This is a genomic window from Aquipseudomonas ullengensis (assembly GCF_014174475.1).
In the GTDB taxonomy this organism is placed as follows: Bacteria; Pseudomonadota; Gammaproteobacteria; order Pseudomonadales; family Pseudomonadaceae; genus Aquipseudomonas; species Aquipseudomonas ullengensis.
Genome location: NZ_JACJUD010000001.1, coordinates 1 through 113,057, shown reverse-complemented (window position 1 = coordinate 113,057; position 113,057 = coordinate 1). Strand labels below are relative to the sequence as shown.

Here is a 113,057-nt window from a genome sequence, read left to right as displayed (position 1 = left end):
CGCGCAGCAGGAAACTGAGAAATGTTGGAAACAGTCGTAGTTGTTGTCCATTTGCTGGGTGCGCTTGGTGTGGTTGCACTGGTATTGCTGCAGCAGGGCAAGGGTGCTGATGCGGGTGCTTCTTTCGGTGCGGGCGCCTCGGGCACCGTATTCGGTAGCCAAGGTTCTGCTACCTTTCTGAGTCGCTTTACTGCTATACTTGCCGCGGCTTTTTTCATTACCAGCTTGGGCTTAGCGTTCTTTGCTAAAGAAAAAGCTGATAATCTGACTCAAGTAGGTTTGCCGGATCCGGCGGTGCTTGAAGTAGAGCAAAACAAACCGGTCAGCGATGTTCCGGTGCTCGAAGAGCCAAAAGCGGCGGGCGATCAGTCCGGCGTACCTCAGGCTCCAGAGCAGAAGTAATACCCGTTTTTGCCGAGGTGGTGGAATTGGTAGACACGCTACCTTGAGGTGGTAGTGGCCATAGGCTGTAGGGGTTCGAGTCCCCTCCTCGGTACCATATTCAGCAAGGCCCGCTCTGTGCGGGCCTTGCTGTTCGTGGGGGTTCGGTTGACCCTTCGGGGTAACGACCGTATACTCTTCGCCCAGCTTTGACGCGGGGTGGAGCAGTCTGGTAGCTCGTCGGGCTCATAACCCGAAGGTCGTTGGTTCAAATCCAGCCCCCGCAACCAGTAGTAGATAAGCCCCTTTTCAGGGGCTTTTTGTTAGCTGGACAGTCCGCCGCCGGCCTTGTGGCTAGGTGGCACGATGGATGGGCGTTTCGCCCATTTTTTATTTCTACGGCATGCGCGGAGGGCTTCGGGTGTCGAGCAAGCTAGAACAGTTGCAGGACCTGCTGGCTCCGGTGGTCGAGTCTCTCGGCTACGAGTGCTGGGGCCTGGAATTCATATCCCAGGGGCGGCATTCGCTGCTGCGTATTTATATCGATCACGCTAACGGCATCCTGGTGGAAGACTGTGAAAAAGTCAGTCGTCAGATCAGCGGTGTGCTGGATGTCGAGGATCCGATCAGCAGCGAATACACCCTTGAGGTGTCTTCTCCCGGCATGGACCGGCCGCTGTTCACCCTCGAACACTTCGCCAAGCATGTTGGCGAACAAGTGAAGATCAAGCTGCGTTCGCCTTTCGAAGGACGGCGCAACTTTCAGGGCCTTCTCCGCGGTGTGGAGGAGCAGGACGTGGTGGTGCTGGTGGATGACCACGAATTCCTGTTGCCGATCGATCAGATCGACAAGGCCAACGTTATTCCCCGGTTTGATTGAGACGCGGATCCCGCGAGAGCTGTGCGGATTGCGCAGGATCCAATGGATTGCGAGAGACGAGGCGTACGATGAGTAAAGAAGTACTGCTGGTTGTAGAGTCGGTATCCAACGAAAAGGGTGTGCCGGCCGGTGTAATTTTCGAGGCGCTGGAGCTGGCGCTGGCGACTGCGACCAAGAAGCGTTTTGACGATGAGGTCGAACTGCGTGTGGAAATCAACCGCCACACCGGTAACTACGAAACCTTCCGTTGCTGGACCGTGGTCGACGATGCCGACCATGAAATTCCGGCGGCGCAACTGACCTTGGAAGAGGCCCAGGCACAACAGCCGGGCGCCAAGATCGGCGACATTATTGAAGAGAAAGTCGAGTCCATCGAGTTCGGTCGCATTGCTGCACAGACTGCCAAGCAGGTCATTGTGCAGAAAGTTCGCGAAGCCGAACGCGCCCAGGTGGTCGATGCCTACCGCGAGCGTGTTGGCGAGATCATCTCCGGCACCGTGAAGAAGGTCACCCGCGACAGCGTGATCGTCGATCTGGGCAACAACGCCGAAGCCTTGCTGGCCCGCGAAGACATCATCCCGCGTGAAACCTTCCGCGTCGGCGCTCGTCTGCGTGCCCTGCTCAAGGAAATTCGCACCGAGAACCGCGGTCCGCAGCTGATTCTGTCGCGCACCGCGCCGCAGATGCTGATCGAGTTGTTCCGCATCGAAGTGCCGGAGATCGCTGAAGAGCTGATCGAAGTAATGGCAGCCTCCCGTGACCCGGGTTCACGCGCCAAGATCGCGGTCCGCTCCAAGGACAAGCGTATCGACCCGCAAGGTGCTTGCATCGGCATGCGTGGCTCGCGCGTTCAGGCTGTTTCTGGCGAGCTGGGTGGCGAGCGTGTCGACATCGTGCTGTGGGACGACAACGTCGCGCAGTTCGTGATCAACGCCATGGCACCGGCTGAAGTAGCGGCCATCATCGTTGACGAAGATGCCCACGCCATGGACATCGCTGTTGGCGAAGACAACCTGGCTCAGGCCATTGGTCGTGGCGGCCAGAACGTGCGCCTGGCCAGTCAGCTGACCGGTTGGACGCTCAACGTGATGACCGAAGCTGACATCCAGGCCAAGCAGCAAGCCGAGACCGGCGACATCCTGCAGAACTTCATCGACGAGCTGGAAGTCGACGAAGAGCTGGCCCAGGTGCTGGTCGAAGAGGGCTTCACCAGCCTGGAAGAGATCGCCTACGTACCGATGGAAGAGATGCTCAGCATCGATGGTTTTGACGAAGACATCGTCAACGAGCTGCGTGCTCGTGCCAAAGATCGTCTGCTGACCAAGGCCATCGCCAACGAAGAAAAGCTGGCCGATGCCCAGCCTGCCGAGGACCTGGTGTCCCTGGAAGGCATGGACAAGAACCTGGCGCAAGAACTGGCGGTCCGCGGCGTAATCACCCGCGAAGACCTGGCCGAGCAGTCGATCGACGACTTGCTCGACATCGACGGCATCGACCAAGAGCGTGCCGGCAAGCTGATCATGGCCGCCCGAGCCCATTGGTTCGAGTAAGTTTTACGGCCTGAGGAGAGAAGTGCATGACGCAAGTCACGGTGAAAGAACTGGCCCAAGTGGTCGACACACCGGTAGAGCGCCTGCTGCAGCAGATGCGTGAGGCGGGTCTGCCGCACACCAGTGCCGAGCAAGTTGTGACCGACAATGAGAAGCAAGCCTTGCTTGCCCACCTCAAGAGCAGCCACGGCGAGAAACTGGAAGAGCCGCGCAAGATCACCTTGCAACGCAAAACCACTACCACCCTGAAAGTCGCTGGTAGCAAGACCATCAGCGTGGAAGTGCGTAAGAAGAAAACCTACGTCAAGCGCAGCCCTGACGAGATCGAAGCCGAGAAGCAGCGCGAGCTTGAAGAGCAGCGCGTAGCCGACGAGGCCGCTCGCGTGAAAGCCGAAGAGGCCGCGCGTCAGCGTGCCGCGCAAGAGGCCAGCAAGCAGCCGGAAGTTGCTGCTGCTCCGGCTGATGCCGTGGCTTCGGCTCCGGTCGCGCCTGTCGCGGCGCCGCTGGACAGCGTTGCCGCGATTGACCCGGCTGCTGTGGATCGCAAGAAAGAAGAACCGCGTCGCCCAGAAAAAGCGCGCAACGACGATGCCGATCGTCGTGGTGGGGATCGCAAAACCACCCAGCATCGCCCGACCGTCAAGGAAAAGGCTCCTGCTCCGCGTGTTGCACCGCGCACCATCGACGAAGAGTCCGACAGCTTCCGTCGTGGTGGCCGTGGCAAGGGCAAGCTGAAGAAGCGTAACCAGCACGGGTTCCAGAGCCCGACAGGACCTGTAGTGCGCGACGTATCGATTGGTGAAACCATCACCGTGGCCGACCTGGCTGCGCAGATGTCGGTTAAAGGCGCTGAAGTCGTCAAGTTCATGTTCAAGATGGGCACCCCGGTGACCATCAACCAGGTGCTGGACCAGGAAACTGCCCAGCTGATCGCCGAGGAGCTGGGCCACAAGGTCAAGCTGGTCAGCGAGAATGCCCTGGAAGACCAACTCGCCGAGTCGCTGAAGTTCGAAGGTGAGTCGTTCTCCCGTGCCCCAGTCGTGACCGTAATGGGTCACGTTGATCACGGTAAGACCTCTCTGCTCGACTACATCCGTCGTGCCAAGGTCGCTGCCGGCGAAGCCGGTGGTATCACCCAGCACATCGGTGCCTACCACGTGGAAACCGAGCGTGGCATGGTCACCTTCCTCGATACCCCGGGCCACGCCGCGTTTACCGCGATGCGTGCCCGTGGTGCCAAGGCCACCGATATCGTGATTTTGGTGGTTGCAGCGGACGACGGCGTGATGCCGCAAACCGTTGAAGCGGTTCAGCATGCCAAGGCTGCTGGGGTTCCGCTGGTGGTTGCCGTGAACAAGATCGACAAGCCGGGCGCCGATCTCGATCGCATCCGTAGCGAGCTGTCGGTACACGGTGTGACCTCCGAAGAGTGGGGCGGTGATACGCCGTTCGTGTCGGTATCGGCGAAAGTCGGTACGGGTGTGGACGAGCTGTTGGAAGCCGTTCTGCTGCAAGCCGAGATTCTCGAGCTGAAAGCCACGCCGTCGGCCCCAGGTCGCGGTGTCGTGGTCGAGTCGCGCCTGGACAAGGGCCGCGGTCCGGTGGCCACCGTGCTGGTACAAGACGGTACGCTGCGTCAGGGCGACATGATCCTGGTCGGTTCGAACTTCGGTCGTATCCGCGCCATGCTCGACGAGAATGGCAAGCCGATCAAAGAAGCAGGCCCATCGATCCCGGTCGAGATCCTCGGCCTGGACGGCACCCCGGATGCGGGTGACGAGATGAGCGTGCTCGCCGACGAGAAGAAGGCCCGTGAAGTTGCGCTGTTCCGCCAAGGCAAGTTCCGCGAAGTGAAACTGGCCCGTGCACATGCCGGCAAGCTGGAAAACATCTTCGAGAACATGGGCCAGGAAGAGAAGAAGACGCTCAACATCGTCCTCAAATCCGACGTCCGTGGTTCGCTGGAAGCGCTGCAAGGCTCGCTCAGCAGCCTGGGTAACGAAGAAGTGCAAGTGCGTGTGGTCGGTGGCGGCGTCGGTGGTATCACCGAGTCCGATGCCAACCTGGCGCTGGCCTCCAATGCTGTTCTGTTCGGCTTCAACGTGCGTGCCGATGCCGGTGCGCGCAAGATCGTCGAGCAGGAAGGTCTGGATATGCGTTACTACAACGTGATCTACGACATCATCGAAGACGTCAAGAAAGCCCTTACCGGCATGCTCGGCAGCGATGTTCGCGAGAACATCCTGGGTATCGCCGAAGTGCGTGACGTGTTCCGCTCGCCGAAGTTCGGCGCGGTTGCCGGCTGTATGGTCATTGAAGGTGTTGTGCACCGTAACCGTCCGATCCGCGTACTGCGTGAAGACGTGGTGATCTTCGAAGGCGAACTGGAATCCCTGCGTCGCTTCAAGGACGACATGTCCGAGGTGCGTTCCGGCATGGAGTGCGGTATCGGCGTGAAGAGCTACAACGACGTCAAGGTCGGTGACAAGATCGAAGTGTTCGAGAAGGTCCAGGTGGCTCGTACGCTGTAAGCAGCGAGCTGCAACACGCAACGCCCGGCCCCGCATAGCGCGGCCGGGCGTTTGCCGCTTTTGTACCCGCAGGCGCAGCCTGCGGGAGAGGTAAAGAAAATGGCAAAGATATACAGCCGTACCCAGCGTATCGGCGACCAGATCCAGCGTGAGCTGGCGCAGATGATCCCGCGTGAAGTCAAAGACCCGCGCCTGGGTTTCGTCACCGTCACTGCGGTGGATGTCAGTCGTGACGTCGGTCACGCCAAGATATTCATCACCGTCATGGGTGAGAACGACCCGGACAAGATCCGTCAGAACGTGCGCGTGCTGAATGACGCCGCTGGTTTCCTGCGCATGCTGTTGGGCAAGGCGATGAAGCTGCGCAGTGTGCCCCAGCTGCATTTCAACTATGACGAAAGCATTTCCCGCGGTGTGCACCTGTCGGCTCTGATCGAGCGCGCCGTTACGGAAGACAGCAAGCACCAGGACGATTGACGTGGCCCAGGTCAAACGTATCCGCCGCAATGTCAGCGGCATCATCCTGCTCGACAAGCCGCTCGGTTTCAGCTCCAACGCCGCGCTGCAGAAAGTCCGCTGGTTGCTCAATGCCGAGAAGGCCGGGCATACCGGTAGCCTCGACCCGCTGGCCACTGGCGTGCTGCCGCTGTGCTTCGGCGAGGCGACCAAGTTCTCCCAGTATCTGCTGGATGCCGACAAGGGCTACGAGACGGTGGCGCAGCTGGGCGTGACCACCACGACTGGCGATGCTGAGGGCGATGTCCTGGAGCGCTGCGAGGTGACCGTCGGTCGGGATGACGTAGAGGCACTGCTGCCGCGTTTTCGCGGGGAAATCAGTCAGATACCGCCGATGTACTCGGCCCTCAAGCGTGATGGGCAGCCGCTGTACAAGCTGGCCCGCGCTGGCGAAGTAGTGGAGCGCGAGGCGCGTTCTGTTACTATTGCGCGCCTGGAATTACTGGCCCTCGAACAGACGCACCTGCGCCTGAGCGTGGGCTGCAGCAAAGGCACCTATATCCGCACCCTGGTTGAGGATATCGGCCAGCTTCTGGGCTGCGGGGCACATGTCGTCGAGTTGCGGCGGACCCAGGCCGGGCCGTTCAGCCTGGCGCAGACGGTGACCTTGGCAGAGCTGGAGCAGGTGCATGCCGAAGGTGGCAATGAGGCGCTGGATCGCTTCCTGTTGCCGTCGGACAGCGGCCTGGAACACTGGCCCCTGCTGCAGTTCAGCGAGCACAGCTCCTACTACTGGCTGCATGGTCAGCCGGTACGTGCACCGGACGCGCCGAAGTTCGGCATGGTACGGGTACAGGATCACAATGGTCGCTTCATCGGTATCGGTGAAGTGAGCGAAGACGGGCGCATTGCGCCGCGTCGACTGATTCGGTCGGAATGACCGAAACCGTCAGCGGATTTATTTGCTGGCGTATGAGGATGGCTGTCAACAGGCACGGTCACCCCTCACTTTTTAATACAGGGAATAGTCCCTGGCCTGTTCACTCTAGGAGCCCATTACCATGGCACTGAGCGTTGAAGAAAAAGCCCAAATCGTAACCGACTACAAGCAAGCTGAAGGCGATACCGGTAGCCCGGAAGTGCAGGTTGCCCTGCTGACCGCCAACATCAACAAGCTGCAAGGCCACTTCAAGGTCAACGGTAAAGATCACCACTCCCGTCGTGGTCTGATCCGTATGGTTAACCAGCGTCGTAAGCTGCTGGATTACCTGAAGGGTAAAGACGTATCGCGTTACAGCGCCCTGATCGGTCGCCTGGGTCTGCGTCGTTAAGACGTACCCCTGAAGTGAGAAGCTGGAAGTCATAAGTCGCAGTCGGGTTAACCGACCGAGGCTTGGGGCTTCCAGCTTCTGGCTTTCTGCAGGACCTGTTTTTGGTTCTTGCGAGATGCTTAAAACCCGTTCACAACCCGGTTCTGTCGAGCCCGGTTCTGAACAGGTTTTCAGGGGCTTAGCCCCCGCTCCACCAGTTTCCCCAAGGCAACAATAGAGAAGGAAAACACCGTGAACCCGGTAATCAAGAAGTTCCAGTTCGGTCAATCGACCGTTACCCTCGAGACTGGCCGTATCGCCCGTCAAGCCTCCGGCGCAGTGCTGGTCACCGTTGACGACGACGTTGCTGTACTGGTCGCCGTAACCGGCGCCAAAACTGCCGACCCAAGCAAAGGCTTCTTCCCGCTCTCCGTGCACTACCAAGAAAAAACCTACGCCGCGGGCAAGATCCCCGGTGGTTTCTTCAAGCGCGAAGCGCGTCCTTCGGAAAAAGAAACCCTGACCTCGCGCCTGATCGATCGTCCGATCCGTCCGCTGTTCCCGGAAGGTTTCCAGAACGAAGTGCAGGTCATCTGCACCGTGATCTCCACCAGCAAGAAGACCGATCCGGACATCGCTGCGATGATCGGTACCTCGGCTGCCCTGGCGATCTCCGGCATCCCGTTCAACGGCCCGATCGGTGCCGCACGCGTGGCCTTCCACCCGGAAACCGGCTACCTGCTGAACCCGACCTACGAGCAACTCAAGGCCTCCAGCCTGGACATGGTCGTAGCCGGTACCAAAGACGCCGTGCTGATGGTTGAATCCGAAGCCAAAGAGCTGACCGAAGACCAGATGCTGGGCGCCGTACTGTTCGCCCACGACGAATTCCAGGTTGTGATCAACGCTGTTGCCGAGCTGGCTGCCGAAGCCGCCAAGCCAACCTGGGACTGGAAAGCCAAGCCGGAAAACACCGCTCTGCTGAACGCCATTCGTGGCGAGTTCGGCGACGAAATCTCCAAGGCCTACACCATCACCGTCAAGCACGAGCGTTATGGTCGTCTGGGCGAGCTGAAAGACCAGGTCGTCGCCAAGTTCTCCGGTGAAGAAGGCCAGCCGTCCGCCGGTGAAGTCAAAGACGCTTTCGGCGAAATCGAATACCGCACCGTGCGCGAGAACATCGTCAACGGCAAACCGCGTATCGATGGCCGTGACACCCGTACCGTACGCGGCCTGAACATCGAAGTCGGTGTACTGGACAAAACCCACGGTTCGGCCCTGTTCACCCGTGGCGAAACCCAGGCTCTGGTCGTTGCCACCCTCGGTACCGCCCGCGACGCACAGCTGCTCGACACCCTCGAAGGCGAGCGTAAAGACCCCTTCATGCTGCACTACAACTTCCCGCCGTACTCGGTCGGTGAATGTGGCCGCATGGGCGCCACTGGCCGTCGCGAAATCGGTCACGGCCGTCTGGCCCGCCGTTCGGTCCAGGCCATGCTGCCTGCTGCCGACGTGTTCCCGTACACCATCCGCGTAGTCTCGGAAATCACCGAGTCCAACGGCTCTTCCTCGATGGCTTCCGTTTGCGGCGCTTCCCTGGCCCTGATGGACGCAGGTGTGCCGATGAAGGCGCCGGTTGCCGGTATCGCCATGGGTCTGGTCAAGGAAGGCGAGAAGTTCGCTGTTCTGACCGACATCCTCGGTGACGAAGATCACCTGGGCGACATGGACTTCAAAGTTGCCGGTACCGCCAATGGCGTCACCGCGCTGCAGATGGACATCAAGATCCAGGGCATCACCGAAGAGATCATGGAAATCGCCCTGGGCCAGGCCCTGGAAGCGCGCCTGAACATCCTCGGCCAGATGAACCAGGTCATTGCCCAGTCGCGTACCGAGCTGTCGGCTAACGCCCCGACCATGATCGCGATGAAGATCGACCAGGACAAAATCCGCGACGTCATCGGCAAGGGTGGCGCGACCATCCGTGGTATCTGCGAAGAGACCAAGGCCTCGATCGACATCGAAGACGACGGCTCGATCAAGATCTTCGGCGAAACCAAGGAAGCTGCCGAGGCCGCGCGTCAGCGCGTACTGGGTATCACCGCGGAAGCCGAGATCGGCAAGATCTACGTCGGCAAGGTTGAGCGCATCGTCGACTTCGGCGCGTTCGTCAACATCCTGCCGGGCAAAGACGGCCTGGTGCACATCTCCATGCTCAGCGATGCACGCGTAGAGAAAGTCACCGACGTGCTGAAAGAAGGCGAGGAAGTTGAAGTGCTGGTACTGGACGTCGACAACCGTGGCCGTATCAAGCTGTCCATCAAGGACGTTGCTGCAGCCAAGGCTTCGGGTGTCTAAACCCTAGCCTCGCAGTAAAAAAGAGGGCCCCTTGCGGGCCCTCTTTTTTTGCCTGCGATTTGCCCGGACAATGGCGTTCTGTGTAGTACTCACAAGGACGTTTGGCGATGGACAAGACCTACTGCCGCTACCACCCGGCGCAACCGGCCACCTGGCATTGCAGGCCCTGCGAGCGCGACTTCGGCAACTGCTGTATTCCCCTCAGCGCCGAGGAGCCCGATGCAACGCCGACCTGCCCGCTATGCCGCGGCAAGCTGGCCTTTCTCGGCGCGGCCAACAGCGCGCAACCCTTCTGGGATCGCATCCCGCAGTTCTTCCGCTACGCCCTGCAACCGGCGCCGCTGGCATTTGCCGCGCTGTTGAGCCTGGCCAGCCTGTTCATGCCGAGCTGGAAGCTGCTCTGGCTGGCCTTGTTCAGCGTGGCGACCAAATACCTGCAGAGCGTGATCGAGTCGGCCAGCCTGGGCGGGCGCGACGCACCAACCCTGGGTAGCGCGCTCGACAGTGAGGGTTACAGCCTGTTCTGGCGCCTGCTGGTGATCTTCTTCATCGCCTTCGGCCTGATCTGGCTGGTACAGGATTTCGACAGCGAGGCGCTGTTCTGGGCGGTGACCCTGAGTGTGCAGCTGGTCATCCCGGCCTGCATCATCCGCCTGGCGCTGGACAAGACCCTGGGCGCAGCGCTGAACCCGGAAGACGTGGGCACGGTGATCAAGGCCATGGGCTGGCGTTACCTGATCCTCTGGGCCTTCCTGTTCATCCTCTGGCAGTCGCCGGATGCGGTGGTCTACATGCTCTCCAGCGGCCTGCCGCGAGTGGTGCTGATGCCGATTGCGGCGCTGCTGTTCGGCTATTTCAGCGTGGTGATGTGCGCCATGATGGGTTACGCGGTGTTCCAGTATCAGGGCGCTCTGGGCTATGCGGTGGCGGAAGAGGGCGGCTTGCCCAGCTACCCACTGGACGACTACCTGCGCCGCCGCGCGCTGGCCGAAGCCGAGGTGCGGGTCAAGGAGGGGCAGACGGGGCCCGCGCTGGAGGTACTGACCCAGGCGCTGGAGCGTGCGCCGAATGACCTCAAGCTCAATGAACGCTTTCACCAACTGCTCTTCGGCCTGAATGCCCGTGAGCGCTGCCTGCGTCACCTGGCTCACTATCTGCCCCTGGCGGCGCGCCTGAACCCGGCGCAGGCCGCCACGGCGCTGCTCAATGCACGGCAGTTGCAGGCGGATTATCTGCCCGAGGATGCCCAGGTCTGCGAGCGGGTGGCGCAAGCGCTGATCGAGCGGCACAAGACGCGCGAAGGCCTCAGCCTGTTGCGCAACCTGCACGGTCGCTTCCCCGACTATCCCCACATCCCACGGGCCTACCTGCTGGCCGCGCGCGGCTTTGCCGAGGGGCTGGGGCAGCTCGAGCCAGCGCAGAAACTGCTCGGCTACATTCGTGCGCGCTATCCCCAGTCACCGTTGCTGGGTGAAGTCGGCAACCTTGAGGCCATCATCGCGAGGCTGGCTGCTCGCGCCTGAGTTTTTCGTGCAAGTTGCATGGCCTGCTTAGCGCTCAATCGGCATTCTGCACGCAATGGCTGCTTTTTGTTTTTTATAAGTTATTGATAGTAAAGGATTTATTCATTCAAAAAAGACTGGCACAGGGCTTGCGATAGTACTGCTGAGACTGCAGCCAGGACCGTGCTGCAGATTTTCCCTAAGAAGCAGGAGTAGACCGCCATGAAACAGTCTTTCAACAAGTGGACCTTTGCCGCTGTTACTGCCGCCGCCCTCGGCCTGCCGCTGGGCAACGCCGCCTTTGCCGATGAACTCGGCGTACAAGGTGCCGTGCAATCGATCCAGCTGGCCGCCAGCGAAACGACCGAGAAAGCGGAAGATGCGGTCACCGATACCTGGATCACCAGCAAGGTGAAATCCACCTTCCTCGCCGACGCCAATATCAGCGGCCTGGATATCAAGGTCGAGACCAACCAGGGCGTGGTTTCCCTGTCGGGTGTCGTACCCACTGATGCCGAGCGCGACCTGGCCGTGGAAAAAGCCAAGACCATCAAAGGCGTACATGCCGTTTCCGCCGATGGCCTGAAATCCACCGAGTAAGTTCAGTCACGCCCCGCCAGCCTTCGGCTGGCGAGGCCTTGCGCAGGAGACGTTCTAATGAACGCTGACGTGATCAAAGGTAAATGGAAGCAGCTCAGTGGCCGCATCCAGGAGCGCTGGGGCAACCTGACCAATGACGACATCGATGTTGTCGAAGGCCACAGCGAATACCTGGCCGGCAAGCTGCAAGAGCGCTACGGCTGGACCAAGGAAAAAGCCCAGGATGAAGTGCGCGATTTCAGCAGCAAGCTGTAAGTCATCTGGCGCATACACGCGCCCTGGCAGGGATGCCAGAACAACAAAGCCCCGCGGGTTAAACCCAGCGGGGCTTTGTTGTTTCAGGGCCGATGTTGTTTCAGGGCGGATCAGCGACCGAGGTGCTGGCGGTAAAAAATCAGCTGCTGGGTCTGTTCGGCCTCCGGGAACACCTTGCGCAGGTACTGCGTCAGTTCGCTGACTGCACCCAGGTCCTGGCGCTGGCCGAGTTGCTTGGCCAATTGCAGGGTCAGCGCGGGGAGCTGGCTGGCTGGCTGCGGCAGTTGGCTGAGTCTGCGCCAGATGGCCAGCGCGCGTGGCCCTTCGCTGGCCTTGAGCAGCTTTTGCAGCAGGTGCAGGCGCACGGCCGTGTGCTGCAGCAGCGGTTGCTGCGCATCATTGCTGTCTTCGGCCAGCCGTATCAGCAAGGGTTTGATCGCCGGCGTATCGGGCAGGGCGAACAGTTGCTTGAGCAGCGCGCCGAGCAGGGCCTTGTCCTGGCGCGCCTTGGCGGCCGGATAGAGGCGATCCAGCAAGGTCGGGCGGGCCGGATAGCGTTGCAGCAGGTCGAGCCCACGTGCGGCGACCTGGTCCAGGGCGAAGCGCCCGATCAGTTGGTCCAGTGCCGCCAGTTCGCGTTTGAACGGTGCGTCCGGGTCTTCCTTGTGCAGGTAGGCTTCATCCACCTTGAGGCGGCCAATCAGGCGCGGCAGCCAGACGGCGAGAAAGCCGGCGCCTAGGCCGCCCAGGTGGGCGTAGTAGTTGGTGTTGCCTTCGGCCTGCAACAGGCCGTACAGCTCCTTGCCCATCCACACCGGCAGAATCCACAACGCCGGTGCCTTGAAGTAGCCGATCAAAGGGCCGAGCCAGTAGAAGAAGTTGATCCTGCGCAGGCCGTACACGCCGATGTACATGCCCATCAGGCCGGAGATGGCCCCGGATGCGCCAACGCCGGTGACCCAGGCCGGATCCAGCGCCCACCACAGCAAGTGCGAGGCGACGCCGCTGAGCAGGTACATGCCCAGGTAGACGGCGCGGCCGAGGGCGATTTCCAGGGCAAAGCCGAAGATGAACAGGAACAGCATGTTGCCCAGCAGGTGGTCGAAGCTGCCGTGCAGGAACATCGCGCCGAACAGCCCCTGGACGCTGAACTTGGCCGGGATAAAGCCGAAACGCATGCTGCTGATCAGGTCGCGCGCAGCCTCGGCTTTGCCGCGGGCTGTCTGCCAGGCGGCGTCAGCCTGGTAGTCGGCGCGTTGGTGCAGCTGATGCTCGAACTCCAGGTCGAACAGAATCAGTGTTGCCAGGTGCTGGCGGCGCAGGCCGTCGAGCTGTTCACGTTCGACCACATCGAGTTTTTCGCGCGTGCTGAACGCGTCGACGAACAGCGCCCGCTCGCGATTGAGCAGACCACCGTCGAGGTAGGTGTGTATTGCCGTTTCCCGGCGTTCGCTGTCGCCGCCCTGGTAGCCGAAATAGATCAGGGTGTTGAGCAGGATCAGCAGCAGGGTGATGACCGGCGGGCGTTTCCAGTCCAGCGGGTGTTCGGCGGGGATGATGAGCATCGCGTACTTCCGTGTCGCCGGTGAGGGTTAGTTACTGCGTCGGCTCTCGATGCGCTTGAGGCGCTCGCCTTCGAACTGGAGGAAATACAGCATGCCGCCCTTGGGGCCGTACACCCACTCTTCCTGGGCGAACTCGCGGTTGCCATTCTCGTCGTAGGTGTAGCCGGTCAGGCCCTGGCTGACGGGCTCGCCGCACTTGATGCGGACTTCGGCGGTGCGGTCCCCTTCACTGGCAATGCCATGTTCGCAACGCAGTGAGGCCTGGGCCGTGCAGGTGGCGAGGCTGAGGAGGGTGGCGAGGATGAGCTTGTGCATGGTGAGCGTCCTTGTTCGGGCTGGGTTGTCCGGGCCTCCGCCCGGGGGTGTCAGTTGCTGCGCTTGCTCTCGATCTTGACCAGTCGATTGCCTTCCAGGCGCAGGTAGTAATACATGCCGTTACGCGGGCCGTAGATCCATTCCTCGACCAGCACTTCGCTGGTATAGCCGTAGTAGCCAACGACTTCGCGGTAGCCCAGGTTGTCGCGGCTGACCGGGTTGCCGCACTTGGCCTGGATCTCGCTGGAGAGGTCGTCGAGGCTGATCAGCGCGCTGCCGCAGCGCAGCGTCGAGGCGGCCTCGGCAGCGGTTGCCAGGAACAGGCAGAGCAGGGGAAGGAGGTGTCTGGCCATGGCGCGGTCGGTCGTACTGCGGGGTGATGGCGCCAGCCTACACCGGCGCCTGGCAACTGTCAGTTGGCGCGGCGGGTCTCGATGCGCTTGAGGCGATTGCCTTCGAAGGTGAGGATGTTGAGCATGCCGTTTTTCGGCCCGTAGACCCACTCTTCGATGCTGTACTCGCGGCGGTCGTAACCGCTCAGCGTGTAGCCAACCTGGTCACGGTGGGTCGGCGGCCCACATTTTTTCTCGACCTCGAAGGCGCGGTCGCCTTCGTTGATCAGGTTGCTGCCGCAGCGCAACGTCGAGGCTTCGGCCAGGCCGCTGGCCAGCAGCGCCGCGCACAGGGCGAGGCGCTGCATCACTGGCTGCCCAGGTGCAGGGCGGTGGCCACGCTGCCATCGGCCTGCGCCTCGGCGATGCTGACATCGAGCAGGTAGATACGCTGGTCTTCCAGGCCGCCGCGTTCGACCAGGTAATCCTTGATGCTGGCGGCGCGGGCCTGGCCCAACTGGCGCAGCAGCAGATCGCTCTGTCCCCAGGATTGCAGCACCGCGTCCTTGAGCTTGGCGCCACGCTCCTCATCCGCCAGCTCGGCCCATTCGGCCGGTGGCTGCTGCTTCAGGCGCGAGCGGTAGATACCTTCGAGGAGTACGGCCTTGTCGTCTTCGTCGACCACCAGGTCGCTGGGTTCGGCCGGCACCTTGTCGCCGCGGCGCTGCAGCATCTTGTACCAGGTGGTCTGGTACTCGCGCTCCAGGCGCTGGGCGGCGAGCAGCGGGCCGTCGCTGCTCTGGGCGCTCATGCCTTCGACTTCCAGGCGCAGGACCGGACGCTCCTTGAGGGCGGAGGAGAGGGTGTCGAGGGCTTTCTGCGCCGGCTCGTCCAGTTCGCTGCTGCCCGCGGCGAACTGCACCTGGCTGAGGTCGCTGTCGCTGCCGCCGACCAGTCCGGCGATGAACTTGAACGGCGCCTGGGCCGCGCGCAGCACCAGGTTACGCAGGGTCTGCCAGACGATCGGCATGACGCTGAATTCCGGGCTATTGAGGTTGCCCTGCACCGGCAGTGCGATCTCGATATTGCCGTCGGTGTCTTTGAGCAGCGCCACGGCCAGGCGGATCGGCAGGTCAACCGCGTCCTTGCTGTCGACGCGCTCGCCGAGCTGCAGGTCTTCCAGCAGCAGTTTGTTGTCGGCGTTGAGCTGGCCCTTTTCGATCTGGTAATGCAGGTCGAGGTTGAGCCGGCCTTTGCGGATGCGATAGCCGGCGAACTTGCCGGAGTAGGGCGTGAGGGTGGTCAGCTCGACGTTCTTGAAGCTGGTGGCGATATCCAGGCTGTTCATCGGGTCGAACGGGGTCAGGCTGCCCTTGATGCTGACCGGCGCGTACTTGTCGACCTTGCCCTTGATGTCGACGCTGGCGGCTTTCGGGCTCTGGTTGTCCAGCGTGCCGATCTTGCCGTTGAGCTGCTGGATGGCCGTGGCGAAGTTGGGCGTCAGGCTGAAGTCGGCGAAGTTGGCCGAGCCATCCTTGATGCTGACCCCGCCGATCCGAATCGGCAGGGGTTTGTCGGCGGGTGCTGCCTTGGCATTGGCCGTGGCGCTTGCCGGCTGCGGGATCATCAGGTCGTTGACGTTGGTGGTCAGGTCTTCGTTGATGATGAAGCGTGCATAGGGTTGCTGCAGGTTGACCTGGCCGATCACCAGGCCCTGGCCGTGGCGATAGTCGAGACCTTCCACCACCAGTTGCTGCCACTTGAGGAAGTCACGCTCCTTGAGGGTGTCCAGGGTATGCAGCTGGTTGACCTCGGCGCGACCGCCGATGCTGAAGGCCAGGGGCTCGACGCTTTTCAGGTCGACGGCGAGGTCGCTGCCGAGCTGGCCGCTGCGCAGCTCCAGGCGCACGAACGGGCTGATATAGGCCTGGGCCAGGCGCAGGTCGATGTCGCGGGTGACCAGTTGCAGCTTGGCGGTGGTCGGTTGCAGCTGGACCTGGCCGGTAGCCTTGATCTGGCCGCTCTTGTTCACCCCGGTGTCGAGCGCGAGGCCGAAAGGCGAGGTGCCCAGGCTGTCGAAGTCCTTGAGGTCGAGGTTGAGCGGAGCCAGGTCGAGCTTCACCTCCTGGCTACCGGCCGCGCGATCGGCCAGGTGAACCTGGTAGTCGCGCAGTTGCACGTCACGCAGGATCACCTGCCAGGGTTTGCTCGGCTCATCCGCCGCTGGTGGCGCTGCTGGAGTGGCTGTCGCAGCGCTGGTTGCGGCTGCGGCTGCGGCTGCGGCTGTGGGTGGCGTCGCGGCAGTTTGCTGGGCGGCGCTGGGGGCTGGTGCGGGTTCCGAACCGGCTCCACCCTCGTTTGGAGCCGGAGCCGGAGCCGGAGCCGGAGCCGGAGCCGGAGCTGCGGCCGGTGCAGGCGCTGGTTTGGCCGGCTGGCTGGCCAGCAGCTTCTGCCAGTCGAGCTGGCCGTCGGCCTCACGGGCAGCCCAGGTTTCCAGTTTCTGGCTGCGAATCTTGCCGACGATGACCTGCTGCTTGGCCAGGTCCAGGCTGGTTTCGCTGATGTCCAGGCGCTCCAGGCGAGCCAGCGGTTTGTCCGTCGGGCTCTTGATGGCGAATGCGCTGATGCTGACGCTGGCGTTGTTCAGTTGCAGCTCGGTGCCTTTGGTCAGGTTCAGCACGTAGTCGGCACTGAGGCTGACCACGCCGTCTTCCAGTACCAGCGGCACGGCATCGCGCACATAGGGCCAGATGCCCTTGAGCTTGCCGTCGGTGATCTTGAGTTGGCCGCTGGAGGCGATCGGCGTCAGGCTGACCTGGCCACTCCAGTCGACACGCCCGCCATGGGGGCCGATGGCGACCAGGTTCATGTCGGCATTGTCGTCGGGCAGGGTGCTGAGGTTTTTCAGTTCCAGGTTGAGTGAGTCGTAGACGAACTCCACGGGCTCGCTGGGGCGCAGGTCCTGGAAGTGCAGGCCGTTCTCGATCAGCTCGATGCGTTCGATACGCAGCGGGAAGGGCTCGCTGGGAGGCTGGTCGGCAGGCGCTGGCGCGCTCGGCGGCAGCTTGAACAACTGGGTCAGGTTGAGCGTGCCGTCTTTGGCGAACAGCGCCTCGGCGTGGGCTTTTTCCAGCTCGACATCACCCAGGTGCAGGGCGCCGCTCCACAGGCTGTCCCACTGCAGGTTGGCGTACAGGCGCTGGAAGGCGACCTGCGCCTTCTCGGGCTCACCGATATGCAGGCCCCACAGGTGCAGCTCCAGGCTGAAGGGGTTGAGCTCGATGCGCTGCAGATGCGCCGGCACGGTGGCCAGCTGGGCCAACTGCTGGTTGGCGATACGCAGGGCGATGCCCGGAAGAATCAGGAAGCCGAGGAGGCCGTAGAGGGCGATGGCGATCAGCAGTGCGCTCGTGGCGCGTTTCAATCCTTTGGGCATGGCGCGACTTCAACTTCCAGGCTGAGATGCCCGGAAGTATGGCATGGCAATTCTGAATCGGGGCCATCGCAGTGATGCCAGATGGGCTCAGAACTGCAGGATCAGAATCTTCAGCGGCGGCTGGCCGTCTTGCGAAGGGAAGTCGCTGGCGGGGCTGAGTACCTGGCAATCGCGCACCGGGCGGCCGAGCTTCTCGGCGCAGCGCAGCACCTGTTCGCGCCAGTCGTCCATGGCCACGCGGGCGAGGTTGTTGCAGCAGACCAGGGTGCCATCGGCAGCGGTGGCGAGGATCGCCGGCTTGAGCAGGCTTTGGTAGTCGCGCAGCAGGTCGACGGTGCCAAAGGCGCTTTTGGCCCAGGCTGGCGGGTCGAGGAATACCAAGTCGAACTGGCGCTGCTCCAGGCGTGGGTAGCTCGGCAGTTTGTGCCCGCGGCGCGTGGCGATGGGCAGGCCGGCCAACTGGCGAATGGCCGGGAAGTAGTCGGACTGGACGAACTGCATGGTCGGCAGCTGCGAGTTGAGTACGCCGTTCTCACGGCCTACCGCCAGGTTGCCTTCGGCGAAGTCCAGGTTGACCACCTCGCTGGCGCCGCCGGCTGCCGCGCATAGGCCAACGCCGCAGGTGTAGGCGAACAGGTTGAGCACCGACTTGCCGGCACTGTTGGCCTTGACCCAGCCGCGGGCGTTGCGCAGGTCGAGAAACAGCAGCGGGTCCTGGCCTGGATGGCGGCCGCGTACGCGGTAGTCGAGGCCCCATTCGTGGCCGATCAGGTCTTCCAGCGCTTCAGGCGTGGCCTGGTACACCGGGTCGCGTCGGTCGATGCGCGAGTTGCCGCCGGAGCGGTCGTTGTAGACCAGGCGCAGTTCCTCGCCGAGGCTGAGGTGGACGCTCTGCTGGATGCTTTGCAGGGCATCCAGTTCGATCGGCTGGTGGAAGCTCTGCACCATCAACTGCGGGCCGTAGCGGTCGACCGTGAGGCCGGAGGCGCCTTCCTGGCTGCCATGGAACAGCCGGTAACAGTCGGTGCCCTGGCTGTGCAATTCGGCCAGGAGGGGCTGGCGGGTGTCGAGGGCGGCGCGCAGCGCCTGATCGAGAGAGGACATGCGCGGCGTCTCGGTAAAAGGGCGCGCAGTTTACCAAGAAAAACGCCGGCTCTTGGCCGGCGTGTTTCCCGTAGGAGCGGCGGGTCAGGCGCGTTCGAGAGCCAGGGCCACGCCTTGGCCGCCACCGATGCACAGGGTGGCCAGGCCTTTCTTGGCGTCGCGCTTGATCATCTCGTGCAGCAGGGTCACCAGCACGCGGCAGCCGGAGGCGCCGATCGGGTGACCGAGGGCGATGGCGCCGCCGTTGACGTTGACCTTGGCCGCGTCCCAGCCGAGTTCCTTGCCGACCGACAGGGCCTGGGCGGCGAAGGCTTCGTTGGCTTCGATCAGGTCGAGGTCGGCCAGTTGCCAGTCGGCCTTCTCCAGGCAGCGCTTGGTCGCCGATACCGGGCCGATGCCCATGATCGCCGGGTCGACGCCGGCGTTGGCGTAGGCGGCGATCTTCGCCAGCACCGGCAGGCCGAGGGCCTGGGCTTTCGCGGCGCTCATCAGCAGCACGGCGGCGGCGCCGTCGTTGAGGCTGGAGGCGTTGCCGGCGGTGACGCTGCCGTCTTTCTTGAAGGCCGGCTTGAGCTTGCCCAGGGATTCGGCGGTGGTGCCGGCGCGGGGCTGTTCGTCGGTGGCGAAGCTGACCGGGTCGCCTTTGCGCGACGGAATCAGGATCGGGGTGATTTCATCGTTGAAACGACCGGCTTCGATGGCTGCCACGGCTTTCTGCTGCGAGGCGGCCGCGAAGGCGTCCTGCTCTTCACGGCTGACGGCGTACTTGTCCACCAGGTTCTCGGCGGTGATGCCCATGTGGTAGTCGTTGAAGGCGTCCCACAGGCCGTCCTGGATCATGGTGTCGATCAGCTTGGCGTGGCCCATGCGCAGACCGGTGCGCGCGCCTGGCATGACGTAGGGCGCCAGGCTCATGTTCTCCATGCCGCCCGCGATGATCACGTCGGCATCGCCGCAGCGAATGGCCTGGGCGCCCAGGTGCAGGGCCTTGAGGCCGGAGCCGCAGACCTTGTTCAGGGTCAGCGCCGGTACGGCATTGGGCAGGCCGGCCTTGATCGCGGCCTGGCGCGCGGTGTTCTGCCCGGCGCCGGCGGTGAGCACATGGCCGAGGATCACCTCGTCGACTTCGCTGCCGTTCAGGCCGGTCTGCTCAAGCAGGCGCTGGATGACCGCGGCGCCCAGGTCGACAGCCGGGATATTGGCCAGTGCACCCTGGAAACTGCCAATGGCGGTACGGGTGGCGGCAACGATGACGACGTCTTGCATGGCGATTTCCTTGCTGAACGGGGGACAAAATCAGGGGCGTTATGGTGGCATAGCGCGATGGGTGGCGACCACCACCCGAACCGGGCAGTCAGCCGCGCGGCGGCAGGCCCAGGCGCCGGCGGGCATGGTGAATGGCGCCGCCGCGTACGGCCCAGCGCAGGATCGGCGCCAGGCTGTTCACCCCGGCCTGGATAGCCCGGCTACGCGCGGAGCCGATGCGCTGCTCAAGCAGGCTCTGGGCCCAGCCGGGTAGCAGGTCGATACCGGCCTGCATCAGCAGCTTGCCCACCGGCACGGCGAGGGCGCTGGGCGCAGGGGCGTTGAGCAGGATGCGGAGGATTTCCCGCGAGCGTTCGTCGCACAGCAATTGTGGGCGAATATCGGCCAGGTAGGCTGCCACCTCGGCGCGCGAGTGCGGCACGTTGCTGGCGCCCAGGCGTTCGGCGATCAGCGCGACTTCGGCGTAGTAGCGGTCCTGGTCGGCGCCGCTCAGTTGCGGGTTGCGGTAACGCAGGTGGGCGGCGAGAAAGCTCGACACCTCGGCCACATGGACCCAGGTCAGCAGTGCTGGATCACTGGCGGCGTAGGGACGGCCGTCCGGTGCGGTGCCGACCACCTGCAGGTGGATGGTGCGCACCTTGTCGATCAGCCAATCGGCGTCGCGGCGCGAGCCGAAGGTGGTACCGGAGATAAACTGGCCGGTGCGGCGCAGACGGCCGATCAGGTCTTCGCGAAAATTCGAGTGGTCCCACACGCCGGCCAGAGCCAGTGGGTGCAGGGCCTGCAGGAGCAGGGCGCTGATGCCACCGACCATCATGCTGGTGAAGTCGCCGTGCACGCGCCAGCACACCGAATCCGGGCCGAACAGGCCGGGGTCGCCTGGCGGCTGGCTGAAGTCGATCTGGCCGAGGACGATGCCGCTGAGGCTAAGCACCTGGGCTTCGATACGGCGGCGGAGGAATTCCATGGTGAAGACTCGATAAAGGGCGCCCGCCTGTAGGAGCCAGCTTGCTGGCGATCAGCGAGCGGTCGGGAGATCGCCAGCAAGCTGGCTCCTACACAGATGGTATGCCGCGTCGGCGCGTGCCTGGCCGACGACGGGATTACGGGTTCAGTGCGTAGGGTGGATCGCGTTTTATCGATCCACCGTGCGGGCCGGTGGTGGATGAGCAGAGTGTCTATTGGTTCAGGCGCTGGCCGATCAGGCTGTCGACCACGCTGGGGTCGGCCAGGGTCGAGGTGTCGCCCATGTTCTCCAGCTCGTTGCAGGCGATCTTGCGCAGGATGCGCCGCATGATCTTGCCCGAGCGGGTCTTCGGCAGGCCCGACGCCCACTGGATCAGCTCCGGCTTGGCGAAGCTGCCGATCTCCTTGCTGACCAGGCCGAGCAGTTCCTTCTTCAGTTCGTCGGATGGTTCGACGCCTGTCATTGGTGTGACGAAGGCGTAGATGCCCTGGCCCTTGAGATCATGCGGGTAGCCGACCACGGCGGCCTCGGCGATGGCGTCGTGCAGGACCAGGGCGCTTTCCACCTCGGCGGTGCCGATGCGGTGGCCGGAGACGTTGATCACGTCGTCCACGCGGCCGGTGATCCAGTAGTAGCCATCTTCGTCGCGGCGCGCGCCGTCGCCGGTGAAGTAGTAGCCGGGGTAGGGCTTGAAGTAGGTGTCGATCATCCGCTGGTGGTCGCCGTAGACGCTGCGGATCTGGCTCGGCCAGCTCGATTTGATGGCCAGCACGCCGGCACCGGGGCCGTCGATTTCCTTGCCCTGTTCGTCCAGTAGTACCGGCTGCACGCCGAAGAACGGCCGGGTCGCCGAACCGGGCTTGAGGTCGGTGGCGCCGGGCAGCGGGGTGATCAGGATGCTGCCGGTCTCGGTCTGCCACCAGGTATCGACGATCGGGCAGCGCCGTTCGCCGACCACGTTGTAGTACCACTCCCAGGCTTCCGGGTTGATCGGCTCGCCGACCGAGCCAAGCAGGCGCAGGCTCGAGCGATCGGTCTTCTTCACCGGCGCTTCGCCCTCACGCATCAGGGCGCGGATGGCGGTGGGCGCGGTGTAGAAGATGTTGACCTGGTGCTTGTCGATCACCTGCCAGAAGCGCGAGGCGTCGGGGTAGTTGGGCACGCCTTCGAACATCAGGGTGATCGCGCCATTGGCCAGCGGGCCGTAGACAATGTAGCTGTGTCCGGTGACCCAGCCGACGTCGGCGGTGCACCAGTAGATGTCGCCCTCGTGGTAGTCGAACACGTACTTGTGGGTCATCGCCGCGCCCAGCAGGTAGCCGCCGGTGCTGTGCAGCACGCCTTTGGGCTTACCGGTGGAGCCGGAGGTGTAGAGGATGAACAGCGGGTCTTCGGCGTCCATCGGCTCGGCGGGGCAGTCGCTGGACACCTCGCGCAGGGCTTCGTGGTACCAGAGGTCGCGGCCGTCGACCCAGGCAATTTCGCCCTGGGTACGCTCGACCACCACTACCGTGCTGACCGCCGGGCAGCTCTGCAGGGCCTTGTCGACGTTGGCCTTGAGCGGGACGTACTTACCGCCACGCACGCCCTCGTCGGCGGTGATCACGGTGCGGCAGTCGGCATCGAGGATGCGGTCGCGCAGGGCGTCCGGGGAGAAGCCGCCGAACACCACCGAGTGCACCGCGCCAATGCGCGTGCAGGCGAGCATGGCGTAGGCCGCCTCGGGGATCATCGGCATATAGATGCACACCCGGTCGCCCTTCTTCACCCCGCGCTGCTTGAGCACATTGGCCAGGCGGCTGACATGGCTGTGCAGCTTGTTGTAGGTGATGTGCGCCGACTCGCTGGGGCTGTCGCCTTCCCAGATGATGGCGAGCTGTTCGCCGCGCTCGCCTAGGTGGCGGTCGATGCAGTTGTAGGCGACGTTGAGCTGGCCGCCCTTGAACCACTGCGCCTCGCCTTTGACGAGGTCGCTGTTGTGCAGTTGGTCCCAGGGCTTGAACCAGTGCAGGAACTGCCGCGCCTGTTCGCTCCAGAAGGCTTCCGGTTGCTCGATGGACTGCCGATAGAGGCGCTGGTAGTCGTCGTTGTTCAGGTGCGCGCGCTGGCGCACGGCGTCCTTGACCGGATGAGCACTGATTTCGAACATGGCGGGGTCCTTGTTTTTGTGTGGCCGCGATGCCGCTAGGGTGCTCCCAAGCAGGTGCTTGGTTCAAGTAGTGGCCCGTTAATGCGCTCGTTTGCCTGCCGTCAGGTAGCGGTGGCCGGGGCCTGAACGTAGGAGCGAGTTGCTCGCGCGCAGAAGAAAAAACGCCGCGACCCTGCAAGAGAGTCGCGGCGTTTTTCTTAAGCCACAGGGTGTCGAGTTTGCGGGGTCAACCGCGGTGACGGCCGCGGAAGAAGTCGATCAGGCCCTGGGTCGAGGCGTCCTCGGCGGCGGGTTGGTCCCAGCCAGTGAGGCGCTGGTAGACGCCCTTGCCGAGGTCCTTGCCCAGCTCCACGCCCCACTGGTCGAAGGCGTTGATGCCCCAGATCACGCTCTGTACGAACACCTTGTGCTCGTACATCGCCACCAGCGCTCCCAGGCGGCGCGGGCTGACCCGTTCCATCACCAGGGTGTTGCTCGGACGGTTGCCCGGGATCACCTTGTGCGGCGCCAGGCGCTGCACTTCGGCCTCGCCAGCGCCCTTCACGCGCAGTTCGGCTTCGGCCTCCTCGCGGCTCTTGCCGAGCATCAGCGCCTGGCTCTGCGACAGGCAGTTGGCGTACAGCCACTGGTGGTGGTCGGCCACCGGGTTGTAGCTGACCACCGGCACGATGAAGTCGGCCGGAATCAGCTGGGTGCCCTGGTGCAGCAACTGGTGGTAGGCATGCTGGCCGTTGCAGCCGACGCCGCCCCAGATCACCGGGCCGGTATCGGTGCTCACCGGGCTGCCGTCCTGGCGCACGCTCTTGCCGTTGGATTCCATGTCCAGCTGCTGCAGGTGCTTGGTGATGTTCCGCAGGTAGTGGTCGTACGGCAGGATGGCGTGGCTCTGCGCGCCCCAGAAGTTGCCGTACCAGACGCCGAGCAGGGCCAGCAGTACCGGCATGTTCTTGTCGAAGGAGGTGCTGCGGAAGTGGCTGTCCATGCTGTAGGCGCCGGACAGCAGTTCCTTGAAGTTGGACATGCCGATGGCCAGGGCGATCGGCAGGCCGATGGCCGACCACAGCGAGTAGCGCCCGCCGACCCAGTCCCACATCGGGAACACGTTCTTCTCGCGGATGCCGAACTCGATGGCCGCTTCCTTGTTGCTGGTCACGGCGATGAAGTGGCGGTAGAGCTTCTCCTCGGTACCGCCACGGGCCAGGTACCAGGTGCGCGCCGCCTGGGCATTCTTCAGGGTTTCCAGGGTGCTGAAGGACTTGCTGGAAACGATGAACAGGGTGGTTTCGGCGCTCAGCTTGGCGGTCAGCTCATGGAACTCGCTGCCGTCGATATTGGCCAGGTAATGGCAGCGCACGCCGTGCTGGGTAAACGGCAGCAGCGCCTCGGAAACCAGTTGCGGACCGAGGAAGGAGCCGCCGATACCGATGTTGACTACGTCGGTGATGGCTTTCTCGCTGTAGCCGCGCCACATGTTGCTGTGGATGCGCCCAACGATATCGGTCATCTGGTTGAGCACGCGATGCACGTCGGGCATCACGTTGACCCCGTCGACCTTGACACAGTCGCCGATCGGCCGGCGCAACGCGGTGTGCAGCGCCGGGCGGCCTTCCGAGGCGTTCAGCTGCTCGCCGTTGAACAGGGCTTCGATGGCCGCTTCCAGGCCAGCTTCCTTGGCCAGGTTGACCAGCAGATCGCGGGTTTGCGGGGTGATCAGGTTCTTCGAGTAATCGAGAAACAGGCCGCAGGTGCTCATGGAGAACTGGTTGAAGCGCTTGGCGTCGCTGGCGAAGGCTTCGCGCATGCTGAACGTCTGCATGGCCTCGCGATGCTGGCGCAGGGCCTCCCAGGCGGGCAGGGTGGTGACGTCTAGCGGGTGCTGGTGGTACGCCATGAGCGGCTGTTTCCTTGTTGTGTGGCCGGTGTGCTGTCGAGCATTTACAGGCCATTGAAAACTATCTGCGTTGCCGATACGTCGTTGAGAACAACCTCAAAATGCTCATTTACAGCTCGTAAACTGCGCTTTTTCGGTTGTTCTCGCCTAGCCTCGGCTGCCTCGCCAACGTTTTCAATGGCCTGTAAAAAAGCCCGGAAGGTTCCGGGCTTGAAGTGTAGCGGTACGGGTCTGGGTCAGGCGACCTGTACGGGAATCGCGTTGCTGGTGTGGCTCAGCTCGCCTTCGGCGCCCATGTACAGCACGCGCGGCTGGAAATTGGCCAGCTCGGCTTCGCTGTAGTGGGCGTAGGCGCAGATGATCAGGCGGTGACCGACGCCGGCCTTGTGTGCGGCGGCGCCGTTGACCGAGATGATCTTGGAGCCTTCTTCACCGCGGATGGCGTAGGTGGTGAAGCGTTCACCGTTGTCCACGTTGTACAGCTGGATCTGCTCGTACTCGCGAATGCCGGACAGGTCCAGCCACTCGCCGTCGATGGCGCAGGAGCCTTCGTAATCGAGCACGGCGTGGGTGACGATGGCGCGGTGCAGCTTGGCCTTGAGCATGATGGCGTGCATGGCGGGTCCCTTCTCGGAATGCGGCGGCGGCAGAGTTTGCCCGAACCCCCGGAGGGGTTCAAGACTGTGCTGTGCGGGCTTTACAGGTCGAAAGCCAGGTTGTCGATCAGGCGCGTCTTGCCGAGGAAGGCAGCGGCCAGGATCACCAGCTGCTGGGTGTCGGCGCCGGCCTGGCGCAGGGTGCTGCTGTCGCGCACTTCCAGGTAGTCGGGGCGCAGGCCGGCGGCTTCCAGGCTGGCCTTGCCGGTTGTGACCAGCTGGGCGAAGTCACGCTCGCCCTGGCGCACCGCATCCGCCAGCTGATTCAGGGTGCGGTACAGGGCAGGGGCGGCGGCGCGCTGCTCATCGTTCAGGTAGCCATTGCGTGAGGACAGCGCCAGGCCGTCTTCGGCACGCGCGGTCGGCTCGCCGATGATCTGCACCGGCATGTTCAGGTCGCGCACCAGGGCGCGGATCACCGCCAGTTGCTGGAAGTCCTTCTCGCCGAAGATGGCGAGGTCCGGCTGCACCATGTTGAACAGCTTGGTGACCACGGTGGCGACGCCATCGAAGTGGCCGGGGCGGCTGCCGCCGCACAGGCCTTCGGACACGCCGGGCACGCTGACGTTGGTCAGGCCGCCCATGCCGTTGGGGTACATCTCTTCCACATCGGGGGCGAACAGCAGCTGGCAGCCGGCGGCGACCAGTTTCTCCTGGTCGGCGACCAGGGTGCGCGGGTAGGTCGCCAGGTCTTCGTTGGGGCCGAACTGCAGCGGGTTGACGAAGATGCTGGCGATCACGAAGTCGGCACGCTGGCTAGCCTTTTCCACCAGGGCGATATGGCCTTCGTGCAGGTTGCCCATGGTCGGCACGAAGCCGATGCGTTTGCCTTCACTGCGTACGCGGGCCACGACGGCGCGCAGTTCACGTACGGTCTTGACGGTGTTCATGCAGAGAATCCGTGTTCTTCGCCGGGGAAGCTGACGTTCTTGACCGCCTCTACATAGGCGGCGAGGGCGGCCTGGATGCTTGGCTGGCCTTCCATGAAGTTCTTCACGAACTTCGGTGCGCGACCGGTCAGGGACAGGCCGAGCATGTCGTGCAGGACCAGCACCTGGCCATCGGTGGCCGAGCCTGCGCCAATACCGATCACCGGAATCTTCACCGACTGGCTGATCTCGGCAGCCAGTTCACTGGGCACGCATTCCAGCAGCAGCATGGCGGCGCCAGCCTGTTCCAGGGCCATGGCGTCGGCACGCAGCTGGCGCGCGGCGGCATCGCCACGGCCTTGGACCTTGTAGCCGCCCAGGACGTTGACCGCCTGCGGGGTCAGGCCGAGGTGCGCGCACACCGGTACGCCGCGCTCAGCCAGTTGGCGGATGGGCTCAGCCAGCCAGGCGGCGCCTTCCAGCTTGACCATGTGCGCACCGGCCTGCATCAGGACGGCGCTGCTGGCGAAGGTCTGCTCAAGGGTGGCGTAGGCCATGAAGGGCAGGTCGCTGAGGATCAGTGCGCCCTGGTTGCCGCGCTTCACCGCGGCGGTGTGATAGGCCATCTCGTTGAGGCTGACCGGCAGGGTGCTGTCGTGCCCCTGCAGGACCATGCCGAGGGAGTCGCCCACCAGCAGCACATCCACACCAGCCTGGCAGGCAGCCTGGGCGAAGGTGGCGTCGTAGGCAGTCAGCATGGCGATTTTCTCGCTCTTCTGCTTGAGGCCCAACAGGGTGCTTATGGTTGTATCAGGCATGAAATCTTCCTCATCTGCGCGCGGTGCTTGCACCGCCGCGGGGCAACGGGACGCCTATAGTCCCGATGAGGGTGCATGAAGTCAATCGTGGGGTGTTACCGCTGTGTTACGGCGTTACCTGCGTTGGGGGCGCTAGCCGGGCAGGCGCTCCAGCCCTGCGAATGGGCAGGCGGCGAGCAGCTCGCTCAGGGGGCGGCCATCCGGTAGCAGCAGGTCGGCAGCGATCTCTGCCAGCGGATACAGCACAAAGGCACGGGCGTGCATGTGGTAGTGCGGTACGACCAGGCGCTCTTCGGCGAGGCAGCGTTGGCCAAACAGCAGGATGTCCAGATCGAGGGTGCGTGGGCCCCAGCGTTCAGCTTTGCGTACGCGGCCCTGTTCGCGTTCGATGGTCTGCAGGGCGTCGAGCAGTTCGAGCGGTTGCAGGCGGGTATCCAGGGCGGCGACGGCATTCACGTAGCGCGGCTGGTCCGGCGGGCCGAGCGGGTCGCTGGCATAGAAGGACGACACGCCAGCCAGTTGGCTGCCTGGCAGCGCGGCCAGCGCCGCCAAGGCCGCACGGAGTTGCTGCAGCGGCTCGGCCAGGTTGCTACCCAGGCCGATATAGACCCGTTCCATCTTATTCGCTGGCCGGAGCGTCCGTGCGCGGACCGCGACGGCGGCGGCCGCCACGACGGCGCTTGGCTGCGGCAGGCGCGCCTTCGTCATCCGGGCGGTTGGCGAGGTCGCGGATCATGCCGCGGCGTTCGCTGTCGTTGCTGTCCTGGTAGTCGGTCCACCAGTCGCCCAGGCCGTCGGTCTTCTCTCCAGCGTCTTCACGCAGCAGGAGGAAGTCGTAGCCGGCGCGAAAGCGCGGATTTTCCAGCAACTGGTCGGCGCGCTTGCCACTGCGGCGCGGCAGGCGTTCCTGCATGTCCCAGATTTCGCGGATCGGGATGGTGAACCGCTTGGGAATCGCGATGCGCTTGCACTGCTCGGTGATCAGGTCGTGAGCCGCTTCCTGCATGGCCGGAATCGGTGGCATGCCACGATCCTGCAGTTGCAGGGCGCGGGCAGGCAGGGCAGGCCACAACAGGGCGGCGAAGAGGAAGGCCGGGGTGACCGTTTTGCCCTGGGCAATGCGGTCGTCGGTATTGGCCAGGGCCTGGCGGATCAGTTTGCCGGCGTATTCCGGGTTGCGCTTGAGTGCGGCGGCACTGGCCGGGAACAGCGGGGCGAACAGGTCGTATTCGACCAGCAGCTCGAAGGTGTGTTCGGCGTAACCGGCGAGGAACAGCTTGAGCACTTCATCGAACAGGCGCGCGGAGGGGATGTCGCGCAGCATCGGTGCCAGACGCTGGATCGGTGCGGCGCTGTGCTTCTCGATATCGAAGTCGAGTTTGGCGGCGAAACGTACTGCACGCAGCATGCGCACTGGGTCTTCCAGGTAGCGCTGCTCGGGGTCGCCAATCAGCCGCACTAGGCGGTTGCGTACGTCGTGCATGCCACGGGCGTAGTCGAGGATGCGCTCGCCAGTAACGTCGAAGTATAGGGCGTTGATGGTGAAGTCGCGGCGCTGGGCGTCGTCTTCCTGGTTGCCATACACGTTGTCGCGCAGGATGCGTCCGCTTTCATTGCGAGACGACTGGTGGCTGTCTTCTTCCTCGTCACCCTGGGGGTGATTGCTGCGGAAGGTGGCGACTTCGATGATCTCCCGGCCGAAGTGCACATGGGCCAGCTTGAAGCGGCGGCCAATCACGCGGGCATTGCGGAACTCGGCGCGGACTTGCTCAGGGGTGGCGCTGGTGGCCACATCGAAGTCCTTGGGGTGGATGCCGAGCAGCGTGTCGCGTACGCAGCCACCGACCAGGTAGGCCTGGTAACCGGCATGCTGCAGGCGTTCCACTACGTTCACTGCGTTGCGGCTGAACTGGGAGCGCTGCAGCGAATGCTGGCGAGGGCCTAGAACTTCCGGGGCGCTGTGATGAGGGGCGTTGCGCTTCAGGGGAGAGCGAAAAGACTTGAACAGCTTCTTCAGCATGGGCGGCACTGTCTGGGGGTATAGGCGGCCGGGAACGCAAGAGACCGCAGGATTGGCGCGGATTCTAGCACTGGGAGGGGGGATGGTGAATTAAAACGGGGATTGGGGGTAAAGCTACTGGGGGAGCCGAAGCTCCCCCCCAAGTAGGTGCGTGCTTTATTATTATTGTTATAGCGGGCCTGTTGTTTTTGTTGTTCAGCCCGTTGTTGGTATCCCAATTCGGGTACCAGTAGCAAACGGATTGCTTTGGATGCTGATGCTGCCATGATCATTCCGTGACCCAACCAGTTCAGGCGCTGCTTTAGAGCAGTTTTGTTGTTCTCAGCCTGGTCGTGGGGCGAACCCCAAAGGCAAATCCTCTCCAAAAGAATCAGTTAGCTGCGCCTCCGCCATGTTGTTTTTGTTGTGCTGGAGTCGTTCTGTCTTATTTTTATTGTGTGGGTTCAAGCTTGTTATTGTTGTTGTGCAAGAGATAAAGCAGAACCCGTGCCAGTTTTTTGTAAGCCCTTTGTTTTCAGTCACTTACGATTTTCAGTGGTAAACGGCAGGCACAAAAAAGCCGGGTTTCCGTTACCGATGAACCCGGCTTTGTTACGCAATATTTGCAGGGGTAACAGCTTGCGGAACCTTTGCGCGGCCCGTGGGTCGCGCGGGTAACGGCTCAGGAGTCGGTCGCCACGCCGGTTTTGCGGCGTGGAATGCCCAGGCGCTGGCGGCGTTCCCACAGGCATTTACGACTGATGCCCAGCTTGCGGGCCAGTTCGGTCTCGGTCATGTGGTCCTGGTGCTCGAGGACGAAATGCTGGAAGTAGTCCTCCAGTGACAGGTCCTCGGTCGGCTCATGGCTGTTGTTGCTGGTGGCGGGGCTGGCGGCGCCGTCGAAATCGTCGTCCAGGTCATCCAGTTCGATATCGATACCCAGCAGCTCGGCGGAAATCTCCGGGCTCTCGCAGAGAATCACCGCACGCTCGATGGCGTTTTCCAGTTCGCGCACATTGCCCGGCCACGGGTAATGCCGAATTGCCTGCTCGGCATCGTGGGCGAAGTGCAGGCCTTCGCGGCCCATGCGGGCGCATTGGCGGGCGAGGAAAGAGTGGGCGATTTCGTTGACGTCGGCGCCGCGTTCGCGCAGTGGCGGCAGCTTGAGGGCGATGACGTGCAGGCGGTAATAGAGGTCTTCGCGGAACTGGCCGGTTTTGGCCAGGGTTTTGAGGTCGCGGTGGGTTGCGGCGATCAGGCGTACATCTACCTTCTGCGACTGCACCGAGCCGACCCGGCGAATCTCACCCTCTTGCAGTACACGCAGCAGGCGGGCCTGGGCTTCCAGGGGCAGTTCGCCGATCTCGTCGAGGAACAGCGTGCCGCCGTCCGCCGCTTCCACCAGGCCGGCACGACCGGCGCTGGCGCCGGTAAAGGCGCCTTTCTCGTGGCCGAACAGTTCCGACTCGATCAGGGTTTCCGGAATCGCCGCGCAGTTCACCGAAATCAGCGGCGCCTTGGCGCGGCGTGACAGGTTGTGCAGGGCACGGGCAACCAGTTCCTTGCCGGTGCCGGATTCACCCTGGACCAGCACGTTGGAGTCGGTCGGGGCGACTTTGCGGATCTTGCTGTACATATCCAGCATCGCGGCGCAGGAGCCGATGATGCCGATATCGCCTTCGACTGCTGTATTGGCGGCGGCCTTGGCCGGCTTGCCGGCTTCGTTCGGTGTGGCGCGGCGCGCCTCCTGATGGTCGCGCAGAATGCGCGCCACGGCCTGGAGCATTTCGTCATGGTCGAAGGGTTTGGCGATGTAGTCGACCGCGCCCATCTTCATCGAGTCCACGGCCGAGCGCAGGCTGGCGTAGCTGGTCATGATCAGCACGGGCGTGCCCTGGGCCAGCTTGATCAGCTCGGTGCCAGGGGCGCCAGGCAGGCGCAGGTCGCTGACGATCAGGTCAAAGCCAGGAATACTGTAGCGTTCCTGGGCTTCCTGTACCGAGCCGGCTTCGCTGACCTGGTACTGGTTGCGTTCCAGCAGGCGGCGCAGGGCCGAACGGATAATGGTTTCGTCTTCGACGATGAGGATATGGGGCATTGATTCTCTCTCGACGATCTCAGGTCACTGCTTAGGTCGCTACGGGCGTCGTGTCGATAAAGCGCGGCAGGGTAACGCGGAAACGGGTTCCGAGTTGGCGCTCGGGGTCTGCCGGGCTGTCGATGGTGATCTGCCCATAATGCTCTTCCACGATGGAATAGACCAGTGCGAGGCCCAGGCCGGTGCCCTTGCCCGGGTCCTTGGTGGTGAAGAAGGGTTCGAACAGGCGATCCATTATGGCCTGCGGAATACCGGTGCCTTCGTCCTCCACCTGCAGGACCACGCTCATTTCCGAGACTTCGCTGGTCACGCGGATGGCGCCGCCCGGCGGTGAAGCGTCGCGGGCGTTGGACAGCAGGTTGATCAGCACCTGGGCCAGGCGTTGCGGGTCGCCCTTGGCCAGGTGGTCGGGGTCGCACAGGTTGAAGAACTGCACTTCGGTGCTGTTGCGGTTGAGCGCCAGCAGACCAATGGCGTCCTGCGCCACCTCGGCCAGGCTGACCGGGTATTCGGCGCGCTGCTGCTGGCCGGCATGGGCGAAGTTCATCAGCGACTGGACGATGCGCGAGATGCGTTTGGTCTGGTCGAGGATCTGCCCGCTCAGTTCGACCATTTCGTCGTCGTCCTCGCGGTCCTCGCGCAGGTTCTGCGCCAGGCAGGCAATGCCGGTGACCGGGTTGCCGATTTCATGGGCCACGCCGGCAGCCAGGCGACCGATGCTGGCCAGGCGCTCGGAGTGCACCAGCTGATCTTCCAGCACGCGGGTTTCTGTCACGTCTTCCACCAGCAGCACCAGGCCGCTATTGCCCGGCGCCAGGGGTTCGTCGATGGCCGCCTTGTGCAGGTTGAGCCAGCGCATTTCGCCATCCATGTTCAGGTGCTGCTTGTGTAGGTGCTCGTCGAGCTGGCGGGTGAAGTCCTCCAGCAGCGATTTCCACGGCTGGTCGAGGGCGCCCAGGCGCGAGCCGACCACGCGCTGCGCGGAGATGCCGGTGAGTTCCTCCATGGCACGGTTCCACATGAGGATCTCCTGATCCTTGGCCAGCGAGCAGACGCCCATTGGCAATTCCTGCAGGGTCTGGCGGTGGAAGCGGCGCAGTGCATCCAGCTCGGCGGCCAGGCCGGTGAGGCGCAGGTGGTAGTCCTCCAGGCGGCTCTCGATGAAGTGGATATCTTCGCTGACGTAGGTTTCGCTGCCGTTCTTGTAGGGCAGGAAGGTCTCGACGATGTCCTGCGCCACGCTCGGCCCCATCAGGCCGGAAAGGTTGGCCTCGATGCGGTCGCGCAGGCGGCGCAGGGCATAGGGCCGCGGTTCGTCGAAGGGCAGGTGCAGGTCGCGCAGAGCCTGTTCCACTTCCTTCTGCGCGGTCTTGCCGCCCAGCGGCTTGGCCAGTTGGGTGGCGAACTCCTGGGGCGAGCCGGCGACCAGCTCGCGGCGTTGTGGGCGGCGGACGTTGTCCACGGTGCAGGCTTCGGCGGCGCTTTTCTCTTCGCTGCTGGCTTCGGTGAACAGCGAGACCAGGGTGAACACCAGCACGTTGGCCGCCAGCGAACTGGTCGCGGCCAGGTGCCAGTTCTCCTGGTCGAGGATGTAGATGATGTTGAACAGCGGCAGGTGGATGCCCTGCAGGTTGCTCACCAGCGGCAGCAGCATGCTCACCGCCCACACCGCGATACCGGTGAGCAGGCCGGCGATGAAACCGCGGCGATTGGCGGTCGGCCAGTACAGCACCGAGAGCACGCCGGGGAGGAACTGCAGGGTGGCGACGAAGGCGACGATGCCCAGGTTGGCCAGGTCCTGTTCGGCGCCGAGCAGCAGGTAGAAGCCGTAGCTGGCCATGATGATGGCGATGATCAGCGCGCGGCGTGTCCACTTCAGCCAGCGGTAGATGTTGCCCTGTGCCGGCGGCTGGTAGAGCGGCAGCACCAGGTGGTTCAGTGCCATGCCCGACAGCGCCAGGGTGGTGACGATGATCAGTCCGCTGGAGGCGGACAGACCGCCGACATAGGCCAGCAGGGCGAGGGTCTTGTTGCCGACGGCGATGCCCAGGCCGAGGGTGAAGTACTCGGGGTTGGTGGTGGCGCCCAGCTTGAGCCCGGCCCACAGGATCAGCGGCACCGACAGGCTCATCAGCAGCAGGAATAGCGGCAGGCCCCAGCTGGCGCTGACGATGGCGCGCGGGTTGAAGTTCTCGGTGAAGGCCATGTGGTACATGTGCGGCATGACGATGGCCGAGGCGAAGAACACCAGCAGCAGGGTGCGCCAGGGGCCTTCCTGCAAGGGCGTGTGCAGGGCGTTGAGGGCGGCCTGGTTCTGTACCAGCCACAGCTCCAGCTCGCTCGGCCCGCCGAACACGCCATACAGCGCGTAGAGACCGATGGCGCCGAGGGTGAACAGCTTGACCACCGACTCGAAGGCGATGGCGAACACCAGGCCTTCGTGCTTCTCGCGGGTGGCGATATGACGGGCACCGAAGAGAATGGTGAACAGCGTGATCAGCGCACAGAACGCCAGGGCGAAGCGGTTCTGCAGGGGTTCGCGGGTGAGGATGCCGATCGAGTCGGCCACCGCCTGGATCTGCAGGGCCAGCAGCGGCATCACACCGATCAGCATGAACAGTGTGGTCAGCGCGCCGGCCCAGCTGCTGCGAAAGCGGAAGGCGAACAGGTCGGCCAGCGACGACAGCTGATAGGTGCGGGTGATGCGCAGGATCGGATAGAGCAGCACCGGTGCCAGGAGGAAGGCGCCGGTCACACCCAGGTAGCTGGCGAGAAAGCCGAAGCCGTACTGGTAGGCCAGGCCGACCGTGCCGTAGAAGGCCCAGGCGCTGGCGAACACGCCTAGCGACAGGGTGTAGGTCAGCGGATGGCGGATCACCCAGCGCGGGATCAGGCCGTGTTCGCTGATCCAGGCAACGCCGAAAAGCAGCAGCAGGTAGGCCGCGCTGATAAAGATCAGCTGACTCAGGTCAAAGCTCGTCAGCATCACGTCGACTCAGCGAATGGGAATAAAGGGCGGATAGCAGCTCAGAGCTCATCGGCATCGCGCTGGCTCTGCGGAAATATGAAGGGTGGTCATCGCCTGCGCCTCGAGACCGCTCAGAGTTCATCGGCATCACGCTGACTCTGCAGGATAAATGTCACCACGATGAGGATCAGCCACAGCAGGTACGGGCGGTACCAGGCGCCGTTGGGGTCGATCCACCAGTCCATGATGGCAGGGGAGAACAGGTAGATCCCCACTACCAATATCAGCACCAGCCGATAGATATACATGCCGATTCTCGTGTCGGATTTGCCGCGATGGTAACGGATTCGCCGTGCAGGCGGCAGCTGTTACGCAGTGGCGCCCTGCACGGCTGGTCAGCGCAACTGCGCTTCGGCCAGGGTGCGGCTGCGCGGAATGCGCGTCGCGTCCCAGTGGTTGATGCCCCAGTCCAGTAGCTCGCGGGCGGTGGCGCTGGCGAGTTCGCCGGGCGGTTGCTGGCCGAGGGCGCGCAGGGCGCGCAGCAGCAGGGCCGGGGCCTGGTCGGCGGGCAGCGGCGGCGAGCGGTAGCTCTTGCCGAGCTTGTGGCCGTCCGGCTGGATGATCAACGGCACGTGCAGGTAGCGCGGCTGGCGTAGGCCGAGCAGCTCCTGCAGGTACAGCTGGCGCGGGGTGGAGTCGAGCAAGTCAGCGCCGCGCACCACATCGGTGATGCCTTGCCAGGCGTCGTCCAGCACTACGGCCAGCTGGTAGGCATACAGGCCGTCGCGGCGGCGGATCACGAAGTCGCCGACTTCGCGGCCGACCTGCTGGCGGAACTCGCCCTGCACGCGGTCGGTGAAGCGGTATTCCAGTTCCGGCACGCGCAGGCGGATGGCGGCGTCGTGCGGATCGTGGCCGGCATTGCGGCAGATGCCCGGGTAGACGCCGCCATGGCTTTCCAGCTGCTTGCGCGAGCAGGTGCAGGCGTAGGCCAGGCCCTGGCTGAACAGGCGCTCGGTCAGCGCGGCGTACTCGGGGTGGCGGTCGCTCTGGCGTACCAGTTCGCCATCCCATTCGAAGCCGTAGGTTTGCAGGGCTTGCAGAATCGCGTCCTGGGCGCCGGCCACTTCGCGGGGCGGGTCGAGGTCTTCCATGCGCAGCAGCCAGCGCCCGCCGACGCTGCGGGCGTCGAGGTAGGAGGCGAGGGCGGCAACCAGCGAGCCGAAATGCAGATGGCCGCTAGGGGTGGGGGCGAAGCGCCCGATATAGGTGGAATCGCTCATGGGCGGGAGGCTATCCGCATGGGCTGGCGAGCGCCAGTCCACTGATCGGGGCCCTGAAATGCAACGGGGCGCCTAAGCGCCCCGTCCGGAATCAGGAACCGATCTGCTTTTCCTTGATTTCCGCCAGCGTCTTGCAATCGATGCACAGGGTCGCGGTCGGGCGGGCTTCGAGGCGGCGGATGCCGATTTCGACGCCGCAGGAATCGCACCAGCCGTAATCGTTGTCTTCGATCAGCTGCAGGGTTTCGTCGATCTTCTTGATCAGCTTGCGCTCGCGGTCACGGGCGCGCAGTTCCAGGCTGAACTCTTCTTCCTGGCTGGCGCGGTCGGCCGGGTCCGGGAAGTTGGCTGCTTCATCCTGCATGTGGTGCACGGTGCGATCCACTTCCTGCATCAGCTCCAGCTTCCACTTGTTGAGGATGCCGGTGAAGTGAGCACGCATCGGCTCGCTCATGTACTCCTCGCCCTTTTTCTCTTTATAGGGCTCGAAACCACGGACCAACTGGCTACTGCTTTGTTTCGCTTTGGTGGGCATGGATGGCCGCCTCTCACTCTCTCTGATCCACTTGCGCAGGATCTGTTCCTTTACCGGCAAGGCCGGGCCTGCGGCTGCAAGCGGGCGAACTTACCAGATCGATCCCGGGTTCGCCACTCCCGGTTGTCGAAGCTGCTACGGCTGTGCAGGGCAGTTAGTTAGAATCCCTCTTTTGTATTGATAAAGGAAGGCCAATGGCCCAGCCCTGGAGTGCGCGCAGTCGCGCCATCGAACCGTTCCATGTCATGGCCCTGCTGGCACGGGCCAATGAGTTGCAGGCTGCCGGCCATGATGTGATCCATCTGGAGATCGGCGAGCCGGACTTCACCACCGCGGCGCCCATCGTGGCCGCTGGTCAGGCTGCGCTGGCGGCCGGGCATACCCGCTACACCGCGGCGCGCGGCATCACCCCACTGCGCGAGGCGATTGCCGGGTTCTACGCCAGCCGCTATGGGGTGAGCATCGACCCGGCACGCATCCTGATCACGCCTGGCGGTTCCGGCGCATTGCTGCTGGCCACCAGCCTGCTGGTCGATCCGGGCAAGCACTGGCTGCTGGCCGACCCGGGTTACCCGTGCAACCGCCATTTCCTGCGCCTGGTCGAAGGCGCCGCGCAGCTGGTGCCGGTTGGCCCGGATACCCGTTACCAGCTCACCCCGCAACTGGTCGAGCGGCACTGGGACGCTGACAGCGTCGGCGCGCTGGTCGCCTCGCCGGCCAACCCCACCGGCACCTTGCTGCACAAGGATGAGCTGGCCGCGCTGTCGGCGTCGCTCAAGCAGCGCGGCGGCCATCTGGTGGTGGACGAGATCTACCACGGCCTGACGTATGGCTGTGATGCCGCCAGCGTGCTGGAGGTGGACGATGACGCCTTCGTGCTCAACAGCTTCTCCAAATACTTCGGCATGACCGGCTGGCGCTTGGGCTGGCTGGTGGCGCCGGAGAATGCGGTGCCGGAGCTGGAGAAACTGGCGCAGAACCTCTACATCAGCGCGCCGTCGATGGCCCAGCAGGCCGCGCTGGCCTGCTTCGAACCGGCGACCCTGGCGATCCTCGAGGAGCGCCGCCACGAATTCCAGCGGCGTCGCGACTTCCTCCTGCCGGCGCTGCGCGAGCTGGGCTTCGGCATCGCCGTCGAGCCGGAAGGTGCCTTCTATTTATATGCAGATATTTCCGCCTTCGGTGGTGATGCCTTCCGTTTCTGCCAGCACTTCATCGAGACCGAGCATGTGGCCTTTACTCCGGGCCTGGATTTCGGCCGGCACCAGGCTGGGCACCATGTGCGCTTTTCCTACACGCAGAACCTGGAACGCCTGCAGCAGGCAGTCGAACGCATTGCCCGTGGGCTGAAGACCTGGAATCCCGATGCGCTTTGATCCGCCCCTTGAAGAAGGCCGTTTGCTGCGTCGCTACAAGCGCTTCCTGGCGGATATCGAGACGAGTAGCGGCGAGCTGCTGACCATTCACTGCCCCAATACCGGCTCGATGCTCAATTGCATGAGCGAGGGCTGCCGGGTCTGGTTCAGTCGCTCCAACGACCCCAAACGCAAGCTGCCGGGCACTTGGGAACTGGGCGAGACGCCGCACGGGCGGCTGGCCTGCATCAATACCGCGCGGGCCAATGCTCTGGTCGAAGAGGCGCTGCGGGCCGGAGTTATCACGGAGTTGCAGGGCTTCGACGGGCTCAAGCGCGAAGTGGCCTATGGCGTGGAAAATAGCCGGGCGGACTTTCGCCTGGACTATGCCGGGGGCGCGGTGTTCGTCGAGGTGAAGAGTGTGACTCTGGGCTTCCCTGGCAGCCCCGTGGCGGCGTTCCCGGATGCCGTGACCACGCGCGGCGCCAAGCACCTGCGCGAGCTGGCGCTGCTGGCGCAGCAGGGCGTGCGGGCGGTGCAGCTGTATTGCGTGAACCTGTCGGGAATCGAGGCGGTGCGCGCGGCCGAGGAAATCGATCCGGCCTATGCGGCGGGCTTGCGCCTGGCCAAGGCGGCGGGCGTCGAGGTGCTGGCCTATGGCGCCGAGATCACGCCACAAGAAATACGCCTGGCACGGCGCCTGGACGTGCTGTTGTAGGGTGGATGAGGCTCTATTCATCCACCTTGCCCATGCGCAGCGCTGGTGGAAAACGCTACGCGGTTTTCCACCCTACGGATTGATCCAGATGCCGGCGGCATCCTCGTGGCAATCGATCGCTTGCAGCGATTCGCCGGCGCAGGGGCCGGTAACGCATTCGCCACTCTCTATAAGGAACAGCGCGCCATGATGGGCGCACTGCAGCATGCTGCCGCTGGCATCGAGGAAGTCGTCTGCCCGCCACTCCAGGCTCAGGCCCCGGTGTGGGCAGCGGTTGCGGTAGACATAGGCGCGGCCGTCGCGGCGCACGGCCAGCAACTGCAACTCGGAAACGGAAAAGCCCCGGCTCTGGCCTTCGACCAGTTCATCCGGGGCGCATAGAAGCTTCATCGGTATCTCCACGCAGGGAGCGGGATTATCCCGCACCTGCATGGCGATAGGGTAGGGCGCGCATCCGTGCGCAGGTGTTACTCGTCTCAGTACTGCCAGGACGCCGACACGCGGAAGCTGCGGCCGGCTTCGCTGTAGTAGTCGTCCGGTTGTACCAGGGTGCTGGTCGGCACGTTCAGGGCGTTCCAGTACTTCTTGTCGAGCAGGTTGAAGGCGCCGGCTTGCAGTTTCACGCCATCCAGAATGGCGGGTTTCCAGTAGCCGGTCAGGTCGACCACGCCGTAGCCCGGGGCTTCGAAGTCGCCGTCGGTTTCTACCTTGTCGCGGGCCGCTGCGGCGGTCAGCATCAGGTCGGCACCGTAGTTGTCACGCTCGTAGCTCAGGCCGAGGGTGCTGGTGAGCGGCGCCACGGAGCTGAGGTACTGGTTGGTTTCGCGGTCTTCACCTTCGGCCCAGGCCAGCGAGCCCCAGACTTTCCAGTGCGGCACGAACTCCCAGTGAGCGGCGGCTTCGGCACCGTAGATCTGCACCTTGGCGCGGTTCTCGGTACGGGTCACGCCGTACGGGTAGTTGGCGGCATCCAGGCCCAGGTCGGCGATTTCCGCGGAGCTGAGGGCAACGTCGTCGTCGATGAAGTTCTTGTAGTGGTTGTCGAACAGGCTCAGCGAGCCGCCCAGCTTGTCGTTACCCAGTTGCGCGCCGATCTCGTAGCCGTTGCTTTCTTCCGGCTTGAGGTCGGAGTTGCCCGCGCGCAGGTAGCTGCCTTCGGCGCCGTAGTTCATGTACAGCTGGGTTGCGTCGGGTGCCTTGAAGCCTTGCGCCCACTGGGCGTACAGCATGGCTTCCTCGGCGACCTGCCAGGTGGCCAGCAGGCTGCCGGAGAGCTTGTGGTCCTTGCTGCTTTGCAGGGTGTCGTCGTTCGCCGGGTTGACGTTGTTGTCGAAGTCGCTGGTGGCTTGCGGGTCCTGCTTGTAGGCGTCGTAGCGCAGGCCGGGGGTCAGCTTGAAAACACCGTCGGCGAAGCTGATTTCGTCAGTGGCGAATACCGCCCACTGGCTGCCTTCGGCTTTCGGCATGTCGGCCTGGTTGGTGTGCAGGAAGTCGCAGGCGGCCGGGCCCATGTACATCGGGTTGCTCGCGTCGATCGTGACGTCCAGGCAGTTGTCGTAGCCTTCGGACACCTGTTCGGTGTTGATCTGGTAGACCTCGCCACCCAGGGTCAGCTTGTTCGGCAGGCCGGCGATCTCGAGGGTCTTGCCGACGTTGCCGGAGGTGCCGTACAGCTCTTTCTCGATCTGGTTGTCACGACCAAAGGCGCCGCTTGGGTATTTGTACGGGTTGCCCGGCAGGCCGAACATCTGGAAAACGGAGTCCGGCACGTTGGCGCGCGAGTCGGTGACGGTGCGGATGCCGTTCTGGTCGTCGTGGCGGCGCAGTTTCTGCCAGTAGCCGACGGCGTGGGCTGTATCGATCAGGCCATTGCTGTCTTCGGCCTGGTAGTCGTAGTCGACGGACAGGCGCTCGCGCTTGTTGTTCTCTTCGGTGCTGTTCTCGCCCAGCAGGTAGCTGGTGCCTTGATTGGTACGGGTGTCGATGTCGTTGGTGCGCTCGAAGAACTCGCCGGTGAAACCGACCTTGTGGCCGCCGTCGAAGCGCTGCTGCACCTTGACCAGCAGGCTCTGCTGATCGGTGTCGGCCGGGTTGGCCTCGGTGCGCGAGGTGCCGTAGGTGTTGTCGTCGCCACCGCTTTCCAGCTCGTGACCCTGACGCTGGCCGGCTTGCAGCAGCCAGCTGGTGTCGTTATAGCGGCCGGCCAGGGCGCCGTTCAGGCCCCAGCTGTTGTCGGCGCTGTCGTAGTCGGTTTTCACCAGGCTGCCGAAGTCTTTGCCTTCGCGCAGCAGGTCTTCCGGGTTCAGGGTGTGCAGTTCGACCGCGCCACCCAGGGCGCCGGACCCGACCACGCTGGAGTTGGAGCCGCGCACGATGTCCACCGAGGACAGGCCGTTGAAGTCGATCGAGTCGAGGCCGCCCTGGGCGCCGCCGGTCGGGCCCTGGCTGCGCGCGCCGTCGGTCATCCATGGCACGCGGATGCCGTCGATGGTGGTCAGCACGCGGTCGCGATCGAGGCCGCGGATGTTGATACTTTCGGTGGTGCGGCTGTAGTTCACGCCCGGCTCGGAGCGGCGCGAGAGGTCGTCGAAGCTGCGGATGAAACGCTTGTCGAGGGTCTCGGCAGTGGTTTCGGTGCTGGTCGGCAGGGTTTCTTCCGGCGCGGCGCCGGTGACCTGGGTGGCAGCGAGTTCGGTGGAGCTGTCCTTGGTGTCGGCGGTCTGTGCAAAGGCCAGGGCTGGGCTCAGCAACAGCAGCGCCATCCATGGGCGCAGTGCGAAGGGTGGTGTGGACATGACGTTACTCCCGCGGTCGGCTCTTGATGGCCGGGTGAATTTGGCGGGGCGCACGGTAATCGAAACTTGTTGTCAATTGCAAATCATTATCAATGGCATTGGAGTTTGACTCTTGTTCGTGTAATCTTTCGCCTCGAAAAAGCAGTCGTCCCGCTCGCACGGGCACAGGCCACGCAGGCCTGTTATCGAAAGGAAAGAACCATGAACAGCCTCAACTCGAACACCTCCGCCAACGCCAGCGCCCTGTACCAGGACTGGCAGCGCCTGCGCGCCGAACAGTCCGGCCTGCGTGCCCGCGATGCCGCTGCCAAGCTCGGCGTCAGCGAGGGCGAACTGACCGCCAGCCGCCTCGGCGTCGACGCCCAGCGCCTGCGCCCGGAATGGGCCGCACTGCTGCCGGCACTCGGCGAGCTGGGTTACATCATGGCGCTGACCCGCAACGAGCATTGCGTGCATGAGCGCAAGGGTTACTACCGCGACGTGTCGGTGATGGCGAATGGGCAGATGGGCCTGGTGGTGTCGGCTGACATCGACCTGCGCCTGTTCCTCGGTGGCTGGGCCAGCGTGTTTGCGGTTGCCGAAGACACCGCGCGCGGCACCCAGCGCAGCATCCAGGTGTTCGACCGCCAGGGTGTGGCCGTGCACAAGGTGTTCCTCACCGAAGACAGCGAGCTGGCCGCCTGGGAGCCGCTGGTCGAGCGCTACCGCGCCGAGCAGCAGAGCGGCGAGCTGGACCTGCAATCGCTGGCCGAGCGCAAGGCAGCGCGTGCCGATGCCGACGTCGATGCCGCCGCGCTGCGTGCCGACTGGGCCGAGCTGAAGGACACCCACCACTTCTTCGCCATGCTCAAGCGCCACGACGTGGCCCGTACCCAGGCCTTGCGCCTGGCCGGTCGCGAGTGGGCCGAGCCGCTGGCTACCGCCGAACTGCCCACGCTGCTGGAAGGCGCGGCCAGCGGTGAAGTGCCGATCATGGTGTTCGTCGGCAACCAGCACTGCATCCAGATCCACTCCGGCCCGGTCAACAACCTGCGCTGGATGGACACCTGGTTCAACGTGCTCGACCCGGAATTCAACCTGCACCTGAAAACCACTGGTGTGACCGAGTTGTGGCGTGTGCGCAAGCCGAGCAGCGACGGTGTGATCACCAGCTGGGAAGCCTATGACGCCGATGGCGAACTGGTGGTGCAGCTGTTTGGCGCACGCAAGCCGGGCATCCCGGAGCGTACCGACTGGCGTGCCCTGGCGGAAACCGCCGTAGCCCTGGCCCTCTGAGGAGAAACAGCATGCGCCTGACACGTCTGTTGGCCCTGTGCAGTGGCCTGTTGTTCAGTCATGTCGTGATCGCCGGCGAGGCCCTGCCGCAGCGCTGGGTCAGCGCCGGCGGCTCGCTCAGCGAATGGGTCGTGGCCCTGGGCGGCGAAAGCCGCCTGGTCGGGGTCGATAGCACCAGCCTGTATCCGCAATCGCTGCGCAGCCTGCCCGGCATTGGCTACCAGCGTGCGCTGGCGGCCGAGGGCATTCTCGCCCTGCGCCCGGACATCCTCCTCGGCAGCGAAGAGATGGGCCCGCCTCCCGTGCTGGCGCAGATCAAGGCAGCCGGGGTGCAGATCGAACAGCTCTCCGCCAAGCCGACCCTGCCGACCCTGGAGCACAACCTGACCCGCCTGGGTCAGCTGCTCGGTGTCGAAGCGCAGGCGGCGACGCTGATCGCTGACTACCGCCAGCGCCTGCAGCAGCAAGCGGCCCGGGTCAGCGCGGCGCAAGCCAAGCAGCCGGCGCCGCGAGTGCTGATGCTGCTCGGCCATGTTGGCAACGGGCCGATGGCAGCCGGCCAGGACACCCTGGCCGCGTGGATGATCGAGCAGGCCGGTGGGCGCAATCTCACCGAGCACAACGGCTACAAGGCGATATCCAGCGAAGCCTTGCTGGCGCTCGATCCCGAGGTGGTGATCATTGCTGACCGTCGCCTCGAGGGTGACGCCGCGCGCGCCGCCATGCTCGAGCAGAACCCGGCGCTGGCGCAGACCTCGGCGGCCAAGAACGGGCGCCTGCTGTCGCTCGATCCGACCCTGTTAGTGGGTGGTTTGGGCCCGCGCTTGCCGGATGGGCTGGCCGTGCTCTGCGCAGCCTTTTATCCTGCTGCGCAAGCCCTGACCGCCGAAGCCTCCCGATGACCGCTGTGATTCGCCCACGCCCACTGCTTATTGCACTGGGCCTGTTGCTCCTGTTCGCGTTTTGGCTGTCCCTGGCCCTAGGCCCTGTCAGCTTGCCGCTGGGCGAGACCCTGCGTGCGTTTCTGCGTCTGTTCGGCTTGCCGCTGGATGGCGAGGGGCTGCAGCAGGCCGAGCTGATCGTCGGGCAGATCCGCCTGCCGCGTAGCCTGCTCGGTGTGGCCGTGGGCGCCGTGCTGGCCTTGTCCGGGGTGGCGATGCAGGGGTTGTTTCGCAACCCGCTGGCTGATCCCGGCCTGGTCGGGGTGTCTGCTGGTGCCGCCCTCGGCGCGGCGGTGGCGATTGTCGGCGGCAGCTACCTGGGTGGCCTGTCGCCGCAGTTCGCGCCGTATCTATTGTCGGCTTGCGCCTTTCTCGGCGGGCTCACGGTGACCGCGGTGGTCTACCGCTTCGGCCGTAGCGATGGGCAGACCAACGTCGCCACCATGCTCCTGGCCGGGGTGGCGATGACCGCCATGGCCGGTGCCGGTGTCGGCCTGTTCACCTACCTGGCGGACGACGCGACCCTGCGCAGTCTGACCTTCTGGAACCTCGGCAGCCTCAACGGCGCCAGTTACCAGCGCCTGTGGCCGCTGCTGCTGGTGGCGCTGGGCGTGGCGCTGTGGCTGCCCCGGCGGGCAGCGGCATTGAATGCCCTGCTGCTCGGTGAATCCGAGGCGCGTCACCTGGGTTTCGACGTGGAGCGGGTCAAGCTGGAGCTGGTGCTGTGCACGGCACTGGGTGTCGGCGCGGCCGTGGCAGCGGCGGGGCTGATCGGCTTCGTCGGCCTGGTGGTGCCGCACCTGATGCGCCTGCTGGTCGGCCCGGATCACCGCGTGCTGCTGCCGGCCTCGCTGCTGGCGGGCGCCAGCCTGTTGCTGCTGGCCGACCTGATCGCACGGCTGTTGCTGGCGCCGGCGGAATTGCCGATCGGTATCGTCACGGCGCTGATTGGTGCGCCGTTCTTCCTTTATCTGCTGGTACGGGGGCGCACCTGATGTTGCGCGCAGAAAATCTTGTGGTGCGTCGCGGTGGCTGCACGGTGCTGGCCGATATCGACCTGGAGCTGCGCCCCGGCGAAGTGTTCGGCGTGCTCGGTCCCAACGGGGCGGGCAAGAGCAGCCTGCTCGGCGCGCTGAGTGGCGAGCTGCCGCTGGCCGCAGGTGCGGTGTCGCTGGGCGGGCGGCCGCTGGCCGAGTGGAACGGACGTGAACGTGCGCGGCGCCTGGCGGTGCTGCCGCAGAACTCGACCCTGAGCTTTGCTTTCAGCGTCGAGCAGGTGGTCGGCATGGGCCGTTTGCCCCATGACAGCGGCCGTGTGCGCGATGCCGAGATCGTCGCGCAGGCATTGCACGCCGCCGACGCCGAGCACCTGCGCGGGCGCAGTTACCTGGCGCTGTCCGGTGGCGAGCGCCAGCGCGTGCACCTGGCACGGGTGCTGGCGCAACTGTGGCCGGGGGCGAAGGAGCAGAACCTGCTGCTCGACGAGCCGACCTCGGCGCTCGACCCGCTGCACCAGCACACCATCCTGCAGGCGGTGCGCGAGTTCGCCAGGCAGGGCGCAGCGGTGTTGGTGATCCTGCATGACCTCAACCTGGCGGCGCGTTACTGCGACCGCATCCTCCTGCTGCAACGCGGCCTGCCGCACAGCCAGGGCACCCCGGACGAGGTGCTTAACGCGCCGGGGCTGGAGGCGGTATTCGGCCTGCAGGTACTGATCCAGCAGCATCCGGAGCGCGGTCATCCGCTGATCGTGGCGCGCTGACTCTCAGGTTTTTTTGTAGGAGCCAGCTTGCTGGCGATCAGCGGTGCGCGACCCGATCGCCAGGCCGCAGCCGCTCCTGGCGTCCCGATCGCCAGCAAGCTGGCTCCTACAGTTGTCGATTTGATAAAGGACCAATGATGCGAATTGTATTGCTCTGCTGTATCGCCCTGCTGGCCGCCTGCCAGTCCCATGACGTGGCGCCGCCACCGGCCTGGCTCAGCCCCGAGGGGCGTCAAGCTGCCGAACTGGGGCAGATCCGCGACCTGTCCAGCGGCGAGCTGCTCAGCCCGCAGCAACTGGTCGAGCGCCTGGCCGTGGCGCCGCGGGTACTGGTGGGTGAACAACACGACAACCCGGACCATCACGCCCTGCAGCTCTGGCTGCTGCGTGAGCTGGCCGCGCGTCGGCCGCAGGGCAGTCTGCTGCTGGAAATGCTCACCCCCAGCCAGCAGGCGCGGGTGGACGAGGTGCAGGCGCAGAGCCGTGCCGGCACCGCGCCGGTCGACCTGATCGGTGCGCTGGCCTGGCAGCCGGGTTGGGACTGGTCGGTGTACGGCGCGCTGGTCAGCGAGGCGCTGCGCCAGCCGTATCCGCTGCTGTCGGCCAACCTTGATCGCAGCGAGATCATGAGCATTTACCAGCAGCGTCCGACATTGCCGAGCGGGGTTTCCACCGCAGCAGCGGTGCAGGATGCGTTGTTCGCCGATATCCGCGAGTCGCACTGCGGCCTGCTGCCGGAAAGCCAGTTGCCAGCCATGCTCGCCGTGCAGCAGCAACGTGACCGGCGCATGGCCGAACGCCTGTTGGCCGCGCCACAGCCGGCAGTGCTGCTGGCGGGCGCCTTCCATGTGCGCAAGGACCTGGGCGTGCCGCTGCACTTGGCCGACCTCGGCGCCGGGCAGGGCACGGCGGTGTTGGTGCTGGCGGAAGTGGGCAAGCCGGTGGAGGCGGGCAGCGCCGACTACGTGTGGTACACCGCCGCGCTGCCGGAGCAGGATCACTGCGCCAAGATCAAGCCGCGCAAGTAAGGGTCAGACGAGTTCGTGGGAGCGATCGGGCTCGGTAACACCGTAGGGTGGATCACGCTTCACCGATCCACCGAGCGGGGCCATTGGTGGATGAACAGAGCGTCATCCACCCTACATCTACCGTACGGCATGTAGGGCGGGTGCAACCCGCGTCCCGGGAGGTATTTCCCCACCCCGTCGTCCTCGCGCAGGCGGGGACCCAGGAGCATCCGGCGCGGTGATGCAGGGAGTTGCCGGTTTCTGGTTCCCCGCCTGCGCGGGGAAGACCAGCTAAAAAGTCCGGCATGTAGGGAGTGGGCAACCTGCGTCCCCGGCAACGCGGGTTGCACCCGCCCTACCATTAGCCGCGTAGGCGCTTACTGACTTTGCTGCTCGAGTTGATCCAGGCGCTGCTGGTTTTTGGCATTGGCGTCGTCGATCTGCTGCTTGAGCTGGTTCATCTGCTGCTGCGCCTGTTTGGCCTGCTCGGCTTGCAGGGCGGCATTGGTGGCAGTGGCGCCGCCGTCGCAGGCGGTGAGGGCGAGCAGGCTGGTCAGGGTCAGGCAGGTGGCAAGGGCGCGCATGGCAGGCTCCACAGAGGATGAGGTGCCTACCATAACGCGCCTGTATCACCCGGCGCAGCGACGTCGGTCGCGATCTTTCCGGCGGACCGATCAGCCGTAGCGGCGATGGGCCTCGATGGCCAAGCCGCTGCCGATGCTGCCGAAGCTGTTGCCTTCGGTGGAGTGGGCGTTGGGCAGCAGGGCGGCGACGCTCTGGCGCAGGGCCGGGATGCTGCTGGAACCGCCGGTGAAGAAGATCGTGTCGATCTCGCCATGGCCGACCCCGGCGCGTTTGAGCAGCTCCTCGACCCCGTCGCGGATGCGTTGCAGCAGGGCATCGATGGCTTGGTCGAACAGCGCGCGGTCGAGCAGCACTTCCAGGTCGGTCTCGATCCGCGCCAGGTCGATGCGGTGGCTGTCGCGCTCGGTCAGGGCGATCTTGCTGTCTTCCACCTGCATCGCTAGCCAGTGTCCGGCGCGCTGCTCGATCAGCTTGAACAGACGGTCGATGCCGGTCGGGTCAACGATGTCGTAGCGCATGCTTTTCAGCGCCAGCTGGGCCTTCTGCGCGTAGGCGGCGTTGATGGTGTGCCAGGTCGCCAGGTTGAGGTGCTGGCTGGTGGGCATGAAGGCGTCGCTCTTCATCCGGCTGCCGTAGCCGAACAGCGGCATCACGCCATCCAGGCTGAGCTGCTTGTCGAAGTCGGTGCCGCCGATGTGCACGCCGCCGGTGGCGAGGATGTCGCTCTGCCGGTCGGTCAGTTCACGGCGTTCCGGAGCCAGGCGCACCAGGGAGAAGTCGGAGGTACCGCCGCCGATGTCGACGATCAGCACCAGCTCTTCGCGTTGGATGCTGCGTTCGTAGTCGAAGGCCGCGGCGATTGGCTCGAACTGGAACGACACATCCTTGAAGCCGAGCTTCTGCGCCACGCCGAGCAGGGTGTTGGCGGCCTCGGCATCGGCGACCGGGTCATCGTCGACGAAGAACACCGGACGGCCCAGCACCACTTGTTCGAACTCGCGGCCGGCGAAGGTTTCCGCACGCTTTTTCAGCTCGCCGATAAAGAAGCCAAGCAGGTCGCGAAACGGCAGGGCGCTGCCCAGCACCGTGGTCTCGCTTTTCAGCAGCTTGGAGCCCAGCAGGCTTTTCAGCGAGCGCATCAGGCGCCCTTCGTAGCCTTCCAGGTACTCGTCCAGCGCCTGGCGGCCATAGACTGGGCGGCGCTCTTCGGTATTGAAGAAAATCACCGAGGGCAGGGTGATCTTGCCGTCTTCCAGTTCCAGCAAGGGTTCGTTGCCTGCGCGCCACCAGCCGACAGTGGAGTTGGAGGTGCCGAAATCGATGCCCAGGGCATTGGCGGGAAGATCAAAACTCATGCTGCAGCGGTTCCGGGAAAAAACGGCCGCGCAGTTTATGCGAGAGCGGCGCAGTGTGCTCGCGCAATCGCATGCCACAGGTCGGGGCCGGCGAATGAATCGGCGTCAGGGTGATGGCAAAGTGCTAGATTTGCTGCAGGAAGCCTTGGAAATTCGCTGAACGGGATAAATAGCTTCCCTTCACCGCCCTGCTGTTGCGGACAATTGCCCCGCTGCTGCAGCAAGCCTATCCCTACCTGCATGGCCAGCCGCCTGGCGCACGCCTGACCGAGCTGGCAGCGCTGTTTATCGACAAGGGCAACATCGACGCAGCGCCGATCCGTCTGCTCCTGGCGCAACCCTGATCCGGCATTAGCCCCTGCGCCAGATGGGCTAGGCTGTGCTGACGGGGAGGGTGACGAACATGCGTGCATGGCTGCTTGTCGGTCTGCTGGTGGTAGAGCTGTTGCCGAATCTGGCGGCGGCGGAGTTGCGCCTGCTGACCGAACAGGCGCCGCCAACCAGCTATATGGAAGCTGGCAAACCCACCGGCTACGCCGTGGCGGTGGTCGAGGAGCTGATCCACCGTACCGGCCAGGCGGCACACATCGAGCTGCTGCCCTGGACCCGCGCCTATCACCTGGTCAAGCACGAGCCGGACACCGCGCTGTTCTCCATGGTTCGCACCGACGAGCGCGAAGCGCAGTTCCAATGGGTCGGCCCGATCCTGCAGGGCTCCACGCGCTTCTATTCGCTGAAGTCCAGCCAGTTGACCATCGACAGCCTGGACGCCGCCGCCCACAGTGGTACCGTTGCCCTGCCCAAGCAGTGGTACACCTACGAGACCCTGCAGCAGAAGGGCTTCACCAACCTCTATGGCGTACCCAGCTCGAAACAGATGGTGACCATGCTCAAGCACGGACGGGTCAAACTGATCGCCACCGAGGATCTCACCTTGCGCGAGGAGCTGGCCGCCGGCGGCCTGACCCCGGAAGAGGTGCAGGCGCACCTGGCGTTCATGAACTCCGATTACTACATCGCCTTTTCGCCGCAGACCGATGCCGCTCTGGTCACTCAATGGCAGCGCGAACTGGACGGCATGCGCCGTGACGGCAGCCTGCAGGCGCTCCGCCAACGCTGGTTGCCGCAGATTGGCCAGCCAGCGGCGCTGCGGGGTCGATGATGGGGCGAGGGGAAACGCGGATTGGCACGCTGGGCCTGGCGCTGCTGGCCTGGCTGTTCTGGCAGCCGTTACAGGCGGCGCAGTTGCTGCTCTACAGCGAAGAAAACCCCCCGCTGAATTTCATGCGCGACGGCCAGCCCGCCGGCTTTTCCGTGGAGCTGGTGCAACTGCTCAGCGCGCGCACCGGCGATGCGATCAAGATCGAACTGGTGCCGTGGACGCGCGGCTACGCCCAGGCCCGGCAGCAGGCCAACAGCGGGTTGTTCTCCGTGGTCCGTCTGGAACAGCGCGACGGGCTGTTCCAGTGGGTCGGGCCGCTGATGGAAACCCGTACGCGCTTCTACGCTCGGCGTGACTCCGGCCTGCGCATCGACAGCCTGGACGATGCCCGGCGCCTCGGCCGGCTGGCGCTGCCACGGCAGTGGTACAGCCTGGAATACCTGCAGGGCCAGGGCTTCGACACGATCTTCACGGTGACCTCGCCGGACAAGATGATGCACATGTTCAAGAGCCAGCGGATCAACCTGATCGTCTCCAGCGAGATCGCCCTGCCGTACTTCCTGGCGCTGGAAGGGATGAGCCCGGATCAGATCGAGGCGCAGTTCAGCTTCCTCCAGCACCAGTCTTTCCTGGCCTTCTCCCAGGCCACCGATCCGGCAGTGGTCGCGCGCTGGCAGCAGGCTCTTGAGGCGATCAAGGCCGATGGCAGCTTTACGCGCATCTACCAGCGCTGGTTCAGCGACCTGCCGCTGCCGGCCGGCCTGCTCGACAGCCGCGCCGCTCAGCGCTGAGCGCAGCCGTTACACTGCGCCCATCGTTTTCGGGATAAGCCGCATGTCGTCATCTTCGTCCGCCGTGCTCGACCTCAACGAACGCGCCGTGCTTTTCGCCCAACTGGCCGCGATGGAACAGGCCGGCTTGCCGCTGGATCGAGCCCTGGCCACCTTGCAGTTGCGCCCGGCCACCCAGGCCCGCATCGAGGCGACCACCCGGCAACTGGCGCAGGGCCGCGACCTGGCCAGTGCGGGGCAGAAGGCCGGGCTGTTCTCGCCGCTGGAAGTCACCTTGCTGCAGGCCGCGCAGAGCGCTGGCAGTCCCGCGCGCCTGTACCGGCGCCTGGCCGACACCTACGGGCACCAGGCGGCGCAGGCCAAGGCGCTGAAGTCGCGTTTGCTGATGCCGGCTGGCGTGTTGCTGCTGGCGCTGCTGATCCAGCCGTTGCCCGCGCTGGTTGGCGGCAGCTTGAGCCTGTTCGGATACCTGTGGGGCGTGGTGCAACCCTTGCTGATGCTGGGCGCTCTGCTGTTTTTGGGGCGCAGCCTGCTGCAACACCTGCAGCGACCGGCCAGCGCCGTGCGGGCCAGCAGCGTGGACAGCGCCTTGTTGAGCCTGCCGCTGTTCGGGCCGATGCTGGCGCGGCGCAACCTGCGCGATTACTTCGAGAGCCTGGGGTTGATGCTGGAGGCGGGTTTGCCGATGTTCGATGCCCTACCCAAGGCCGCCGCGACGCTGCGTAACAGCCAGCTGCGGCGCGATTTCCTCGGTCTGCAGCAACGGGTACAGGCTGGTGCACCACTGGCCCAGGCGCTGGTGCCGCTGACGTTTCCTGGCCAGGCGCAGCTGCTTGGCCTGGTGCGCACGGGGGAAGCCAGCGGCAGCTTGCCGGCAACCCTGCTCAGCTATGCCAGTCGCGAGTCGGCCGCGCTGGCCAGTTTCCAGGAACAACTGGCGACCTGGCTGCCGCGCCTGGTCTACGCCGCGCTGGTGCTGTGGATGGCGTATGGCCTGCTGACGGGCGCCGGTGTCGGCCCGCAGCTGCCGGCGGACTTGTAGGCCCAACCTGCGGAGCCTTCGCGGGGCGAAGAGTGCGGGCTGAAAGCTGAATGCAAGGCTGATCGGCTAACAATGTAGTTTTACTACATGACTGGTTTTGTAGTTTTGCTACATAATTGCCCGACAGAACCGACCACGACCTCAGTGAAGCGCATCCCATGCAAAGAACCTCGCACCATGACCTCCGCGCCCAGTTCCGTGCGCTGCTCAGCGCCAACGCTTGCTACCACACGGCTTCGGTGTTCGATCCGATGTCCGCACGGATAGCCGCCGACCTCGGCTTCGAAGTGGGCATCCTGGGCGGTTCTGTAGCTTCACTACAAGTTTTGGCCGCCCCTGACTTCGCCCTCATCACCCTCAGCGAGTTCGTCGAGCAGGCCACCCGCATCGGCCGCGTGGCGCGCTTGCCGGTGATCGCCGACGCCGACCACGGCTACGGCAACGCCCTCAACGTGATGCGCACGGTGGTCGAACTGGAGCGTGCCGGCATCGCCGCGCTGACCCTGGAAGACACCCTGCTGCCGGCCCAGTTCGGGCGCAAGTCCACCGACCTGATCAGCGTCGGCGAGGGCGTCGGCAAGATCCGCGCGGCGCTGGAGGCACGGGTCGACCCGGACCTGGCGATCATCGCCCGCACCCATGCCGGCGTGCTCGATGTCAGCGAAGTGATCAACCGCACCAAGGCCTACCAGGCCGCCGGGGCCGATGCCATCTGCATGGTCGGCATCCGCGATTTCGAACACCTGGAGCTGATTGCCGAGCACCTCAGCGTGCCGCTGATGCTGGTCACCTACGGCAACCCGTCGCTGCGTGACGATGCGCGCCTGGCTTCGCTCGGCGTGCGCATCGCGGTGGACGGCCACGCCGCCTACTTCGCCGCGATCAAGGCCACCTACGACTGCCTGCGCGAGCAGCGGCAGGTCACCGCCGGCACCTCCGACCTCAGCGCCTCCGAGCTGTCGCACAAGTACACCCAGCCCGAGGACTACATCGTCTGGGCGCGTGAATACATGGATGTGAAGGAGTAGTCCGCCGTTACAGCTGCAGCCGCTCGCTGGCGCCCCGTGGCTCGGCCGCCTGCAGCCTGGCGAGGATGAACTCGATCTGCGCGTTGAACGGATAGAGCAGGGTCTTGCCGTTGCGCTCGGTCAGTTGCAGGTAGCGCCAGCGCGGCATGATGCTGGCGTACAGCTCGGCATCGCTGCGGGCCAGGGCGCCGAGCTGCCGGTCGATTCGTGCACTGATGGCGCTGGCCTTGAGCGAGCCACTGGCGGTTGCTGCCTGGGTGGCGAGCGCGGCCTTGATTCGCGCCAGCTGGCGCAGGTTGTCGGCGAGGCTCGGGGCTGTGGCGGTTTCTGCCTGGGGGAGGAAGGCGCTGAACAAGCCGGAGACCTGCAGCGCCTGGTCGAGTTCGCTATCCAGGTCCAGCTCGCGCACTGCATAGGCCTGGTGCACCCGTTGCGCGCTTTCCTGGTAGGTCAGCCAGAGGTTGTGCAGGGTATTCGGGTCTTTGCGCCCGGCGATGGCGTGCTGGAACTGTTCGCCATGCTGGTTCAGGCGCTGCATGAAGCGTTCATCGCCGGTGGCGCGGTAGAGCAGCAGGAAGCGCTCCATATCGAGCACATTCGGCTCGACCGGCGCCGGGGCGACATCAGCCAGTGCACTGCCCTGCAGCAGTATCAGCGGCAGGGCGCAGAGCCAGGGGCGTAAGCGGGTGCTGAAGTCGCACATGCTCGATCCTTCGCAGAAGTAAAACCGCCAGTGTGGCGATTGCCGGGCCGTTGCGAAGTCGGGTGCTTCGCCATGTTCTGTAGGCTTTTTCCGTGCCGGCCGGTCGGCAGCCGGGCCAGGTGTCGGCTTGCAAATGCTGCGCGCGCCGCGCATATCTACAAGGGACAGTGACTAGCCAGGTGGAGGTGCCCATGGCCGGTGGATGGACCAGCGACGGGGCGGTGCAGGAACAGATCGACAGCAGCATCGAGGACGCCATTGCCCGCGCCCGCAGCCAGCTGCCCAAAGGCGAAAGCCTGAGTCATTGCGAAGAATGTGATGCGCCGATCCCCGAAGCGCGGCGCCAGGCCGTGCCTGGCGTACGCCTGTGCGTGGCCTGCCAGGGCGCGCACGACAAGGCGCAGCAGGCGGCCAGCGGCTACAACCGGCGGGGCAGCAAGGACAGCCAGCTGCGCTGAGGTCTATTGGGGCAGCTGGGTAATCGCCTGGTTGATGCGCGTCATCACGTCTGGCGAGACGTCCTTGCTGCAGATGATGAAGCGCTCCAGGCCCGCCGGCATGTCGGCGAAGTGCTGCTCGACGATGCCGTCCAGGCCGGTCTTATGCTCGTGCAGGTAATCCCAGTCGGCCTGGTCGGCGAGCATGTAGTCGACCCGGTGGGCGGCGACCATGCGCATCATCACCGCGGGTTCGACGGTGGCGTGCTGGATGTGGTTGGCGCTGCCGGCTATCAGCTGGTCGAGACTGGGGCCGTAGGACACGCCATCGAGCAGGCCCAGGGTGATGCGTTTGTCCTGCAGCAGGTCGGCGAAGCTGGGGTGCGCCTGGATGGCTGACAGCGCCCGGGTGCTGGCCAGGACGATCTGCGGCGCATCGGTGTGGAAGGTCTGGCTGAACAGGGCGATGCGCTCGCGTTCGGGCAGGCGGTACCAGCCGAATGAACAGTAATTGCGCGTGCCTTGTTCGAAGCTGTGCCAGATGCGTTTGGCCGGATGCTGGACGAACTGGGTTTCGATACCGGCCGCTGCGAATACCTGGCGCGCACGCTCAAGCAAAAAGCCTTGTTCGACGCCTTGCTCGACATAGTGATAGGGCGCCTTGTTGCGCCAGGCCACGGTAATCGGGTCGGCGGCGAGCGCCAGGCCGGGGAAGATGCAGAGCAGGCTGAGGAAAGCCAGGCGGGCTTTCATGGTCATGATTCCAGACTGATGATCGAGTGGCGGATACCACAGCTTATCCGACTCTGGCCGGCGCGTGGCCGGCCAGAGGCAGCGTGGGTTGCGCGCGCTTCAGAACAGGAAGTAGCGCTGCGCCATCGGCAACACGTCGGCCGGTTCACACCACAATAGCTGACCGTCGGCTTTCACCTGGTAGTTCTGCGGGTCGACCTCGATGCTCGGCAGGTAGTCGTTGTGGATCAGGTCGGCCTTTGTCACCTCGCGACAGCCTTTGACCACGCCGATTTTCTTCTGCAGACCCAGTTGCTCCGGCACGCCGAGGTCGAACGCGGCCTGGCTGATAAAGGTCAGGCTGGTGGCGTGCAGCATGCCGCCGTAGCTGCCGAACATTGGGCGGTAGTGCACCGGTTGCGGCGTCGGGATCGAGGCGTTGGCGTCGCCCATCAGGCTGGCGGCAATCGCGCCACCTTTGAGGATCAGCGTCGGCTTGACGCCGAAGAACGCCGGGCGCCAGAGCACCAGGTCTGCGAACTTGCCCACTTCGATGGAGCCGACTTCGTGGCTGATGCCGTGGGTGATCGCCGGGTTGATGGTGTACTTGGCGATGTAGCGTTTGACCCGGAAGTTGTCGTTGCCCGGGCCGTCACCCGGCAGGGCGCCGCGCTGCTGCTTCATCTTGTCGGCGGTCTGCCAGGTGCGGGTGATCACCTCGCCGACGCGGCCCATGGCCTGGCTGTCGGAGCTGATCATCGAGAACGCGCCGAGGTCATGCAGGATGTCTTCGGCGGCGATGGTCTCGCGGCGGATGCGGCTTTCGGCGAAGGCCACGTCCTCGGCAATGCTCGGGTCGAGGTGGTGGCAGACCATGAGCATGTCCAGGTGCTCGTCGATGGTGTTGCGGGTGAACGGCCGCGTCGGGTTGGTCGAGCTGGGCAGCACGTTGGGAAAACCGCAGGCCTTGATGATGTCCGGGGCATGGCCGCCGCCCGCGCCTTCGGTGTGGTAGGTGTGGATGGTACGGCCCTTGAATGCGCCCAGGGTGGTTTCGACGAAGCCGGACTCGTTGAGGGTGTCGGTGTGAATCGCCACCTGGATGTCGTACTGGTCGGCGACGCTCAGGCAGTTGTCGATGGCCGCGGGCGTGGTGCCCCAGTCCTCGTGCAGCTTGAGGCCGATGGCGCCGGCCTTGACCTGCTCGATCAGCGGCTCGGGCAGCGACACGTTGCCCTTGCCGGTGAAGCCGATGTTCATCGGGAAGGCGTCGGCGGCCTTGAGCATATTGGCCATGTGCCACGGGCCGGGCGTGACCGTGGTGGCGAAGGTGCCGGTCGCAGGGCCCGTGCCGCCACCGATCATGGTGGTGGTGCCGCTCATCAGGGCTTCTTCGATCTGCTGCGGGCAGATGAAGTGGATGTGCGTGTCGATGCCGCCGGCGGTGAGGATCATGCCCTCGCCGGCAATGACTTCGGTGGCGCCGCCGATGGCGATGGTCACGTCCGGCTGGATGTCCGGGTTGCCGGCCTTGCCGATGGCTTTGATGCGCCCGTCCTTGAGGCCGACGTCGGCCTTGACGATGCCCCAGTGGTCGATGATCAGTGCGTTGGTGATCACTGTGTCGACCACGTCTGCCGCACAGAGCTGGCTCTGGCCCATGCCGTCGCGGATGACCTTGCCGCCGCCGAATTTCACTTCGTCGCCGTACACGGTGAAGTCTTTTTCGACCTCGATCCATAGGTTGGTGTCGGCCAGGCGCACCTTGTCGCCGACGGTGGGGCCGAACATGTCGGCGTAGGCTTGGCGGGAAATTTTCATGGGTTCGCCTTCAGATTCAATTGGGTTTGCTGCCGCTCGCTGCGCTCACTATCGCGGGCAAGCCCGCTCCTACAAGGGAATGCGATTACATGTAGGAGCGGGCTTGCCCGCGATAAGGCCATAGCAGACGCCTCAAAATTTACAGATCGCCCATCACCCGCCCGGCGAAGCCGAACACGCGGCGCTCGCCAGCCAGGTCGACCAGCTCGACTTCACGGCTCTGCCCCGGCTCGAAGCGCACCGCCGTGCCGGCCGGAATATTCAGGCGCATACCACGGGCGGCGGGGCGGTCGAAGCTCAGTGCGTCGTTGGTTTCGAAAAAGTGGAAGTGCGAGCCGACCTGGATCGGCCGGTCGCCGCTGTTGGCTACGGTCACGCTGAGGGTGCGGCGGCCGGCGTTGAGCTCGATCTCGCCGTCCTGAATCTGGTATTCGCCGGGAATCATGGTGCGCTGCGCTCCGGGGTGAGGATCAGTTGCATGAAGGTCAGGTCCAGCCAGCGGCCGAATTTGCGGCCCACTTGCGGCATCTGCCCGGTGGTGATGAAGCCAAGGCGTTCGTGCAGGCGGATCGAGGCGCCGTTGCCGCTCTCGATGGCGGCGACCATCACGTGTTTGCCGCAGCTTTTGGCGCGCTCGATCAGGGCCGCCATGAGCAGCGGGCCGAGGCCATTGCCGCGCTGGTCGGCGCGCACATAGACGGAATGTTCGACGGTGTTGCAGAAACCGTCGAAGGGCCGCCAGTCGCCGAACGAGGAGTAGCCGACCACATCGCCGGCTGGATTCTCGGCCACCAGAATCGGGTAGCCCTGCTGGGCGCGGGCGGCGAACCAGGCCTGGCGGTTGGCCAGGTCGATAGTGTTGTCCATCCAGATCGCCGTGGTGTTGAGCACCGCGTCGTTGTAGATGTCGCGCAGGGCCGGCAGGTCGGCCTCGGTCGCGTCTCGAATGATCATCTCGGTTCCTCGCGTAGGGCGGGTGAAACCCGCGAACGGGGTGCGCGGGTTGCCCCCGCCCTACGGTATTTACGCAATCGGCTGGTGGACGGTCACCAGCTTGGTGCCGTCAGGGAAGGTGGCTTCGATCTGGATCTCCGGGATCATTTCCGGCACGCCTTCCATGACCTGGTCACGGGCGAGCAGGGTGGTGCCGTAGTGCATCAGGTCGGCGACTGTGCGGCCGTCGCGGGCACCTTCGAGCAGGGCGGCGGAAATCAGCGCCATGGCTTCCGGGTAGTTGAGCTTCACGCCACGGGCCAGGCGCCGCTCGGCAACCAGGCCGGCGGTGAAGATCAGCAGCTTGTCTTTCTCGCGGGGCGAAAGGTCCATCAGGTACTCCAGATACGTGGGGGCACGGCGTCGCGCCCGAGCAGTTCAGGGCGCAGCAGGCGCCAGAGTTCGATCAGCCAGGCGCGGGCGTGCAGCGCCTCGCTGGCCAGGCAGCGGGCCACCAGCAGGCCGGGCAATTGGCTGAGGTTGCCGCGTACCCGCGAGGGCAGTTCACGGCAGCGTTCCAACAGCTCGGCACTGACGTCACCGGTCACCAGCAGGGTGGCGAATACCGGTTGCCCGGCCAGGCCGATGGGCGAGTCGAGCAGGCCGTCGTCGCCGGCGATGCGCTGGCGTTCGTGCCACAGCAGCTGGCCGTCGCGGCGGATGTCCAGGTGGGATTGAAAGTGGCCGCTGGCGAAGCGTTCGTCACAGGCTGGGCGGCCGAGGGCGACCATGTCCCAGTAGAGCAGGCGGGCATCGCCGTGCAGCTCGATGGTGGTCTGCAGTTCGGCCTGGGCCCCGGCATAGACGATGGTTTCCTGCGGCAGCCATTCCAGGGTGGCGCCGGGCGCTACGCGCAGCTCCACGCGCTGCTGCGCCGGGCCGGCGGCACGGTACCACTTGGCGGCGCCGGGGCTGGTCAGCTGGGCCCAGGCGTTGTCGCCAACCGTGGCGCTGATGTGCAGGGTGTCGCCGCCGGCAATACCACCAGGCGGGTGGACGATGATGTGCTGGCACACCTGCGGGCCTTCGGCATGCAGGTGTTTCTGCACCCGCAGCGGGCCGAGGTGGCGGCGCAATACCGGGCGCGTCCAGTCTTGCTGGCGGGCGTAGGCCAGCTCCAGTTCGGCGTGCCAGGCGGGAGTGAATACGGCGGAGGGCAGTGCGGCAGTCATGAAAGGCATCCAGCCGGGGCGAGCGTTGCGCCAGTGTATATCGGGCTCACAAGGGGTTGCATCGGCTCAGGATCTGTCTTGGGTCGGTAGTGAAGCGAAAAAGCGGCTTAGGAAGGCTCACTGAACAGCCCGTAAATCTCGCGTATTGACCTGATTTTTGTCCCCTCGCGAGGCCCCAAACCGGTACTCAAGCAAAGCAATAGTCATGCCTCGACCTGGCGTCGTGCTGCCACACGTATGCGTTCCGCTCGCGCGAGTATCCCTGCCTTGCGCTGGGGCGCCGCCCTTGCGTCGCGCACCGTTGTGGCGCAATGGCCGGCGCGGGCCGCCCTGTGGCCGCGATAACACGCGGGCCTTGCCGCTGTGCGCGAAGTTTGCAAGGTCTACTCTTGGCAGCGGATGCTGGCCATTCTCGCGAATCGACTCACCTGTGCTCTGCTCGAGCCTCGTGGCTGTTATCCATAAGAGGCTCGCCCATGGCTGCTTTTGTTCATACGGTCGGTCACCAGACCTGGCGCTTCGATAGCTTGCGGGAGGTGATGGCCAAGGCCAGCCCGGCACGCTCCGGCGATTACCTGGCCGGCGTGGCCGCCAGCAGCGACGCCGAGCGCGTGGCGGCACAGATGGCCCTGGCTGATATCCCGCTCAAACGCTTCCTCGATGAAGCCCTGATTCCCTACGAAAGCGACGAGATCACCCGGCTGATCATCGACAGCCATGATGCCGCCGCTTTCGCCCCGATCAGCCACCTGACCGTCGGTGGTTTTCGCGACTGGCTGCTTGGCGAGCAGGCCGACGAGGCCGCGCTGCGGGCACTCGCCCCCGGCCTGACCCCGGAGATGGCCGCCGCCGTGTCGAAGCTCATGCGTGTGCAGGACCTGGTCCTGGTGGCGCAGAAGATTCGCGTGGTCACCCGCTTTCGCAACACCATGGGCCTGCGCGGGCGCATGTCCACGCGCCTGCAGCCCAACCACCCGACGGACGATCCGGCCGGCATCGCCGCCAGCATTCTCGACGGCCTGCTCTACGGCAACGGCGACGCCATGTTCGGCATTAACCCGGCCACCGACAGCCTGGGCGCGTTGAGCGATCTGCTGAAGATGCTCGATGCGGTCATCCAGCGTTACGAGATCCCCACCCAGGCCTGCGTGCTGACCCACGTCACCAGCTCCATTGCCGCCATTGAGCGCGGCGCGCCGGTCGACCTGGTGTTCCAGTCCATCGCCGGCACCGAAGCGGCCAACGCCGGCTTCGGCATCAACCTGCAGGTGTTGCAGGAAGGCTACGAGGCCGGGCTGTCGCAGAAGCGCGGCACCCTTGGCGACAACCTGATGTACTTCGAGACCGGCCAGGGCAGCGCGCTGTCGGCCAACGCCCACCACGGCGTTGACCAGCAGACCTGTGAGGTACGCGCCTACGCGGTGGCCCGTCATTACAAGCCGTTCCTGGTCAACACCGTGGTCGGCTTCATCGGCCCCGAGTACCTGTACAACGGCAAGCAGATCATCCGCGCGGGCCTGGAAGACCACTTCTGCGGCAAGCTGCTGGGCGTGCCCATGGGCTGCGACATCTGCTACACCAACCACGCCGAAGCCGACCAGGACGACATGGACATGCTCCTGACCCTGCTCGGCGTGGCGGGGATCAACTTCATCATGGGCATCCCCGGTTCCGATGACGTGATGCTCAATTACCAGACCACCTCCTTTCACGATGCGCTGTACGTGCGCCAGACCCTCGGCCTGCGCCCGGCGCCGGAATTCGAGGCCTGGCTGGAACGCATGGAAATCCTCCAGCAGCGCGATGGCCAGGTACGCCTGGGCGGCAGCCTGCCGCCGGCGTTTCGCCAGGCGTTGGCGCGGCTGGGCTAGGCCGAATCGCGGGTTTCACCCGCCCTAGGGTGTTGGAGTAGGGCGGGTGAAACCCGCGTAGGTGACACAAGGAATCAGCAGATGAATGATGACAACTCACTGATCGGCGCCATCGAGAACCCCTGGCAGGAACTGCGCCGCCTGACCCCGGCGCGTATCGCCCTAGGCCGTGCCGGCACCAGCCTGCCGACCGGCGCGCAGCTGGATTTCCAGTTCGCCCATGCCCAGGCCCGCGACGCTGTGCACCTGCCGCTGGATGCCGCTGCCTTGATGACGCAACTGGCCGGGCACGGCCAGCAGGCGCTGGTGCTGCACAGCGCTGCACCGGACCGGCATACCTACCTGCAGCGCCCGGACCTGGGGCGGCGCCTGGACACCGCCTCGGCCGAGCGCCTGGACCAGCACCGCGAACAGCATGCCGACGGCTACGACCTGGCCATCGTCATCGCCGATGGCCTGTCTGCCCTGGCCGTGCAGCGCCACAGTCAGCCCTTCCTCGAACGCTTGCGCGAGCAGATGGCCGATGACGGCTGGTCGCTGGCGCCGCTGTGCCTGGTGCAGCAGGGGCGAGTGGCGGTGGCCGACGAGGTGGCCGAACGGCTGGGGGCGAGGATGGTGGTGATCCTGATTGGCGAGCGTCCCGGCCTGAGTTCACCGGACAGTCTCGGCCTGTACTTCACCTACGCGCCCAAGGTTGGCCTCACCGATGCCTATCGCAACTGCATTTCCAACGTGCGCCTGGAAGGCCTGAGCTACGGCCTGGCCGCGCACAAGCTGCTGTACCTGATGCGCGAGGCCTGCCGCCGGCAGTTGTCCGGGGTCAACCTCAAGGACGAGGCCGAGCTGCCCAGCCTGGAGGGCGAGCAGCCGGCGCGGCTGAATTTCCTGGTGGATTCGTTGCAGTGACGGGCGGTGGTGGTGGTGGTGGAAAACGCTGCGCGGTTTTCCACCCTACGATCAGGCACTAGGCACCGTAGGGTGGATGGCGCTTTATCCATCCACCAGAGCCGGCAACGCGGTAGCGGGTGAGCCTGCCTACGCGGGAGCGTTATGTGCAGCTCCGTCATCCCCGCGAAGGCGGGACAGCAGCTCCATCGCTGAACAGCGCTTGCGCTGGCCCGAAGGGGAATAATCCAGTTACCGGCAGCGCAGGGATTCCTGCCTCACTGTGCTGGCTGAGGGATTTCTGGGTTCCCGCCTGCGCGGGAACGACGGGGTAGGGCGGGTGGAACCCGCGTTGCGGATCACGCGGGTTGCACCCGCCCTACATGTCTATGCCGCTCCGTACTTGCCGTCGATGGAGCGTGGGGCCGTTAGATCGCCACCAGCCCGCGCACGCCATCGGCCTCCATGGTCTCGCCACGGCCTTGCTGGATGATTTCGCCACGGCTCATCACCAGGTACTGGTCGGCCAGTTCGGCGGCGAAGTCGTAGAACTGCTCCACCAGCAGGATCGCCATGTCGCCACGTTCGGCGAGTTTCTTGATCACCGCGCCGATCTCCTTGATCACCGAGGGCTGGATGCCTTCGGTGGGCTCGTCGAGGATCAGCAGGCGCGGTTGGCTGGACAGCGCGCGGCCGATGGCCAGCTGTTGCTGCTGGCCGCCGGAGAGGTCGCCGCCGCGGCGCTGCTTCATCTGCAGCAGCACCGGGAACAGCTCATAGATGAAGGCGGGCACTTCCTTGGCCTGGCTGCCGGGGAAGCGTGACAGGCCCATCAGCAGGTTCTCTTCCACCGTCAGGCGCGGGAAGATTTCGCGGCCCTGTGGCACGTAGGCGATGCCCGAGTGCACGCGCTGGTGCGGCTTGAACCCGGTGATCGGCTTGCCTTCCCAGTTCACCGCGCCCTGCTTGGCCGGGATCAGGCCCATCAGGCATTTGAGCAGGGTGGTCTTGCCCACGCCGTTACGGCCGAGCAGGCAGGTGACTTCGCCCACCTTGGCCTCGAACGACAGGCCCCGCAGGATGTGGCTGCCGCCGTAGTACTGGTGAAGCTGTTGGACTTGCAGCATGTCGATGTCCTGTTTTCAGTCGTGGGAGCGGCTTCAGCCGCGATACCCCTGTAGGCTAAAAAAGCATCGCGGCTAAAGCCGCTCCCACGGTTTTGCGAAGTAGGGTGGATGGCCGCAGCCATCCACCACTCGCGGTTCAGCGGCCGAGGTAGACCTCGATCACCCGTTCGTTGGCCTGCACGTCTTCCAGCGAGCCTTCGGCCAGCACGCTGCCCTGGTGCAGCACGGTGACGTGGTCGGCGATGGAGCCGACGAAGCCCATGTCGTGCTCCACCACCATCAGCGAGTGCTTGCGTGCCAGCGACTTGAACAGCTCGGCGGTGAACTCGGTCTCGGCGTCGGTCATGCCCGCCACCGGCTCGTCGAGCAGCAGCAGCTGCGGGTCCTGGACCAGCAGCATGCCGATCTCGAGGAACTGCTTCTGGCCATGGGAGAGCAACCCGGCCGGGCGCTGGCGCGAGGCTTCCAGGCGAATGGTGGTGAGCACTTCTTCGATGCGAGCCCTTTGCTCGCCGGAGAGTTTCGCGCGCAGGCTGGCCCATACCGACTTGTTGGTCTTCAGCGCCAGTTCGAGGTTTTCAAACACCGACAGCGCCTCAAATACCGTGGGCTTCTGGAACTTGCGACCGATGCCGTGCTGGGCGATTTGCACCTCGCTCAGGCTGGTCAGGTCGAGGGTTTCGCCGAAGTAGGCGTGGCCGTTGTCGGGTCGGGTCTTGCCGGTGATCACGTCCATCATGGTGGTCTTGCCGGCGCCGTTGGGGCCGATGATGCAGCGCAGCTCGCCGACGCCGATGTACAGGTTGAGGTCGGTCAGGGCCTTGAAGCCGTCGAAGCTGACGTTGATGCCTTCCAGGGTCAGGATGGTGCCGTGGCGTACATCCAGGCCCTTGGCCGCCGCGCTGCCGAGGCCGACGGCCTCGCGGCTGGTGCCGGCGTCCTGGTTGGGATTGTAGGCGGGCTCGAGCATGAAGTCGGGGACCGGCGTGGCGCGCATCATTGCTCTCCTTTCTTGTTGAGCAGGCCGATCACGCCCTTGGGCAGGAACAGCGTGACGACGATGAACAGGGCGCCCAGGGCGAACAGCCAGTACTCGGGGAAGGCCACGGTGAACCAGCTCTTCATGCCGTTGACGATACCGGCGCCGAGCAGCGGGCCGATCAGCGTGCCGCGCCCGCCGAGGGCGACCCAGACGGCGGCCTCGATGGAGTTGGTCGGCGACATTTCGCTGGGGTTGATGATGCCCACCAGCGGCACGTACAGCGCGCCAGCCAGGCCGCACAGCACGGCGCTCAGCACCCAGATGAACAGCTTGTAGCCGCGCGGGTCGTAGCCGCAGAACATCAGGCGGTTTTCCGCATCGCGCAGGGCGGTGAGCACACGGCCGAACTTGCTCTTGGCCAGCTTCCAGCCCAGCAGCAGGCTGCCGGTCAAGAGCAACACGGTGCACAGGAACAGCACGGCGCGGGTGCCGGGTGCGGTGATGTCGAAGCCGAGGATGCTGCGGAAGTTGGTGAAGCCGTTGTTGCCGCCGAAACCGGTTTCGTTGCGGAAGAACAGCAGCATGCCGGCGAAGGTCAGGGCCTGGGTCATGATCGAGAAATACACGCCCTTGATCCGCGAGCGGAAGGCGAAGAAGCCGAACACCAGGGCCAGCAGGCCGGGCGCCAACACCACCAGGCATAGGGCCCAGAGGAAATTGGAGGTGCCGTACCAGTACCACGGCAACTCGGTCCAGGAGAGGAACACCATGAACGCGGGCAGGCCGTCGCCGGCGCTTTCGCGCATCAGGTACATGCCCATGGCATAGCCGCCGAGGGCGAAGAACAGGCCGTGGCCGAGCGACAGCAGGCCGGCGTAACCCCAGACCAGATCGAGCGCCAGGGCGACGATGCAGTAGCAGAGGATCTTGCCCACCAGAGTCAGGCTGTAGGCCGAGACCTGCAGCGGGTTGTCGGCCGGCAGCAGGTGCAGCAGCGGCATGGCCAGGAGGATGGACAGCACCACGGCGCCGACGGCCAGGGTCAGTTTGGGGCCGGCTTTTTGCGCGGCGGTGATTGCGAGTGGCTGGTTCATCAGTCGATCACCCGTCCTTTCAGTGCGAAGAGACCTTGGGGTCGTTTCTGGATAAACAGGATGATCAGCGCCAGGATCAGGATCTTGCCCAGCACTGCGCCGATCTGCGGTTCGAGAATCTTGTTCGCCACGCCGAGGCCGAAGGCGGCCATCACGCTACCGGCGAGCTGGCCGACGCCGCCGAGCACCACCACCAGGAAGGAGTCGATGATGTAGCTCTGGCCGAGGTCCGGGCCGACGTTGCCGATCTGGCTGAGGGCCACGCCGCCGAGCCCGGCGATGCCGGAGCCGAGGCCGAAGGCGAGCATGTCCACGCGCCCGGTGGGCACGCCGCAGCAGGCGGCCATGTTGCGGTTCTGCGTGACCGCGCGGACGTTGAGGCCGAGGCGGGTCTTGTTCAGCAGCAGCCAGGTCAGCGCCACGACGAACAGGGCGAAACCGATGATGACGATGCGGCTGTAGGGCAGCACCAGGTTCGGCAGCACCTGGATGCCGCCGGACAGCCAGGCCGGGTTGGCCACTTCGACGTTCTGCGCGCCGAACACCAGGCGCACGGCCTGGATCAGCATCAGGCTGATGCCCCAGGTGGCCAACAGGGTTTCCAGCGGGCGGCCGTAGAGGTGGCGGATCACCGTGCGCTCCAGGGCCATGCCGATGGCGGCGGTGACGAAGAAGGCAATCGGCAGCGCGGCCAGCGGGTACAGCGCCAGGTATTCGGGGGCGAGGCGCTGGAAGCTCAGTTGCACCACGTAGGTGGTGTAGGCGCCGAGCATCAGCATCTCGCCGTGGGCCATGTTGATCACCCCGAGCAGGCCGAAGGTGATGGCCAGGCCGAGCGCGGCCAGCAGCAGGATCGAACCGAGCGACAGGCCGCTGAAGGCCTGGCCGAGCAGTTCACCCATCAGCAGGCGGCGCTTGATCTGCGCCAGGCTGGTTTCGGCGGCGGTGCGCACACCGGCATCGCTTTCCACGCTGGGATCGAGCAGCGCTTCGAGGCGGGTGCGGGCCAGCGGTTCGCCGGTCTCGCCGAGCAGGCGCACGGCGCTGAGGCGGATGGCCGGGTTCGGATCGACCAACTGCAGGTTGGCCAGGGCCAGCGCCAGGGCGTCACGCACGCTGGCGTCGGCCTCCTGGGTGACGCGTGCATTGAGCAGCGGCAGTTGCGCCGGCTTGGCGCTCTTCTGTAGCAACTGGGCGGCGGCCAGGCGTACGGCGGGGGCGTCGTCGAGTAGTTGATGGCTGGCCTGGGTGGTGGCCAGCAAACCACGCAGGCGGTTGTTCAGGCGTAGTTTCTTCGGTGTGCCGTCGGGGCGTGCCGGGCCATCGGCGGTTTGCCAGGCGCCGTCTTGTTCGAAGTAGGGCGTCTTGCTGCTGTCACTGCCAACGCGGCCTTGTTGCAGGGCGTCGAGCAGGGGCAAGCGAGCGGGATCGGGCTCGGCGGCCCAGTGTTCCAGCAGTTTGGCCTGCTGGGTCGGGTTGGCCGCGACGAAGTCGCTGGCGTCACCGGCATGAGCGGTCAATGACAGCAGAAGCGCCAGTGACAGGAGCATTCGGTACAGGGCAGTGGGCATTTCAGGGTCCTTGGCTGTGCTGGGCGGCCCCGCCCCTATCCCAGGAGGGGAGGGGAGAAGAGCACGTCAGCATTGGCGGCCGACTTCCTTTCCTGACGGGAAGGAGGACGGAGCCCCAGTGTGCAGGGGCGTTCCGATCCACGCTGGACAGTCCCCTCTCCCTGCGGGAGAGGGCTAGGGTGAGGGGTGGGCGCCTTCAGGGCACCTCGTCGCTCACCTCAGCCCCTCAAGGAGGAGGGGCGTCTGGCTTTTAGTTCGACTTAACCGCGTAGTCCGGTTTCTTGTCGTTGCCGGGGATGTACGGGCTCCACGGCTGGGCGCGCAGCGGACCTTCGGTCTGCCAGACGATGGAGAACTGACCGTCATCCTGGACTTCGCCGATCATCACCGGCTTGTGCAGGTGGTGGTTGGTCTTGTCCATGGTTAGGGTGTAGCCGCTTGGCGCGGCGAAGGTCTGGCCAGCCAGGGCTTCGCGAACCTTGTCGACGTCGGTGCTGCCGGCCTTCTCCACGGCCTGGGCCCACATGTTGATGCCGACGTAGGTGGCTTCCATGGGGTCGTTGGTCACGGCCGTCTGGTAGTTCGGCAGGTTCTTGGCCTTGGCATAGGCCTTCCACTTGTCGACAAAGGCGGTGTTGACCGGGTTGTCCACGGACTGGAAGTAGTTCCAGGCTGCCAGTTGGCCCACCAGCGGCTTGGTGTCGATGCCGCGCAGTTCTTCCTCGCCAACGGAGAAAGCGACCACCGGGATGTCGGTGGCTTCGATGCCCTGGTTGGCCAGTTCCTTGTAGAACGGCACGTTGGAGTCGCCGTTGACGGTGGATATCACCGCAGTCTTGCCGCCGGCGGAGAACTTCTTGATGTTGGCGACGATGGTTTGGTAGTCGCTATGCCCGAAGGGGGTGTAGACCTCTTCGATGTCCTTGTCGGCCACGCCCTTGCTGTGCAGGAAGCTGCGCAGGATCTTGTTGGTGGTGCGCGGGTAGACGTAGTCGGTACCCAGCAGGAAGTAGCGCTTGGCGGCGCCGCCGTCTTCGCTCATCAGGTATTCCACGGCCGGGATGGCCTGCTGGTTTGGCGCGGCGCCGGTGTAGAACACGTTCGGCGACATTTCTTCGCCTTCGTACTGCACCGGGTAGAACAGCAGGCCGTTGAGCTCTTCGAACACCGGCAGCACGGATTTGCGCGACACCGAGGTCCAGCAGCCGAAGACCACGTCAACCTTGTCCTGGGTCAGCAGCTGGCGTGCCTTCTCGGCGAACAGCGGCCAGTTGGAAGCCGGGTCGACCACGACCGGCTCAAGCTTCTTGCCATTGACGCCGCCCTTGGCGTTGATTTCATCAATGGTCATCAGCGCCATGTCTTTCAGCGAGGTTTCCGAGATCGCCATGGTGCCGGACAGCGAGTGCAGGATGCCGACCTTGATGGTCTCGGCAGCTTGCAGGCTGTAGGGGAACAGGCCGCTGAGCAGCAGGGCACTGGCAGCGAGGGTAGATTTCAACAGTGGACGGCGTTTCATCTTGTTAGGGCTCCATGCGCAACTGAGGGAAACCGGGGGCCTGGTCGCGAACTGCAGGAGCGGCGAACAAGCGCAGGGGTCGTCAGTCCTTTGGCAGCATCCGTGCCAAGCGTCGTAAAGCCTTGACCTTAAAGGGTTCCTCGATCCTCGCTGAATCACACCGAGAAGACCCGTGCACGCAAGTGGTGCGCAAAAAGGCGCCTGGGGCAGCTTTGTCGACGAACTGCACTTTTTTGTGGCGCGGGGCGGGGTGGAACGCGAGTGACCGGGATTCGCTGCGCCGCCGCGCTATGGCAGCAGGTAGCCGCGAATCCCGGTGAAGATGATCTGCGCGGCCAGGGCGCAGACGAACAGGCCCATCAACCGGCTGAGAATCTGCAGGCCCTGTTGGCCGAGCAGGCGCTCGACCTGGTCGGAGAGGTACAGCACCAGGCCGACCGTGACGCTGGCCAGGGCTATGGCGATGATGGAGGCGAGCTTGTCGTCCCACTCCGGCTGGCTGATGCCCATTACCAGCAGCGCGCCGATGGTGCCGGGACCGACGGTCAGAGGGATGGTCAGCGGCACGATGGTCACGTCCTGCTGCACGTTGTCCGACTGCACCGCGGACTTGCCCTGGGCCATGCCCAGCGCCGAGATGAACAGCACCGAACCGGCGCCGATGCGGAAGGCGTCGGCGGTGATGCCGAAGATCTCGAAGATGGCCTTGCCGAACAGGTAGAGCAACACGCTGGAAATCAGGGTGCCGAGGGCGACCTTCCAGGCCAGCTTCTTGCGCTCTTTGACGCTATATCCCGGGGTCAGGCTGATGAAGCAGGACAGCACGAAAAACGGGCTGTAGAGCACCAGCATCTTCAGGTAGACGGTGAACAACAGGGAGAGCATGGGCAGAACTCGTCAAAAAGGCATGGCGCAAGCATAGCGGGCGCCACTGCCGAAAGGGGCTCAGGAGGTGAGGGCGTTGTGCTGGTCGCGGCGCTGTTTTTCGCTGACCCAGTGGGCGACCAGCTCGCGCAGCTGGGACATTTCCACCGGTTTGGCCATGTGCCCGTCCATGCCGACCTGGCGTGCGCGTTCTTTGTGTTCGCTGAGGATGTGCGCGGTCAGGGCCACCACCGGTGTGCGGCTGCGTTGCTCGCGGAGTTCCCAGGCGCGCAATTGTTCGGTGGCGCTGAAGCCGTCGAGCACCGGCATTTCGCAATCCATCAGCACCAGGTCGTACTGCTGCGCCTGCATGGCGCGCAGGGCTTCCTCGCCATTGCTGGCGGTATCCGGTTGCAGGTTGAGCTTGCTCAGCATGCCGCGGATGACCTTGGTGGAGATGCTGTTGTCCTCGGCCACCAGAATGCGGAAGTCGCCTGGCACCGTCACGCTATCGCTGGCCGGGCTGAGCACCGTCGCGGGGCTGCCACTGTTGCGCTGGGCCAGTTCGTCGGCGAGGGTGGTCTTCAGGGTGTAGCCGGCCACCGGCTTGGCGAGGATGCGTTTGATCCCGGCATTGCGCGCGATGATCTTGCTCGGCGCGTTGCTGATGCCGGTGAGCATTACCAGCAGGATGTCGTGGTTGAGGCTGGGGTCTTCCTTGATCTTGGCCGCCAGTTGCATGCCGGTCATGCCCGGCATGTCCTGGTCGAGCAGGACCACGTCGAAGAACTCCTTGAGGTGCGCCTTGGTCCGCAGCAGCGCCAGGGCCTCCTTGCCGGATGCCACCGCGCTGGCCTGCAGGCCCCAGGCGCTGCACTGCTGCACCAGCAGCTTGCGGCAGGTCTCGTTGTCGTCCACTACCAGCAGGCGCGCGCCCTGCAGCGGGCCGTCGAGGTCGGCGGTGGGGTGTTCCAGGCGTTCGGCGTCGAGCGGCAGGTTGAGCCACAGGGTGCTGCCCTGGGCGCCGCCGCTCTGGATGCCGAATTCGCCGTCCATCAGGCGGATCAGCTGGCGCGCGATGATCAGGCCGAGGCGCCCGCCGAGCTTGCTGGCGCTGAGGAAGTCGGTGCTGTGCAGTTCGGTGTTGAGCAGGGCATCGCGCTCGTGGGCGTCCAGCGGGCGGCCGCTGTCCTGCACGGCGATGCGCAGGCGCGGGGTTTTGCCGGTGCTGTCGAGGGCGACGACGAGGAGGATCTCGCCTTCGTCGGTCTGCCGGAAGGCGTTGTCGAGCAGGCTCAGCAGGGCCTGGCGCAGGCGCGTCGGGTCACCGCTGATGACCCGTGGCACTTGCGGCTGCATGAAGCTGATCAGCTCGACGCGCTGCTGCTCGGCCTTGGCGCGGAAGATATCCAGGCAGTCGTCGATCAGCGCGTTGAGGTCGAACTGCACGTCGTCCAGTTCGATCTGCCCGGACTCCAGCTTGGAGATGTCGAGGATCTCGTTGATCAGGGTCAGCAGCTCGTTGCCGGAGCTGTGGATGGTCTGCACGTAGTCGCGTTGCTTGGCCGACAGCGGGGTGCCGAGCAGCAGCTCGGTCATGCCCAGTACGCCGTTCATCGGGGTGCGGATTTCGTGGCTCATCTTGGCCAGGAACTCGGCCTTGGCCCTGAGCTCGGCGCTGGTGGCGGCTTCGCTGGTGCGCTGCTGCAGGGTGTCGTCCTGCAACTGCTGTTGGCGTTCGGCCAGGGCCATGCTGAGGAGCAGGCCGCAGAGCATGGCCAGGCTGAATACGCAGAGCACCAGCCAGCCGGGGTTGAGCTGGTCGAAACCGAATAGCACCGGAATCAGCGCGGCGAAGCCGATGCAGAAGACCAGCATGCCGGCGAGGATCAGACGGGCCGGCCTATAACCCGCGCGCCAGTGGACGAAGGCCACCAGTGGCACGCTGACGGACGTCATGATCACCAGGCTGTAGACCAGCCAGCTGTGCCAGAACAGGCCGGTGAACAGAATCATCAGCGCGACGCAGGCCAGCACCAGCAGTTCGGCATGCAGCAGGTGCCGCAGCGGGTGACGTTCGCTGGCGGTGCCGCGGAAGAAGCTGAGGGTGAAGCTGGTCAGGCAGAACGCCGTGACCAGTGCCGAAATGTCGGCGATCAGCGACTGGTTGTAGCTCTGTGCGGGCAACCACACCGCCAGCAGCCCGAGGTTGCAAGTGGCGGACAGCGCCAGGGTGGCGTGCATGCCGGCCAGCCAGAGGTTGCTGCTGGTGGGCGAGTAGGCCATGCGCAGCAGGTTGAACAGCGCCAGCAGCAGCAGGCCGCCGAGCAGGGCGCCGAACAGGTAGGCGGGTTTCTCCTGGGTGACCAGCTCCGCCTGGTCGATGGCCTTGAACCACAGCATCTGCGCGTGGTTGGAGGTCAGGCGCATGTAGGCGACGCGCGGCTGGCCGTCATTCGGCGTGGGGAACAGGTAGGCCCGCGAGGGCAGCGGACGGGTGTTCAGGGGCAGCGCTTCGCCGGTCTGCAGCTGTTGCTCCAGCTGGTCACCGTGCAGCAGGTAGTAGTCGAGGTGTTGCACCCGTGGGGCAAACAGCCACAGCCAATGCGGCTGCTGGTAAGCGGGAAGGGCGATGCGCAGCCAGATGGCCTGGGGTGAAGCGGGGAAGGTAATGGCACGACGATCAAGGGGCTGGAAGCGCGAGGTCTGCGACTGGACCTCGGCAAAAGTCATGCGCGCGCTCTTGTCCAGCAGGATCGACCAATTCTCCGCAGCGTCAGCGGTGTTGGCTGTACTGGCCTGCACTGGCGCCATTGCCAGACAGAAAACACAGAGCAGCAGACTGGCGACCAGTCCTGTGGCGATCCTGAGCCGTCGCACGAGCGAAGTCCCTTCGTGGTGAATCCCCGGATTATAGCCATGGCAACTGTACAAAAGGCAGCCATAGGGCTGCCTTTGTAGGGGATTTACCGCTTCTTTATCCGCGTTGCCGGCGGGTAAAGGGGGCTGTCGACGTCTCAGCCTTCGCCGCGTTCGCGGGCAATGGCGCGGTAGCCGATGTCGTTGCGGTAGAAACTGCCGTTCCAGCGGATCTTCTCGGCCAGGCGGTAGGCCTGTTGCTGCGCTTCTTCAACCGTACGGCCGATGGCGGTGGCGCAGAGTACGCGGCCGCCCGCGGTGACGACGTCGCCGGCTGCGTTCAGCGCGGTGCCGGCATGGAATACCTTGCCGTCGAATTGCGCGGCGTCGTCCAGGCCTTCGATCACATCACCCTTGGCGTAGTCGGCCGGGTAGCCGCCAGCGGCGATCACCACGCCCACGGTCGGACGCGGGTCCCAGGTGGCTTCGACCTTGTTCAGGGCCTTGGCCAGTGCGGCCTCGACCAGCAGCACCAGGGAGCTTTCGAGGCGCACCATGATCGGCTGGGTTTCCGGGTCGCCGAAGCGGCAGTTGAACTCGATGACTTTCGGGTTGCCGGCCTTGTCGATCATCAGCCCGGCGTAGAGGAAGCCGGTGTAGACGTTGCCTTCATTGGCCATGCCGCGCACGGTCGGGTAGATGACTTCGTCCATCACCCGCTTGTGCACCTCGGCGGTGACCACCGGGGCGGGCGAGTAGGCGCCCATGCCGCCGGTGTTCGGGCCGCTGTCGGCATCGCCAACACGTTTGTGGTCCTGGCTGGTGGCCATCGGCAGCACGTTCTCGCCGTCGACCATGACAATGAAGCTGGCTTCTTCGCCATCGAGGAATTCCTCGATCACCACGCGCGAACCGGCTTCGCCGAAGGCATTGCCGGCGAGCATGTCGCGCACGGCGTCTTCGGCCTCGCTCAGGGTCATGGCGACGATCACGCCTTTACCGGCGGCCAGGCCGTCGGCCTTGATCACGATCGGTGCGCCTTTCTCGCGCAGGTAGGCCAGGGCCGGCTCTACCTCGGTGAAGTTCTGGTAGTCGGCCGTCGGAATTTGCTGGCGGGCGAGGAAGTCCTTGGTGAAGGCCTTGGAGCCTTCCAGCTGCGCGGCGGCGGCGGTGGGGCCGAAGATGTCCAGCTTGCGCGCGCGGAACAGATCGACCACACCTTTCACCAGCGGCGCTTCCGGGCCGACGATGGTCAGCTGCACGTTCTTCTCGGCGAAGTCGGCCAGCTGCTCGATGGCCAGCACGTCGATGGCGACGTTCTCGCACTTGGCTTCGGTGGCGGTGCCAGCGTTGCCCGGGGCGACGAAGACTTTGCTGACGCGCTTGTCCTGCGCCACTTTCCAGGCCAGGGCGTGTTCACGACCGCCGCTGCCGATGATCAATACGTTCATGTCTGTCTCCTTGTGGAGGCGGGCCGGTGGCCCGTTTGGTGGATAAGCAAAGTGTTATCCACCCTACGAAAATCTTGCTTCTAACAAACTATCGGGCCGTGATGGAGCGGGTGGATGCGAGGCGCGGACGACTTCGATAAGCGCAGTTGCCGACTGGCAATGAGCATTAGCGAAGTCGTCCGCAACGACGCAGACGCCTGCTACAGCGCGGCCGCGCCACGGTTAGTGGCGGAAGTGGCGCATGCCGGTGAATACCATGGCGATGCCGGCTTCGTCGGCTGCAGCGATGACTTCGGCATCGCGCATCGAGCCGCCTGGCTGAATCACCGCGGTGATGCCGTTGGCGGCGGCGTTGTCCAGACCGTCGCGGAACGGGAAGAAGGCGTCGGAGGCCATCACCGAACCGGCGACTTGCAGGCCGGCGTGCTCAGCCTTGATCGCGGCGATGCGTGCGGAGTTGACGCGGCTCATCTGGCCGGCGCCGACGCCGATGGTCTGGCGACCCTTGGCATAGACGATGGCGTTGGACTTAACGAACTTGGCCACTTTCCAGGCGAAGATCAGGTCGTGCACTTCCTGCTCGCTCGGTGCGCGCTTCGTGACGATTTTCAGGTCGTCTGCGCTGATCATGCCGATGTCGCGGCTCTGTACCAGCAGGCCACCGTTGACGCGCTTGAAGTCCCAGCCGGCGCTGCGCTCGGCCGGCCACTCGCCGCACTCGAGCAGGCGTACGTTGGCTTTGGCGGCGACCACAGCACGGGCCTCGGCGCTGATTTTCGGCGCGATGATCACTTCGACGAACTGACGCTCGACGATCGCTTGAGCGGTAGCGCCGTCCAGCTCGCGGTTGAAGGCGATGATGCCGCCGAAGGCCGACTCGGTATCAGTGGCGTAAGCCAGCTCATAGGCCTGGCGGATGCCGCCTTCGCTGTCCAGGGCCACGGCCACGCCGCACGGGTTGGCGTGCTTGACGATGACGCAGGCCGGCTTGACGAAGCTCTTGACGCATTCCAGCGCGGCGTCGGTGTCGGCCACGTTGTTGAACGACAGTTCCTTGCCCTGCAGCTGCACGGCAGTGGCGACACTGGCCTCACCTTTCTGCGCTTCCACGTAGAACGCCGCGCTCTGGTGCGGGTTCTCGCCGTAGCGCATTTCCTGGGCCTTGATGAACTGGCTGTTGAAGGTGCGCGGGAAAGCGCCGCGCTCTTCGGTGGAGAGGGTGTCGCGGCTCTGGTCGATGGTGCCCAGGTAGTTGGCGATCATGCCGTCGTAGGCAGCGGTGTGCTCGAAGGCTTTCAGCGCCAGGTCGAAGCGCTGGGCGTAGCTCAGGCCGCCGGCTTTCAGCGACTCAACGATACCGGCGTAGTCGCCGGCGTTGACCACGATGGCCACGTCTTTGTGGTTCTTCGCGGCGGAGCGGACCATGGTCGGGCCGCCGATGTCGATGTTCTCGATGGCGTCGGCCAGGTCACAGCCCGGCTTGGCCACGGTGGCGGCGAACGGGTAGAGGTTGACCGCGACCAGGTCGATCGGCTTGATGCCGTGCTCGTCCATGACCGCGCCGTCGAGGGCGCGACGGCCGAGGATGCCGCCGTGGATCTTCGGGTGCAGGGTCTTCACGCGACCGTCCATCATCTCCGGGAAGCCGGTGTAATCGGCGACTTCCACGGCGGCCACACCGTTGTCCTTGAGCAGCTTGTAGGTGCCGCCAGTGGAGAGGATTTCCACATTCAGGGCGACGAGCTCGCGGGCAAACTCGAGGATGCCGGTCTTGTCGGAGACGCTGATCAGGGCGCGGCGAACGGGGAGGCGGGTGGTCTGGTCGGTCATTGCAGAGTCCATCAGAGCGGGAAGATCAGTAAAAAAGGGCGACCTTGCGGGGTCGCCCTTTTCCATGCATTCGGTGGCTTACAGCAGATCGTATTGCTTGAGTTTCTTGCGCAGGGTGCCGCGATTCAGGCCGAGCAGCTCGGAGGCCTTGGTCTGGTTGCCCTTGACGTAGTTCATCACGGTCTCCAGCAGAGGCGCTTCGACCTCGTTGAGAACCAGGTTGTAGACGTCGGTGACATCAGCACCTTCGAGGTGAGCAAAGTAGTTGTGCAGCGCCTTCTCGACACTGCCGCGCAGGGTCTGGCCCTCTTCGCTCGGCGTGGTCAGATGCTGCTTCAGGCTGGTGTTGTCGCTCACGGGTACTGCCCCATCAAAAACTGATTCATCAAAAAAAGGCTCGGTCATCCTCGTCATGCGGCTGCCCCTTCTCCCTTGTTATGTTGTTCGGCAAAGAGCTGCCGAACCTGGGTGCATTGCGCGTCCGTAGCGTCCAGACGATTGAATTCGGCGCGAAACTCCCTGGCGCCTGGCAGGGTGGCGAGGTACCAGCCGACATGCTTGCGGGCGATACGCACACCCATCACATCGCCATAGAAGGCGTGCAGGGCGGCCAGGTGCTCCAGCAGAATCCGTTCGACTTCGTACAGCGTTGGCGCCGGCAATTCCTTGCCGGTCGCCAGGTAGTGGGCGATCTCGCGGAAAATCCACGGGCGCCCTTGCGCCGCACGACCGATCAGCAGAGCGTCGGCGCCAGTGGCATCGAGCACTGCCTTGGCCTTGTGCGGCGAATCGATGTCGCCATTGGCGAACACCGGAATCGTCACCGCCTGCTTGATCGCGGCGATGGTGTCGTACTCGGCCTCGCCAGTGTACAGGTCGGCACGGGTCCGGCCATGCACGGCCAGGGCACTGATGCCGGCCTGTTCGGCGATCTTGGCCACGGTGATGCCGTTCTTGTTCGAGCGGTCCCAGCCGGTGCGGATCTTCAGGGTGACCGGTACGTCTACCGCCTTGACCACGGCGTCGAGGATCGCACTGACCAGCTCCTCATCCTTCATCAGGGCCGAGCCGGCGGCCTTGTTGCAGACCTTCTTGGCCGGGCAGCCCATGTTGATGTCGATGATCTGTGCGCCCATTTCGACATTGCGCCGGGCCGCTTCGGCGAGCATCTCGGGATCGCCACCGGCGATCTGCACCGAGCGGGGCTCGGGATCACCGGTGTGGATCATGCGCAGGCTGGATTTGCGGCTGTTCCACAGGCGCACGTCGCTGGTGACCATCTCCGAAACCACCATGCCCGCACCCAGCTTCCGGCAGAGTTGCCGGAACGGCTGATCGGTGACACCCGCCATGGGGGCGAGGATCAACGGGTTGGGCAGCGTGTACGGGCCGATGCGTACCACCGGTATCTTCCCTGTTGTTGGGGCCTGCGAAGACGTCAGGGAAAGGCGTGGCCTGCCTGGTCTCAAAACGGCTTCATTGGAGTGCGAAAAAGGGAGGGCATGATACCCGCTCTCGATGACCGGATAAAGGTTGTTTTGAACAAATTATGAACAGTCGTCGGCTTCCCGCCGTTGGTCGGGTCGAATCGATCAAACGCTGGAAATCCGCCGCGTTCAGGCTACTCGGGGGAGTGGAAGCTTAGGCTGTAGTTGACCGCCTTGGCGCCTGGATCGGTGATCTCCAGGGACACGTGGATAGGCGTCTGCGGCGGCATTTCCGCCTGGCCGGCGAGCTCCCCGCCAAGGTACTGGCTGGGTTTGAAGCGGCTGCTGGCGAGCAACTGGCCGTTGATGTCGGCGAAGCGCAATTCCAGCAGGGGGAAGGGTTGGGCGAACGGTGCGCGGTTGTAGATGATCGCGTCGACCATCAGCGCATTCATGTAGTCCGGATGGCTGCGGACCACCAGGTTGGTGCTCTTGATCTGCTCGATATCGACCTTGGAAGGCAGGCTGCAGCCGAACTCCGGGCAGAGCTGTTCGAACCAGGGGCGGTACTGGTCCTGACGGGCCAGTTCCTCGAAGTGGTAGGACACGTACTGGCCTGCCAGGGTGGTCGCGGTCAGCAGGTTGAGCAGGCCCCAGGCGATCCAGCGGCCCCAGGGTTTCTTCGCTTCCTGCCAGTCGAGTTGCAGGGGCTCTTCGGCCAGTTCGAACAGGTTGTCTTCACGCAGGCCAGGTTCGCTGCGGCTCGGCTGCGTCGGGTTGGCGAGGCGGGTGTAGTCGGCATCGCCGATCTCATCGTCGTCCTCGGGCTCGGCCAGGGTGCTGAGCGGCGGTTCGTCACGCAGCGCAGGCTCTTCGTCCGGCAGGGGATGCTGGGCGTGGGCGAAGCTGGGTTCGCGGCGCGCCGCTGGCGGAAGGTCGTCGAGCGGTGGCGGAAAGGATGCCGGGATCGGGCGCGGCGCAGGAGCCGGCGGCACATCGATGCGCGGTTCGGCCTTGAGTTCGGGTTCGATCTTGCGTGCAGGCTTTTCGTCGATCAGCAGCGACTCGGCCCAGCTTTCGTCATGCCGATCGCGCTCGGGCTCCGGCGGGGTGAACAGGCGCTCGGACGGTTTGGGCGCGCGGTCGATGGCGAGGAAGTCCTGGGAGAGCTGCATTTCCTGCTCTTCCAGCTTGGCCAGTTCTTCGTCGAGGTCGAGGCTGTCGAGGTCGAGATCGTCGTGAATCCACAGGGTGTCGGCGGGCTTCTTCTCGGCACTTGCTGCCGGCGCGCTCGGCTTGCTTGTCGGGGCAGTGGCTGCCACGGGGCGGCTGGGCGCAGTGGCGCCGGGTTGCACCGCTGCTGGGCGTGGCGCCGCCGGAGCCGGCGCAGTAGCGGTTTCCGCACTGGGCTTGACCGCGCGGGACTGATCGACCAGCAACTGCTGGGCCGCGTTGAATACATGCAGGCAGGCCCCGCAGCGGACCGCGCCATGGGCTGCGCCCAGCTGCGCACGACTGATGCGGAAGCTGGTGCGGCAATGGGGGCACTGGGTGACGAAACTGTCGGTCATGCGGCGGTCCGGGTAAAACGAGGCGCTAGTTTACCCAAGCACAGGGCGGAAAACACAAGCTTGCATGCTACGGAACTAGCGGCGTACGCCGCTGATGCGCACCCAGCCGTCCTTGATCGCGGTCGGATCGAGGTCGAAGGCGTCCTGGTAAGCGTCGCGAACTTCCTCGGCCTGCTCGGCGAGGATGCCGGACAACGCCAGGCGACCGCCCGGCTTGACCAGGCTGGTGATCTGCGGCGCCAGTGCCACCAGCGGGCCGGCGAGAATGTTGGCGACCACCACATCGGCCTGCTGTTGGGGCAGATCGGCGGGCAGGTAGACGGGGAAGCGCGCTGGGTCGATGCCGTTGCGCGAGGCATTGTCACGCGAGGCTTCCAGGGCCTGGATGTCGATGTCGGTGCCAACTGCGTGAGGCGCGCCGAGCAGCAGGGCGGCGATAGCGAGGATGCCCGAGCCGCAGCCGAAGTCCAGTACGTTGCTGTTGCTCAGCTCCTGGCCGTCCAGCCATTCCAGGCACAGCGCGGTGGTCGGGTGGGTGCCTGTGCCGAACGCCAGGCCCGGATCGAGCAGCAGGTTGACTGCATCCGGCTCCGGTGCGGCGTGCCAGCTGGGCACGATCCACAGGCGCTGGCCGAAGCGCATCGGGTGGAAGTTGTCCATCCAGCTGCGCTCCCAGTCCTGGTCGGCGATGTGCTCGATCAGGTGCTCGGGCAACGCGGCGCCGGTTAGCAGCTCGAGGTGGGCGACCAGGTTGACCGGGTCGGTATCGGCCTCGAACAGGGCCAGCAGGTGGGTGTGCGACCACAGCGGGGTGGTGCCCAGATCCGGCTCGAAAATCGGCTGGTCTTCGGCGTCCATGAAGGTTACCGAGACTGCGCCGACGCCGAGTAGGGCGTCTTCGTAGGTCTCCGCCTGTTCCGGGGTAATGGCGAGACGGACTTGTAACCAGGGCATGGCAAACCTCGAGAACGATGTGGTGCTGGGTGCAATTGGGCGCGCAGCTTACTTGAGGGGCGGGTCGGCTGCCACCGCAGGCGCCGGCCGGAAACGACAAGGGCCGCCCGTGGGCAGCCCTTGTCGATGCATCTAGTCACGACCTTGCGAGCTAGAGCGAGACTAGGCAAAAGCAGCCGAGGAAGCGCAGTTTACTGCTGTAAATGAGCATTCCGAGGCTGCTTTTAACGCCGTATCGCCGACGCGCAGCAGGTCGTGGGCTTAGTGCTTATCCATCCCGAGTTTCTTTTCGAGATAGTGGATATTCACGCCGCCCTTGTTGAAGCCCTTGTCGACCACCAGGTCGCGGTGCAGCGGGATATTGGTCTTGATGCCGTCGACCACGATCTCGTCCAAGGCGTTGCGCATGCGGGCCATGGCCTCGGCGCGGTCCTTGCCATAGGTGATCAGCTTGCCGATCAGCGAGTCGTAGTTCGGCGGTACCGAGTAGCCGCTGTACAGGTGCGAATCGACGCGCACGCCGTTGCCGCCCGGGGCGTGGAAGTGCTTGACCTTGCCGGGGCAGGGCATGAAGTTGTCCGGGTCTTCGGCGTTGATCCGGCACTCCAGGGAATGGCCACGGATGACCACGTCGCTCTGCTTGATCGACAGTTTGTTGCCAGCAGCGATGCTGAGCATCTCCTTGACGATGTCGATGCCGGTGACCATTTCGGTGACCGGGTGCTCGACCTGTACGCGGGTGTTCATCTCGATGAAGTAGAAACGGCCATCTTCGTAAAGGAACTCGAAGGTGCCGGCACCGCGGTAGCCGATCTCGACACACGCATCGACGCAGCGCTTCAGCACTTCGGCGCGGGCCTTCTCGTCGATGCCCGGAGCTGGTGCTTCTTCCAGCACCTTCTGGTGGCGGCGCTGCAGCGAGCAGTCGCGGTCGCCCAGGTGCACGGCGTTGCCCTGGCCATCAGAGAGCACCTGGACTTCCACGTGACGCGGATTGCCGAGGAATTTCTCCAGGTAGACCATCGGGTTGCCGAACGCTGCACCGGCTTCGGTACGGGTCAGCTTGGCCGATTTGATCAGGTCTTCTTCCTTGTGCACCACGCGCATGCCGCGACCACCACCGCCACCGGCGGCCTTGATGATCACCGGGTAGCCCACTTCGCGGGCAATCTGCAGGGCGGTTTCTTCGTCTTCCGGCAGCGGGCCCTCGGAGCCGGGTACTACCGGTACGCCGGACTTGATCATGGCGTCCTTGGCCGACACTTTGTCGCCCATCAGGCGGATGGTGTCGGCTTTCGGGCCGATAAAGGCGAAGCCGGAGTTTTCCACCTGTTCGGCGAAATCGGCGTTCTCGGCGAGGAAGCCGTAGCCCGGGTGAATCGCCGTGGCGCCGGTGACTTCGGCAGCGCTGATGATCGCCGGGATGCTCAGGTAGGACTTGGCGCCAGGTGCCGGGCCGATGCACACGGTTTCATCGGCCAGGCCCAGGTGCATCAGTTCGCGGTCGGCGGTGGAGTAGACCGCCACCGTCTTGATGCCCAGCTCCTTGCAGGCACGCAGGATGCGCAGGGCAATTTCGCCACGGTTGGCGATCAGGACTTTCTCCAGCTTCTGCATCGCAGGTTCCCCGTGCATCAAACGATGGTGAACAGGGGTTGGTCGTATTCCACCGGCTGGCCGTTATCCACCAGGATGGATTCGATCACGCCACTGGCTTCGGCCTCGATGTGGTTCATCATTTTCATCGCTTCGACGATGCACAGGATGTCGCCTTTCTTCACGCTCTGGCCGACTTCAACGAAATTGCCGGAGGTTGGCGAGGCGGCGCGGTAGAAGGTGCCGACCATCGGCGAGCGAGCCACGCTGCCGTTCAGTTTGGCGGCGGCCGGCGCTGCTTCGGCAGCGGGGGGTGCGGCAACCGGAGCGGCGACCGGCGCAGGTGCCGGGGCGTACATCGGTTGGGCGTAGGCCGGCTGCTTGCTGTGGCGGCTGATGCGTACGGACTCTTCGCCCTCACGGATTTCCAGCTCGTCGATGCCGGACTCTTCCAGCAGTTCGATCAGTTTTTTGACTTTACGAATATCCATAGGTGTTCAACTCCCAGTCAGGTCAGGGTCGTTCAAGTTGTTCGAGTGCGGCCTCCAGGGCCAGCCGGTAACCGCTGGCGCCAAGGCCGCAGATCACTCCCACGGCAACGTCGGAAAAGTAGGAGTGATGGCGGAAAGCTTCACGCTTGTGCACGTTGGACAGGTGCACTTCGATGAATGGGATGCTCACTGCCAGCAATGCGTCACGTAAGGCGACGCTGGTATGGGTGAAAGCCGCCGGATTTATCAGAATAAAGTCGACACCTTCGCCTTTCGCGGCGTGAATGCGCTCGATCAGTTCGTACTCGGCATTGCTCTGCAGGTACTGCAGATGATGGCCGGCAGCGCGGGCGCGCTGCTCGAGATCCTGGTTGATCTGCGCCAGGGTGGTGGCGCCGTAGACGCCGGGCTCGCGAGTGCCCAGCAGGTTGAGATTGGGGCCGTGCAGCACCAGGAGGGTAGCCATGGGCTTTGTCCTTGTTATGACCTGGGAATGGCCGGGACTATGCCGAATGCGCTGGGAACTGTCCAGTTGCCAGCAGTAGGCAACACGATGGCCGAAATTTGCTGCAAGAATATGAAGCGTTTCAGTTCTGGCGGGCAGCGGCCTGGGTCAGGCGTTGGGCAAAGTCGGCGGCGCCGATTTCACCTACGACACGCAGATCGGCCATTTCGTCACCCTTTGCCGAAAAGAACAGGATCGCCGGCGGGCCGAACAGCTGGTAGCGGTCGAGCAGCGCGCGCTGCGCCGGGTTGCTTTCGGTGATGTCGAAGCGGATCAGGCGTAGGCCGTTCAACTGCCTCGTCACCTCGGGGGCGGTGAGCACTTCGCGTTCGATCACCTTGCAGCTGATGCACCAGTCTGCGTACCAGTCGAGCAGCAGTGGCTGGCCAGCGCTTTTCGCCGCAGCGAGGGCGGCGTCCAACTCGGCGGGGCTGGTCACGGTCTGCCAGGTGGCGCTGGCCGGTGCGGCTTGTACGCTGCTGCTGGCAACCACCGACTGACCCAGCGGGCGCAGCGGGTCGTTGTGACCCTGCAGGGCGCCGAACCAGGCGGCGATGGCGTAGATCAGCAGCGGCAGACCGATCAGCTGAGACAGCTTCTGGTGATGGGTCTTCGGCGTCAGTTCTAGCGCACCCAGCCACAGGGCGACGCCAGCGGCCAGCAGGCCCCACAAAGCGAGGGCGACTGGGCCCGGCACTACGCGCTCGAGCAGCCAGACGGCGACCGCCATCAGCAGCGCACCGAACAGGTTGCGTACGCCGATCATCCAGTTGCCGGACTTCGGCAGCAGCGCGCCACCGCCGACGGCGAACAGCACCAGTGGCGTGCCCATGCCCAGGCCCAGCACCAGTAGCTTGAGGCCGCCGCCGAGGGCGTCGCCGCTGGCGCTGATATACAGCAGCGCGCCGGCCAGCGGGGCCGAGACGCAGGGCGACACCAGCAGGCTGCTGAGCACGCCAAGCGCAGCGGCGCTGAGGATGGTGCCGCCGCGCAGGCGCTGGCTCAGGCGTTGCAGCGGGCCGTCGATGGCCTGCGGCAGGCGCAGTTCGAGAAAGCCCAGGCTGGCCGCACCGAACAGGGCGAAGAAAATTGCGAAGGGCACCAGCACCCAGGGCGATTGCAGGCGGGCCTGCAGATTGAGTTCGGCACCGAACAGGCCCATCAGCGCGCCGAGGATGGCGAAGCTGATGGCCATCGGCAGCACGTAGGCCAGCGCCAGCACCAGGCTACGCAGGCCGCCAGGCTGGCCGCGCAGGACCACGCCGGTAAGGATCGGCAGCATCGGCAGCACGCAGGGGGTGAAGGCCAGGCCCAGGCCGCCAAGGAAGAACAGCGCCAGCTCCTTCCAGCTCCAGCCTGATGCGGTCGCCGGCGATGTGGCGTTTACGCTGGGGGTGGCGGAGGTGGCTTCATTCGTCGCGGCCTGGTTGCTGCCCTCGACCTCCAGGCGCTCGGTTTCCGGTGGGTAGCACAGGCCCTTGTCGGCGCAGCCCTGGTAGGTGACATGCAGGGTGTACGGCAGCTTGTAGCTGTTGTTCAGCGGCAGCTCGACATCGGTGATGCCGTAATACACCTCGACGTCGCCGAAGTATTCGTCGTGCTTGGGCTTGCCGGCCGGCAGCACGGCTTCGCCCTGCGTCAGGTCGCTGGGCTCGATACGGAACTGGAAGCGGTGGCGATAGAGGTAGTAGCCCTCGGCCGCGACGAAGCGCAGCTTGACCGAGGTCGGCGTGCTTTCCACCAGGCTCAGGCGGAAGGCCTCGCGCACGGGCAGGAAGTCGCTGCTGTTGTTCAGGGGCGCGCCCAGGGGGGCGTCGGGCAACTTGTCGAACAACCCGGCCATGGCCGGCAGGGTGAGCAGCAACAGGAGCAGGGGCAGCAGACGGTGCATGGGAGGCTCGCACAACGGACTTGGCGGGCATCATACCCAAGTCGGCGGGCCGACCCCATAAGACGGCATGCCGCAGGGTGTCAGCGGATATTGCCAGGCGACCGGAGGTCGCCATTCGTGGTGAGCAGGTTCTTGGGGGTTGTGATGACTGCCGCTCCCTCACCCCAGCCCTCTCCCGGAGGGAGAGGGGGCTTGATCGACGTGGGGCTGAACGCTGAGCCTGGAGATACCTCGGACGGACCCCCTATCCCTCCGGGAGAGGGCTGGGGTGAGGGGAGAGGCCCTGGGAGTTCAGGCTGAATCGTTCCACGGACAGATGCGCCGTGGTGACGCCATTCAATGCTGAGCGACCTAGCCGACGCGGAAAGCCTGCACTGCCGTATGCAGCTGGCCGCCGAGCAGCAACAGCTGTTCGCCCTGTTGGCGGCCTTCGCCGATGCGCGCCAGGTTGTCGCCGCCGAGGCGGTGGATGCGCTCGCTGTGATCGCGAATCTCGCTGGCCGCGCCGCCTTGCTGGGCGGTGGCTTCGGCAATGCGCTCGGCCATGCTGGCGATGGTGCGGATCGACACCACCACTTCGTCGAGGGCGCCATCGGCCTGTTCGGCCTTGCCAGCGGTGGCTTCGGCATGTTCGACCTGGGCGCGCATGGCCGCTACCGACTGCTGGGCAGCAAGTTGCAGGCGGGCGATCAGTTGCTGGATTTCCTCGGTGGCGCCGCTGGTGCGCTGGGCCAGCGAGCGCACTTCCTCGGCGACCACGGCAAAGCCACGGCCCATCTCGCCGGCGCGTGCCGCTTCAATGGCGGCATTGAGCGCCAGCAGGTTGGTCTGTTCGGCGACGCTGCGAATCACCGTCAGCACCTGGCCGATGGTGTCGGTTTCGGCGGCCAGTTGCTCGATCGACAGGGCGTTGCCCTGCACTTCACCAACCAGTTCATGCAGGCCGGCCAGGCTCTGCTCGATCACCCGCTGTCCCTGCTCCACGGCGCGACTGGCCGAGCGGCTGGCGTCGGCAGCGTGACTGGCATCGGTGGCGACCTGGGCGATGGTGCCCTCCAGTTCGCCGAGGGCATCGCGAATCTGCGCGGTGTCGGCCAGCTGGCGCTCGGCGCCGCCGTGCAGGCCCTGGCTGAGGTCGGCCAGGGTGCGGCTGCTGCCGGCCACTTCGCCGGCGTGCTGGTGGATGGTGCCGACCAGCTCCACCAGGTAGCGGCGCAGGCGGTTCAGTGAGTCCTCGATGTCGTGCATCTCGCGGGTACGCACCTGCAGGGCGATGTCGTCGGCGAAGTCGCCGGCGGCCCATTGCGACAATGCCGGCGCCAGGCGCCCGAGTACGTTGCTGAGGCGGCGCTGGATCTGGTCGAGGGTCAGGGCGATCAGCAGGATCAGGCCGATCATCAGGCCCTGGATCAGGCGCACCTCCGCCTGGATGCGCCCGTGCTCGGCGAGCACCGCGGGCTCCAGGGCGGCCAGCGCCTGTTGCAGGCTGGCGACCTTTTCCTCGGTATTGCGCGCCAGGCCGCTGCGCTGCTCGATCAGCGTGCGGGTGCGCGCCAGTTCGCCGGGGTAGCGCGTGAGCAGGCTGGCGAATTCACGCTTGAGGGCGATGCCTTTGTCCTCGGCCTGTTGCTGGGTGTCGTCGCTGGCCAGGCCCATCATCGCGGCAAAGTTGTTGCTACTTGACTCGCTGCTGGCGCTCACGCCCAGCAGGGGCAGGGCGTCGAGGCTGGCGGCTTGCTGGCCGAGGGCCGTCAGCTCGCGCTGCAGGTCGTCGGCCAGTTCACTGCGGCCGCTGCTCACCAGCTTGTCGCGGGCGTGGGCGAGGCGCGTCAGGTGCTGCGCGGCGGCGAACAACGGGGCCTGGTAGGCGCTCGCGGCCGGGTTGTCGGTGTGGGCGTACTCGGCCAGTTGTTCGAGGACGCCGGCCATTTCGCGTTCGGCTTGCAGCAGCAGGCCTTGCGGGTCACCGGCCAGCTTGCCGGCAGCGAGCAGTTCGCCGGCGGTGAAGCGGCTCAGGTCATCGAGGCTGGGGCGCAGGTTGCTGGCCAGGTCTGGCGGCAGTTCATCCAGTGCCTGCTCCAGTTCGCCGATGGCCTGGCTGGCCTGCTTGTGGCGCAGGGCATCGCCGCGCGCCAGGTAGTCCTGGATATTGCCGGCGACCTGGTGCTGGAACTGTTGCGACAGGCTGAGGTAGCGCTGCATCAGCAGGTAGGGGCGCTCCAGCGCCTGCTCCGACCACCAGAGTGTGGCGGCCAGGGCCAGGCAGGCGGTGACAAGGAGGGCGGTAGACAGGTTGGTCAGCAGTTTGAGACGCATGGAAGGCAGCACCGGACGACGGAAAACGGTGCTGCCGAGGTTATTGCGGTTTGATTGCAGGATCGTGACAGGGTGACCTGGTTCACGTTCTAGCTGAGGTGAATCTCCACCCGGTTCCGTCCGCCGCGCTTGGCCAGGTACATAGCCTCGTCGGCCTGCTTGGACAGGGTGTTGATGTCCATGCCATCGGTCAGCTCGGCCACTCCGCAACTGAAGGTGCAGGACAGGTCGCCCTGCTGCGCCGGGTAGTGGATCTCGGCGAAGCGCCGGCGGATCTCGTCGAGCACCTTGGCCGCGGTGACCGCGTCGGTGTCCGGCAGGACCACGGCGAACTCTTCGCCACCGTAGCGGCCAATGTGGTCGGTCTTGCGCAGGCGCTGCTTGAGAAACAGCGCCAGGCTCTTGATCACCCGGTCGCCCATGGGGTGGCCGTAGGTGTCGTTGACCCGCTTGAAGTGGTCGATGTCGATCATCGCGAAGGTTAGCGGCTGGCCATCGCGGCGGGCGCGGAAACGCGCGTCTTCGAGCAGCTGCAGGGTGTGGGTGTGGTTGAACAGCCCGGTGAGGCTGTCACGCACCATGCGCGCCCGCAGGTTGCGCGCCCGTGCCGCGCGGTTGCGCACGGTGGCGATCAGGTGGCGCGGCTTGATCGGTTTGGTGAGGAAGTCGTCGCCACCTTCGCTCATCGCATCGAGCTGCTTGTCGAGGTCGTCTTCGGCGGACAAGTAGATGATCGGCACGCTGACGTAACGGTCGTTGTGGCGGATCACCTTGGCCAGCTCGGTGCCGTGGCAGTCGGGCATGTACATGTCGAGGATGATCAGGTCCGGCTGGAAGTCGGCCAGCTCGGCCATCGCCTGGATCGGCTCGGTCAGGGTGCGGGTGACGATGCCGGCGCTGTTCAGTACGCGCTCGGTGTGGGTGGCCTGGGCCCGCGAGTCGTCGACGATCAGCACTTTATAGGGGTCGTAGTGCATGACGTTGGTGAGGATCTCGATGCGCTCGATCAGGCTCGAGGCGTCTAGGCTGCCGGTGAAGAACTCTTCGCCACCAGCGCGCACCGCGGCCAGGCGGGTCGGGGTGTCGGTGTCGTCGTGGCTGAAGAACAGCAGCGGCAGCTTCTGTTCCAGGCCTTGCTGGGCCTCGCTGGCCAGCTCCAGGCCGCGACCGGGGCCGGCGAAGTCCACTTCCATCAGAATCGCCGCCGGGTGGCGCTCGGCCATGGCCGCGCGGAAGGCCTCGGCACTGGGCAGGGCCTGGGCGCTGAGGCCAAAGAATTCCAGCTGCTGGGCCAGGCGTTCGCTGCGGTCGAGATCCTGCAGGGCCAGGTACACCGGCTTGCGCAGTGGCGGCAGGAAGGTCTGCTCGAACTGGTCGCCATGGCGCAGACCGGTGCGCGACAGGCGCTGCATCAGCAGGTTGAGTTCGGTGATCAGATGACTGGTCAGGCGCCCACGATTGCCTTCCACCGCTTCCAGGCAGTTGCCGATGGAGCGAGCCAGGTGGATGTGCACGTCCTGCTCGAAGCGTTCGGCATAGCGCAGCAGGCCGAGGTTGGCCTCGGTCAGCTCGGCCATGATGCCGGCGCTCCATTCGCACTGCTGCAGGCGTTGCCAGACTTCCAGAAGCTGGCGGGCCTGGTAGATCACGCGTTTGGCGAAATGCTGCTTGAGGCGGTCGCGGCTGGGATCTTCGTGTTCGTTCATGGCTACAGTCGTTCTCTGACCAGCCTGCCGGCTGGATGATGGCTCGATGCTACCACTGGGCGGATTAAGCGCTATAACCATCGGTCATTTGACGCCAGATTTCCATCTTTTGGCTGCTTTGCCCGCTTTTGCCGGCAGGATACTGGAGTTGGCCACTGCGTACCGGGCGCGCTTCACTTATAGTGCAAGCCGGCAACTCCCGGCTCCATCGCGGGTCGGATAGTCAAAGGAACGTAATCAAGGACACTGCCATGTTGGACTGGAAAAAGCGTGCGGGCGATCTGCGCGACAACGTCGATGACTCCGTGGACGGGGCGCGCAGCTACTTCGGTGGCCTGTGGCTGAGCCGAACCCTGGGTACCCTGCTGGCCCTTTACCTGCTCGGTGCAATGGGCATCGGCTGGTTCTGGAGCCAGGAGCCCGAGCTGTTTCCGGTGCAGCAGAATGCCCAGGCGGCGGCCGAACAGGCCCAGCGCAAGCTGGTCAGCGGCTACACCACGGTGGAGACGCTGAAACAGGTGTCCAGCACCCTGCTCAACAAGCCCGGTGGCTACCTGTCCAACGACCTGGCGCCGCCCGGCCTGTGGCTGGACAACATGCCGAGCTGGGAATACGGCGTGCTGGTACAGGTGCGCGACTTGTCCCGCGCGCTGCGCAAGGACTTCGCCCGCTCGCAGTCGCAGTCCACCGAAGACCCGGACCTGGCCAAGGCCGAGCCGCGCTTCAACTTCGACAACAAGAGCTGGGCGCTGCCGGCGTCCGAGTCCGAATATGGCGAAGGCATCAAGTCGCTGGACCGCTACCTGGCGCGCCTGGCCGATCCAGGTCAGCCGAATGCGCAGTTCTATGCCCGTGCCGACAACCTCAACAACTGGCTGGGCGATGTCGCCACGCGCCTGGGTTCGTTGTCTCAGCGCCTGTCTGCCAGCGTTGGCCGGGTACGCCTGAACACCGATCTGTCGGACAAGCCGCTGGTTGAGGGTGAGGCGGTTCCGGTCAGCGAGGAAGAGGTGAAAACGCCCTGGCTGCAGATCGACAACGTCTTCTATGAGGCCCGTGGTCAGGCCTGGGCGCTGTCGCACATCCTGCGGGCCATCGAGGTCGACTTCGCCGACGTGCTGGCGAAGAAGAACGCCACCGTCAGCGTGCGGCAGATCATCCGCGAGCTGGAGGCGGCGCAGGAGCCGCTGTGGAGCCCGATGATCCTCAACGGCAGCGGTTATGGCGTGCTGGCCAACCACTCGCTGGTAATGGCCAACTACATCTCCCGCGCCAACGCGGCGATCATCGACCTGCGCACCCTGCTGACCCAGGGCTGAGGCGTGCCGATATCCGCGCAGGAGGCGGCCCACCGTGCCGCCTCCGATGCCTCGCGCATTGCCTGGGTCGATGAGCAGGACCAACCCCTCGGCGGCCTGCCGCGTGCCGAGTTGCGCGAGCGCGGGTTGATCGGTCGTGGCACCTTCATCCTGTTGTTCAATTCCACCGGTGAGCTGTGCGTGCACCGGCGCACCCTGAGCAAAGCGGTCTATCCCGGCTACTGGGACGTGGCGGCCGGTGGCATGGTCGACGAAGGCGAGAGCTACGCCACGGCGGCGGCGCGCGAGCTGGCCGAGGAGCTGGGTATCGTCGATGTGCCGTTGCGCGAGCACGGGCGCTTCTTCTTCGATCAGCCGGGTAATCGCCTGTGGGGCGCGGTGTTTTCTGCCGTCTCCGATGCGCCGCTGCGTTTGCAGCCGGAAGAGGTGCTGGAAGCGTGCTTCATCTCCCCCGAACAGGCGCTGCGCGACGCACAAGACAAACCCTTCTGCCCGGACTCGCTGGAAGCGCTCAAGCGCTACCTGGCCACCCCAGGGGTGTAGGAGCGAGCTCTGCTCGCGAAGCTCTTGCGCGCCAACGTTCGCGAGCAGAGCTCGCTCCTACAAAGCAGGGTCCAGCCCTAGTGGCACCTGGCTTTGTGCAGTATTCCAAAACACCTTTGTGCGAGATGCCGAACGGCGTCGCCAATCCGTCGAGCAATGGCGCAATCTCGTACTTAGCACGCCGGCCTTTTGCCCTTACACTGCGCCACCTTTAGAGGGCCTGACCCATGATCAGGCTTTCGTTGTTGCGATCTCGCGAGCTAGCGCCAGGCTAGGTGCCGCTGATCGCAATGCGCAGCCCCTGCCTGAGTGGGGCCTCGCGGCTGACGACTGTCAGCCAGTCGCTATCCTGACCAACCCAAGAGGAAAAGCCGGTGGTCAAGAAAGCTGCTTCATTCTCCGCCCTGAGCGGTCTCGTCTATTCCACCGACGCCGGTCGGCACTGCCCTGACTGCAGCCAGCCAGTGGATGCCTGCATCTGCAAGAAAACCCTGATCCCCGCTGGTGACGGCATTGCCCGTGTGCGCCGGGAAACCAAGGGTCGTGGCGGCAAGACTGTCACCACCATCAGCGGCGTGCCGCTGGCCGAAGAGCCGCTCAAGGAGCTGGCCAGCGCGCTGAAGAAGCGCTGCGGCTGCGGTGGCGGCTTGAAGGACGGGGTGATCGAGATCCAGGGTGACATGGTCGACCTGCTTCTCGAAGAACTGACCAAGCGCGGCTTCAAGGCCAAGAAGTCCGGCGGCTAGCCGGGCGTTTCCTAAACTTCTGCACAGGCTCGGGGGTCAACCCCTGGGTTGGGCTGTCGGCTTATCGCAGGCCGGAGCCAGCAATCGTCATTTATCCGCTCTAACCTGTCGCCGTCGGTGACAGTTTGACTCGCAACAGGGAGACCTCGATGGCCGCACGACGTACACGCAAAGATGACGGAAGCCAATGGACCGCGGCCGACAGTCGCAGTGTCTATGGCATTCGCCACTGGGGCGCCGGCTTTTTCGCGATCAACGACGCGGGTCGCGTCGAAGTCCGCCCGAACGGCCCCGACAGCGCGCCGATCGATCTCTACGCCCAGCTTGATGGCCTGCGCGAGAGTGGCCTGTCGCTGCCGCTGCTGGTGCGTTTCCCCGACATCCTGCAGCACCGCGTGCGTCAGCTGACCGGTGCCTTCGATGCCAACATCGAGCGCCTGGAATACGGCAATCGCTACACCGCGCTGTACCCGATCAAGGTCAACCAGCAGGAGGCGGTGGTGGAAAACATCATCGCCACGCAGAACGTCTCCATCGGCCTGGAGGCCGGTTCCAAGCCCGAGCTGATGGCCGTGCTGGCGCTGGCGCCGAAGGGCGGCACCATCGTCTGCAATGGCTACAAGGACCGCGAGTTCATCCGCCTGGCGCTGATGGGGCAGAAGCTCGGCCACAACGTCTTCATCGTGATCGAGAAGGAATCCGAGGTGCAGCTGGTGATCGAGGAGGCGGCCGAGTTGAAGGTTGCCCCACAGATCGGCCTGCGCGTGCGCCTGTCTTCACTGGCGTCCTCGAAGTGGGCCGACACCGGTGGCGAGAAGTCCAAGTTCGGCCTGTCGGCCGCGCAGCTGCTGTCGGTGGTCGAGCGCTTCACCAAGGCCGGGTTGGACCAGGGCATTCGCCTGCTGCACTTCCACATGGGTTCGCAGATCGCCAACATCGCCGACTACCGCAAGGGCTTCCGCGAGGCTATCCGCTACTACGGCGAACTGCGTTCGCTGGGCCTGCCGGTCGATCACATCGACGTGGGCGGCGGCCTGGGCGTCGACTACGACGGCACCCATTCGCGCAACGCCAGCTCGATCAACTACGACATGGACGACTACGCCGCCACAGTGGTCGACATGCTCAAGGAGTTCTGCGACCGCCAGGGCATTCCGCACCCGCACATCTTCTCCGAGAGCGGCCGGGCGATGACCGCGCACCATGCGGTGCTGGTCGTGCAGGTCACCGATGTGGAGAAGCACAACGACGACGTGCCGCACATCGACCCCGCCGTCGAGCAGCCGGAAGTCCTGCAGGCGCTGATCGAGCTGCTCGGTGATACCGACCCGGAAATGGTCGCCGAGAGCTACTGGCGCGCCACTCACTTCATCGAGGAAGTGGCGGCGCAGTATTCCGCCGGCAAGCTCGACCTGCCGCAGAAGGCCCTGGCCGAGCAGTGCTACTTCGCCATCTGCCGTCGCCTGCACAACCAGCTCAAGGCGCGCCAGCGTTCGCACCGTGCGGTGCTCGACGAGCTCAACGACAAGCTGGCCGACAAGTACATCTGCAACTTCTCGGTATTCCAGAGCCTGCCGGACACCTGGGCCATCGGCCAGATCCTGCCGATCCTGCCGCTCAACCGGCTGGACGAAGAGCCCCTGCGCCGTGCGGTGCTGCAGGACCTGACGTGCGATTCGGATGGCAAGATCCGCCAGTACGTCGACGAGCAGAGCATCGAGACCAGCCTGCCGGTGCATGAGCTGCGCGAGGGTGAAGACTATGTGCTGGGCATCTTCCTGGTCGGCGCCTACCAGGAAATCCTCGGCGACATGCACAACCTGTTCGGCGATACCGACTCGGTGAACATCTACCAGAACGCCGACGGCAGCGCGTACCACGCCGGTATCGAGAACCACGACACCATCGAGGACATGCTGCGCTACGTGCACCTGTCGCCCGAGGAGCTGATGACCTACTACCGCGACAAGGTGGCCAGCGCCAAGCTCACCGCCCGCGAGCGCACCCAGTACCTGGATGCCTTGCGCCTGGGGCTGACCCGCTCGTCCTACCTGGCGACCTGAGGCGGGTAGGGCGGGTGCAACCCGCGAGTTGGGGTGGCGCGTGTTGCACCCGCCCTACGTCATAACCCACAAAAAGCCCGGCATCTGCCGGGCTTTTTGTGCCTGCTGAACCCGCGCCGATCAGGGCGCGATCATGCCGAAGCCACGGGCCATCAGGCTGGCGAGGAAGGGCAGGCAGACCAGCAGCAACAGCTCCAGGCGGATCACCAGCAGCGTGCGCCTGGCCACCGCCGGGCTGATCTGCGGAGCCTTGCCGGCCAGCAGGTCGTTGCGCCAGTTGAAGAAGGTCAGGGTGGGGATGATCGACAGCAGGCCGATCAGGATGAACAGGCCGACCTTGGCGTGGAACAGGCTGTTGTGCAGGTAGTAGTCCAGGCCCTTGCCGAACCACAGCACGCGTGCGGCGCCGGTGACCAGCACCAGCCCGGCGCAGGCACCGTAGGCGATATCCACCCGCAGCAGGCTGCGCGCGCGCTCCAGTTCCATCACCGGTTTGAACAGCAGGTGCTCGCCGGTCAGCAGGGCGAACAGGACGAAAATCGACAGGTAATGCAGGCTGGCGGCAATGGCGTCGGCCATGGGCTGTTCCTCAGGTCAGGTCACTGGCATGGACCGTTCTGTTGCGGCCCTGTTGCTTGGCACTGTAGAGGGCGCGGTCGGCGCGCTCCAGTACCGCGTTCTGGTTCTCGCCGCTGGCGGTGAGGGCGGTGCCGATACTGATGGTCAGGTTGTGGGTCTGCTGGCCGATGCTCATCGGGGTGGCGCCGATGGTGCTGCGGACGCGCTCGGCGATGTGCTGCAGCTCGGCTTCGTCGTGCACGCTGACCAGGGCGACGAATTCCTCGCCGCCCAGGCGTACCAGCAGGTCATCCGGGCGCAGGGCCGCCGCCATGCGCCGGGCGCTTTCCCACAGCACCTGGTCGCCGCCGGCATGGCCGAACTGATCGTTGACCTGCTTGAAGTGGTCGAGGTCGCAGAACACCACGCCCAGCTGCAGGCCGGCATCGCGCGCGGCGGCGTATTCGCGCGGGAAAAATTGTGCCAGGCCGGCGCGGTTCCACAGCTGGGTCAGCGGGTCAATCAGCGCCTTGCGCTGCTCGCGATCCACCGCCTGGCGCAGGCGCTGGGTCTGCTGGCTCATGCTGCGCAACTGCAGGTAACCCTCGACCAGGGTGCCCAGGTCCTGCAGGTGGAAGCGCTGCTGCGGGCTTAGCCCGCGCGGCTGCGGATCAAGCATGCACAGGGTTCCGATCGGCTGGCCGCTACGGCTGTACAGCGGCTGGCCGGCATAGAAGCGAATAAACGGCGCACCGCTGACCAGTGGGTTGTCGCTGAAGCGTGGGTCCTGGGTGGCGTCTTCGATCACCAGCGGGCTGCGCGCCGCCACCGCATGGCCGCAGAAGGAAATATCGCGGCCAGTCTCCATAGCCTCCAGGCCGATACGTGCCTTGAACCACTGGCGGTCGCGGTCGATCAGGCTGATCAGCACGGTTTCCACCTGGAACAGTTCGCGGGTCAGGCGCACCAGGGTGTCGAGGTAATGCTCGGCGGGGGTGTCGAGCAGGTCGAGCTCGTCCAGCGCCGCTTGGCGGCTGTTTTCATCGACGGGGACCGGAGGGCTGAGCATGTTTTTCTCCATCAGCAGTGCTGCTAATCCAAGCACCCTGGCGGCCAAGGCGCCAGGCGATGATGCCCAGGCTGCTGCCGCGCAACAGCATGAAGCCGAGGAAGGCCAGCCACAGGCCGTGGTTGCCCAGGCCGCGCAGGGCCCAGCCGAGCAGTAGCGCCAGGGTCACGCTGAACAGCATGGCATTGCGCATTTCCCGGGCGCGGGTGGCGCCGATGAACAGGCCGTCGAGCAGGTAGCTCCACACCGCCACCAGCGGCAACACAGCCAGGTAGGGTAGGTAGACGTACGCCACCGCGCGCACGGGCTGCATGTCGCTCTGCAGGTCGATGAACCAGTGGCCGCCGAGCAGGAACAGCAGGGCGAACAGCAGGCTGCCGAGCAGCGACCAGCCGCCGGCGACCACCAGCGAGCGCTGCAGGGTCAGGCGGTCCCGGGCGCCGATGGCATGCCCGCACAGCGCCTCCACCGCCTGGGCCAAACCGTCCAGGGCAAAGGCGGCCAGCAGCAGGCCATTGAGCAGCAGGGCGTTGGCTGCCACCGTGGCATCGCCCAGGCGGGTGCCTTGCACGGTGATCAGGAAGAACACCAGGTGCAGCGCGAGGGTGCGGATGAGGATGTCGCGGTTAACCGCCAGCAGGGCGACCCAGCTGTGCCAGCGGTACAGCTGCTCGCGCTGCAGCTGCCCAGGCTGGCGGCGCAGGGCCTGCCAGGCCAGCGTCAGGCCGACCAGCGCGCCGCACCATTCGGCGAGTACCGAGGCGCGCGCCGAGCCGACCACGCCCCAGTCCAGGCCGAGGACGAACCACAGGTTGAGCGCCACATTGAGCAGGTTGGTGCTCAGCAGCACGGCCAGCGCGCCACGGGCGCTTTGCGTGCCCAGCAACCAGCCGACCAGGGCTGAGCAGGCCAGGGTCGCCGGCAGGCCCAGTAGGCGGGTGTGGAAGAACTCGCGGGTCAGCGCATCCAGGGTTGCCGACGGCTGCATCAGGTGCAGGGCGGCGTCGCTCAGGGGGATCGCCAGCAGGCCGATGGCCACCGCCAGGGCGCCGGCCAGCAACAGGCTTTGCAGCAGTACCAGGCGCAGCGCACCGCCATCGCCACGGCCATAGGCCTGGGCGGCGAAGCCGGTGGCGCTCATGCGCAGGATGCCGAACACCCCGACCAGCATGGCGTACAGGCTGCTGCCCACCACCACCGCGCCCAATTGCTGGACCTGGGGTAGGTGGCCGACCACCGCGCTGTCCACCAGCGCCACCAGCGGAACCGACAGGTTGGAGAGAATCATCGGCAGGGCCAGGGCCCAGACGCGGCGGTGGGTGGGTAGATGTTGCCAGGCGGCGCGCAGTGTCGACATGGAGGCTCCGGGAAAGCGCCGATTATAGGCGCGCGCGGCGGTCGGCATGACGCTTGCTGAGCTATCGTGCAGACAGCGGCCATCAATGATGGCCAGTCGCCTCAAGCCAGGCCGGAACCTGGTCGATACAGCAACAGCGCAGGCCGTAATCGGCCCGCACCCGTAATAGCGGTCGAGGAGTACGAGATGGGTTTCTGGCGACGCAGCATCCAGTGGCAGTTGATCCTCAGCATGGGCGCGGCGCTCATGGTCAGCGTGCTGATCGTCATCTTCATCTACTCCGGCGTGGCCAACCGCCAGGTCGAGCAATACCTGGTCAACGGCGAGCTGCCGGCGCGCGTGGAAGCGGTGCGCAATGACCTGGAACGGGTGCTCAGCGAGCCCCTGACCACCGCCCGCGGCATCGCCGGCAACAGCATGGTCAGCGACTGGCTGGCCGTGGGCGAAGACCCGGCGCAACAGGCGGCCATGGTGCGCTACCTGAAGCAGGAGCAGCTATCCAACAAGGCCCTGACCACCTTCATGGTGGCCGTGGACTCCGGCCACTACTACACCGGCGATGGCCTGGACCGCACCCTCAGCCGGGCGCCGGAAAATGCCTGGTTCTATGACTTCGTCGACAGCGGCAAGGCGCGCTCGCTGGATGTCGACATCGACAAGACCACCGCGGTGCCGACCCTGTTCATCAACCAGCGCATCGAGGTGGGCGGCCGCACCCTGGGTGTTGGCGGCCTGGGCCTGAGCCTGAGTGCGATGTCCGACCTGGTGCGCGGCTTCCACCTGGGCGAGGCGGGCAAGGTCTACCTGGTGGATGGCAAGGGCCAGGTCAAGGTGCACCCGGATGCGCAGATCAGCGACAAGCGCAGCCTGGGCGAACTGGTTGGCACCGAGGTGGCCCGCGAGCTGGGCAGCCAGACTGGCAAGGCGCTGCGTTTCGAGCGCGACGGCGAGGCCTATCTGGCCATGTCGCTGCCGCTGCAGTCGCTGGACTGGCAACTGGTGGCCGAGCTGCCGGAAGAACAGGTCTACGGCGAAGCGCGCCAGGCGCTACTGGTCACCGCGTTGATCGGTGCGGCGGTGGCGTTGCTCTGCCTGGGGCTGGTGGTGTTGCTGGCTCGTGGCCTGGTGCGGCCGATTCGTCGGGTGACCGGTGCGCTGGTGGAAATCGGCGGTGGCGGTGGTGATCTGACCCGCCGTCTGGACGAGTCGCGCGGCGACGAACTGGGCGATCTGGCTCGCGGCTTCAACCGTTTCCTCGAAGGCCAGCGCCAGCTGATCGGCGAGGTACTGGCCACCAGCGAACGCCTGCGCGGTTCGGTGGCCCTGGTGGCGAAGGTGGTCGACAACACGGCCACGCGTTCGGGCCAGCAGCAGGACATGACTGACCTGGTCGCCACCGCCGTGCACGAGATGGGCCTGACCGTGCAGGAGATCGCGCGCAACGCCGGCAATGCAGCAGAAGTCTCGCAGTCGGCGCGCGACGAGGCCGACACCGCGCGGCGTGAAGTGGGCGGCTCGATTGCGCATATCCAGCGCATGTCCGGCGAAATCGGCACGGCGGCGCAGGCGGTGGGCGAGCTGGCTGCCCAGGTGGCGTCCATCGACCAGGTGCTGACGGTGATCCGCAGCATCGCCGAACAGACCAACCTGCTGGCACTCAACGCGGCCATCGAGGCGGCGCGTGCCGGTGAGCAGGGTCGCGGTTTTGCCGTGGTGGCCGATGAGGTGCGCACCCTGGCCAGCCGTACCCAGGCGTCCACCGACGAGATCCAGCAGATGATCCTGCGCCTCAAGCAGGGCGCCGAGGCGGCGGTCAGCTCCATGCAGGCCGGCCAGCAGGCCACCGGCACCGGGGTCGAGGCCAGCCAGAGCACCGGGCGCTCGCTGGAGTCGATTGCCGATCAGGTGGACCGTCTCAGCGACATGAACCACCAGGTGGCCACCGCCACCGAGGAGCAGAGTTCAGTGACCGAGGAGATCAACCGCAACGTGCAGGGCATCGCCGACCTGGCGCACTCCACGGCCAGCGAAGTCACCGAATGCCGGGAGAACTGCCGCGTGCTGCTCGGTTTGGCCGAAGACCTGGCGGCGCAGATGGGGCGGTTTCGCCTCTAAGGATGGACGCAGCGGCTTTCAGTCGAGATCGGCCAGCACCAGGCAGTCGCGACCATTGGCCTTGGCGCGGTACAGCGCATCGTCGACGCGCTTGAAGAAGGCGGCGGAACTGGCGTCGTTGGCGCTGTCGAAGCAGCCCACGCCCAGGCTGGTGGTCAGCGGCTGGTGCCGGCCCTGCACCTCCAGGCCGTGGCTGGACAGTTCCTGGCGGAACTGCTCGCCCAGCTCGCGGGCTTGTTCCAGCGTGGTGTCGACCATCAGCACAGCGAACTCTTCGCCACCCAGGCGCAGCAGGGCATCGCTGTCGCGGCGGAAGGTCGCGCGCATGCGTTCGGCGAACGCAGCCAGGCAGGCATCGCCGAGGGCGTGGCCGAACTCGTCGTTGATCCGCTTGAAGAAGTCGATATCCAGCAGCACCAGTGACAGGGGGCTGCCGACGCGCTGGGCGCTGGCGACCAGCACCGGGAACAGGGTGTTGAACTGCAGGCGGTTACCGAGCTGGGTCAGGTTGTCGGTGCGGCTGAGCTGGTCGAAGCGTTCGCGCTGGTAGAGCAGTTCCTGCTCCAGCGCCAGGGTCGCCTGGTACTCGCGGTGGCTGCGGCTGAGCGCCAGCAGCAGGTAGCTGAGGTAGAAGGCCAGGGTGATCAGCAGCGCCTGCTGCGTCTCCCAGTGCAGGCCGAGGGCAGCCAGGCCCGGCAGGTAGAGAAACAGCATGGCCAGGATGCAGCGGCCCTTGCGCATCGAGAAGCTGAAGGCCATGGCGGTACTGAAGGCCACGGTGCTGAGGGTGGCGATCAGCCGCGAGGGTTCGAACTGTGTGCTGTAGAGGGTCCAGGCATGGGCCAGGCCCCAGGCCAGCGAGGTGACGAGGATCAGGCTCCAGTGACGGTCGATCCAGGCGCGCAGGCAGCTATCGCTTTCCTCCTGTGGCAGGCGGTGCAGCCAGCGCAGCGCCAGCAGCAGGGTAAACAGGGCGGTACCGAGCAGGCCGCTGAGCAGCATGTCGCTGGGCGCAGTGCTGAACAGCCAGCTCAGCAGCCAGGCCAGCAGGTAATAGATGCCGCCCAGGCGCGTGCGTACACGGGTGTCCTGGGCTTCGCGCCAGAGGGCGAAGGTGTGTGGCTGATGGGGTATCGCGGAATCGGGCATGTGCTGTGATCACAAAAACGGCCGACCTCAGCATAGCCGGATCTGCCATCTAATTGCCATCACTGCTCAGCCGCGCCGGATCAGCCACAGTCCGCCGATGATCAGCGCCATTCCGGCGGCCTTGCCGGCCGTGATCGGTGCTTCGCGAAAGCCCGCCCAGCCCTTGTGGTCCAGCAGCAGGGCCATGCCCAACTGGCCGGCCAGCACCAGCACCATGAACAACAGGGCACCGATGCGCGGCCCCGAGTAGGCGGCGGTGGCGATGAAGAACGCGCCCAGCAGACCGCCACTCCAGTGCCACCAGCTGAGGCTCTTGAGCAGCTCCAGGCTGGGCAGGTCACGCTGGCTGGCAACCACGATCAGCAGCGCGCAGCCGCCGACCAGGAACGACACCAGGGCGGCGGCCAGGACGCTGGACAGGTGTTTGGCCAGTTGGCCGTTGATGCCCGCCTGCAGCGGCATGAAGGTGCCGGCGATCAGGGGCAGGGCGAGGAGCCACCAGTTGGGCATGGCTGTCTCCACGGGAAAAAGGGGCGACAGTATGGGCTTACTTGGTCGGAGGGTCAGCTTTTAAGGCTTTTGCTGAACTGCAGCAGCGCCACGCGCTGGTCGTTGCGGCTGCGCTCGACCACGCCGCACAGCTGGTAGCCCTGGCGGGCATACAGGAGCAGCCCGGCGCTGTTGTGGTTGAAGCAGGAGGCGCGCAGCTCGCGGGCCTGGAAGTCGCGCTCGGCCAGGCGCTCCATCACGCCGATCAGGTACTGCGCGACGCCGGCGCCGCGCGCCCAGGGCGCGATCATCAGGTTGCCCAGGGCGCAGAACTCGCCGGGCTGGCTCTGGTAGAAGTTGGCGAAGCCAGCGGCGCGGCCGTCGAGCAGGGCCAGGGTGTTGCCCTGGCGTTCGTGGTAGGCGCTTAGCAGTTGCTCGCGGCTCAGCGGCCAGTGTGCGCGGGGGAATGCGTAGAACAGCTCGTCGGCGTTGCGCACGAAACCCACCACCTCGGCCAGGTCCGCCTCGTCGGCGGGGCGATGGCTGAGCAATTGGTCATTCATTGCGGCGGGTACTGGCTGAGCACCTTGCCCACCGTGGCGCGGATCGCCGCTTCGCGCTCGCTCGGGTTGGCCTGAGACTGGCGCACCAGCTGTTCGGCACTGCCGCGCCAGACCAGCTTGCCGTCCTTGCCGTCGAACAGGTCGATCTGGATGGTGGCGACCTTGTAGTCGACGGTGCGCGTCTCGGTGAGCGGTGGGCCCCAGTAGCCACCCCAGCCGCCGCCCCAGTAACCGCCGCCGTAGTTGGTGCTGACCTGGTCCTGGCGCTGGTCGATGATCAGCCAGGTTTGCACCTTGAGGTCGGCGGCACTGCCGGGTTGGGCGGGGCGCAGGCCACGCTGGTCGAGTTGCTGGCTGACCGCTTCGCGCAGGCGCTGCTCGGTGAGGTCGCTCTTGATCCGTGGGTCATCGGGGCGGTACTGCAGGCCTGGCTCCTGCCAGCTCCAGCTGCGGTAGCCGGCGAAGTCGCGGCTGGCATCGAAATCGCGGTCGATTTGATTGGTCTGGCAGGCGCCGAGCAACAGCAGGGCCGGTATTAACAGCAAGCGGCGGAACATGACGAAACCTCCGTGGTAGAGCCTTTATGCAAGCGCATGCCGGTACATCCGGCAAGCGCTGTTTTCATTCCGGTGGATAGTGCCCGAGGGCATCGGCGATGGCTTTACGCAGGGCATCGGCGCGCTCGGATTGCTTGCCGTCCTGCTGGGTTTCGGCGCTGCCGCTCCACACCGGTTCGCCACTGCGCCCGTCGAACAGGTCGATACGCACCACGGCCACTTCCACCTCGTAGCTGCGCACCAGCGGCACGCTGCCGTACATTCCGTAGCGGTCGCCATAGGGGCCGTTGCCGTAGTAGCTGCCGTAGTCGTCGCGCACCTGGACCTGGCGGCGCTCCAGGCTCAGGTCGGCGCTGACCTGCAGGTCGGCTGCGGCATTCTGTGCCGGACGCAGGCCGCGCTGGTCGAGGCCGTTGCCCACTGCTTCGGCCAGCAAGGCACTGTCGGCCCAGGCGCTGCCGGTTGGTAGCTGGCCATTGCGCCAGCTCCAGTTGCGGTATTGCCCGTAATCGCGCGGCGCGCTCGGGTATGCGCTGCGGTCGAAGAGGTTGGCGGCATTGAGCGGGGCCGGCGGCAGCGGCCGCGAGTCGGCGACATAGGGGTTGCTGCTCTGACAGGCACCCAGCAGTGGCAACAGGAGCAACAGCGATCGGGCTTTCATGGGAGGCTCCGGTCATGGGCGGAGAAGGTTGGCGTAGGGCGGGTGCAATCCGCGCGACAGGGGTTCGCGGGTTGCACCCGCCCTACGGTTCTATATCGGCCGGCAAACCCAATGCAGGTAACGGCCCAGCCCGGCAAAAGCCGGATGGCGGCGGTGGGCCAGCTCCATTTCCAGCAGGTCGGAGAGTTCGGCCTTGGCCTGGAATTCCACCGGCATGTAGTCGTGGAACACCCGTACGCCGCTCTGGGTTTCGACCTGCCAGTGGCCGTCGAGTTGCGCCGCCAGCTCACGCGGGTCGAGCGGGCGCTGCGGCGTCAGGCTCTGCTTTTCGCCGGCGAAGCTCGCCTTGCGCAGCTTGCGGAAATGGCCCTTGAGCAGGTTGCGGTAGACCAGCGCGTCCTTGTTGTAGAACGCCAGCGACAGCCAGCCGCCGGGGGCGGTGAGCTGGTGCAGTACCGGCAGGATGGCATGCGGCTCGGCCAGCCACTCCAGCACGGCGTGGCACAGCACCAGGTCGTAGGGCTGGTTGAGCTGGCCGAGCAGCTCCTGCCACGGCGCCTGGATAAAGGTCGCGCTGGCACCGGCCTCGGCGAAGCGCTGGCGGGCGCCTTCCAGCATCGGTTCGGCCGGCTCGGCCAGGGTCACGGTGTGGCCACGCTGGGCCAGCCACAGCGACATGTGGCCAAGCCCGGCGCCGATATCCAGCACGCGCAGCGGGCGTTCTGGCAGGGCTTCCTTGAGGTCGGCCTGGAGCACGGCGAGGCGGATCGCGCCCTTGGCACCGCCGTAGATCTTCTCGGCGAAGCGCGTCGCCAGCTCATCGAAGTGACGATCGCTCATTGGGCAAAACGCCTTTCGTTGTCGGTCAGCTTGGCCCGTACCGCCTGTTCCAGGTCGATGCCCAGTTCGGCGCACAGCAGCAACAGGTAGAGGACGATGTCGCCGACTTCCTGGCCAGCGTGTTCCAGGGTTTCAGCGGGCAGTTGGCGGGACTGGTCTTCGCTGAGCCACTGGAAGATTTCCACCAGCTCGGCCATTTCCACACTGGCGGCCATGGCCAGGTTCTTCGGGCTGTGGAACGGGCGCCAGTCGTTGCGATCACGGATCGCGTGCAGGCGTTGGGTCAATTCGGCGAGGTTCATCGGTGGGGCTCCTTCAAGCCGCATAGCTTCGGCCTGAAGGGCGCGCATCGCAAGCTGGAAACACCGGTAGGAGCGAGCTATTCGCCTTCCTTCTTCAGCAGTGCGGCCTTGCGTGGCACGCCCCAGCGATAGCCGGTGAGGCTGCCGCTGGCACCGATCACCCGGTGGCAAGGCACCAGCAGGCCCAGCGGGTTGCTGGCGCAGGCGCGGGCCACGGCGCGGGCGTGGCTACCGAGCTGTTCGGCCAGTTCGCCATAACGCCGCGTCTGCCCGGCCGGAATGCCGCGCAGGGCCTGCCATACCTGTTGCTGGAAGACCGTGCCGCGCATGTCCAGGGGCAGGTGTGCGGCGCGGCTGGGTTCGTCGATCTGCGCCAGTACTTGCTGTAGCCAGTCGTGCAGGCCGGCTTGGTCGCGCTGCAGGTCAGCGGCGGCGAAGCGTTGGCGCAGTTCGCTCTCCAGGCTGGCTTCATCGTCACCGAACAGCAGCGCACAGGCGCCCTTGCTGCTCGCAGCGAGCAGCAACAAACCCAGCGGACAGGCCGCGATGGCGTAGCGCAGGACTTCGCCGGCGCCCTTGTGGCGGCGTTGAGCGGGGCTCAGCGCACTGGCCTGCTGGTACAGCGCACGGGTGCCGGAGTAGCCGGCGTCCAGTGCGGCCTGCAGCACCGACTCGGCCTGCGGCAGTGCCGCATCCAGGCGCTGGCGTCGCTGCGCCTCGCTCCAGGCCCGGGGCGTCAGCCCGGTGCGGGCCTTGAAGGCACGAGTCAGGTGCGAGGCGGACAGGCCGATGCGTGCGGCCAACTGCTCCAGGGTCAGCGGTTGCTCGCTGCGCTCCAGCAACTGGCAGGCGGCCACCACCAGGGCGTCGAGTTGCTCGGCCGGGCTCTGTCCCAGGGGCGAGCAGCGCTTGCACGGGCGAAAGCCGGCCGCGGCGGCGCTGTCCGCATCGCGATGGAAACTGACGTTCTCGCGCTTGGGCCGGCGCGCCGGGCAACTCGGCCGGCAGAAAATGCCGGTGCTGCGTACGGCGAAGACGAACTGGCCGTCACGCGTGGCGTCGCGGTCGCAGACGGCTTGCCAGCAAAGGTCGTGGTCGAGCATGGCGGTGTCCTCAATCGGCATGGGGGGATTGTCGACCAGTGCCCAGGGGCTGCCAATCCACAGATGACTTTCAAACGGCTTGGCTAAGCTCAAGACGCCCTCGTAGTCGAAAGGACCTCGTCATGCTGCGCCTCTGTTGTCTGCTGATTTGCCTGTTGCCTCTCGCCGCGCCGGCTGCCGTGCATTTGAGCGAGGAAGAGCAGCAGTGGATCAAGGCGCATCCGATGGTGCGCGTGGGGGTCGAGCGGGCGGGTTGGGCGCCATTCGACGTGATCGACGAGCAGGGCCGCCATCGCGGCCTCAGCGGCGACTACCTGGAGGCGCTCGGCCGGCGTCTGGGCTTGCGCTTCGAACCGGTGTTGGTGGACAACTGGGATGCTGCCCTCAAGGCGCTGAATAGTGGCCAGGTGGATGTGCTGCCGTCGGTGGCCAAGGCGGCGGAGCGTGAGCGTTTCATGGCGTTCACCGAGCCCTACCTGACCAGTAGCAGCCTGATCTTCACCCGTGGCGATGTCGGCGTGCAGCGCCTGGTGGATTTGGCGGACAAGCGCGTGGCCATCGAGAAGGGCTATGTGCTGCAGCAGGCGCTGCATGATGCCGTGCCGAACATCCAGCTGCTGGAGGTGAACGACACCGCTGCGGCGCTGCGGGCGGTGTCGTCCGGGCGTGCGGATGCCTATGTCGGCGACATGATCGTGGCCAGCTACCAGATTCGCGAGCTCAACCTGACCAACCTGGAAGTGCGCGGCGAGAGTGGCCTGTCCAGCAGCGAGTTCCGTTTTGCCGTGCGCCGCGACCTGCCGCAATTGCATCACCTGTTGGACAAGGCGCTGACGGATATCAGCAGCGCTGAACAGGAGGCGATCAAGGAGCGCTGGCTGCCGCCGCTCACCGCGTTCAACTGGCGGCGCCTGTTGCAGGTCGGCTGGCCCTATCTGCTCGGTCTGCTGGGGCTTGTGGTGTTTGTGCTCTGGTGGAACCGCCGTCTGGCGGTGCAGATCGCCGAGCGCCAGCGCGCCGAGGCCGAGGCGCAGCGCCAGCGCAGCACCCTGGTGGCGCTGATCAATGCGATCCCCGATCCGATCTGGTTCAAGGATGGCGAGGGCCGTTACGTCGGCATCAACCAGGCTTGCGCCGAGTTGTTCGGCAAGAGTCGTGAGGAGGTCGTCGGCCTGCGCGATGCAGAGTTCCTGCATCCCGAGTGGGCGGCGAGCCGCGCCGAGCATGACCGCACGGCGCTGAACTGGAACGGCCCCTACGAGAGCGAGGGCTTTTCCATCTACCCGGATGGCCGGCGGGTGATTTTCGACACCCTGCGCACCACCTTCCACGACGACCAGGGTCAGTTGCTCGGCCTGGTCGGTGTCAGCCGCGACATCACCCAGCGCAAGCAGGTCGAGGAAGCCCAGGCCCGTGCGGCGGAATTGGCCGAGGAGGCGGCGCAGCTCAAGTCGGACTTCCTGGCCAACATGAGCCACGAAATCCGCACGCCGATGAACGCCATCATCGGCATGTCGCACCTGGCCCTGAAGACCGAGCTCAATCCGCGCCAGCGCGACTACCTGAGCAAGATCCAGCAGGCCGGCCAGCACCTGCTGGGGATCATCAACGACATCCTCGACTTCTCCAAGATCGAGGCCGGTAAGCTGACCATCGAACACATCGATTTCGACCTGCAGCAGGTGCTGGAAAACCTCGCCAACCTGATCGGCGACAAAGTGTCGAGCAAGGGCCTGGAACTGGTGTTCAACCTCGACCCCGAGTTGCCGCAGACCCTGGTGGGCGATCCGCTGCGCCTGGGGCAGATCCTGATCAATTACGCCAACAACGCGGTCAAGTTCACCGAGCGCGGCGAGGTCGAGGTGATCCTGCGCGCCGAGCAGCGCAGCAGCGACGAGCTGCTGCTGTACGTCGGTGTGCGCGACACCGGGATCGGCATGACGAGCGAGCAGATGGGCCGGCTGTTCGAGTCGTTCCAGCAGGCGGACAACTCGACCACGCGCAAATACGGCGGCACCGGCCTCGGCCTGGCCATCTGCAAGAGCCTGGCCGAGGCCATGGGCGGGCAGGTCGGGGTGGAAAGCCAGGTCGGCAGCGGCAGCCTGTTCTGGTGCCGCGTGCCACTCGGCATCGCCGTCGAGCAGGCCCAGGTGCTGCTGCCCCAGGCCGACCTGCGCGGGCGCCGGGTGCTGGTGGTGGACGACAACGACAGTGCCCGCCAGGTGCTCAACGACCTGCTGACCAGCATGAGTTTTCGCAGCGAGGCGGTGGACTCGGGCAAGGCTGCCCTGCAACGGGTGCAACTGGCGGCGCAGCAGCGCCAGCCCTTCGAACTGCTATTGCTCGACTGGCAGATGCCGGGCATGGATGGCCTGGAAGTCGCCCGGCGGGTGCTGGAACTGGGCCTGGAGCCGGCACCGCACTTGCTGATGGTCACCGCCTATGGCCGCGAGGACGTGATGCTGGGGGCGCAGAAGATCGGCATCGAGGATGTGCTGCTCAAGCCGCTCAATCCTTCCCTGCTGTTCGATGCGGTCATTCGCAGCCTGGGTGGCGTCGGCAGTGCCCAGGATTACGGGCGCCTGCTGGTGGGCGAGCAGGTGCCGAACCTCACCGGCCAGCGCGTGCTGCTGGTGGAAGACAACGAACTGAACCGGGAAGTGGCCTGCGGGCTGCTGCAGGAAAGCGGTCTGCTTATCGATCAGGCCGAACACGGCGGCATCGCCCTCGACCTGCTGCATAGCCATGCCGACGGCTACTACGCCCTGGTGCTGATGGACATGCAGATGCCGGTGCTGGATGGCATCGCCACCACCGAGGCGATCCGCCGCGAGGAGCGCTTCGCCACGCTGCCCATCATCGCCATGACCGCCAATGCCATGCCCGCCGACCGCGACCGCTGCCTGGCGGCGGGGATGAATGACCACCTGGGCAAACCCATCGACCCCAGCGAGCTGTGGAGTACCCTCGGGCGCTGGCTGCAGATTCGTGATGAGCCCTTGCTGGAGGGCATGCCGGCTGCGGAGTCCGCGCCCGCCTGGCACTTGCCGGGAGTGGATATGGCCAGCGGCCTGCGCCGGGTGCTGGGCAAGCCTGAGCTGTACCAGCGCCTGCTAAGCAAATTCGCCGCCAGCCAGGCGGACTTCCCCGGGCAGTTGCGCAGCGCGCTGGCGGCGGGGGAGAGCGACAGCGCCGAACGCCTGATCCACAGCCTCAAGGGGCTCGCCGGTAACCTCGGTGCCCTGGACCTGGCGGCCCAGGCAGCGACCCTGGAAAGTGCGATCAAGGATGCTCGCCATGAGGAACTCGGTACGCTGCTGGCGGAGCTGGAACATAGCCTCGCCAGCCTGGTTGGCGCTATCCGCGCGCAATTTCCGCCGGCCGCTGCAGAGCCCGTCTCGGCGGTGGATGAACAGCAGCTGCAGCAGCTGTGCCGGCAGTTGCAGCAACTGTTCGCCGAGGACAATCCGCGTGCCGGAAAAGTCTTTGACGAGCAGGCTGAACTGCTGCGCAGCGCCTTTACTCATGACTATGCGATGCTGGCGGCAGCGGTACGTGGTTTTGACTTCGAACGTGCGCTGGAACTGCTGCAGGTAGCGGCGACCCGGCGACAACTGACGCTTTGAATGGGGTGGGTAATGGAGCAAATACTTGATCGATCAGACCAGCCGCTGGTGCTGGTGGTGGACGACACGCCAGAGAACCTGGAGCTGATGAGCGAGCTGCTGATGGACAGCTACCGGGTCAAGGTCGCCAGCAGCGGGGTCAAGGCGCTGCGCATTGCCGCCGGCAGCCAGCAGCCGGACCTGATCCTGCTCGACATCATGATGCCGGAGATGGATGGCTACGAAGTCTGTCGTCTGCTCAAGGTCAACCCGGCCACGGCGGACATCCCCGTGGTGTTCCTCACGGCCAAGAGCGAAGTGGCCGATGAACAGCAGGGTTTCGACCTCGGCGCGGTGGACTACATCACCAAGCCGATCAGCCCACCGATCGTCCTCGCCCGCGTGCATGCGCAACTGCAGCTCAAGGCCAGCGCGGACTTCCTGCGCGACAAGAGCGAGTACCTGGAACTGGAAGTGCGCCGCCGTACCCGCGACATGCAGCGCCTGCAGGAGGTCACCATCGAGGCCATGGCCAGCCTCGCCGCCATGCGCGACAACCCCAGCGGCAAACACCTGTCGCGTATCGAACCCTACATGACCACCCTGGCCACCGCCCTGGCCTATCAGCAGCCGGCCCTGGCCGACGAGCTGAGTGGCGAGCGCCTGGCCCAGCTGGGCCGTTCGGCGCTGCTGCATGGCATTGGCAAGCTGGTCCTGCCGGATCGCATCCTGCTCAGCCCGGTACCATTACAGGGCGCCGACCTGCAGTTGATGCACCGCCATGCCGAAGCCGGGCGCGATGCGTTGCTGGCCGCCGAGGCCAAGCTCGGCAGCAGCACAGGCTTTCTCAGCGACGCCCGCGACATTGTCTACAGCCAGCATGAACACTGGGATGGCAGCGGCTATCCGCAGGGCCTGCGTGGCGAGCAGATCCCCCTGGCGGCGCGGCTGATGGCGCTGGTCGGCTGCTACGAGGAGCTGACCAGCCATCACCCCTATCGCCCATCGGTCAGCCATGCCGAAGCACTGCAGCAGATCGGCGCCGCCAGCGGCACGCGCTTCGATCCGTCGGTGGTGCTGGCGCTGATCGAGAGCGAACAGGAGTTCGCCTCCATTGCCGTGCGCCTGGCCGATGATGCGGCAGCCATCCATTGCGAGCTGCAGCGCCTGGACGAGTCGCTGGGGGAAACCATCGAGTTGACCTTACCGGCCAGCTGAGTCGCTTGGCGCCAGGTGGTGGAAAACGCTGCGCGGTTTTCCACCCTACGCGGGTCGTCAGGTTCTGGGATAGCGCACTGCTTTACGCCCTGACGCGCTGGCCCGAAGGGGAGTAAGCCAGTGGCCGGCGGCAACCGCGTTCCCCGTATCTGCACACTGCTTGCAGCATCCTGGGTCCCCGCCTGCGCGAGGACGATGGGAGTAAGGGCAGGCCTGTGCGGACCGTCATGCTACGTAGGGTGGATAACGCTCTGCTTATCCACCGGCGATGCGCCGCCGGGCAGGCCAGGAAAAGACCGGGAGCAGATTCGGGGATGCACTCAAGCGCGTTCAGTGCGCCAGCGTTCCACCTCGGCCGCCGGCATCGGCCGGCCGAAGTGATAGCCCTGGGCGATGTCGCAGCCCAGGCGGGTGAGAGCGGCGGCGGTGGCGTCGTCTTCCACCCCCTCGGCCACCACCTGCATGGCGAAGTTGTGGGCCAGGGCCAGGGTCGATTGCACGATCACCGCGTCGGAGGCGTTCTCGACCATGGCCGAGATGAAGGTGCGGTCGATCTTCAGCACCTGCACCGGCAGGCGCTTGAGGTAGGCCAGCGAGGAGTAACCGGTGCCGAAGTCGTCGATCGACAGGCTCACGCCCAGCTCGCGGATCGCCTGCAGGCTACGCAGCGCCAGCTCCGGGTCTTCCATCAGCGCGCCCTCGGTGACCTCCAGTTCGAGCAGTTCGGCAGCCACCTGATGGCGTTCGAGCAGCCCGGCCAGTTCCGGCAGGAAGTGCGGATTGAGCAGGTTGTGAGTGCTGATGTTGACCGCCAGGCAGGTGCCCAGGCCTTGCTCCTGCCAGCGCCGCAACTGGCCCAGCGCCTCGTCCAGCACCCAGCGGGTCAGCGGGTGGATCAGTTCGGTGCTCTCGGCCAGGGGGATGAACTCGCTGGGCGGGATCATCCCCTTGTCCGGGTGCGGCCAGCGCAGCAGGGCCTCGAAGCCGATCACCTGGCGGTCGCTCAGGCGGATCTTCGGCTGGTAGTGCAGGCACAGGCCGCCTTCACGGATGGCTCGGCCGAGCTGGGTGTGCAGGGCCAGGCGCTCGGGGGTGTAGTTGTCGGAGCTGCGCTGGTACAGGGCATATTCGCGGCGCTCGCGCTTGGCCTGGTACATGGCGATGTCGGCGCAGCGCAGCAGGTCGCTGGCGCTGGTGCCGTGCTCGGGGAACTGCGCCACGCCGATGCTGGCCGACAATTCCAGGTGGATGCCATCGACCTCCAGGGGCCGGGCGATGACCTGGGCGATACCGGTGCACAGGCTGTGCAGTGCCGTCTGGTCGGCCAGGTAGGCGGAGACGATGGCCATCTCATCGCCACCCAGGCGCGCCACGCTGGCGTTCTGCACGCCCAGCCAGTCCTGCAGGCGCTCGCCCAACTCGGTCAGCACACGGTCGCCGTGTTGGTGGCCGAGGGTGTCGTTGACCTCCTTGAAGCGGTTCATGTCCAGCAGCAGCACGGCAAAGCGCGGGTCCTCGACCTGTTGCACGCGCTCCTCGATATGGCGCACCAGCCAATAGCGATTGGGCAGGTGGGTGAGGCTGTCGTGGGTGGCGAGGAATTCCTGCTCGATCAGGTAGCGTTTGCGTTCGGTGATGTCGTGCACCACGCACAGCAGCAGGGCCTCGCCATGCCAGTGGAACAGCGACACGCGCATTTCACAGTCGAAGGGCTGCTGGTTGTCCTGGCGCAGGAAGCGCCACTCGAATTGCTGGATTTCCCCGTCCAGTGCGGCGACGCGCATCAGGTTGGCGGCGACCACCGAGAGGCGGCCGTCCTGCTGGTGTTCGGGAGACATCTGCGAAGGCTTGTTGCCGTACAGCTGCTCCACGTCAACGAGACCGAACAGGCGCGCGGCCACCGGGTTGGCGGTGCTGATCACGCCCTCGTTATCGACCAGCAGCAGGCCGTCGTTCACATCGCTGAACAGGCGGCGGTAGAACTCCTCGTCCTGGCTGACCTGGCGGATCATGCGGCGCAGCTGCATGGCGGCCAGGCCCAGCAGGAGCAGGCTGGCGGCCAGCAGCGCGAGGGTCAGTTGGCTACGGTGCAGCCAGGGGCCATGGAAGCTGTCCGTGGTTTCACCAATCACCGCATACAGTGGAAAGCGCGGCGACGGAGTTAGTGCATACAGGGAGGGGATGTTTTTCAGGCTTGAGGCGGCGACGAAGCTGGAGGTGCTATTGGTGCCCAGTTGCCGGCGCAAAGGCGAGTCGTCGGGCAGCACGTGGCCGATGTGGCTGGCCGGCTCTGGTGTGCGGTAGAGCACCACGCCGCTGCTGGACAGCAGGCCGCCGTTCATCTCCTGCTCAAGGCCGAGGTGTTCCAGCAAGCGGCCGAATTTTTCCGTGGGCACCAGGGCGCCCAAGCGCAGCGGTTTCTGCGTGTCGCCGCCGAGGGTGATCATCAGCGGCAGCAGGTAGGTATCTTGATTGGGCCAGGCCAGCGGGTTATGCAGCGGTTCCTGCTGCGTGGTGTGGGCCAGGTTGGCGAGCTGGCGCTGCAGCTCCTGGCTGTGCAGCGGCTGGCCCTCGAGGTCGACGATAAACACCTGCTCATCGACGATGGCAAACAGCTGGCTGGACACCGGGTCGTAGCGCATGGCGTCGTGCAGCACGGCGTAGATGCGCTCGGGCTGTGCCGCGGTGACCTGGGGATTACTCAGCTCCTGGGTAGCAACCCGGATGCTCTCGTAGCTCTGTTGCAGCAACGCACTGGTGTAACCCTCCAGCGCGCGAGACAGCGAGGTCATGCTGCGGCGCTGCTGGTCGGTGCTGGACTGATAGTCGCGCAGGATGCTCCAGCCGCTGAAGCCGATGGCCAGCAGTAACGCCAGGGACATGCTGATAAAGAAGCTGCGGCCTATACGCCGCTGGCGCAGACCGTGCTGGCGGTGGAACAGCGGTGCGAGACGGTTGGGCATGTTGGGGGATAAAGCCTGGCGAGGAGTCGCAAGCATAGGCGATGGCACACTGCTATCGCCAGAAATCGTGCGGCCATCGTGCGGCTATCCACCAGGTATCAGCGCCACTCGAGTTGCAGCGCTTCCTGCCAGGCGACGCGTTCGAAGTGGCTGGCTACCACGCCTTGCAGGCGCTCCAGGTCTTCGCTGCTGGTGCTTTCCACGCGCAGGGTCAGGCCCTGTTCATCGGCTTGCAGCAGGGCCAGGCCGACGGAGAACTCGATGCGGCCCTGCTGCTCGTCGAAGCTGACCGGGATCTTGTGGGCGAAGTGTTTGCACAGGCGGCTGATGTAGCGCGCCGGGGTATCGGTAGTGACGTGGGCTGAGGCGTTGAAAGTGTTCATGCAATCTCCAGGGATCATGGGGGCGCCTCACCCGTTGTGGGTGAGGGCGGGGTGGTTCAGTAGGCGACGGTGAAGCGTTGGCGAATGTGCTGCGGCTGCTCGGTTTCATCGAGCAGGGCCACGGCCAGGTCGGCCACCGAGATGTTGCCGGGCTGCTCGCCATTCATCAGCAGTTGCTCGCCGCCGAGGCGGAACTGGCCGGTACGCGGGCCGGGCTGCAGCAGCGCGGCGGGGGAGAGGAAGGTCCACTGCAACTCATCTTCCTCGCGCAACTGGTTGAGCGCCTGGCGCGCACCCTCGGCGCCTTCCTTGTATTCGGCCGGGAAGTTCGGCGTGTCGATCAGCTGCAGCCCCGGTGCCACATACAGGCTGCCGGCGCCGCCGACCACCAGCAGGCGCCGCACGCCGGCGGCCTTGGTCGCCGCGACGATGGCCTGGCTGCCGGCGATGAACTGCGCGCGGATATCGGCCTGGTCCCAGCCGGGGTTGTAGGCACTGAGCACAGCGTCGTGGCCACGTAGCTGGGCGCTGAGAGCGGCGACGTCATTCACGTCGCTGGCGACTGCGCTGAGGCGTTCGTGCTGCGGCAGTTTCTCCGGGTGGCGAACCAGTGCGGTGACTTGGTGGCCACGGTTCAGGGCTTCTTCCAGCAGGGTGGCGCCGACATAGCCGGTGGCACCGATCAGGGCGATTTTCATGGGGATATCCTCGGTAGGTTTCGATGGGTGAATAATCCCAGCTGGATAAACCCGAGAAAAAGAGGCTTAAATGCCTTGAACAATTAAGCAGGGCTTAACAATGGAGCAGCTCAAGCGCATGGCGCTGTTCGCCACGGTGGTCGACAAGGGCTCGATGGTGGCGGCCGCCGAGGCCCTCGGCATGAGCCCCTCGGCGGTCAGCCAGCAGATCAGCAAGCTGGAGCAGAACACCCAGGTCAGCCTGCTGCACCGCACCACCCGCAAGCTGACCCTGACCGAAGCCGGCGCCAGCTTCTACCAGAGCTGCGCGCAGATTCTCACCCTCGCCGGGCAGGCCGAGCAGCGTCTGGCCGAGTTGCGCGACGCGCCGGTGGGTGAACTGCGCATCGCCGCGCCGGTGGGTTTTTCCGGCCACCTGGTGACCGATGCCCTGGCGCCCTTGCTGCGTGCCCATCCAGGGCTGAGCTTGCGGCTGTTCTTCCAGGACGAGCAGATCGACCTGATCGAGCAGCGCATCGACCTGGCCATTCGCGTTGGTCAGCAGGAAGACTCCAGCCTGGTGGCGCGGCCGCTGGGCGACTGGCCGATGCGCCTGTGCGTGGCGCCAGCCTACCTGGCGCGCTGCGGGCCGATTGTCGGGCCCGAGCAGTTGAGTGGGCTGGATTGGCTGAGCCTGAACCACGACCGCGCCCAGCAGATCACCCTGTACGGGCCGGGCGGGGTGCAGCAGCGCCTGCGTATCGAAAGCCGGGTGGCGTGCAACAACATCCTCTCGGTGCGCCAGTTCACCCTGGCCGGCATGGGCGTATCGGCCCAGCCGGAGCTGGAGATCCGCGCCGAACTGGCCAGCGGCGCCTTGCTGGTGCTGCTGCCGGAGTGGAAGCAGGCGCCGATCGGCATCCATATCGTCACCCCGCGCCGCGATGCGCAGCCGGCCAAGGTGCGCTATGCCATCGAGGCACTGCGTCGCAGCTTACAGCCCGCATGACGGGAGCCGCTGGGCGGCGCTGGCAGTTTGCCGTATAACGGCAACATTTAATCTACACCTGACGACAGGACCCTAAGCCCGCGCAATGAAGACCCCGAAACGCCTGGAATCCCTGCTTGATGATGGTTTGATCGACGAGGTGATCCGTCCGCTGATGAGTGGCAAGGAAGCCGCGGTCTATGTAGTGCGCTGCGGCAGCGAGTTGCGCTGCGCCAAGGTTTACAAGGAGGCCAACAAGCGCGGTTTCCGTCAGGCCGCCGAGTACCAGGAAGGCCGCAAGACCCGCAACACCCGCGACGCTCGCGCCATGGCCAAGGGCAGCAAGTACGGCCGCAAGGAACAGGAAGACGCCTGGCAGAACGCCGAAGTGGCGGCGCTGTTCCGTCTCGCTGCCGCCGGGGTGCGGGTGCCCAAGCCGTATGACTTCCTCGACGGCGTGCTGCTGATGGAAATGGTCGACGACGGTAACGGCGATGCCGCGCCGCGCCTTAACGATGTCGACCTGTTGCCAGAAGATGCCCGCGAATTCCACGCGTTCATGATCGGCGAGATCGTCAAGATGCTCTGCGCCGGCCTGGTTCACGGCGACTTGTCGGAATTCAACGTGCTGCTCGACCCGCATGGCCCGGTGATCATCGACCTGCCGCAGGCGGTGGATGCGGCGGCGAACAACCATGCCTTTAGCATGCTTGAGCGTGATGTCGGCAACATGGCCGAATATTTCGGCCAGTTCGCTCCAGAATTGCGCTTCACCAAGTACGCCAAGGAGATGTGGGCGCTCTTCGAGGAAGGCAAGTTGACCCCAGAGAGCGAGCTCACCGGCGAGTTCGACGAGCCGGAGGAAGAGGCCGATGTCGACGCGGTGATGCGCGAGATCCGCGCCGCCCTGGCCGAGCAGGAACGCCTGGAGGCCATGCGCAACGCCGAAGATGCGCCCCGTGACGAGCCACCGCCGCCGCCCTGGGCGAGCTGACTGCCATGTACATGAAAACGCCCGCTGAATAGCGGGCGTTTTTGTTGGGGCAGTGCCGACAGAATCTTTTGCTCTTTTTGGGGGATGAAGGACTGTGGTCCATGAGCGGACTCTGCCTGGCCGAGACTCCGCCCCTCACCCCAACCCTCTCCCCAAAGGGGCGAGGGGGCAGAGTGTGCGAGTTGTGGAGGTTTGTATCGGAACTCCGCTCCGCTGAAGATTGAGGGTGAGAAGCCAGCCATCTCGTCGCTGGTTGATTGGCATAACGCCTGCCAGCCACTCGGGACAGAACCCTCTCCCCTCTGGGGAGAGGGCAGGGTGAGGGGGCTGAGATTCAGGGCCGGGTCATGCCTAGCCGAGACTCCGCCCCTCACCCCAACCCTCTCCCCAAAGGGGCGAGGGGGCAGAGTGTGCGGGTGTTGTGGCTCAATGATTCTGGACACCCCGATAGGGCGTTAAGCTTCGCCCAGCCATGAGGTGTTTGCGTGACCAGAAGATCATTCAGTACAGATTTCAAACTCGAAGCAGCCGGCCTGG

The 113,057-nt window shown here is 65.1% G+C and carries 100 protein-coding genes and 2 tRNA genes (1 of these 102 running past the window's edge); 38 read left to right on the top strand and 64 right to left on the bottom strand.

Annotated features, from left to right (window positions below):
- The 14 genes from tpiA to H3H51_RS00445 form a co-directional block, all read left to right on the top strand.
- Window positions 1-18 carry the 3' end of a triose-phosphate isomerase gene (gene tpiA / locus H3H51_RS00510; protein WP_183087063.1) on the top strand. It extends 738 nt beyond the left edge of the window, so only the last 18 of its 756 coding nucleotides appear in the window; the start codon falls outside the window, past its left edge; the stop codon is at window positions 16-18.
- A gap of 3 nt (window positions 19-21) precedes the next feature.
- A complete protein-coding gene (secG, locus tag H3H51_RS00505; protein ID WP_183087062.1) occupies window positions 22-402 on the top strand; it encodes a preprotein translocase subunit SecG in 381 nt (126 codons plus the stop codon).
- Window positions 403-413: 11 nt separating this feature from the next.
- Window positions 414-499, top strand: a tRNA-Leu gene (locus H3H51_RS00500).
- A 95-nt stretch (window positions 500-594) separates the two neighbouring features.
- A tRNA-Met gene (locus tag H3H51_RS00495) sits at window positions 595-671 on the top strand.
- Between the two features lie 131 nt (window positions 672-802).
- Window positions 803-1,261, top strand: a complete 459-nt coding sequence (rimP, locus tag H3H51_RS00490; RefSeq protein ID WP_183087061.1) for a ribosome maturation factor RimP — start codon at window positions 803-805, stop codon at window positions 1,259-1,261.
- 68 nt (window positions 1,262-1,329) lie between these two features.
- Entirely contained in the window at window positions 1,330-2,811 is a 1,482-nt protein-coding gene (gene nusA, locus H3H51_RS00485; protein WP_183087060.1) for a transcription termination factor NusA, read from the top strand.
- A gap of 26 nt (window positions 2,812-2,837) precedes the next feature.
- Entirely contained in the window at window positions 2,838-5,342 is a 2,505-nt protein-coding gene (gene infB, locus H3H51_RS00480; protein WP_183087059.1) for a translation initiation factor IF-2, read from the top strand.
- A 99-nt stretch (window positions 5,343-5,441) separates the two neighbouring features.
- Window positions 5,442-5,819, top strand: a complete 378-nt coding sequence (gene rbfA / locus H3H51_RS00475; RefSeq protein WP_183087058.1) for a 30S ribosome-binding factor RbfA — start codon at window positions 5,442-5,444, stop codon at window positions 5,817-5,819.
- Window position 5,820: 1 nt separating this feature from the next.
- Window positions 5,821-6,738 carry a tRNA pseudouridine(55) synthase TruB gene (truB, locus tag H3H51_RS00470; RefSeq protein WP_183087057.1) on the top strand — a complete coding sequence of 306 codons (918 nt, stop codon included), beginning with the start codon at window positions 5,821-5,823 and terminating at the stop codon, window positions 6,736-6,738.
- A 121-nt stretch (window positions 6,739-6,859) separates the two neighbouring features.
- Window positions 6,860-7,129 (top strand): 30S ribosomal protein S15, encoded by a 270-nt coding sequence (gene rpsO / locus H3H51_RS00465; protein ID WP_183087056.1) that lies wholly within the window; start codon window positions 6,860-6,862, stop codon window positions 7,127-7,129.
- A 231-nt stretch (window positions 7,130-7,360) separates the two neighbouring features.
- Window positions 7,361-9,466 (top strand): polyribonucleotide nucleotidyltransferase, encoded by a 2,106-nt coding sequence (gene pnp, locus H3H51_RS00460; protein ID WP_183087055.1) that lies wholly within the window; start codon window positions 7,361-7,363, stop codon window positions 9,464-9,466.
- 107 nt (window positions 9,467-9,573) lie between these two features.
- The gene (locus tag H3H51_RS00455) at window positions 9,574-10,989 is read left to right on the top strand and encodes a hypothetical protein (RefSeq protein ID WP_183087054.1); all 1,416 of its coding nucleotides are present in this window, start codon (window positions 9,574-9,576) and stop codon (window positions 10,987-10,989) included.
- 201 nt (window positions 10,990-11,190) lie between these two features.
- Entirely contained in the window at window positions 11,191-11,568 is a 378-nt protein-coding gene (locus tag H3H51_RS00450; RefSeq protein ID WP_183087053.1) for a BON domain-containing protein, read from the top strand.
- Between the two features lie 57 nt (window positions 11,569-11,625).
- Window positions 11,626-11,823 (top strand): CsbD family protein, encoded by a 198-nt coding sequence (locus H3H51_RS00445; RefSeq protein ID WP_183087052.1) that lies wholly within the window; start codon window positions 11,626-11,628, stop codon window positions 11,821-11,823.
- A gap of 110 nt (window positions 11,824-11,933) precedes the next feature.
- Here H3H51_RS00445 and H3H51_RS00440 read toward each other — a convergent pair whose 3' ends face one another.
- The 20 genes from H3H51_RS00440 to dksA all read right to left on the bottom strand — a co-directional run bounded on the left by H3H51_RS00440 (window position 11,934) and on the right by dksA (window position 36,074).
- Window positions 11,934-13,388 (bottom strand): rhomboid family intramembrane serine protease, encoded by a 1,455-nt coding sequence (locus tag H3H51_RS00440; protein WP_183087051.1) that lies wholly within the window; start codon window positions 13,386-13,388, stop codon window positions 11,934-11,936.
- 27 nt (window positions 13,389-13,415) lie between these two features.
- A complete protein-coding gene (locus H3H51_RS00435) occupies window positions 13,416-13,703 on the bottom strand; it encodes a DUF2845 domain-containing protein (protein ID WP_183087050.1) in 288 nt (95 codons plus the stop codon).
- A 50-nt stretch (window positions 13,704-13,753) separates the two neighbouring features.
- Entirely contained in the window at window positions 13,754-14,056 is a 303-nt protein-coding gene (locus H3H51_RS00430) for a DUF2845 domain-containing protein (RefSeq protein WP_183087049.1), read from the bottom strand.
- 59 nt (window positions 14,057-14,115) lie between these two features.
- Window positions 14,116-14,403, bottom strand: coding sequence for a DUF2845 domain-containing protein (locus H3H51_RS00425; RefSeq protein WP_183087048.1), 288 nt, complete (start codon window positions 14,401-14,403; stop codon window positions 14,116-14,118).
- The gene (locus H3H51_RS00420; protein ID WP_183087047.1) at window positions 14,403-17,471 is read right to left on the bottom strand and encodes a DUF748 domain-containing protein; all 3,069 of its coding nucleotides are present in this window, start codon (window positions 17,469-17,471) and stop codon (window positions 14,403-14,405) included. Before H3H51_RS00420 ends, H3H51_RS00425 begins: the two co-directional genes overlap by 1 nt.
- 87 nt (window positions 17,472-17,558) lie before the next feature.
- Window positions 17,559-18,575, bottom strand: coding sequence for a class I SAM-dependent rRNA methyltransferase (locus H3H51_RS00415; protein WP_183087046.1), 1,017 nt, complete (start codon window positions 18,573-18,575; stop codon window positions 17,559-17,561).
- An 84-nt stretch (window positions 18,576-18,659) separates the two neighbouring features.
- The gene (locus tag H3H51_RS00410) at window positions 18,660-19,841 is read right to left on the bottom strand and encodes an acetyl-CoA C-acetyltransferase (protein WP_183087045.1); all 1,182 of its coding nucleotides are present in this window, start codon (window positions 19,839-19,841) and stop codon (window positions 18,660-18,662) included.
- Between the two features lie 88 nt (window positions 19,842-19,929).
- Entirely contained in the window at window positions 19,930-20,808 is an 879-nt protein-coding gene (locus H3H51_RS00405; protein WP_183087044.1) for an oxygenase MpaB family protein, read from the bottom strand.
- 211 nt (window positions 20,809-21,019) lie between these two features.
- Window positions 21,020-22,957, bottom strand: coding sequence for an acetate--CoA ligase (gene acs, locus H3H51_RS00400; protein WP_183087043.1), 1,938 nt, complete (start codon window positions 22,955-22,957; stop codon window positions 21,020-21,022).
- A 226-nt stretch (window positions 22,958-23,183) separates the two neighbouring features.
- Entirely contained in the window at window positions 23,184-24,848 is a 1,665-nt protein-coding gene (pgi, locus tag H3H51_RS00395) for a glucose-6-phosphate isomerase (RefSeq protein WP_183087042.1), read from the bottom strand.
- A gap of 236 nt (window positions 24,849-25,084) precedes the next feature.
- Complete coding sequence (gene panD, locus H3H51_RS00390) at window positions 25,085-25,465, bottom strand: aspartate 1-decarboxylase (RefSeq protein ID WP_183087041.1); 381 nt, start codon at window positions 25,463-25,465, stop codon at window positions 25,085-25,087.
- 80 nt (window positions 25,466-25,545) lie between these two features.
- On the bottom strand, window positions 25,546-26,394 hold the full coding sequence (gene panC / locus H3H51_RS00385; RefSeq protein WP_183087040.1) for a pantoate--beta-alanine ligase: 849 nt from the start codon (window positions 26,392-26,394) through the stop codon (window positions 25,546-25,548).
- A complete protein-coding gene (gene panB, locus H3H51_RS00380; RefSeq protein WP_183087039.1) occupies window positions 26,391-27,191 on the bottom strand; it encodes a 3-methyl-2-oxobutanoate hydroxymethyltransferase in 801 nt (266 codons plus the stop codon). The genes panC and panB overlap by 4 nt, the downstream gene beginning before the upstream one ends.
- Window positions 27,192-27,323: 132 nt before the next feature.
- Window positions 27,324-27,809 (bottom strand): 2-amino-4-hydroxy-6-hydroxymethyldihydropteridine diphosphokinase, encoded by a 486-nt coding sequence (gene folK / locus H3H51_RS00375; RefSeq protein ID WP_183087038.1) that lies wholly within the window; start codon window positions 27,807-27,809, stop codon window positions 27,324-27,326.
- A 1-nt stretch (window position 27,810) separates the two neighbouring features.
- A complete protein-coding gene (locus H3H51_RS00370) occupies window positions 27,811-29,211 on the bottom strand; it encodes a polynucleotide adenylyltransferase PcnB (protein ID WP_183087037.1) in 1,401 nt (466 codons plus the stop codon).
- A 661-nt stretch (window positions 29,212-29,872) separates the two neighbouring features.
- On the bottom strand, window positions 29,873-31,288 hold the full coding sequence (locus tag H3H51_RS00365) for a sigma-54-dependent transcriptional regulator (RefSeq protein WP_183087036.1): 1,416 nt from the start codon (window positions 31,286-31,288) through the stop codon (window positions 29,873-29,875).
- Between the two features lie 31 nt (window positions 31,289-31,319).
- Entirely contained in the window at window positions 31,320-34,274 is a 2,955-nt protein-coding gene (locus tag H3H51_RS00360; RefSeq protein WP_183087035.1) for a sensor histidine kinase, read from the bottom strand.
- 113 nt (window positions 34,275-34,387) lie between these two features.
- On the bottom strand, window positions 34,388-34,564 hold the full coding sequence (locus H3H51_RS00355; protein ID WP_003244646.1) for a hypothetical protein: 177 nt from the start codon (window positions 34,562-34,564) through the stop codon (window positions 34,388-34,390).
- A gap of 87 nt (window positions 34,565-34,651) precedes the next feature.
- Window positions 34,652-35,539: a tRNA glutamyl-Q(34) synthetase GluQRS gene (gene gluQRS / locus H3H51_RS00350; protein WP_183087034.1), complete on the bottom strand. Its 888-nt coding sequence runs from the start codon at window positions 35,537-35,539 to the stop codon at window positions 34,652-34,654.
- A gap of 91 nt (window positions 35,540-35,630) precedes the next feature.
- Complete coding sequence (dksA, locus tag H3H51_RS00345; RefSeq protein WP_183087033.1) at window positions 35,631-36,074, bottom strand: RNA polymerase-binding protein DksA; 444 nt, start codon at window positions 36,072-36,074, stop codon at window positions 35,631-35,633.
- A 194-nt stretch (window positions 36,075-36,268) separates the two neighbouring features.
- Here dksA and H3H51_RS00340 point away from each other — a divergent pair, with 194 nt between their 5' ends.
- Window positions 36,269-37,450 carry a pyridoxal phosphate-dependent aminotransferase gene (locus tag H3H51_RS00340; RefSeq protein WP_183087032.1) on the top strand — a complete coding sequence of 394 codons (1,182 nt, stop codon included), beginning with the start codon at window positions 36,269-36,271 and terminating at the stop codon, window positions 37,448-37,450.
- Window positions 37,440-38,147, top strand: a complete 708-nt coding sequence (gene sfsA, locus H3H51_RS00335) for a DNA/RNA nuclease SfsA (protein WP_183087031.1) — start codon at window positions 37,440-37,442, stop codon at window positions 38,145-38,147. The genes H3H51_RS00340 and sfsA overlap by 11 nt, the downstream gene beginning before the upstream one ends.
- A 72-nt stretch (window positions 38,148-38,219) precedes the next feature.
- Here the strand turns inward: sfsA and H3H51_RS00330 are convergent, their stop codons facing one another.
- Together H3H51_RS00330 and H3H51_RS00325 are read right to left on the bottom strand one after the other, a co-directional pair.
- Complete coding sequence (locus H3H51_RS00330; protein WP_183087030.1) at window positions 38,220-38,537, bottom strand: Rieske (2Fe-2S) protein; 318 nt, start codon at window positions 38,535-38,537, stop codon at window positions 38,220-38,222.
- A gap of 86 nt (window positions 38,538-38,623) precedes the next feature.
- Window positions 38,624-40,942: a TonB-dependent hemoglobin/transferrin/lactoferrin family receptor gene (locus tag H3H51_RS00325; protein ID WP_183087029.1), complete on the bottom strand. Its 2,319-nt coding sequence runs from the start codon at window positions 40,940-40,942 to the stop codon at window positions 38,624-38,626.
- A 201-nt stretch (window positions 40,943-41,143) separates the two neighbouring features.
- On the opposite strand from H3H51_RS00325, the gene H3H51_RS00320 reads away from it, so the two are divergent.
- The 5 genes from H3H51_RS00320 to H3H51_RS00300 all read left to right on the top strand — a co-directional run bounded on the left by H3H51_RS00320 (window position 41,144) and on the right by H3H51_RS00300 (window position 45,948).
- Window positions 41,144-42,217: a hemin-degrading factor gene (locus H3H51_RS00320; protein ID WP_183087028.1), complete on the top strand. Its 1,074-nt coding sequence runs from the start codon at window positions 41,144-41,146 to the stop codon at window positions 42,215-42,217.
- Window positions 42,218-42,228: 11 nt separating this feature from the next.
- The gene (locus H3H51_RS00315; RefSeq protein WP_183087027.1) at window positions 42,229-43,119 is read left to right on the top strand and encodes a heme/hemin ABC transporter substrate-binding protein; all 891 of its coding nucleotides are present in this window, start codon (window positions 42,229-42,231) and stop codon (window positions 43,117-43,119) included.
- Window positions 43,116-44,153: a FecCD family ABC transporter permease gene (locus H3H51_RS00310; RefSeq protein ID WP_407926450.1), complete on the top strand. Its 1,038-nt coding sequence runs from the start codon at window positions 43,116-43,118 to the stop codon at window positions 44,151-44,153. The genes H3H51_RS00315 and H3H51_RS00310 overlap by 4 nt, the downstream gene beginning before the upstream one ends.
- Window positions 44,153-44,920 carry a heme ABC transporter ATP-binding protein gene (locus H3H51_RS00305; protein ID WP_183087026.1) on the top strand — a complete coding sequence of 256 codons (768 nt, stop codon included), beginning with the start codon at window positions 44,153-44,155 and terminating at the stop codon, window positions 44,918-44,920. The genes H3H51_RS00310 and H3H51_RS00305 overlap by 1 nt, the downstream gene beginning before the upstream one ends.
- 137 nt (window positions 44,921-45,057) lie before the next feature.
- Complete coding sequence (locus H3H51_RS00300) at window positions 45,058-45,948, top strand: ChaN family lipoprotein (protein ID WP_183087025.1); 891 nt, start codon at window positions 45,058-45,060, stop codon at window positions 45,946-45,948.
- A 356-nt stretch (window positions 45,949-46,304) separates the two neighbouring features.
- On the opposite strand, the gene H3H51_RS00295 is transcribed toward H3H51_RS00300, so the two are convergent.
- On the bottom strand, window positions 46,305-46,511 hold the full coding sequence (locus H3H51_RS00295; protein WP_183087024.1) for a hypothetical protein: 207 nt from the start codon (window positions 46,509-46,511) through the stop codon (window positions 46,305-46,307).
- 90 nt (window positions 46,512-46,601) lie between these two features.
- Window positions 46,602-47,867, bottom strand: coding sequence for an Hsp70 family protein (locus H3H51_RS00290; protein ID WP_183087023.1), 1,266 nt, complete (start codon window positions 47,865-47,867; stop codon window positions 46,602-46,604).
- Between the two features lie 194 nt (window positions 47,868-48,061).
- Between H3H51_RS00290 and H3H51_RS00285 the strand changes: the two genes are divergently transcribed.
- The 5 genes from H3H51_RS00285 (at window position 48,062) to H3H51_RS00265 (ending at window position 51,890) form a co-directional block, all read left to right on the top strand.
- Window positions 48,062-48,211, top strand: a complete 150-nt coding sequence (locus tag H3H51_RS00285; RefSeq protein ID WP_183087022.1) for a hypothetical protein — start codon at window positions 48,062-48,064, stop codon at window positions 48,209-48,211.
- A gap of 59 nt (window positions 48,212-48,270) precedes the next feature.
- Complete coding sequence (locus H3H51_RS00280) at window positions 48,271-49,029, top strand: substrate-binding periplasmic protein (RefSeq protein WP_183087021.1); 759 nt, start codon at window positions 48,271-48,273, stop codon at window positions 49,027-49,029.
- Window positions 49,029-49,820, top strand: coding sequence for a substrate-binding periplasmic protein (locus H3H51_RS00275; protein WP_183087020.1), 792 nt, complete (start codon window positions 49,029-49,031; stop codon window positions 49,818-49,820). Before H3H51_RS00280 ends, H3H51_RS00275 begins: the two co-directional genes overlap by 1 nt.
- Before the next feature lie 43 nt (window positions 49,821-49,863).
- Window positions 49,864-50,862 (top strand): type II secretion system F family protein, encoded by a 999-nt coding sequence (locus tag H3H51_RS00270; protein WP_183087019.1) that lies wholly within the window; start codon window positions 49,864-49,866, stop codon window positions 50,860-50,862.
- A 158-nt stretch (window positions 50,863-51,020) separates the two neighbouring features.
- On the top strand, window positions 51,021-51,890 hold the full coding sequence (locus H3H51_RS00265) for an isocitrate lyase/PEP mutase family protein (RefSeq protein ID WP_183087018.1): 870 nt from the start codon (window positions 51,021-51,023) through the stop codon (window positions 51,888-51,890).
- A 7-nt stretch (window positions 51,891-51,897) separates the two neighbouring features.
- Here the strand turns inward: H3H51_RS00265 and H3H51_RS00260 are convergent, their stop codons facing one another.
- Window positions 51,898-52,593: a hypothetical protein gene (locus H3H51_RS00260; RefSeq protein WP_183087017.1), complete on the bottom strand. Its 696-nt coding sequence runs from the start codon at window positions 52,591-52,593 to the stop codon at window positions 51,898-51,900.
- Between the two features lie 191 nt (window positions 52,594-52,784).
- On the opposite strand from H3H51_RS00260, the gene H3H51_RS00255 reads away from it, so the two are divergent.
- A complete protein-coding gene (locus tag H3H51_RS00255) occupies window positions 52,785-53,051 on the top strand; it encodes a DksA/TraR family C4-type zinc finger protein (protein ID WP_183087016.1) in 267 nt (88 codons plus the stop codon).
- 3 nt (window positions 53,052-53,054) lie between these two features.
- Here the strand turns inward: H3H51_RS00255 and H3H51_RS00250 are convergent, their stop codons facing one another.
- The 6 genes from H3H51_RS00250 to H3H51_RS00225 form a co-directional block, all read right to left on the bottom strand.
- The gene (locus tag H3H51_RS00250) at window positions 53,055-53,783 is read right to left on the bottom strand and encodes a substrate-binding periplasmic protein (RefSeq protein ID WP_183087015.1); all 729 of its coding nucleotides are present in this window, start codon (window positions 53,781-53,783) and stop codon (window positions 53,055-53,057) included.
- Between the two features lie 99 nt (window positions 53,784-53,882).
- Complete coding sequence (gene ureC, locus H3H51_RS00245; RefSeq protein WP_183087014.1) at window positions 53,883-55,583, bottom strand: urease subunit alpha; 1,701 nt, start codon at window positions 55,581-55,583, stop codon at window positions 53,883-53,885.
- Window positions 55,584-55,722: 139 nt separating this feature from the next.
- Window positions 55,723-56,028, bottom strand: a complete 306-nt coding sequence (locus tag H3H51_RS00240; protein WP_183087013.1) for an urease subunit beta — start codon at window positions 56,026-56,028, stop codon at window positions 55,723-55,725.
- Window positions 56,025-56,537 carry a GNAT family N-acetyltransferase gene (locus H3H51_RS00235; protein ID WP_183087012.1) on the bottom strand — a complete coding sequence of 171 codons (513 nt, stop codon included), beginning with the start codon at window positions 56,535-56,537 and terminating at the stop codon, window positions 56,025-56,027. Before H3H51_RS00235 ends, H3H51_RS00240 begins: the two co-directional genes overlap by 4 nt.
- Before the next feature lie 69 nt (window positions 56,538-56,606).
- Entirely contained in the window at window positions 56,607-56,909 is a 303-nt protein-coding gene (gene ureA, locus H3H51_RS00230) for an urease subunit gamma (RefSeq protein ID WP_183087011.1), read from the bottom strand.
- A complete protein-coding gene (locus H3H51_RS00225) occupies window positions 56,909-57,748 on the bottom strand; it encodes an urease accessory protein UreD (protein ID WP_183087010.1) in 840 nt (279 codons plus the stop codon). The genes ureA and H3H51_RS00225 overlap by 1 nt, the downstream gene beginning before the upstream one ends.
- 476 nt (window positions 57,749-58,224) lie before the next feature.
- Between H3H51_RS00225 and H3H51_RS00220 the strand changes: the two genes are divergently transcribed.
- Complete coding sequence (locus H3H51_RS00220; RefSeq protein ID WP_183087009.1) at window positions 58,225-59,619, top strand: ethanolamine ammonia-lyase subunit EutB; 1,395 nt, start codon at window positions 58,225-58,227, stop codon at window positions 59,617-59,619.
- Window positions 59,620-59,700: 81 nt separating this feature from the next.
- Window positions 59,701-60,525: an ethanolamine ammonia-lyase subunit EutC gene (gene eutC, locus H3H51_RS00215; protein ID WP_183087008.1), complete on the top strand. Its 825-nt coding sequence runs from the start codon at window positions 59,701-59,703 to the stop codon at window positions 60,523-60,525.
- 407 nt (window positions 60,526-60,932) lie between these two features.
- On the opposite strand, the gene urtE is transcribed toward eutC, so the two are convergent.
- The 19 genes from urtE to H3H51_RS00120 all read right to left on the bottom strand — a co-directional run bounded on the left by urtE (window position 60,933) and on the right by H3H51_RS00120 (window position 86,258).
- A complete protein-coding gene (gene urtE, locus H3H51_RS00210) occupies window positions 60,933-61,631 on the bottom strand; it encodes an urea ABC transporter ATP-binding subunit UrtE (RefSeq protein WP_183087007.1) in 699 nt (232 codons plus the stop codon).
- Between the two features lie 136 nt (window positions 61,632-61,767).
- Window positions 61,768-62,628, bottom strand: coding sequence for an urea ABC transporter ATP-binding protein UrtD (gene urtD / locus H3H51_RS00205; protein ID WP_183087006.1), 861 nt, complete (start codon window positions 62,626-62,628; stop codon window positions 61,768-61,770).
- Window positions 62,628-63,707 (bottom strand): urea ABC transporter permease subunit UrtC, encoded by a 1,080-nt coding sequence (urtC, locus tag H3H51_RS00200; RefSeq protein WP_183087005.1) that lies wholly within the window; start codon window positions 63,705-63,707, stop codon window positions 62,628-62,630. The genes urtD and urtC overlap by 1 nt, the downstream gene beginning before the upstream one ends.
- Window positions 63,707-65,278 carry an urea ABC transporter permease subunit UrtB gene (gene urtB, locus H3H51_RS00195; RefSeq protein ID WP_183087004.1) on the bottom strand — a complete coding sequence of 524 codons (1,572 nt, stop codon included), beginning with the start codon at window positions 65,276-65,278 and terminating at the stop codon, window positions 63,707-63,709. The genes urtC and urtB overlap by 1 nt, the downstream gene beginning before the upstream one ends.
- Before the next feature lie 250 nt (window positions 65,279-65,528).
- Complete coding sequence (gene urtA / locus H3H51_RS00190) at window positions 65,529-66,797, bottom strand: urea ABC transporter substrate-binding protein (protein ID WP_183087003.1); 1,269 nt, start codon at window positions 66,795-66,797, stop codon at window positions 65,529-65,531.
- Window positions 66,798-67,085: 288 nt separating this feature from the next.
- Entirely contained in the window at window positions 67,086-67,682 is a 597-nt protein-coding gene (locus H3H51_RS00185; RefSeq protein WP_183087002.1) for a MarC family protein, read from the bottom strand.
- A 60-nt stretch (window positions 67,683-67,742) separates the two neighbouring features.
- Window positions 67,743-70,541 (bottom strand): hybrid sensor histidine kinase/response regulator, encoded by a 2,799-nt coding sequence (locus H3H51_RS00180; RefSeq protein WP_183087001.1) that lies wholly within the window; start codon window positions 70,539-70,541, stop codon window positions 67,743-67,745.
- Between the two features lie 137 nt (window positions 70,542-70,678).
- A complete protein-coding gene (gene purD, locus H3H51_RS00175; protein ID WP_183087000.1) occupies window positions 70,679-71,971 on the bottom strand; it encodes a phosphoribosylamine--glycine ligase in 1,293 nt (430 codons plus the stop codon).
- Between the two features lie 222 nt (window positions 71,972-72,193).
- On the bottom strand, window positions 72,194-73,801 hold the full coding sequence (gene purH, locus H3H51_RS00170; protein ID WP_183086999.1) for a bifunctional phosphoribosylaminoimidazolecarboxamide formyltransferase/IMP cyclohydrolase: 1,608 nt from the start codon (window positions 73,799-73,801) through the stop codon (window positions 72,194-72,196).
- Window positions 73,802-73,879: 78 nt separating this feature from the next.
- Window positions 73,880-74,215: a DNA-binding transcriptional regulator Fis gene (gene fis / locus H3H51_RS00165; protein ID WP_183086998.1), complete on the bottom strand. Its 336-nt coding sequence runs from the start codon at window positions 74,213-74,215 to the stop codon at window positions 73,880-73,882.
- Entirely contained in the window at window positions 74,212-75,210 is a 999-nt protein-coding gene (gene dusB, locus H3H51_RS00160) for a tRNA dihydrouridine synthase DusB (RefSeq protein WP_183087994.1), read from the bottom strand. The genes fis and dusB overlap by 4 nt, the downstream gene beginning before the upstream one ends.
- A gap of 212 nt (window positions 75,211-75,422) precedes the next feature.
- Complete coding sequence (locus H3H51_RS00155; protein ID WP_183086997.1) at window positions 75,423-76,799, bottom strand: DUF3426 domain-containing protein; 1,377 nt, start codon at window positions 76,797-76,799, stop codon at window positions 75,423-75,425.
- A 75-nt stretch (window positions 76,800-76,874) separates the two neighbouring features.
- A complete protein-coding gene (gene prmA, locus H3H51_RS00150; protein WP_183086996.1) occupies window positions 76,875-77,753 on the bottom strand; it encodes a 50S ribosomal protein L11 methyltransferase in 879 nt (292 codons plus the stop codon).
- Between the two features lie 261 nt (window positions 77,754-78,014).
- Window positions 78,015-79,370 carry an acetyl-CoA carboxylase biotin carboxylase subunit gene (gene accC / locus H3H51_RS00145; RefSeq protein WP_183086995.1) on the bottom strand — a complete coding sequence of 452 codons (1,356 nt, stop codon included), beginning with the start codon at window positions 79,368-79,370 and terminating at the stop codon, window positions 78,015-78,017.
- Window positions 79,371-79,387: 17 nt separating this feature from the next.
- Window positions 79,388-79,840 carry an acetyl-CoA carboxylase biotin carboxyl carrier protein gene (accB, locus tag H3H51_RS00140; protein WP_183086994.1) on the bottom strand — a complete coding sequence of 151 codons (453 nt, stop codon included), beginning with the start codon at window positions 79,838-79,840 and terminating at the stop codon, window positions 79,388-79,390.
- A gap of 22 nt (window positions 79,841-79,862) precedes the next feature.
- Window positions 79,863-80,306, bottom strand: coding sequence for a type II 3-dehydroquinate dehydratase (gene aroQ / locus H3H51_RS00135; RefSeq protein ID WP_183086993.1), 444 nt, complete (start codon window positions 80,304-80,306; stop codon window positions 79,863-79,865).
- Window positions 80,307-80,427: 121 nt separating this feature from the next.
- Window positions 80,428-82,236, bottom strand: coding sequence for a protein-disulfide reductase DsbD (locus H3H51_RS00130; protein ID WP_183086992.1), 1,809 nt, complete (start codon window positions 82,234-82,236; stop codon window positions 80,428-80,430).
- Between the two features lie 351 nt (window positions 82,237-82,587).
- Window positions 82,588-84,552, bottom strand: coding sequence for a methyl-accepting chemotaxis protein (locus tag H3H51_RS00125; RefSeq protein WP_183086991.1), 1,965 nt, complete (start codon window positions 84,550-84,552; stop codon window positions 82,588-82,590).
- A gap of 89 nt (window positions 84,553-84,641) precedes the next feature.
- A complete protein-coding gene (locus H3H51_RS00120) occupies window positions 84,642-86,258 on the bottom strand; it encodes a response regulator (protein ID WP_183086990.1) in 1,617 nt (538 codons plus the stop codon).
- 251 nt (window positions 86,259-86,509) lie between these two features.
- Here H3H51_RS00120 and H3H51_RS00115 point away from each other — a divergent pair, with 251 nt between their 5' ends.
- The 4 genes from H3H51_RS00115 to speA all read left to right on the top strand — a co-directional run bounded on the left by H3H51_RS00115 (window position 86,510) and on the right by speA (window position 90,929).
- Window positions 86,510-87,577, top strand: a complete 1,068-nt coding sequence (locus H3H51_RS00115) for a DUF2333 family protein (protein WP_183086989.1) — start codon at window positions 86,510-86,512, stop codon at window positions 87,575-87,577.
- A 3-nt stretch (window positions 87,578-87,580) separates the two neighbouring features.
- Window positions 87,581-88,120 carry an NUDIX hydrolase gene (locus H3H51_RS00110; protein WP_183086988.1) on the top strand — a complete coding sequence of 180 codons (540 nt, stop codon included), beginning with the start codon at window positions 87,581-87,583 and terminating at the stop codon, window positions 88,118-88,120.
- A 374-nt stretch (window positions 88,121-88,494) separates the two neighbouring features.
- The gene (locus H3H51_RS00105; RefSeq protein WP_183086987.1) at window positions 88,495-88,866 is read left to right on the top strand and encodes a translation initiation factor Sui1; all 372 of its coding nucleotides are present in this window, start codon (window positions 88,495-88,497) and stop codon (window positions 88,864-88,866) included.
- 149 nt (window positions 88,867-89,015) lie between these two features.
- A complete protein-coding gene (gene speA / locus H3H51_RS00100) occupies window positions 89,016-90,929 on the top strand; it encodes an arginine decarboxylase (RefSeq protein WP_183086986.1) in 1,914 nt (637 codons plus the stop codon).
- Window positions 90,930-91,049: 120 nt separating this feature from the next.
- Here the strand turns inward: speA and H3H51_RS00095 are convergent, their stop codons facing one another.
- Genes H3H51_RS00095 through H3H51_RS00085 form a run of 3 tightly spaced genes read right to left on the bottom strand, consistent with a single transcriptional unit; the run spans window position 91,050 to window position 93,913 of the window.
- Window positions 91,050-91,508, bottom strand: coding sequence for a DUF2214 family protein (locus tag H3H51_RS00095; protein WP_183086985.1), 459 nt, complete (start codon window positions 91,506-91,508; stop codon window positions 91,050-91,052).
- A gap of 10 nt (window positions 91,509-91,518) precedes the next feature.
- Window positions 91,519-92,556 (bottom strand): sensor domain-containing diguanylate cyclase, encoded by a 1,038-nt coding sequence (locus H3H51_RS00090; RefSeq protein WP_183086984.1) that lies wholly within the window; start codon window positions 92,554-92,556, stop codon window positions 91,519-91,521.
- Window positions 92,528-93,913: an MATE family efflux transporter gene (locus tag H3H51_RS00085; protein ID WP_183086983.1), complete on the bottom strand. Its 1,386-nt coding sequence runs from the start codon at window positions 93,911-93,913 to the stop codon at window positions 92,528-92,530. The genes H3H51_RS00090 and H3H51_RS00085 overlap by 29 nt, the downstream gene beginning before the upstream one ends.
- A gap of 186 nt (window positions 93,914-94,099) precedes the next feature.
- Between H3H51_RS00085 and H3H51_RS00080 the strand changes: the two genes are divergently transcribed.
- The gene (locus H3H51_RS00080) at window positions 94,100-96,028 is read left to right on the top strand and encodes a methyl-accepting chemotaxis protein (protein ID WP_183086982.1); all 1,929 of its coding nucleotides are present in this window, start codon (window positions 94,100-94,102) and stop codon (window positions 96,026-96,028) included.
- Between the two features lie 18 nt (window positions 96,029-96,046).
- Here the strand turns inward: H3H51_RS00080 and H3H51_RS00075 are convergent, their stop codons facing one another.
- The 8 genes from H3H51_RS00075 to ada all read right to left on the bottom strand — a co-directional run bounded on the left by H3H51_RS00075 (window position 96,047) and on the right by ada (window position 101,692).
- A complete protein-coding gene (locus H3H51_RS00075; protein ID WP_183086981.1) occupies window positions 96,047-97,177 on the bottom strand; it encodes a GGDEF domain-containing protein in 1,131 nt (376 codons plus the stop codon).
- Window positions 97,178-97,243: 66 nt separating this feature from the next.
- Window positions 97,244-97,687 (bottom strand): DMT family transporter, encoded by a 444-nt coding sequence (locus H3H51_RS00070; RefSeq protein ID WP_183086980.1) that lies wholly within the window; start codon window positions 97,685-97,687, stop codon window positions 97,244-97,246.
- A 53-nt stretch (window positions 97,688-97,740) separates the two neighbouring features.
- Window positions 97,741-98,229, bottom strand: coding sequence for a GNAT family N-acetyltransferase (locus H3H51_RS00065; RefSeq protein ID WP_183086979.1), 489 nt, complete (start codon window positions 98,227-98,229; stop codon window positions 97,741-97,743).
- Window positions 98,226-98,786 carry a DUF4136 domain-containing protein gene (locus H3H51_RS00060; protein WP_183086978.1) on the bottom strand — a complete coding sequence of 187 codons (561 nt, stop codon included), beginning with the start codon at window positions 98,784-98,786 and terminating at the stop codon, window positions 98,226-98,228. Before H3H51_RS00060 ends, H3H51_RS00065 begins: the two co-directional genes overlap by 4 nt.
- 64 nt (window positions 98,787-98,850) lie before the next feature.
- The gene (locus H3H51_RS00055; protein ID WP_183086977.1) at window positions 98,851-99,447 is read right to left on the bottom strand and encodes a DUF4136 domain-containing protein; all 597 of its coding nucleotides are present in this window, start codon (window positions 99,445-99,447) and stop codon (window positions 98,851-98,853) included.
- 90 nt (window positions 99,448-99,537) lie between these two features.
- Complete coding sequence (locus H3H51_RS00050) at window positions 99,538-100,287, bottom strand: methyltransferase domain-containing protein (RefSeq protein ID WP_183086976.1); 750 nt, start codon at window positions 100,285-100,287, stop codon at window positions 99,538-99,540.
- Window positions 100,284-100,589, bottom strand: coding sequence for a nucleotide pyrophosphohydrolase (locus H3H51_RS00045; protein WP_183086975.1), 306 nt, complete (start codon window positions 100,587-100,589; stop codon window positions 100,284-100,286). Before H3H51_RS00045 ends, H3H51_RS00050 begins: the two co-directional genes overlap by 4 nt.
- 77 nt (window positions 100,590-100,666) lie before the next feature.
- Window positions 100,667-101,692, bottom strand: a complete 1,026-nt coding sequence (gene ada / locus H3H51_RS00040; protein ID WP_183087993.1) for a bifunctional DNA-binding transcriptional regulator/O6-methylguanine-DNA methyltransferase Ada — start codon at window positions 101,690-101,692, stop codon at window positions 100,667-100,669.
- 122 nt (window positions 101,693-101,814) lie between these two features.
- Between ada and H3H51_RS00035 the strand changes: the two genes are divergently transcribed.
- Window positions 101,815-105,318 (top strand): response regulator, encoded by a 3,504-nt coding sequence (locus H3H51_RS00035; protein WP_183086974.1) that lies wholly within the window; start codon window positions 101,815-101,817, stop codon window positions 105,316-105,318.
- A gap of 12 nt (window positions 105,319-105,330) precedes the next feature.
- The gene (locus tag H3H51_RS00030; RefSeq protein WP_183086973.1) at window positions 105,331-106,515 is read left to right on the top strand and encodes a response regulator; all 1,185 of its coding nucleotides are present in this window, start codon (window positions 105,331-105,333) and stop codon (window positions 106,513-106,515) included.
- A gap of 320 nt (window positions 106,516-106,835) precedes the next feature.
- On the opposite strand, the gene H3H51_RS00025 is transcribed toward H3H51_RS00030, so the two are convergent.
- The 3 genes from H3H51_RS00025 to H3H51_RS00015 all read right to left on the bottom strand — a co-directional run bounded on the left by H3H51_RS00025 (window position 106,836) and on the right by H3H51_RS00015 (window position 110,559).
- Window positions 106,836-109,478 (bottom strand): bifunctional diguanylate cyclase/phosphodiesterase, encoded by a 2,643-nt coding sequence (locus tag H3H51_RS00025; RefSeq protein WP_183086972.1) that lies wholly within the window; start codon window positions 109,476-109,478, stop codon window positions 106,836-106,838.
- A gap of 98 nt (window positions 109,479-109,576) precedes the next feature.
- Window positions 109,577-109,861, bottom strand: coding sequence for a DUF2218 domain-containing protein (locus H3H51_RS00020; protein ID WP_183086971.1), 285 nt, complete (start codon window positions 109,859-109,861; stop codon window positions 109,577-109,579).
- Window positions 109,862-109,917: 56 nt separating this feature from the next.
- Complete coding sequence (locus tag H3H51_RS00015) at window positions 109,918-110,559, bottom strand: NAD(P)-dependent oxidoreductase (RefSeq protein ID WP_183086970.1); 642 nt, start codon at window positions 110,557-110,559, stop codon at window positions 109,918-109,920.
- 100 nt (window positions 110,560-110,659) lie between these two features.
- Between H3H51_RS00015 and H3H51_RS00010 the strand changes: the two genes are divergently transcribed.
- Window positions 110,660-111,547: a LysR family transcriptional regulator gene (locus tag H3H51_RS00010; RefSeq protein WP_183086969.1), complete on the top strand. Its 888-nt coding sequence runs from the start codon at window positions 110,660-110,662 to the stop codon at window positions 111,545-111,547.
- Between the two features lie 85 nt (window positions 111,548-111,632).
- The gene (locus tag H3H51_RS00005; RefSeq protein WP_183086968.1) at window positions 111,633-112,520 is read left to right on the top strand and encodes a PA4780 family RIO1-like protein kinase; all 888 of its coding nucleotides are present in this window, start codon (window positions 111,633-111,635) and stop codon (window positions 112,518-112,520) included.
- Window positions 112,521-113,057 lie beyond the last annotated feature (537 nt).

Bases quoted from the DNA above. Each gene is read 5' to 3' on its own strand.
- secG (WP_183087062.1), top strand. From the start codon at position 22: ATGTTGGAAACAGTCGTAGTTGTTGTCCATTTGCTGGGTGCGCTTGGT.
- nusA (WP_183087060.1), top strand. From the start codon at position 1,330: ATGAGTAAAGAAGTACTGCTGGTTGTAGAGTCGGTATCCAACGAAAAG.
- infB (WP_183087059.1), top strand. From the start codon at position 2,838: ATGACGCAAGTCACGGTGAAAGAACTGGCCCAAGTGGTCGACACACCG.
- rbfA (WP_183087058.1), top strand. From the start codon at position 5,442: ATGGCAAAGATATACAGCCGTACCCAGCGTATCGGCGACCAGATCCAG.
- rpsO (WP_183087056.1), top strand. From the start codon at position 6,860: ATGGCACTGAGCGTTGAAGAAAAAGCCCAAATCGTAACCGACTACAAG.
- H3H51_RS00455 (WP_183087054.1), top strand. From the start codon at position 9,574: ATGGACAAGACCTACTGCCGCTACCACCCGGCGCAACCGGCCACCTGG.
- H3H51_RS00450 (WP_183087053.1), top strand. From the start codon at position 11,191: ATGAAACAGTCTTTCAACAAGTGGACCTTTGCCGCTGTTACTGCCGCC.
- H3H51_RS00445 (WP_183087052.1), top strand. From the start codon at position 11,626: ATGAACGCTGACGTGATCAAAGGTAAATGGAAGCAGCTCAGTGGCCGC.
- H3H51_RS00440 (WP_183087051.1), bottom strand. From the start codon at position 13,388: ATGCTCATCATCCCCGCCGAACACCCGCTGGACTGGAAACGCCCGCCG.
- H3H51_RS00435 (WP_183087050.1), bottom strand. From the start codon at position 13,703: ATGCACAAGCTCATCCTCGCCACCCTCCTCAGCCTCGCCACCTGCACG.
- H3H51_RS00430 (WP_183087049.1), bottom strand. From the start codon at position 14,056: ATGGCCAGACACCTCCTTCCCCTGCTCTGCCTGTTCCTGGCAACCGCT.
- H3H51_RS00425 (WP_183087048.1), bottom strand. From the start codon at position 14,403: ATGCAGCGCCTCGCCCTGTGCGCGGCGCTGCTGGCCAGCGGCCTGGCC.
- H3H51_RS00420 (WP_183087047.1), bottom strand. From the start codon at position 17,471: ATGCCCAAAGGATTGAAACGCGCCACGAGCGCACTGCTGATCGCCATC.
- H3H51_RS00415 (WP_183087046.1), bottom strand. From the start codon at position 18,575: ATGTCCTCTCTCGATCAGGCGCTGCGCGCCGCCCTCGACACCCGCCAG.
- H3H51_RS00410 (WP_183087045.1), bottom strand. From the start codon at position 19,841: ATGCAAGACGTCGTCATCGTTGCCGCCACCCGTACCGCCATTGGCAGT.
- H3H51_RS00405 (WP_183087044.1), bottom strand. From the start codon at position 20,808: ATGGAATTCCTCCGCCGCCGTATCGAAGCCCAGGTGCTTAGCCTCAGC.
- acs (WP_183087043.1), bottom strand. From the start codon at position 22,957: ATGTTCGAAATCAGTGCTCATCCGGTCAAGGACGCCGTGCGCCAGCGC.
- pgi (WP_183087042.1), bottom strand. From the start codon at position 24,848: ATGGCGTACCACCAGCACCCGCTAGACGTCACCACCCTGCCCGCCTGG.
- panD (WP_183087041.1), bottom strand. From the start codon at position 25,465: ATGCACGCCATCATGCTCAAGGCCAAGCTGCACCGCGCCATCGTCACC.
- panC (WP_183087040.1), bottom strand. From the start codon at position 26,394: ATGAACACCGTCAAGACCGTACGTGAACTGCGCGCCGTCGTGGCCCGC.
- panB (WP_183087039.1), bottom strand. From the start codon at position 27,191: ATGCCTGATACAACCATAAGCACCCTGTTGGGCCTCAAGCAGAAGAGC.
- folK (WP_183087038.1), bottom strand. From the start codon at position 27,809: ATGGAACGGGTCTATATCGGCCTGGGTAGCAACCTGGCCGAGCCGCTG.
- H3H51_RS00370 (WP_183087037.1), bottom strand. From the start codon at position 29,211: ATGCTGAAGAAGCTGTTCAAGTCTTTTCGCTCTCCCCTGAAGCGCAAC.
- H3H51_RS00365 (WP_183087036.1), bottom strand. From the start codon at position 31,288: ATGCCCCATATCCTCATCGTCGAAGACGAAACCATTATCCGTTCGGCC.
- H3H51_RS00360 (WP_183087035.1), bottom strand. From the start codon at position 34,274: ATGCTGACGAGCTTTGACCTGAGTCAGCTGATCTTTATCAGCGCGGCC.
- H3H51_RS00355 (WP_003244646.1), bottom strand. From the start codon at position 34,564: ATGTATATCTATCGGCTGGTGCTGATATTGGTAGTGGGGATCTACCTG.
- gluQRS (WP_183087034.1), bottom strand. From the start codon at position 35,539: ATGAGCGATTCCACCTATATCGGGCGCTTCGCCCCCACCCCTAGCGGC.
- dksA (WP_183087033.1), bottom strand. From the start codon at position 36,074: ATGCCCACCAAAGCGAAACAAAGCAGTAGCCAGTTGGTCCGTGGTTTC.
- H3H51_RS00340 (WP_183087032.1), top strand. From the start codon at position 36,269: ATGGCCCAGCCCTGGAGTGCGCGCAGTCGCGCCATCGAACCGTTCCAT.
- sfsA (WP_183087031.1), top strand. From the start codon at position 37,440: ATGCGCTTTGATCCGCCCCTTGAAGAAGGCCGTTTGCTGCGTCGCTAC.
- H3H51_RS00330 (WP_183087030.1), bottom strand. From the start codon at position 38,537: ATGAAGCTTCTATGCGCCCCGGATGAACTGGTCGAAGGCCAGAGCCGG.
- H3H51_RS00325 (WP_183087029.1), bottom strand. From the start codon at position 40,942: ATGTCCACACCACCCTTCGCACTGCGCCCATGGATGGCGCTGCTGTTG.
- H3H51_RS00320 (WP_183087028.1), top strand. From the start codon at position 41,144: ATGAACAGCCTCAACTCGAACACCTCCGCCAACGCCAGCGCCCTGTAC.
- H3H51_RS00315 (WP_183087027.1), top strand. From the start codon at position 42,229: ATGCGCCTGACACGTCTGTTGGCCCTGTGCAGTGGCCTGTTGTTCAGT.
- H3H51_RS00310 (WP_407926450.1), top strand. From the start codon at position 43,116: ATGACCGCTGTGATTCGCCCACGCCCACTGCTTATTGCACTGGGCCTG.
- H3H51_RS00305 (WP_183087026.1), top strand. From the start codon at position 44,153: ATGTTGCGCGCAGAAAATCTTGTGGTGCGTCGCGGTGGCTGCACGGTG.
- H3H51_RS00300 (WP_183087025.1), top strand. From the start codon at position 45,058: ATGCGAATTGTATTGCTCTGCTGTATCGCCCTGCTGGCCGCCTGCCAG.
- H3H51_RS00295 (WP_183087024.1), bottom strand. From the start codon at position 46,511: ATGCGCGCCCTTGCCACCTGCCTGACCCTGACCAGCCTGCTCGCCCTC.
- H3H51_RS00290 (WP_183087023.1), bottom strand. From the start codon at position 47,867: ATGAGTTTTGATCTTCCCGCCAATGCCCTGGGCATCGATTTCGGCACC.
- H3H51_RS00280 (WP_183087021.1), top strand. From the start codon at position 48,271: ATGCGTGCATGGCTGCTTGTCGGTCTGCTGGTGGTAGAGCTGTTGCCG.
- H3H51_RS00275 (WP_183087020.1), top strand. From the start codon at position 49,029: ATGGGGCGAGGGGAAACGCGGATTGGCACGCTGGGCCTGGCGCTGCTG.
- H3H51_RS00270 (WP_183087019.1), top strand. From the start codon at position 49,864: ATGTCGTCATCTTCGTCCGCCGTGCTCGACCTCAACGAACGCGCCGTG.
- H3H51_RS00265 (WP_183087018.1), top strand. From the start codon at position 51,021: ATGCAAAGAACCTCGCACCATGACCTCCGCGCCCAGTTCCGTGCGCTG.
- H3H51_RS00260 (WP_183087017.1), bottom strand. From the start codon at position 52,593: ATGTGCGACTTCAGCACCCGCTTACGCCCCTGGCTCTGCGCCCTGCCG.
- H3H51_RS00255 (WP_183087016.1), top strand. From the start codon at position 52,785: ATGGCCGGTGGATGGACCAGCGACGGGGCGGTGCAGGAACAGATCGAC.
- H3H51_RS00250 (WP_183087015.1), bottom strand. From the start codon at position 53,783: ATGAAAGCCCGCCTGGCTTTCCTCAGCCTGCTCTGCATCTTCCCCGGC.
- ureC (WP_183087014.1), bottom strand. From the start codon at position 55,583: ATGAAAATTTCCCGCCAAGCCTACGCCGACATGTTCGGCCCCACCGTC.
- H3H51_RS00240 (WP_183087013.1), bottom strand. From the start codon at position 56,028: ATGATTCCCGGCGAATACCAGATTCAGGACGGCGAGATCGAGCTCAAC.
- H3H51_RS00235 (WP_183087012.1), bottom strand. From the start codon at position 56,537: ATGATCATTCGAGACGCGACCGAGGCCGACCTGCCGGCCCTGCGCGAC.
- ureA (WP_183087011.1), bottom strand. From the start codon at position 56,909: ATGGACCTTTCGCCCCGCGAGAAAGACAAGCTGCTGATCTTCACCGCC.
- H3H51_RS00225 (WP_183087010.1), bottom strand. From the start codon at position 57,748: ATGACTGCCGCACTGCCCTCCGCCGTATTCACTCCCGCCTGGCACGCC.
- H3H51_RS00220 (WP_183087009.1), top strand. From the start codon at position 58,225: ATGGCTGCTTTTGTTCATACGGTCGGTCACCAGACCTGGCGCTTCGAT.
- eutC (WP_183087008.1), top strand. From the start codon at position 59,701: ATGAATGATGACAACTCACTGATCGGCGCCATCGAGAACCCCTGGCAG.
- urtE (WP_183087007.1), bottom strand. From the start codon at position 61,631: ATGCTGCAAGTCCAACAGCTTCACCAGTACTACGGCGGCAGCCACATC.
- urtD (WP_183087006.1), bottom strand. From the start codon at position 62,628: ATGCGCGCCACGCCGGTCCCCGACTTCATGCTCGAGCCCGCCTACAAT.
- urtC (WP_183087005.1), bottom strand. From the start codon at position 63,707: ATGAACCAGCCACTCGCAATCACCGCCGCGCAAAAAGCCGGCCCCAAA.
- urtB (WP_183087004.1), bottom strand. From the start codon at position 65,278: ATGCCCACTGCCCTGTACCGAATGCTCCTGTCACTGGCGCTTCTGCTG.
- urtA (WP_183087003.1), bottom strand. From the start codon at position 66,797: ATGAAACGCCGTCCACTGTTGAAATCTACCCTCGCTGCCAGTGCCCTG.
- H3H51_RS00185 (WP_183087002.1), bottom strand. From the start codon at position 67,682: ATGCTCTCCCTGTTGTTCACCGTCTACCTGAAGATGCTGGTGCTCTAC.
- purD (WP_183087000.1), bottom strand. From the start codon at position 71,971: ATGAACGTATTGATCATCGGCAGCGGCGGTCGTGAACACGCCCTGGCC.
- purH (WP_183086999.1), bottom strand. From the start codon at position 73,801: ATGACCGACCAGACCACCCGCCTCCCCGTTCGCCGCGCCCTGATCAGC.
- fis (WP_183086998.1), bottom strand. From the start codon at position 74,215: ATGACGAGGATGACCGAGCCTTTTTTTGATGAATCAGTTTTTGATGGG.
- H3H51_RS00155 (WP_183086997.1), bottom strand. From the start codon at position 76,799: ATGACCGACAGTTTCGTCACCCAGTGCCCCCATTGCCGCACCAGCTTC.
- prmA (WP_183086996.1), bottom strand. From the start codon at position 77,753: ATGCCCTGGTTACAAGTCCGTCTCGCCATTACCCCGGAACAGGCGGAG.
- accC (WP_183086995.1), bottom strand. From the start codon at position 79,370: ATGCAGAAGCTGGAGAAAGTCCTGATCGCCAACCGTGGCGAAATTGCC.
- accB (WP_183086994.1), bottom strand. From the start codon at position 79,840: ATGGATATTCGTAAAGTCAAAAAACTGATCGAACTGCTGGAAGAGTCC.
- aroQ (WP_183086993.1), bottom strand. From the start codon at position 80,306: ATGGCTACCCTCCTGGTGCTGCACGGCCCCAATCTCAACCTGCTGGGC.
- H3H51_RS00130 (WP_183086992.1), bottom strand. From the start codon at position 82,236: ATGCACCGTCTGCTGCCCCTGCTCCTGTTGCTGCTCACCCTGCCGGCC.
- H3H51_RS00125 (WP_183086991.1), bottom strand. From the start codon at position 84,552: ATGCGTCTCAAACTGCTGACCAACCTGTCTACCGCCCTCCTTGTCACC.
- H3H51_RS00120 (WP_183086990.1), bottom strand. From the start codon at position 86,258: ATGAACGAACACGAAGATCCCAGCCGCGACCGCCTCAAGCAGCATTTC.
- H3H51_RS00115 (WP_183086989.1), top strand. From the start codon at position 86,510: ATGTTGGACTGGAAAAAGCGTGCGGGCGATCTGCGCGACAACGTCGAT.
- speA (WP_183086986.1), top strand. From the start codon at position 89,016: ATGGCCGCACGACGTACACGCAAAGATGACGGAAGCCAATGGACCGCG.
- H3H51_RS00095 (WP_183086985.1), bottom strand. From the start codon at position 91,508: ATGGCCGACGCCATTGCCGCCAGCCTGCATTACCTGTCGATTTTCGTC.
- H3H51_RS00090 (WP_183086984.1), bottom strand. From the start codon at position 92,556: ATGCTCAGCCCTCCGGTCCCCGTCGATGAAAACAGCCGCCAAGCGGCG.
- H3H51_RS00085 (WP_183086983.1), bottom strand. From the start codon at position 93,913: ATGTCGACACTGCGCGCCGCCTGGCAACATCTACCCACCCACCGCCGC.
- H3H51_RS00080 (WP_183086982.1), top strand. From the start codon at position 94,100: ATGGGTTTCTGGCGACGCAGCATCCAGTGGCAGTTGATCCTCAGCATG.
- H3H51_RS00075 (WP_183086981.1), bottom strand. From the start codon at position 97,177: ATGCCCGATTCCGCGATACCCCATCAGCCACACACCTTCGCCCTCTGG.
- H3H51_RS00070 (WP_183086980.1), bottom strand. From the start codon at position 97,687: ATGCCCAACTGGTGGCTCCTCGCCCTGCCCCTGATCGCCGGCACCTTC.
- H3H51_RS00065 (WP_183086979.1), bottom strand. From the start codon at position 98,229: ATGAATGACCAATTGCTCAGCCATCGCCCCGCCGACGAGGCGGACCTG.
- H3H51_RS00060 (WP_183086978.1), bottom strand. From the start codon at position 98,786: ATGTTCCGCCGCTTGCTGTTAATACCGGCCCTGCTGTTGCTCGGCGCC.
- H3H51_RS00055 (WP_183086977.1), bottom strand. From the start codon at position 99,447: ATGAAAGCCCGATCGCTGTTGCTCCTGTTGCCACTGCTGGGTGCCTGT.
- H3H51_RS00050 (WP_183086976.1), bottom strand. From the start codon at position 100,287: ATGAGCGATCGTCACTTCGATGAGCTGGCGACGCGCTTCGCCGAGAAG.
- H3H51_RS00045 (WP_183086975.1), bottom strand. From the start codon at position 100,589: ATGAACCTCGCCGAATTGACCCAACGCCTGCACGCGATCCGTGATCGC.
- ada (WP_183087993.1), bottom strand. From the start codon at position 101,692: ATGCTCGACCACGACCTTTGCTGGCAAGCCGTCTGCGACCGCGACGCC.
- H3H51_RS00035 (WP_183086974.1), top strand. From the start codon at position 101,815: ATGCTGCGCCTCTGTTGTCTGCTGATTTGCCTGTTGCCTCTCGCCGCG.
- H3H51_RS00030 (WP_183086973.1), top strand. From the start codon at position 105,331: ATGGAGCAAATACTTGATCGATCAGACCAGCCGCTGGTGCTGGTGGTG.
- H3H51_RS00025 (WP_183086972.1), bottom strand. From the start codon at position 109,478: ATGCCCAACCGTCTCGCACCGCTGTTCCACCGCCAGCACGGTCTGCGC.
- H3H51_RS00020 (WP_183086971.1), bottom strand. From the start codon at position 109,861: ATGAACACTTTCAACGCCTCAGCCCACGTCACTACCGATACCCCGGCG.
- H3H51_RS00015 (WP_183086970.1), bottom strand. From the start codon at position 110,559: ATGAAAATCGCCCTGATCGGTGCCACCGGCTATGTCGGCGCCACCCTG.
- H3H51_RS00010 (WP_183086969.1), top strand. From the start codon at position 110,660: ATGGAGCAGCTCAAGCGCATGGCGCTGTTCGCCACGGTGGTCGACAAG.
- H3H51_RS00005 (WP_183086968.1), top strand. From the start codon at position 111,633: ATGAAGACCCCGAAACGCCTGGAATCCCTGCTTGATGATGGTTTGATC.